The sequence below is a fragment of the Actinomycetospora sp. CA-053990 genome (genome assembly GCF_050948445.1).
Lineage (GTDB): Bacteria > Actinomycetota > Actinomycetes > Mycobacteriales > Pseudonocardiaceae > Actinomycetospora > Actinomycetospora callitridis.
The window spans coordinates 507554-618426 of the sequence record NZ_CP192043.1; the positions used below are offsets into that span (position 1 = coordinate 507554).

A 110873-nucleotide genomic window follows, 5' to 3' on the forward strand; every position below is an offset into this window, starting at 1 on the left:
CGGCCTGTCGACGGGGGTCCGGGACGACGGTGAGGGTCCGGGAGCCGCGGGGGAGTGGCACGGGCGCCGTGGGCGGGTCGGCGGGAGGCGCCGGGGCCCGTCGCGGGGCCGCGGGGGTCACGGCGACCAGGGGTGCCCGGGGCGGGGGGAGCGGAGCCGGCGCGGGAGCCGGGGCCTGCCGCCGGGCCCGGTCGACGAGCCACCAGATGCCGAAGGGCACGGCCAGGATCACCCCGGTGGTCAGGAGCCACATCAGCACCGTCGTCGCGACACCCGCCATGCCCCGCATCCCTCCGCAGGACCCGCACCGCGCGAGCCGGACGTCGCTTCATCGTCGGGAGAGGGCGTTTCGTGACATCACCTGCCCGGTGCGTAACGACCGCCCCACCGGACCCGACAAGGCGGACGATCACACCGGCTGAGGGGACGACGACGTGCGCACCGCCCACAAGGTCTGGTCCGGGATCGCGGCAGGCGTGTTCGGCCTGGTCGCGATGACGGATCTGGCTGGCTCGTCCGTCCCGCCGGCCGGCACCGTCGCGAGCTCCTCGACGCTCCCGGCGTCGTCCGGTGCGGTGTCCCCCGGCGCGATCCCGGCCGCCGCGCCGTCCGTCGCCCCGGCGGTGGCGGGCCCGGCGGCGGTGTCCGCGTCGGTCATCGACGTCATCGACGGCGACACGTTCCGGCTCGCCTCCGGCGACGAGGTCCGCGTGCTGGGCATCGACTCCTGCGAGGCCGCCACGCCCGGGGGCCAGCGCGCCACGGCGGCGGCCCGCGCGCGCCTGCTCTCCGCGCCCGTGACCCTGACCGCCGAGCCCGGCGTGGACCGCGACCGCTACGGGCGCATGCTGCGCTACGTCGGCGTGGGGGGCGCCGACTTCGCGTCGTCGATGGTCACCCAGGACCACACCGCGATCTACACCCGCGGGCGCAACGACGCCTCGACCGCCGTGCAGTCGACGCTGCGCCGCCTCGACACCGACGGCCGGACCTGCGGCACGGCCACGCCCACCACGACCCCGCGGACCACGACGGCGACGCGCACCCCGGACGCCGACGTCGACCGCCCGCGCACGCCGCGCCCGGTGGCCCCGCGCACCGCGCCGCGGGCGGCAGCCGGCTCGTCGGGCGGCTCGTCGGGCGGTGGCGGGTACTACGCGAACTGCAGCGCGGCGCGTGCCGCCGGCGCGGCACCGCTGCGCGCCGGGGCGCCCGGGTACCGCGCGGCTCTCGACCGCGACAAGGACGGCGTCGCCTGCGAGTGAGCGCCCTGCGAGGGACGGCTCAGCGGGGTGTTCGCTCCGGGTACCGCGGAGAGCGGGGCGCGGGAGTGCGCGCCGGGCGTGTCGTGTCGCTGCTCGCCCGTCCGGACGTCGGTGACGTGGCGGGGGGGTCGACCAGCCCGAGGGCGGAGTCCGGGATGAGGGCCAGCTCCCGATTCTTGATCATCTTGCTGCCCTTCCTGTCGGACCCGGGCGCCGGAGCGTCCCGGGTGGCTTGTCCCCAGTGAACGCCGTCACCCCGGCGATCGTTCGGTCGTCGTCCTCGGGATCGATCAGGCGGCGCCGATCGAGCGGCGGATGGTCGGCCTCCGTGGACGAACGGTGACCGAACTGCTCACTCAGAGCAGCGGCCGCAGGTGTGCGTGCGCCCAGCCCGCGAGCGTGCTCGGGGTGGTGGTGAGCACCGAGCGCGGCTGCTCGGGCACGAAGCCGTCGCGCAGGCCCGTCGACATGCCCACGATCGCCTCGACCTGCGCCTCGCCGAGCCCGACCGCCCCCAGGCTGGCGCGCAGGTCGTCGTCGGCGATGCGCTCGGCGCGCACCGGGCGGCCGAGCGCGGCGGTGAGGACCTCCGCGACCTGCGCGAACGTCAGGTCCTCGGGCCCGTGCACCGCCGTCGCCCCGCGGCCCTCCCACGGGTGGAGCAGGCGCCCGGCCGCGACCTCGGCGATGTCCCGCGGGTCGACCCAGGGCATCGGGGCGTCGAGCGGGTTCGCGGTGCGCAGCACCCCCGCGCGCAGCCCGTCGAGGTCCATCACGAGGTTGCTGAAGAAGTAGCCGGCCCGCAGGTGCAGGACCGACGCACCGGTGGCGTCGAGCGCCTCCTCGGTGCGCGCCAGCCCGTCGATCTCGCCGACGCCGTGGCGCTTCTCGGCGCCGACGCTGGACAGGAACACCGTCCGCGCGATGCCGTTCTCCGCGACGGCCCGGGCGACGTGCCCGCCGAGGCGGGCGTGCGCCGCCACGGGATCGGCCTCGTGGAGCGTCGGGCTCAGGGGGGGCGGGTTGACCCACAGCAGCGCCTCGACCCCGCGGGTCGCCGCGAGCACGGCGTCCGGGTCGTCCTGGTCGCAGGCCACGGCGTCGACGTGCTCGCGCCAGGCCGGGTCGAGCGCGCCGGGGTCGCGCATCAGCACACGCGGGAACGCGCCGGCCTGCACGAGGCGTTGCAGGACGCGGGACCCCACGTGGCCCCGGGGAGTGGTGATCGCGATCGTCATCGGAGCTCCTCTCGCCGTTCGCCCCACCGTGTCCCAGGGGTCCGACACCCGTCGGACGTTGGTGATCCACCGGGTGCGGGAATGTTGATCGTGCACGACCGAATCGGCCAGATCGAAAGGATTCCGATGCCCACGCTCACCGTCGGCGACGAGAACGGCAGCCCGATCGACCTCTACTACGAAGACCACGGCTCGGGTCGTCCGGTGGTGCTCATCCACGGGTGGCCGCTGTCGGGTCGCTCCTGGGAGAAGCAGGTCCCGGCCCTGGTCGAGGCCGGGCACCGGGTCGTCACCTATGACCGCCGCGGCTTCGGCTCGTCGTCGCAGCCGTGGGGCGGCTACGACTACGACACCTTCGCCGCGGACCTCGACGCCCTCCTGCGCCACCTCGACCTGCGCGACGCCACGCTCGTCGGCTTCTCCATGGGCGGCGGCGAGGTGGCCCGCTACCTCGGGCGCTACGGCGGCGAGCGCGTCGCCCGCGCGGTCTTCGCCGGCGCGGTGCCGCCGTACCTCTACAAGACCGACGACAACCCCGACGGCGGCCTCGACGACGCGACCATCCAGAGCTTCCTCGACGGCGTCACCGGCGACCGGATCGCGTTCCTCGACGGGTTCACGACGAACTTCTTCGCCGCGGGCGACCGTACGGACCTGATCAGCGAGCCGTCGCGGGTCTACCACCGCGAGATCGCCGAGTTCGCGTCGCCGAAGGGCACGCTGGAGTGCATCCGGGCGTTCGGCTACACCGACTTCCGCGACGACCTCGCGAAGATCGACGTGCCGACGCTGGTGCTGCACGGGGACTCGGACGCGATCGTGCCGTTCGAGGTGTCGGGCAAGCGGACCGCCGAGGCCGTGAAGGACAGCCGGGTCGTCGTCGTCGCGGGCGGTCCCCACGGCTTCAACGCCACCCACGCCGACGAGTTCAACCGCGCGCTGCTCGACTTCCTGGGCTGAGCCCGGACCGCGCTCAGGGGAGCACGGCCGTGGCCTCGACCTCGACGAGCAGGTCGGGCTCCCCGAGCGCGGTCACACCGATCATCGTGATGGCGGGCGTGACGAGGCCGAGGTCGGCGGCCGCCCGCATCGCGCCCTCGCCGAACAGGGCCATCTTCTCCGGCGCGAGGTCCACGACGTAGACGGTCATCTTCGCGACGTCGGTGAGGCTCGCGCCGACGCCCGCCAGCGCCGCCGCGACGTTGCGGTAGGCCTGCTCGGTCTGCGCCGCGAGGTCGCCGGGGCCCACCGGCGTGCCGTCCGCGGTGCGGGCGACCTGCCCGGACACGTAGACGGTGCGCGTACCGGTGGCCACCGCGACCTGGCGGTAGATCTCGGGAGCGGGCAGGCCGGCCGGGTTGAGCAGTTCAACGGTCACGGTGACCTCCGGGTTGGATAGCGTTGTTATGTCTCGCTAGGTATAGCAGTGTTATGTATCGTGGGGCAAGTGCCCCGGACCCCGGATCCCGCCGTGCGCGTCGCGCTCATCGAGCAGGCCGCCGCGATGCTCGTCGCGCGCGAGCCGGTGACGCTGCGCGCGCTCGCCGGCCGGGTCGGTACCTCGACGATGGCCGTCTACACGCACTTCGACGGCATGCCCGGGCTGTGGGGCGCGGTGCGGCAGGAGGGGTTCGCGCGCCTGGCTCGCGGGCTGGCCGAGGTGTCCCCGTCCGACGACCCCGTGCGCGACCTGGCCGCGCTCGGCGCCGCCTACGCCGCGAACGCGGTGGAGAACCCGGCCCTCTACCGCGCGATGTTCGACGCCGCCGCCGACCTGCCCGACCCCGGGGCCGCCGGCGCGGGTTCGCGCTGCTCGTCGACGCGGCGCAGCGGGCGGTGGACGCGGGCCGCTTCGTCGACGCCGACCCCGCCGCCGTCGCCACGCGCTTCTGGGCCTCGGGGCACGGCGTGCTCCTGCTCGTGCTCTCCGGCGTGCTGCCTGACGACGCCCTCGACGAGCACTCCCCGGCCCTCGCGACGGCCGTGTTCACCGCGGCCGGCGACGATCCGGAGCGCTGCGCCGCCTCGGTGCGGGCCGGGTGGGCCGGGCCCGAGGGCCGGTGACGGCTCCGGCTGCCTCACCCTTCCGGACGACGCTTCGGAAATCGAAGCATCGGCAGCGCAGGACTGACCGTCCCGGCGCTCGCGACGGCCGTGCTCACCTCCGGCCACGACCCGGAACGCTGCGCCGCCTCGGTGCGGGCCGGGTGGGCGGGGTCGGTGGCCCGGTGACGGCTCCGGCTGCCTCACCCTCCGGGACGACGCTTCGGAAACCGAAGCATCGGCCAGCTCGGTGCCGACCGTCCGCTGCGGCCGCCTAGATTCCACGCCGTGGACCCCGCAGCCCTCGTCGCCGACACCCCCCGCGCCCAGGCCGCGGCGCTGCGGGAGGGCCGGATCACCGCCGTCGACCTCGCCGCCGCGGCGGTCGCCGCGTCCCGGGCGCTCGACGCCGAGGTGAACGCGTTCCTCGCGATCGACGCCGACGGAGCGCACTCCGCCGCGCAGGAGGCCGACCGCCGCCGCGCCGCGGGGAGGACGGCCCGCTGCTCGGGGTGCCGATCGCGCTCAAGGACGACCTCGAGGCCGCGGGCCACGTGACGTCGTGGGGCACGCGCTCGCGCCGGACGCCGGCGGGGGCGGACGGTGCGATCGTCGCCGCCCTGCGCCGCGCGGGTGCGGTGCCGATCGGGCGGACGACGCTGCCCGAGCTCGCGCTCTACGGGTTCACCGAGTCGACGTTCTCCGGCATCACCCGCAACCCGCTCGACCCGAGGCGCACCTCGGGCGGGTCGTCCGGCGGGTCGGCGGCGGCGGTGGCGGGCGGCGCCGTCGGGATCGCGACCGCGAGCGACGGCGCGGGCTCCATCCGCATCCCCGCCGCGTGCTGCGGGCTCGTCGGGATCAAGCCCGGGGCCGGGCGGACACCGGGCGGCGGCTGGAACGGGCTGTCGGTGCAGGGCTGCCTGACCCGCCGGGTCGCCGACTCCGCGCTCTACCTCGACCTCGTCGGCGACTTCCCGAGCCTGCTCGCGACCGCTGCGGAGCAGGACCCGCCGCCCCTGCGGATCGGCGTCGACCTCGCCTCGCCCGTGACGCCCGCGCTGCCCCTCGACCCGGCTCTCGAGGCCGCGGTCCGTCGGTCCGCCGAGCTCCTCGCCGGGCTCGGGCACGAGGTGCGCGACGTGCGGGTCCGCTACGGCGCCGCGCCGGCCGGGTTCGTGGCCCGCATGCTGCACGGTCTGGCCACCGCGGCCGCGGACGTCGACGACCCCACGCTGCTCGAGACCCGCACCGCCGACGTGGCGCGGATCGGGCGGCTCGTCCCCGACGCCGCGATCGGGCCGGCCCGCCGGCAGGGGAGGCCTGGGGACGCCGCGTGCTCGCCGACCTCGGTGTCGACGTGCTGCTCACGCCTCCGGCGCGCGGACCGGCCGTGCCCGTCGGGCACTGGGCGGGCCGCCGGGGCCTGCCGACGATGCTGGCGCAGGCCCGGCACTACGCCCACACCCCGGCCTGGAACCACACCGGCCTGCCCGCGGCGGTCGTCCCGACGGGAGGGGCGGGAGACGGACTGCCGCCGACCGTGCAGATCGTCGTCGGTCCGGGGCACGACGCGCGGCTGGTGTCGGTGGCAGCACAGCTCGAGCGCGCGGTGCTCCGGGCGGCGCACGGGTGAGTTCCCCGGACGGCGGGTAGCCCCGGCCCGGTCCGCCGAGCGCGGGTGTCGCCCAACCCCGGCGAGGCCCCCACTCCGCCCCGGGGTTCAGCCCTCCGCCCCGCGGTGACGCCGGTGGGCCGTCCCGCGCCGCGACCCGTCGGGCGCCGTCCGCCACGAGGAGAGCGATGACCTCCCCCGACGTCCTGCGCCCCGTCCTGGACGCGTTCCGCACGACGCCCGCACCGCGGGGCGACGGCCGGACCCTGCACAACTGGGCGGTGCTCGCGCGGGCGGCGGCCGAGGACCTCGACGTCGCCCGCCTGGCCGAGGCCCACCTCGACGCCGTCACGATCGTCTCCGAGCTCGGCGGCCCCGAGATCCCGCCCGGCTCGTGCTGGGGGGTGTGGGCGGCGGAGTCGTCGAGCGACAAGCTGGTCGCCGAGCCGGACGGGGGCGGATGGCGGCTGACCGGCCGCAAGCCGTTCTGCTCGGGCGCCGCGGGCCCGTGCACCCACGCGCTGCTCACCGCGCACGCCGACGACGGCCGCCGGCTGTTCGCCGTCGACCTCGCGGACGAGGGCCTCGAGGTCACGGCGGGCGAGTGGCAGGCGCTCGGCATGCGGGGCAGCGCGGCCGCGACCGTCGACCTGCACGGCGTCGCGGCCGTCGCCGTCGGCGGGCCGGAGACGTACCTGGACCGCGCCGGCTTCTGGCACGGGGCCATCGCGGTGGCGGCGGCCTGGTTCGGCGGCGCTGTGGGGTGGCGGCGCCGCTGCGGCACGCCGGGCGCGTCGGACGCCTCGACGACCACGGCCTCGCCCACCTCGGGGCCGTCGACGCGGAGCTGGCCGGTGCGCGGGCGCTGCTGCGCGAGGCCGCCGTGGCCGTGGACGACCCGGACGACCAGGCGCACGCCGACGCCGTCGCCACGGCCCGGCGCCGCGCCGTCCGCGTGCGCGCGGTCGTCGAGGCCGCGGTGGAGAGCGCGGTGCGACGCACGGGGCGCGCGCTGGGCCCGGGCCCGCAGGCGCGCGACGCGGCCCACGCGCAGCGGGTCGCCGACCTCGAGATCTACGTGCGCCAGAGCCACGCCGAGCGGGACCTCGCGACCCTCGGTGAGCTCGCCGGCGACCAGGACCTCCTGCTGTGAGCGGGCCGTCGCTGAAGGGGGACGGGACGCCCGAGGACGTGTGGTGGGCCCCGGGTGGTCTGGACACGATCCCGGCCCGCGATCCGGCCGCCGTGCGCCCGCCGGGCCGTGTCGTCGTGGTCGCGCCTCATCCCGACGACGAGGTGCTCGGCGTCGGCGGGACGCTCGCGGCCTGGGCGCCGATCGAGGTCCTCGTCGTCGCCGTCACCGACGGCGAGGGCTCGCACCCGGACAGCCCCACGCTGGCGCCGGCCACACTCGCCGACCGCCGGGACGACGAGCGCCGGGCGGCGCTCGAGGTGCTGGGGGTCGGGGCGACGGTGCAGCGGCTCGGTCTGCCCGACGGCGGGGTCGCCGCGGACGACGTCGCCGCCGGCCTCGGGGCGGTGCTGCGCCACGGCGACACCGTGCTCGTCCCCGTCGACGGCGACGGGCACCCCGACCACGACGCGACCGCCGACGGGGCGCCCGGGCGGCGCAGCGCGCCGGGGTCGCGTGCTGGCGCTACCCGGTGTGGCTCTGGCACTGGGCCGCCCCCGGCACCGTGTCGTTCGACGGCGCGCGGCGGCTGGTGCTGCCCGCGTCCGCCCGGCGCGCCAAGGCCGACGCGATCGGCTGCTTCACCACCCAGATCGCCCCGCTGTCCGACGATCCCCGCGACGCGACGATCCTCTCGGCGCCGGTCCTGGCGCGCTTCCGCCGTGACGCCGAGATCGTGTGGGGGCCGCGGTGACCCTCGGACCCGAGTACTTCGACGCGCTCTACTCCGACGCCGCCGACCCGTGGGGGATCGAGCAGGGCTGGTACGAGGAGCGCAAGCGCGCGGTCGTCCTGGCCGCCCTGCCCCGCCGGCGCTACGCGCGCGCCTTCGAGCCCGGCTGCGCGTCCGGCGCGCTCTCGGTGGGGCTGGCGGAGCGCTGCGACGAGCTCGTCTGCTGGGACCCCGCCGAGCGGGCCGTCGAGGCGACGCGCGCGCGGCTGGCCACCTGGTCCGGCGCGCGCGTCGAACGGGGCGCGCTGCCGGAGCGGGTGCCCGACGGGACGTTCGACCTGGTCGTGGCCTCGGAGGTCGTCTACTACCTCGACGCGGGCGACCGCGAGGCGTTCTGGCGGGCCGTCGAGGACGCCCTCGAGCCGGGCGGGCACCTGGTCGCGATCCACTGGCGCCGCGAGGCCCCGGAGTACCCCGTCGAGGGCGACGCGGTGCACGACGAGCTCGACGCGCGACCCGGCCTGGCGCGGATCGTGCGCCACGAGGAGGCCGACTTCCGGCTCGACGTCCTCGCCCGGGTGCCGCCCCCGCCGCGCTCGGTGGCCGAGGAGACGGGGCTGCGGTGAGGCCGGTCCTGGGTGTCGTCGTGCCCGCGCACGACGAGGAGGAGCTGCTCCCCGCCTGTCTCGCCGGCCTGCGGGTCGCCGTCGGGGCCGTCGCCGACCGCGCGCGGGTGGACGTGGTGGTCGTCGCCGACGCGTGCACCGACCGCACCGAGGCGGTGGCCCGCCGGTGCGGGGTCGAGGTGCTGCGTGTGGACGCACGCACCGTGGGACGGGCGCGGGCGGTCGGGGCGTCGTTCCTGCTCGGCCGCGGACCGTCGTGGCTGGCGACGACCGACGCCGACTCCGTGGTCCCGCCCGACTGGCTCGCCGCCCAGCTCGACGCGCGCGCCGAGGGCGCCGACGCCTGGGTCGGCACCGTCGAGGTCGCGGACTGGCGGGGGCTGCCGGCACCGGTGCGGACGCGCTACCGCGACGCCTACGAGAACGGCGACGGCGACGCGCACCGGCACGTCCACGGCGCCAGCCTCGGGATCGCGGCAGGCCCCTACGAGGCCGTCGGCGGCTTCCCGTCGCGGGCCACGGGCGAGGACGTCGCGCTCGTCGCCCGCCTGGACCGCGCCGGGTTCCGCGTCGTCCGCGACGGCGCGCACCCCGTCGCCACCAGCGCGCGCACCGTCGGTCGCGCCCCCGACGGCTTCGCGGGACATCTGCTCGGGCTCGCGGGCAGGCGTGTGATCGCCGACTCATCGGGTACCAGGAGGGCGGAGGATCCTCGTCCGGACCAGCGGCGGGGACGTGAGAACGGCTCGGCGGCCCACATCTCCTGAGGAGCACCGCCGGCCGGTACGACCGCTCAAGACCCGCGGCGGTGACCACACCAGTCGTGCGCGCCCACATCGGGCGCCGACCGTCCCGGGAGTCGCACCATGGTCGATCACCTGTTCCCGCGAGCGCGAACGTGAGCGCCGAATCCGCCGGGTGGCGGGCCCACGTCGACGCCGCGCTCGACCCGCGTTTCGAGCGCGCGTTCGCCATCCTCGACGCCCTGCAGGCCGAACGTCAGCGACCCCGGCCCGAGCAGAGGGCCTCCCGGGTCCTCTGGTTGCGCCGGGAGCTCGGCTACCTCCTCGCCGAGATCGACGGGCTCCGGGCGCCCCGCGTCCCGCGAGGGACGCGCTGACGGCCGTGGCACACGCACGATGCGCTCCGCCGTCGCAGTCGGTAGTGTTCCCGTTACGCATTTTGCGGTTGAGACCTCCACGCCGCTGCGGACGCCGCGGTCCGGTCCCCCACGGGGCGATCGGGCCGGCCGTGCACGACGAGGAGGTCCGATGACCATCCAGTCCGATGCCCCGGTCCACGGGGCGGTCGACGACGTCGAGCTGCCCGTGGACCCCGCCCGGCGCCGTCGCGCCGCGCTCGCCGAAGCCGTGGCCCATGCCGAGCCCGCCGTGGTCGGTAACCGCCGGGGCGCCGTCGGCGTCCGGACCTACGGGCCCGGGTGCGTCGCGCTCGCGCTGCGCGGACGCTTCGACCGCGCGGGGCTGGAACGCCTCCGCACCCTGAGCAGCGAGATCGAGCAGCACGCGCGGGCCGAGCTCGTCATCGACCTCGCAGGGCTCGACCACTGCGACCCGGCGCTGGCCCGCGTGATCGCGCGGCTGCGCATCCGCTGTCTCGCGCGGGAAGCCCGCGTCGAGCTGCACGACCCGCCGGAGGCGCTCGCCGCCGAGCTCGGCCAGTTCCGGATCTAGGGAGGACACCGGTGACCGACCGCGACGACCTGCGCGTGCGCAAGGCCCTCCAGGGCATGGCGTTCCCCGCCGACCGCACGCAGGTGATCTCCTACGCGATGGACCGCGGCGAGCGCGACGAGAAGACCCTCACCGCGCTGCAGGCCCTGCCCGACCGCACGTTCTCGACCGCCGACGACGTGGTGATCTCGGTCCCCCAGCGGCCCGACCGGGTCTGAGCCCGCCGCGGGGTGGCACGGTCGGCCGCGTGCTCACCGACACCGATCACACCCACCTGCGGCGCTGCGTCGAGCTGGCCCGCGAGGCGCTCGAGGCCGGCGACGAGCCGTTCGGCTCGGTGCTCGTGGGATCCGACGGCCGCGTGCGCCACGAGGACCGCAACCGGATCGCGGGCGGGGACGCCACCCGGCACCCCGAGTTCGCGCTGGCCCGGTGGGCCGCCGCGGAGATGAGCCCGGCGGACCGGGCGGGGAGCACCGTCTACACCTCGGGCGAGCACTGCCCGATGTGCTCGGCCGCGCACGCCTGGGTCGGGCTCGGCCCGATCGTCTACGCGAGCTCGGCGGCCCAGCTGACGGCGTGGCGCGAGGAGCTCGGCGCGCCGCCCTCGCCGGTCCGTCCGATCCCGATCTCCGAGGTCGCGCCAGGCATCACCACGGAGGGCCCGGTCCCCCCGTTCGACGAGGAGGTCCGGGCCCTGCACCGCGCGTCCCTACGTGAGTGAAGTTCCCGGCTATAGCCGGGAACTTCACTCACGGGTCAGAAGCCGTTGGGGTCGTAGGCGGTGGTCTCGAAGGTGCCGTCGGCGTTGGTGTCGACCGCGGAGGTGTCGAAGTCGCCGTCGTTGTCGGTGTCGACCAGGACGACCTCGCCGTAGCCGTCGGCGTCGGTGTCGACGACGGCGGATTCGAAGGAGCCGTTGTGGTCGGTGTCGGCGATGACGGTGTCGACGGCGCCGTTGCCGTCCTCGTCGGTGGACACGGAGTCGATGTTGCCGTTGGTGTCGGTGGTGTAGGTACCGGCCACGGTGCCGTCGGCGTGGTAGACGGTGCCGTTGCTGAAGGAGTAGGTCTCGGCGCTCATGGTCTGCTCACTCTCGGTCTGTTCGCGGTGCCCGGCTGGTGGGCTCTCGGCACTGTGACGACGCGAGGAGCTGGGGATGTTCCGCGACGACCGACAATTTTCTCCGCGAGGACGCGGTCACCGACGGTGATCAGTCGTCGTCGTCATCGCCGTTGCGGTCGTTGTCGCGGATCCCGCCGGCGGCCGCCTCGGCGGGGGTGACGACCTCGACCGAGCCGAACGCGCCGTTGGCGTCGACGACCACCTCGGGCAGCGTCGCGCCGTTCGGCGGCACCGCGCACGCCTGCTCGCACTTCGTGCTCCCGAAGATCATCGTGCCGGTCGTCCGGACGGTGACGCCGGGCGGGACGACGACCTCGGTGTTGCCGAACAGCGTGGCCACCTGGGCCTCCGGGTCCCCCGGCGCCACGCTCACGGTGCGGCTGCCGAAGATCGCACCGCCGTCGTCGGCCGTCACGAGGTGCCCGCCGACGAAGACCGCGGCCGCCGCGATCACGAGCGGCACGACCACGCCTCCGAGGCGCTCGTGCCACGGTGTGCGCGGAGTCGTCTCGACGGGGCGTTCGTCGACGACGGTCGGGCGCTCCGCGGGCACCGGGGCGGCGGGGCTCGGCAGGTCGACGACGAGGGCGTCGAGCTCGCGCTGGGTGCGGGCCGCCCAGCACTCGCGGGTGCGCTCGTCGTACTCGACGAGCGTGAGCACCCCGTCGTCCAGCGCCGCCCGCAGGCGGTCGTCGGTGGCGCGCCGCTCGCGGTCGCCGATCCGCATCTCGGGGGCGGGGTGCTCCGCGCTCATGGGGCCATCCTGCCCGCCCGGTGTGGCATCGGAGTGACGGTGCGTCAGCCGCGGCCACGGCGCGCCGCGAGCAGCGCCCGGTCGTCGGGGTCGTCGGTGCGGGCGAGGGCCGCCTCGAGCGCCCGGTCGGCCTCGTCGTCGCGGCCCAGCCGGCGCAGGAGGTCCGCCCGGACGGCGTGCAGGAGGTGGTAGCGCTCGAGTCGCTCCGCGAGCGCGTCGACGATCTCCAGCGCGGCGGTCGGCCCCTCGGTCTCGGCCAGCGCCACCGCCCGGTTGAGCGCGACCGTCGGGCTCGGGGTCAGCGCGAGCAGCTGGTCGTGCAGGGCGACGACCTGGCGCCAGTCGGTCGACGCGGTGTCGGGCGCGGACGCGTGCACGGCGTTGATCGCGGCCTGGACCTGGTAGGGCCCGGGCCGGTCGCGGCGCAGGCACCGGCGCACGAGGTCGAGGCCCTCGTCGATCATCGCCCGGTCCCAGCGCGTCCGCTCCTGGTCGGCGAGCAGCACCCGCGTGCCGTCGGCCGACGTGCGTGCCGGCCGGCGGGCCTCGGTGAGCAGCAGGAGCCCGAGCAGCCCGAGGACCTCGGGCTCGTCGGGCATCAGCGCCGCGAGCAGGCGCGCCAGACGGATCGCCTCCGCGGCGAGGTCCTCCCGCGTCGCCGTCGCGTGGCCCTCGGTGAAGACCAGGTAGACGACGGCGAGCACGCCGGGCAGGCGGTCGGGCAGGTCGGCGTCGCGGGGCACGCGGTACGGGATGCGCGCGGCGCGGATCTTGTTCTTCGCGCGCACGATCCGCTGCGCCATCGTCGCCTCGGGCACGAGGAACGCGCGGGCGATCTCGTCGGTGTCCAGCCCGCCGAGCAGGCGCAGGGTCAGGGCCACGCGCGCCGGCAGGGCGAGCGCGGGGTGGCAGCAGGTGAAGATCAGGCGCAGGCGGTCGTCCTCCACCGGTCCCTCCTCCTCCTGCGGGGTGTCCTCGTCGGGCGGCGGCTCCTCGCGGGCGGCCCGCTGCTCCTTGTCCCGCCCCACCGCGTCGCGCCGGAGCCGGTCGAGGGCCCGGCGCCGGCCCGTGGTGACGAGCCAGCCGCCCGGGTTGGCCGGTACGCCGTCGGCGGGCCAGCGCGCCAGGGCGACGGTCAGCGCGTCCTGGACCGCGTCCTCGGCGAGGTCGATGTCGCCGAGGACGCGGGTCAGCGTCGCCACGCACCGCCCGTACTCCTCGGCGACGATCCGCTCGATCGCCGCCGAGGACGGCGTGTCCGTCACGGGGACCAGTGGAAGGGCCGGACCTCGATCGCCAGCCCGATCGCCTCGGTGGAGCGCCGGCCCCAGTGCAGCGCGGCGTCGAGGTCGGGCACGTCGATGATCGTCAGGCCGCCGACGTACTCCTTGAGCTCGACGAACGGCCCGTCGGTGACCAGGACGTCGTCGCCGCTGCGCCGCAGGACCGTCGCGGTGTCCGGGGCCTCGAGGCCGCCGGAGAACACCCAGACGCCGGCGGACTGCATGTCGCTCTGCAGCGTCGCGACGTCGCCCATGATCGCGTTCATCTCGTCGTCGGTCGGCGGCTCGCCCTCGGTGGGGGTGACGACGCTGAGCAGGTAGTGGGCCATGAGGTCCTCCTCGGTGCGTGGGCGGGCAGGGCGCCCGCACACCCCTCCACGAACGGCCGGGGCGCCGATCGACAGGTCCGCCGAGAATCTTCTCCCAGGACGGCGCCAGCCCTCAGCGTCCCCGGTCGGCCACCGCCGTGATCACGGCGGCGCGGACCACGTACCAGGCCCGGCTGGCCCACCACCCCGCCGCCACGCCGTGCCAGACGACGCCGGCGGCGAGCACGAGGACGGGGCGGACGGACATGCGGACCTCCGGGGAAGCGACTCGGGGGCTTCCTATCTCCCGGCGCGTGGCGGCCGCACCCGACACGCGACGCCGGACGGGTGGTGGACGACGAGGCTTCACCCGGCGTTCGTCCCGGGTCCCGGCATGATGGCGCCGTGATCAGGACGAGGCGGCGGGCGTGGCTCGCCGTCGTGGTGCTCCTGCTCGTCGCGGGGTGCTCGACGACCCCGTCCGGGGGCGCGGCCACCGACACCGGCCCCGAGGGGCCGCGCGACGTCTACCTCCGGCCGTTCGCGTGGAACTCGATCTGGAACCTCCCCCTGGCCACGGCCGCGGACTACGCCCCGTTCGACGCGCAGATCGACGAGCTCTACCCCGACGTCGAGAACATCTCCGTCGATCCCGACGCGCCGGTCCGCGAGCTCGACGCGGACCCCGGCGGCTCCGTGCGCGTCGACCCGGCCCTGCGCGCGGACGGCAGCTACAACAACTGCTCCACCCTGCTGCTCGACACCCCCGACCGGACCACGGTGATCCAGGGCCAGCCGATGCGGCTCTCCCGCGGCGGCGACCCGAGCTGGGAGCACGGCTGGCCGCCGACGTCGCTGACCGGCCGCGGGATCGAGGGCTGCCACGGCGGGTCGGGGCTGTCGGGGATCGGCGGCACGCTCCGGCAGGGCGAGCTGTCCGGCCACCAGCCGATCCGCCACGCCCTCAAGATGAGCCTGCCGTGCCAGACCAGCTGCTCCACCGCGGACGGCGGCTACCGCTGGCCCGCGGTGAAGTCCGACTCCGGCTTCGAACGGAAGTACGGCGGCGACGACGCGAACGTGGGGATGGGCACGCTGCTCGCCCTCCCGCCCGACGTCGACGTCTCGCGCATCACCGATCCCCACGCGCACCGGATCGCCGTGGCGCTCCAGACCTACGGCGCCTACGTCGTCGACTCCACCGGCGGGCCTCCCGCGGGCTCGTTCGACGTCCAGTCAACGGCCGTCCGCGAGTTCCCCGACATCGACTCGGGCGCGATGCGGCGCGTCGTCGCCCAGCTCGCCGTGGTCACGAACAGCGCCCGCGACACCCCCGGCGGCGGCGAGCTCGGCACACCCCGCCGTGCCGCCTGCGCGCCGGCGTTCACCGACGGGACCGGGGGCGCGCCTCCGGGGTGCTGAGCCGTCTCGTGTCGAAAGGGCAAATGTCATTGCTGTCGAGCGAAGAAAATCTCTGCTCCGTTTCCTCCGGAGTTGTCCTTCCAGGCAGCAAAGACCTTGCCGTCGGATCGCAGAACGATGGACGGCGCCGTTGAATCTCCCGCGTTCGCACTGATGTTCTCGAGGTCGAACTTGTCACCCGCATCGGTGCTGCGCGCCACGAATATCTCGAACTGACCGTTCACGTCCGCGGACCAGGCGATACACACCGTATCGCCCGACGCCACGATGCGGAGGTCAGACATCGCTTCGAGCACAGTGCCCGGGTCGCTGATCGTCTTGACGTTCGCGAACTGGCCGTCGTTCTCCTTGTCTCGCCGGAAGACGACCTGTCCGTCCTCGACCCACGCGACGTAGACCCTGCTGCCGGAGACGGCGATGACCTCGCGATCGGAGGCCCCTGTTCGCGTCGTGCTCAGATTGATTCTCGGCTTGAAGGTGGCGCCGTTGTCCAGGCTCCTGGCGAGGAAGATGTCGGGCTGGGCGTTGTTGGGGTCGAAGTCGGGAGGGAACTCGTGCCAGAGAACGAAGATGCGGTCGCCCGACCTCGCGACTGTCGGGGCCTCGGCGTCCTGGACCGGCGTGCCAGGGATGGTTTGGGGTGTCGAGAACTTCAACGTCATGATTCGGCTGTCCGTCCTTGAAGCAGGTGGCACTGCGCCTCGCAGGAAACCGTCGATTCGCGCGCGATCCTCGACCGGCCCCTCCCTTCGTCCATTCCAGTCGCTCGTGTGGTGCGGGCGTAGCGCCGATGGAGGGACACGAGTGAGAATGCCGTAACGATGATGTCTCGACCGCCACCCAGCGACGGCCGGTGCACACACAGGGTTCCTGTCGAGGTTCTCGACACCATCTGTGGGATCGCCGCCGGCTCGGGCCGTCGCCCGGTGATACCGAGAGGGAAACTCGGCTCAGCTCCGGGCGAGCCCGTGCAGGAGCAGCGCCGCGAGGGCCTCGTAGGCCTCGGCGTCGGCCAGGCCCGTGGTGCCGGCGATCCGGCGCTGCTGGATGGCGACCATCGTCGCGGTGATCACCTCGGCGGCGAACGACACGGGGACCTCCCGGAACGCGCCGGCGGCGACACCCTCGCGGATCAGGTCGCCGACGCGCCGCGCGGCGGCCCCGGTGTTGCGCGCGTAGACCTCGGCGGCGGGCGGGAAGGCGGCCATGTCGTCGAAGAACCGCGCCGAGGCGGGCGCGAGCTCGGCGGCCACGGCACGCAGGTAGGCCGCGACGCGGTCGGGGGGCGCGTCGACCGCGGCCACCGCGGCCTCGACCCGCGTGGTGGCGCGCTCGAAGAAGTGCACGACCGCGGCGCGCACGAGCTGCTCCTTCGACCCGGCGAGCGCGTAGAGCGTGCGCTTGGAGCAGCGCAGGCGGCCGGCGAGCTCGTCGAGCGTGAGGTGGGCGAAGCCCTCGGCGAGCAGCAGGTCGACCAGCGCGTCGAGGAGCTCCGAGTGGCGCGCGGCACCCCGTCGAGTCGGGCTCGGAGCGGACACGAACCTACCCTAGCGCTCCTGCTATCGGTACTCTAGGACCGATCTCAGTACCGATAGGAGTACCGCCGATGGCCGTCGACCGGCTGCTGCCCACCCAGGAGTCCGAGGACCTGCTCGAGCTCACCCGCGAGATCGCCGACAAGGAGCTGGCGCCGCGGGTCGAGGAGCACGAGCGGGCCGAGACGTACCCGGAGGGCCTGTTCGCCACCCTGGGCGAGGCCGGCCTGCTCGGCCTGCCCTACCCCGAGGAGGTCGGCGGCGGGGGCCAGCCCTACGAGGTCTACCTCCAGGTGCTCGAGGAGCTGGCCGCGCGCTGGGCCGCGGTGGCCGTGGCGACGAGCGTGCACTCGCTGTCGTGCTTCCCGCTGTTCACGTTCGGCACCGAGGAGCAGAAGCAGCGGCTGCCCGAGATGCTCGCCGGCGGGCTCATCGGCGGCTACAGCCTCTCCGAGCCCCAGGCGGGCTCCGACGCGGCGGCCCTGCGGTGCAGGGCGGAGAAGGTCGACGCGGGCTACCGCATCACCGGCACCAAGGCGTGGATCACCCACGGCGGCGTCGCCGACTTCTACGCCCTGTTCGCCCGCACCGGCGAGGGCTCGCGCGGCGTCTCGTGCTTCCTCGCACCCGGCCAGGCCGAGGGCCTGGAGTGGGGCAAGCCCGAGGAGAAGATGGGCCTGCACGCGATCCCCACGACGACGGCGAACTGGGACGGCGCGGTGCTCGACGCCGACCGGCTGATCGGCGCCGAGGGGCAGGGCCTGGAGATCGCGTTCTCGGCGCTGGACTCCGGCCGGCTCGGGATCGCCGCGTGCGCGGTGGGGCTCGCGCAGGGTGCGCTGGACGCCGCCGTGGACTACGCGAACGAGCGCTCGACGTTCGGCAAGAAGATCGTCGACCACCAGGGTCTCGGTTTCGTGCTCGCCGACATGGCCGCGGCCGTCGACTCGGCACGCGCGACCTACCTCGACGCCGCGCGCCGCCGCGACCTCGGTCGTCCGTACGGGCGCCAGGCCAGCGTGGCCAAGCTCGTCGCGACCGATGCGGCGATGAAGGTGACCACCGACGCCGTCCAGGTCTTCGGCGGCTACGGCTACACCCGCGACTTCCCGGTGGAGCGCTACATGCGCGAGGCCAAGATCATGCAGATCTTCGAGGGCACCAACCAGATCCAGCGCCTCGTCATCAGCCGGCACTTCGCCCGCTGATCCGCCGAAGCGACGACCCGCTGATCAGGCCGTGAGCGAAGTTCACGGCTATAGCCGTGAACTTCGCTCACGTGGCTAGCCGCCCCACGTCACCTGGCGGAGGCCGTGGCGGTCGGGCGGGCCGGGCTGGGCGGCGCCGTCGGGCGAGACGGGCGAGCCGTGCGACGTCCCGCCCTCGCGGGCCTCGCGCTGGTCCCCGCCCGACGGGGTGGCGCCGTCGTCGAGCTCGGCGAGCCGGGTGCGCAGCACCTCGATCACCGGCATGCGCGAGGAGTGGGCGCGCTCGTGGTCGAGCAGCCCCGCCACCTCGTCACGCTCGAGCGATCGGATGCGGTGCTTCACGGTCTCGACCGTGGCGTGGTCGAAGTCGGGGAACGGGGGTGTGTCGGCCACGAGTACCTCCTGCGGACGGTGTGGCCCGGGGCCTACCCGTTCAGGAGGTCGACGCACTCTCCCCGGGCTGGTTGAGCAGCCCGATCACCCGCTTCTTGACGAGGAACCCCACCGTCAGGCCCACGATCACCGCCACGATCAGGCCGGCCCAGGAGAACCGCTTCAGCCAGGTCTCGGCCGCGATCCCGAGCGCGTACACCGCCGCCGTGGTGCCGAACGTCCAGAGCACCCCGCCGACGACGTTCGCGGGCATGAACTTCCGGTACGGCATGCGCAGCGCGCCGGCCAGCGGACCCGCGAAGATCCGCAGGATCGCGATGAAGCGACCCACGATCACCGTCAGCACGCCCCACCGCTCGAACGCACGCTCCGCGAGGCCGAGGTGTGCGGGACCGAAGTGCTTCGGGAACCGTCGCCCCGCGGCCTCGAGGAGGCCGATCCCGTAGCGGCGCCCGACGGCGAAGCCGATCGAGTCGCCCACGACGGCCCCGACGAGCGCGGCGGTCGCCACCCAGATCGCCGAGATCGCGAGCTCGGGGCGGGTGGCCATGAGGGTCGCGCTGACGAGCACGATCTCGCCCGGCAGCGGGACCCCGAGACTCTCCACCCCGACCACGCCCAGGACGGCCAGGTAGACCGCCAGCGGCGGGATCGACTGCAGCCACTCAGCGATCACCGCGCGACCCCCCTCTTCCCCGGCACCGACCCCTCCGAGCATGACGCACCGTGGCGACGGAGGACACCGCTGGGTCAGAAGGACGACCGGGAATCGGGCACCGATCCACACACGGTGACGGACCGGGTGCTACCCGCTGCGCAGCACCCGGCTCCGGCCGCGGAACTCCGCGATCACCTGCCCGTCGCGCGGACGGGAGACGGTGACGTCGTAGACGCCGCTGCGCCCGTAGGCGGTCCGCTCGGTCGCCACGGCCTCGAGCACGTCGGCGGTGCGCGCCGAGGCGACGAAGACGATGTCCGCCGCGGCGGCGATCGTGATCGGCCCGGGGCTGTTGCAGGCGCAGGCGAACGCGGAGTCGGCGAGCAGGAACAGGTAGCCGCCGTGGCACATGCCGTGGCCGTTCACCATCTCGTCGGTGACGGTCATGGTCAGCCGCGCGCGGCCGTCGACGGCCTCGTGCAGCTCCATGCCGAGCTTGCGGGACGCGGCGTCGTCGTCCCACATCCGGCGGACGGAGGCGCTGATCTCAGGCATCACGCTTCGCCACCAGGGTCAGCACGTCGTACTTCGCCACCGGCTCGCCGGCGACGTTGACGACCTCGGCGTCCCAGCGCACCTCGCCGTAGGCCGCCGAGGCCCGCGGGGAGATGTCCTTGGCCGTGAGCGTGATCGTCAGCTCGTCGCCGAACTTCACGGGCGTCAGGAAGCGCAGGTTGTCGACGCCGAAGTTCGCCAGCACCGGGCCGGGCGCGGGGTCGACGAACAGGCCCGCGGCGAACGAGACCACCAGGTAGCCGTGGGCCACGCGCTCGCCGAAGAACGGGTTGGCGGCGGCGGCCTCGGCGTCGAGGTGTGCGTAGAAGGTGTCGCCGGTGAACTCGGCGAAGTGCTCGACGTCGGCCTCGGTCACCGGACGCGGGCCGCCGACGACGGTGTCCCCGGGGCGCAGGTCCTCGAGGTGCTTGCGGAACGGGTGCTCGTCGGTGATGGTCCGGGCGCTGCCCGGCACCCAGCGGCCCGTGATCGCCGAGAGCATGTCCGGGCTGCCCTGGATCGCGGTGCGCTGCATGTGGTGCGCGACGCCGCGCACCCCGCCCATCTCCTCGCCGCCCCCGGCGCGCCCGGGGCCGCCGTGCACGAGCTGGGGCATCGGCGAGCCGTGGCCCGTCGACTCCTTCGCATCCGCGCGGTCGAGCACGAGCAGCCGCCCGTGCCACGGCGCGACGCCGAGCACGACCTCGCGGGCGAAGTCCGGGTCGGCGGTGACCACCGAGCCCGCGAGCGAGCCCTGGCCGCGCGCGGCCAGCGCGACGACCTCGGCCGTCGACGAGTACGGCATCACGGTCGACACCGGGCCGAACGCCTCCACCTCGTGCACCGCGGCGGCGTCGCCGTCGGCGCGCAGCAGCACCGGCGACAGGAACGCCCCGCGCTCGGCGTCCGCGCCGCGGACCTCGACCTGCTCGGGGTCGCCGAACACCACCTCGGCGGCGTCGGTGAGCGACTTCAGCGAGCGGCGCACCTCCTCGCGCTGCTCGAGCCCGGCCAGCGCGCCCATCGTCACGCCCTCGGCGGACGGATCGCCGACGACGACCTGCGCGAGCTTCCCGCGCACCGCGTCGACCACCGCGTCGACCTGCGCGGCGGGTACGAACGCGCGCCGGATCGCGGTGCACTTCTGGCCCGCCTTCACCGTCATCTCGGTGACGAGCTGCGAGACGTAGAGGTCGAACTCCGGGGTGTCGGGCGTCGCGTCCGGGCCGAGGATCGAGCAGTTGAGCGAGTCGGCCTCCGCGGTGAAGCGCACCGCGCGCGCCGAGAGCACGGGGTGGGTTCGCAGCTGCCGGGCCGTCGACGCGGAGCCGGTGAACGACACCAGGTCCTGCTCGGTGAGGTGGTCGAACAGGTCGCCCACCGAGCCGGCGAGGAACTGCACCGAGCCCGCGGGCAGCACGCCCGAGTCGACGATCAGCCGGACCAGCTCGGCGGTGAGGAACGCGGTGGGCGTCGCCGGCTTGATGATCGACGGGACGCCGGCGAGGAACGCGGGAGCGAGCTTCTCGAGCGGGCCCCAGCACGGGAAGTTGTAGGCGTTGACCTGCACCGCGACCCCGCGCAGCGGCGTCAGCACGTGCTGGCCGACGAAGGTGCCGCCCCGGCTCAGCGGGGCGAGGTCGCCGTCGAGCCACGGCCCCGACGCGGGGAGCTCGCGCTTGCCCAGCGACGCATAGGCCGCCAGGACGCCGATGCCGCCGTCGACGTCGAACTTCGAATCACCGAGCGTCGCGCCGGTGCGCGCCGAGACCGCGTAGAGCTCCTCGCGGTGCTCGCGCAGGTACCCGGCCAGGGCCTTGAGCAGCGACGCGCGCTGGTGGAACGACAGCTCCCGCAGCGCGGGGCCGCCCGTGTCCCGGCCGTACGCGGCGACCGCGGCCATGTCGATGCCCTCGGTCGCGAGCCGGCCGATCTCCTCGCCGGTGACGGCGTCGGTCATCGGACGGCCCGCCGTGTCGGAGGCGGCGGGTGTGACCCACTCACCGCGGACGTAGCTGGGCAGCACGCTCATACGGACCTCTAGACGTCGTAGTCGACGGTGACTTCGACGGAGACTGGCAGGGCCTGGCAGGTCAGCACGAACCCGGCGTCGATCTCCTCGGGCTCGAGGGCGAAGTTGCGGCGCATCGTCACCTCGCCGGCGCTCACATGGGCGCGGCACGTCCCGCACACCCCGCCCTTGCAGGCGAACGGCAGGTCCGAGCGCACCTTCTGCGCGGCGTCCAGCACCGGCTCGGTGCGGGGCAGCGTCAGCACGCTCGCGCGTCCGTTGAGCACGACCGTCACGGTGGCGCCCCCGACGTCGTCGACGGCGTCGTCCTCGCTGCGGTGCACCTCGGGCGGGGGCTCCCCGTCAACCGAGACGTAGAAGAGCTCGCGATGCACCCGGGCGCGGGGCACGTCGAACCCGGTGAGCACCTCGCCGGCGGCCTCGACCATGCCCAGCGGCCCGCACAGCCACCAGTGCGCGACCTCGCCGACGGGGACGAGCGCGCCGATCAGCGTGTGCAGACGGTCGGCGTCGAGACGGCCGTTGAACAGGTCCGCGGCGGTGGGCTCGCGCGAGAGCACGTGCACCAGCTGCAGACGGGGCCCGTAGCGGTCCTTGAGGTCGGCGAGGTCCTCGCCGAACATCACGGTGTCCGTGCGGCGGTTGCCGTAGAGCAGGGTGACGTGGGTGTCGGCGTGCGCGGCGAGCACCGTCGCGGCGATCGAGAGCACCGGCGTGATGCCCGAGCCGGCGGCGACGAGGACATGGTGGACACCGTGCGACCCGTCGACCGGCGGGCAGAAGCGGCCCTGCGGCGGCCCGACCTCGAGCTCGTCGCCGGGGGCGAGCCGGTCGACCAGCCAGGTGGAGAACAGTCCCGTGTCGACGCGGCGCACCCCGATCCGCGGCGCGGCGCCCTCGGGCGCGCAGATCGAGTAGGAGCGGCGCTCCTCACCGGCCTCGGTGACCAGACGCAGCGTCAGGTACTGCCCGGCGCGGAACGCGAAGTCGTCGCCCAGGGCGTCGGGGACGTCGAAGGTGACGGCGACGGCGTCGTCGGTGAGCCGCTCGACGTCGGCGACCCGCAGGGTGTGGAAGCCCGCCGCACGGGGGGCGACGCGCTCCGTGGTGGGGGCGCTCATCAGATCTCCTTGACGTGCTCGAACGGCTCGGCGCAGGAGCGGCAGCGACGCAGGGCGGTGCAGGCGGTGGGCCCGAACCGCGACACCTCCTCGGTGTCCGCCGCGCCGCACTGCGGGCACGCGACCGTCTGCGAGGGCGGGGCCAGCGTCAGCGGGATGGGGGCGCCGGCGGCCTTCGGCCCGATCCGGTCGGGCGGGGCGACGCCGGCCTCGGCGAGCTTGCGGCGGCCCTCGTCGGAGATCCAGTCGGTGGACCACGGCGGGCTGAAGGTGGTGCGCACCTCGACCGCGCCGTACCCCGCGTCCTGCAGAGCGGTCCGCAGGTCGTCACGCATCGCCTCGAGCGCCGGGCAGCCGGAGTAGGTCGGGGTGAGGGTGACGACCACGGTGCCGTCGCCCGCGGTCTCGACGCCGCGCAGCACGCCGAGGTCGGCGAGCGTGAGCATCGGCATCTCGGGATCGACGACGCGCTCGGCGGCCTCCCGGGCATCGACCAGGGCCGTCACCACGTCGCCCCCGGGTGCGCGCGGGCGAGCGACTGCATCAGGGCGAGGACGCCGCCGAGGGACTCGGTGTGCACGCCGTCGCGGCCCCCGCGACCACCGACGAGGCCGACCGCCGGGGTCTCGGGACGGGTGAGCGTCGCGGCGGGCAGGACCTGCGCGACGACCGCGTCGACGTCGCCGCGCAGCTCCGCGGGATCGACGGCGACGCCGGCCTCGGCGAGGCGGCGCTCGACGTCGTGGGCCAGGAACAGCTCTTCGACGTGGGGCCACACGCCGTCCAGACCGGCCTGCATGCGCGCGTGCGAGAGCTCGGTGCCGTCGCCGAGGCGCAGCACCCACTGCGCGGCGTAGTCGCGGTGGTAGGTGAGCTCCTTGACGGCCTTGCCGGCGACGGCGGCGAGCACCGGGTCGCGCGAGCCGGTGAGGCGCTGCATGAGCGCCAGGCGCCAGGCGGCGAACACCAGGATCCAGGCGATGGTGCGACCGAAGTCGCCGAGGTCGGTCTCGGCGAGCGTCACGTTGCGGAACGCGCGGTCGTCGCGGAAGTAGGTGAGCACGTCCTCGTCGTCCTGCGGCCCGACGCGGTACGGCTCGGCGGCGCCGAGGTGCCCGGCGCGCGAGAGCAGCACCCGCGCCTGGCCGAGCAGGTCGAGCGCGATGTTCGCGAGCGCGACCTCCTCCTCGAGCTCCGGGGCCTTCGCCGTCCAGCCGGCCAGGCGCTGCGAGGCGATCAGCGCGTCGTCGGCGAGCATGAGGCAGTAGGTCACGAGGTCGGCCCGGTCGACGCCCTCGGGCGCCGGCGCGGTGATCTCCGCGTCGCCGGCGTCGAAGCCGGTACCGAAGGCCCAGCGGCCGTCGTCGTCCGCGGTCGCCAGGGCGTCGTAGACGTTCTCGTCGTGCCCCGAGTGGGAGGAGTGGGTGTCCATCACAGGTGCGGCACGTTGTCGGGGATCTCGTAGAACGTGGGGTGCCGGTAGACCTTGTCCCCGGCGGGCGCGAAGAAGGGGTCCTTCTCGTCCGGGCTCGACGCCGTGATCGCGTCACCGCGGACGACCCAGATGCTCACGCCCTCGTTGCGCCGCGTGTAGAGGTTGCGGGCGTTGTGCAGCGCCATCGTGTCGTCGGGCGCGTGCAGCGAGCCGACGTGCACGTGGTTGAGCCCGCGCTTGCCGCGCACGAACACCTCGTAGAGGGGCCAGACGGCCTTCGGGGTGCCGTCGAAGCGCGGCTCGCCCTCGACGTGGGCGGTGGTGTCGTCGGCCATGCTCATGCGCTCATCGCCCCTTCCGACGTCTGCGCCGTCTGCGCCGTCTGCGCCGTCCGCGCCGCCTGCTTCGCGGCGTACGCGGTGGCCGCGTCGCGGACCCACTGGCCGTTCTCGTGGGCGGCCCGGCGGTTGGCCAGGCGCTGGGCGTTGCACGGCCCCGCACCCTTGACCACCTGCATGAACTCGTCCCAGTCGATGTCGCCGAAGTCGTGGGCCTCGCGCTCGTCGTTCCAGCGCAGCTCGGGGTCGGGCAGCGTCACGCCCAGGGCCTCGGCCTGCGGGACGGTCATGTCCACGTAGCGCTGGCGCAGCTCGTCGTTGGTGTGGCGCTTGATCCGCCAGGCCATCGACTGCTGGGTGTTGGGCGAGTCGCCGTCGGCGGGGCCGAACATCATCAGCGACGGCCACCACCAGCGGTCGACGGCGTCCTGCACCATCTCGCGCTGGGCGTCGGTGCCGGCCATCAGCGTCTGCAGGAGCTCGAAGCCCTGGCGCTGGTGGAACGACTCCTCCTTGCAGATGCGCACCATCGCCCGCGCGTAGGGCCCGTAGCTCGACCGGCACAGCGGGACCTGGTTGACGATCGCGGCGCCGTCCACGAGCCACCCGATGACGCCGATGTCGGCGAACGTCAGCGTCGGGTAGTTGAAGATCGACGAGTACTTCTGCTTCGAGTCGATGAGCTTCTCGGTGAGCTCACCGCGGTCGACCCCGAGCGTCTCGGTGGCCGAGTAGAGGTAGAGCCCGTGGCCGGCCTCGTCCTGGACCTTGGCCAGCAGGATGGCCTTCCGTCGCAGGCTGGGGGCGCGCAGGATCCAGTTGCCCTCGGGCTGCATCCCGATGATCTCGGAGTGCGCGTGCTGGGCGATCTGGCGGATCAGCGTCTTCCGGTACCCCTCGGGCATCCAGTCGCGCGGCTCCACCCGGCCCTCGGCCGCGACCGTCCGGTCGAAGTCCGCCTCGAGCGCAGCGAGGTCAGGGCCCTGGTCCTCGGTCACCGTCATCGGTGAGCCACCTCCGTACCGAATGTTCGTTCGGTTGCGATGGTGACGCACCGGCCCGGGCTGCGCAACCACCTCGGCCCCGCGGGGCACGATCGGCCGTATGGACGTGCTCGCGACGCTGGCCCACGGGACGTTGACGGTGCGCCGGGCGCGGGCCGACGACCTGCCCGCGCTGGTCGGGCTCCTCGCCACCGATCCGGTGAGCGCGGGCCGGGGCGACGCCGTCGACGACCTCGCGCCCTACGCGGCGGCCTTTGCCGAGATCGACGCCGACCCCGCGCACCTGCTCGTCTGCCTCGACGAGGCCGACGGCACGACGGTCGGGACGCTGCAGCTCTCGGTGCTGCCGAATCTCGGCCGGCGCGGGACGCGGCGGGCGCAGCTCGAGGCGGTGCACGTCAGCGACGCACGGCAGGGTCGCGGGTACGGGGCCGCGCTCGTGGAGTGGGCCGTGGCGGAGGCCGGGCGCCGGGGGTGCGGGCTGGTCCAGCTCACGAGCCAGGTGTCACGGACGGGCGCCCACCGCTTCTACGAACGCCTCGGGTTCACGGCGTCGCACGTCGGGTTCAAGCGGGACCTGACGTCCCGTCGATGAGCTCGTCGAGCGTGACGTAGAGGCCGGGCTCGCCGGTGCGCTCGCTGCGCTCCACCGCGGCCCGGGCGCGCTCGGCGATGCGCCCGATCTCGTCGGCCGCCACCACGCGGCTCTGCAGCACGGTGCCGTCCTCGTCGGTCAGCGTGACGGCGACGAGGCCGGTCTCGGGCTGCTCGGAGAAGTCCAGCGGCACGGAGGCGACCCTAGAACGGGCGGCGCTTCGGTGCAGGTACCGGCGCGAGCAGGCCCTCGAACGCCATGCGGTCGACCTCGGCGACCAGGGCGTCCACCGGGATCCGGCCCGGGCGGTACCACTCGACGAGGGAGTTCACGAGCCCCGAGAGCAGGCGGGCGTCGACGGCGGGGTCGAGGCCGTCGCGCAGCTCGCCGGCGGCCGAGGCGTCGCGGACGAGACGGGCGATCGCGGCGTCGAACTCGCGGCGCCGCGCCAGGGCCCAGCGCTCGGTCTCGGTGTTGCCGCGCAGCCGCAGCAGCAGGGTGACGTGGGGCAGCTCCGCGACGAGCACCTCGACCTGGCGGCGCACGATGTGGCGCAGCCGGGTCAGCGGGCTGCCGGTGGACGCCGCCGGCTCGTCGAGGATGCCGAACAGCCCGTCCAGGGCGCGCTCGAGCGCGGCGCGCAGCAGCGCCTCCTTGCCCCGGACATGGTGGTAGAAGGACGACTTCGTGATGCCGGCCGCCGCGGAGAGGTCCTCCATGCTCGTGGCGTCGTAGCCGCGCTCGTTGAACACGCGCGCCGCGACCTCGACGAGGCTCGACGGGTCGTACGTCGGGCGGGTCCGCCGGTCCCGGGCGGGCGCTGCCGCTCGGTCGCCCTCGCGGGCGGGGGGACGCGTACCGGTCACGGGGAGCAATCTACGGCCCCGGGCGGGGGGCCTCCGCGCGGCGCTCCGCACAGCGGAGCTGCCACGCCGGACGTCGTTGACGCTGGCGCGGGACGCCCGGGACGGCCCATCCTCGTCCTGGTCGACCGGGCCGGCTCGCTGCTACCGTCCCTCCCGACCGAACGATCGTTCGCCTGTCCGTCCGCACAGCGCTACCCCGAGGTGGTCGATGACGACGCTCGAGACCCTCCACGACCTGGCCCCGGCCGCGGACGCCGGCAACGCCACGCGCACCGTCGGGGCGCCGATGCGCCGCGCGCTCGCGACGGCGCGCGACCGGACGGCCGTGGTCTGCGGGGAGCAGACGCTGACTTACGCCGAGCTCGGCGACCGCGTCGCCCGCCTGGGCGGCCTGCTCGCCGGGCTGGGCCTGCGACCCGGCGACCGCGTGGGCGTCCTGGGCGCCAACTGCCACCGCTACCTCGAGCTCTACCTCGGGCTGCCCTCGCACGGGCTCGTGATCGTCCCGCTCAACGTGCGGCACACCGCGGCGGAGCGGACCTACGCGCTGCGCGACGCCGGCGCCACGGTGCTGTTCGCCGACCGGGCCCTCGACGACCTCGACCCCGAGCTGCGCGTCGTCGACCTCGGCGCCGAGTACGAGGCGCTGCTCGCCGACGCCGCGCCCACCGAGCCGCGGCGCGCACCCGCCGAGCACGACCTCGCCGGGATCTTCTACACGGGCGGGACGACGGGCGCGGCCAAGGGCGTCATGCTCACCCACGGCAACCTCGTCGCCAACGCCTTCCACTTCATGGCCTGCTGGCCGTTCACGGCCGACACCTCGTGGCTCGTCGTCGCCCCGATGTTCCACGCCGCCGGCACGATCGGGGCGCTGGCGACGATCTGGGCGGGCGGCACGCAGGTCATGTGCCCCGCCTTCAGCGCCGACGGCGTGCTCGACCTCGTCGAGCGTCACGGCGTCACCGCGACGCTCGTCGTGCCCACGATGATGGACGCGCTGGCGGCCGAGCAGACGGCCCGGCCGCGGCGGGTCTCGTCGCTGAAGTGGCTCTCGCACGGGTCGTCACCGGCGGCCGTCGAGCTGCTGCGGCGCACCCATGCGGCCTTCCCCGAGGCCGAGATGCTGCACATCTACGGGCTCACCGAGACGTCCCCGATCGTCACGCTGCTGCCCGGCGAGCAGCACCTGCTCGACTCTCCGCAGGCCCGCTCGTGCGGGCGCGCGGCGGTCGGCGTCGAGGTGATCGTCGTCGACCCGGCCGAGCGCGCGCCGCTGCCGACCGGCGTCGTCGGCGAGGTGCTGATCCGCGGCGCCAACGTCACCGCGGGCTACTGGAACAAGCCCACCGAGACCGCGGCGGCCCTGCGCGACGGCTGGTTCGCCTCCGGCGACCTCGGCCTCATCGACGACGGCGGCCACCTGTTCCTCGTCGACCGCGCCAAGGACATGATCGTCTCGGGCGGGGAGAACGTGTACAGCGCCGAGGTCGAGAACGCGCTCTTCGCGCACCCGTCGGTGGTCGAGGTGGCCGTGTTCGGCGTGCCCCACGAGCGGTTCGGTGAGGCCGTGCACGCGGTGGTCGTGCTCCGCGCGGAGCCCGAGGACGCCGGCGCCTTCACCGAGGAGCTCGTCGCCCACTGTCGCCGCTCGATCGCCGGCTACAAGGTGCCCCGCAGCATCGAGACGCGCACCGAGCCGCTCCCGAAGTCCGGGGCGGGGAAGATCCTCAAGCGGGAGCTGCGCGCGGTCTTCTGGTCCGACCGGGAGTCGCAGCTGACGTAGGCCCGTCGACGGAGACCGGGCCCCGTCAGGCGTGCACGTTCCGCTGCCCGACCGCGCCCCGGAGGCCGACGCAGCCGACACACCCCACGCAGCCGACGCAGTCCACACATCCGACGCAGGCCACGCACCGGGTGCAGTTCACGCAGGCCAGCGTGGCCACGCAGTTCCGGAGCGCGACGCCGAACACGGTGATCAGGCTGCCCGCGATGCCGGCACTGCCTCCGGTGGCCACGCTCCCGGCGACCGCGACGCTGCCGGACGTCGCCACGCTCCCCGCGACGGCGACGCTGCCGGCGGTGGCGACGCTGCCGGCGACGGCGACGCTGCCGGCCGTCGCCACGCTGCGGACGACGGCGACGCTGTGGGACGTCGTCACGCTTCCTGCCGTGGCGACGCTGCCGCTCGTGTCGACGCTGCCGGCCGTGGCGACGCTGTCGGCGGTGCGGACGCTGCCCGCGGCGGCGATCCCGCCGGCGGGGGGATTCTCCGGCTCGGTCACGAGCAGCAGGGTGCACGAACTGCTCCTCGCCGTCCAGGAAGGATTGGGCTGATCAGTTCACCGAATGGGGCCCGACCACCACTACTGTCGATCTCGTAAGCACAGTGAGAACACACTGCCGGAGGCCGAAGTGCCGCAAGCGACGATTGTCCTGGTCCACGGAGCGTGGGCCGACGGCTCGAGCTGGAATGCCGTGGCGCGCGAGCTGAGGAATCGTGGATTGTCGGTGATCACGCCGCCGAATCCATTGCGCGGGGTGACCATCGATGCGCCCTACGTCACCTCGTTCGTCAATCAGCGCACGACGGGTCCCGTGGTCCTGGTGGGCCACTCCTACGGCGGGTTCGTCATCACGAACGCCGCTCCGGGCGCCGGTGACGTGCGCGCGCTCGTCTACGTCGACGCGTTCATCCCGGAGGCGGGGGAGACGGTCTTCCAGATTCTCGGCGGTTCCGGATCGGCGCTCGACGTCCCCGACCCGACCGCCGTCCTCGACCTCGCCGGGTACCCGAATGCGCCTGAAGGGGACGTCGAGGCGTTTCTCAAGCCGGCCACCGTGCACCAGTCGTTCGCGCAGGATCTGTCCGAGGACGACCGCTGGAGAATCATCGAGAGTCAGCGTCCGATCACGCTCAGTGCGAATTTGACGCCGGGCACGGAAAGTGCCTATACGTCGCTCCCCAGCTGGGCCGTGGTGGGCACCGAGGACAAGGTCATCCCGCCGGACAAGCAGCGGAAGATGGCCGAGCGGGCGGGGTCGGCGATCTCCGAGGTCGCCGGCTCGCACGTCTCGATGGTGTCGCACCCCGGGGCGACGATCGACGCGATCCTCGCCGCCGCGGAGGCGGCCGGCTGATCAGTGCCCCGTGAACGTGGGCTTCTCCTTGGCCAGGAAGGCCTCGACGGCGTTGCGGTGGTCCTCCGTGGCGGCGAGGCGTGACTGGGCGGCCCCCTCGTGCTCGAGCACCGTCGACAGCGGCGAGACGGTGCCGAGCGCGACGGCGATCTTGATCTCCGCGTAGGCGGCGGTCGGACCGTTGGCCAGGCGGCGGGCCAGCGCGAGGGCCTTGTCGTCGAGCTCCTCGGCGGCGACGACCTCGCGGACGAGACCCCAGTCGCGGGCCGACTCGGCGGTGAACGCGTCGCCGAGCATGAGCAGGTCGGTGGCGCGGGAGGCGCCGACGGCGTGGGCGAGCGTGGCCGAGAGCCCCGAGTCGCCGCCGAACCCGATGCCGGAGAACGCCGTCGCGAACCGCACCCCGGTGGCGGCGAGGCGCAGGTCGCAGGCGAGCGCGAAGCCGAGGCCCGCCCCGACGCACGTGCCCCCGACCGCGGCGATCGCGGGCTTGGGCATCGTCGTGAGCGCGGAGGTGATGCGGTTGTAGTGCTCGGGCACCGTGCGCATCGGCTCCTCGGCGCCGGAGCGCAGCGCCTCGGCGTGCTCGCCGAGGTCCTGGCCGACGCAGAAGGCGGGCCCGGCGGCGGACAGGACGACGGCGCGGATCTGCGGGTCCTGGCCGACGTCCTCGAGCGCGTCCCGCAGGGCGACCTTGAGCTCGGTGGTCAGTGCGTTGCGACGGTCCGGGCGGTTCATCCGCACGGTCGCCACGGCCGCCTGGTCGTCACGGGTCACCACGACCGCGTCGTTCGTCATCGAACGCACTCCTCTCGCCCACCGTCTCCGCCGGGGATCATGCTGCCCGTCCGGTGCGGGCGCGGACAGGGGGCCGCGCCGTCAGGCCGTGCGGGCCACGAGGGTGACCACCGGGGGGCGGTAGGGCGCCATCACCGGGGTGACGGCGTCGACCGCGGCCCGGCGCAGCGCGCCACGGTCGGCCTCGGGGAGCCCGGCGAGCCACGCGGCGACGTGCGCCTGGCCCAGGCGGTAGTCGACGAGGTCCTCGGGGCGCTCGACGCCCACGTCGGCGGCGTGCTCGGTGACGACGATGTCGACCAGCCCCGCACTCTCGGCCGCCGCGGTCATCGCGGGCACGTCGCCGAGCAGGGGTGCCTGCGCCCGGGTGAGGTGGGCGTACCAGGGCGGCGGGACGAAGCCGGCGTCGGCGACCACGGCGTCGATCCGGTCGCGCACCGCGCGGTGGCGGGTCGTCGCGGCGGCCACCGTGGCCAGGACCGCCCCGCCGGGCCGGGTGACGCGGGCGAGCTCGGCGAGCGCCGCGGTCGGGTCGTCGACGTGGTTGAGGACGAAGGCGGCGACGGTGTCGTCCACCGCGTCGTCGCGCAGCGGCAGCGCCTCGAGCGCCCCGGCGACGGCCGGAGGGCGACGGCCCGCGGCCCAGGCGAGCATCGCCGGCGAGCGGTCGACGGCCACGGGGTGTGCGCCGACGGCTGCCAGGGCTGCGGAGGCCAGGCCCGTGCCGGCGCCCGCGTCGAGCACCCGGCGCCCGGCCAGGGGGTGGGGCGCGACGGCCACGAGCTGTGTCGCCAGCGGGCCGTAGACGCGCGCCGCGCCCGTCGCCCAGCCCGTCGCCGCCGCGGCGTAGCGGTCCTCGTCGCTCTCCATGATCGGGGCGAGGATGTGGCTTTCCTGGCGCCCGGTGCAAGCGTGGACGCAGGGCTTGCATCGCCGGGACGACCTCACGGTTCCCTCAGAGTTGCCACAGAGCTGCGTCACGGGCGCTGTCCAGGGTGGATCACGAGGCGGCCGCCCCCGATCGGCCGCCCGTGTCGTGAGGAGATCGTGGAGATGGACTTCCGCCGCCTGCCGGTGCTCGCCGGACCGGTCGTGGCCGGGCTGTTCCTGCTCGGCGGGTGCGCCGCCGGGCCGGCCACCTCTGCCGCCGCCCCCGCCGAGTCCCCGAGTGTGGCCGCGAGCACCGGCACCGGCCAGGCGCCCTGCACCGCGCGGCTGCGTCCGGGCGCCACCGGCGGGACCCCGCTGACGCTCTCGCCCGAGGCGCGGAGCGAGATCGACCGGCTGCGCGAGCAGCCCTCCGGCCCCGCGACCGCCCAGGACCCGGAGCTCGCCGCGCGCCTGACCGAGGTCAGCCAGCGGGTCGAGCACGCCGCCCGGCCGTGCGCCGACCGCTGAGCGGTCCGGACGGCGCGACCGCCACCGCACGGACCCTCCCGGACGCGGTGGCACCATCCGCGACCATGAGCGAGTCGCACCCCGACCTGCTGGTCGTCGACGACGACGCCGACGTGCGGGCGTCGCTCGAGCGCGGCCTGCGGCTCTCGGGGTTCACCGTGCGCTCCGCGCAGGACGGGCCGGGCGCGCTGAGGGCGGTGCACGAGCGCGTCCCCGACGCCGTCGTCCTCGACCTCGGGCTCCCCGGCATGGACGGGGTGGCCGTCGTGTCGGCGCTGCGGGCGATGGACCACGACGTGCCCGTGTGCGTGCTCTCGGCGCGCGACACCGTCGACGACCGCGTCGTCGGGCTCGAGGCCGGGGCCGACGACTACATGGTCAAGCCGTTCGCGCTCACCGAGCTCGTGGCACGGCTGCGCGCCCTGCTGCGACGGGGCGCCCGGTCGGCGACCCCGGCCGAGCCCGCCCTCGGCGAGACGCTCACGGCGGGGCCGCTGACCGTCGACCTCGCCCGGCGGACGGTCCACGTCGGGGACCGCGCGGTCGAGCTGACCAAGCGCGAGTACGAGCTGCTCGTCGTCCTCGCCCGCAACGCCGAGGTCGTGCTCACCCGCGAGCGCCTGCTCGAGCTCGTGTGGGGCTACGACTTCGCCACCGACACCAACGTCGTCGACGTCTTCGTCGGCTACGTACGCCGCAAGCTGGAGTCCGACGGCACGCCCCGGCTCGTGCACACGGTGCGCGGCGTCGGGTTCGTGCTGCGGGCGGGCGGATGAGGCGCTCCCTCTCGCTGCGGGCGCGCGTCGCCCTCGCCGCCGCCCTGGCCGCGACGGTCGTCGTCGTCCTCGTCGGCGCGCTGGCCTCGGTGCTGCTGGCCCGGGAGCAGACCGAGCGGCTCGACCGCAGCCTGGTGCCCGGCTCGCCGGCGGTGCTCGGCTCGTTCGCCTCGACGCGCGCCGACCTCGCCGTGACGCTGCGGAACCCGGCCGGTGAGGCGCGACGGGTGAGCGGGCCCGAGCTGCCGCTCTCGCCGATCGGCATCCCGACGTCGGTGACGGTCGCGGGCGTCGACTACCGCATCCGCACCGCGCCGGGCCCGGCGCCGGGCTCGCTGGTGACGGTGGGCGCGACCGAGGACGACACCCGCGCACGGGTCGCGGAGCGGCAGCGCCTGGTGGGCGGGCTCGGGGTCGTGGCGGTCGCGCTGGCGGCGGGACTGGGGTGGGTGTTCGCCGGGCGCGCGGTGCGCCCGATGCGCCGCCTCACCGCGCAGGCGGCGACGCTCGACCGCGCGGCCACCGACCCGGCGGCCGCGCCGCCGACGGTGCGCGCCGACGGTTCGCGCGAGTCCGAGGAGCTCGCCGACGCGCTGTCGGACATGCTCGCCCGCCTGCACGTCGAGCAGGAGCGCAGCACGGCGTCGCTGCACGCCGCGCGCGACTTCGCCGCGGCCGCGCGCCACGAGCTCCGGACGCCGCTGACGTCGATGCGCACCGACCTCGAGGTCCTGGCGGCCCACCCCGACCTGCCCGAGCGCGACGAGGTGCTCGCCGACGTGCTGCGCGCCCAGGCTCGGGTCGAGGCCACGCTCACCGCCCTCGGCCAGCTCGCCGCCGGGGACCTGCCCGACGCCGCCGGCGGCGAGCCCATCGGGGTGGCCGACGTCCTGCGCCTGGCCGCCGAGGACGCGCGACGCGCCCACGCCGGGCTCGAGGTGGTGGTCGACGAGCCGGACCCGGCGACCCCGGAGTCGGTGCGCGCGTCGCCGGAGGGCCTCCGGATGGCGCTGGCGAACGCCGTCGTCAACGCCGTGCGGCACGGTCACGCGGGCACCGTCCGGCTGGGGGCCCACACGGGCACCGAGGGCGGGGTCGTCCTCACCGTCGACGACGACGGGAGCGGTCTCCCTGCGGACGAGCGTGAGGCGGTGCTCGGCCGGTTCGTGCGCGGGAGCACCGCGGGCGCGCCGGGCTCGGGCCTGGGCCTGGCGCTGGTGGCCCAGCAGGCGGCCCGCCACGGCGGACGGGTGGCGCTCGGGGACGCCCCGACGGGTGGCCTGCGGGTCAGCCTGGCCCTCGGCCCGGATCGAGCTGGGTGACCAACCGTAGGTCCCACGCCTCGGGCCACGGCGCGCTGCGGCGGACCCGCTCGTAGATCCAGGCGGTGAACCCCTCCGAGACCAGGACGCGCGCGATCTCGACGAGCGCGGCCAGGTCGTCGGACTCGTGCTGCTCGTGGTCGTTGCGGGCGGGCGTGTGCAGCGGCCCGTGGAAGCGTCGCGCGTCGAGCCGGTAGCGGCGGGGGCCGCCCGAGCGGGGTAATCGGATGTCGCCGGTGTCGTCCATGTCGCCGATGGTAGCGACATCCGCGTCATGAACGACAGTGGTGTCACCCACGAAATCCACGACAGCGGCGCCGTTCCGTCGTTCGGACGACACCGGCGACATAGGCTGCCCGCCATGTCCCCGTCGGACCTCGTCTCGACCCCGGAGGCCGCGAAGGCGCTGGGGGTCAGCCCGCGCACGCTGCAGCGCTACGTCCGGGCCGGTCTCGTCACGCCCGAGATCACGCTGCCCTCTGGGCAGTACCGGTGGAACGTCGCCAAGCTGCGCCGCCAGATCGGGATCGCGTCGGACGAGGACTGAGGACGGCTGACCCGCCCGTCGCTGTCGGTGGGCAGGGTTAGCGTCGTCGCCGTCCGCCACCCGAGGAGGAGGAGGCGTCATGCCCGACGGCGACGAGGTCCTGCCCGGGCCCTTCGACAGCGAACCCCTCGCTCTGGGTCGGCTGCTCTCCGAGGGCTTCTCGCCGTCCGTGCCGGGCGACGAGGTGGTGCGTCGGTGCCGGCGCTGGTTGGTCGGCGTGCTCGACGAGGCCGACGTCGCGCTCGGGGCGAGCGACGTCGAGATCGCCTCGCTGCTCGCCGCCGAGGGGTGGTCGGTGGCGCAGGTCGTGGGCGGCTGGGTGCGGCGCGCGGCGAGGCCGGTGGCCCGGGAGCTCGTGGCGCCGGGTGTCACCCGCGTGGGCTGACCAGCGCGAGCACGTCGCGCAGCCCGCGCTCCCGCTCGCGCTGCTCGCCGGCCAGCACGAAGGCCCGCAGGCCGGCGGTCACCGCGCCGCCGTCGCGCACCGGGTTGTCGCCGACCATGAGGGTGCGCCGGGGGTCGGCGCCCAGGCGCTCGCAGGCGGTGCGGAACAGCGCGGGGTCCGGCTTCTCGCTGCCCTCCTCGCAGGAGAGCACCCAGGTGCCGACGAGGCCGTCGAGCCCGGCGGCACGGGCGTGGCCGCGGATGTCCCAGCCGATGTCGCTCACCACGCCCACCGGCACGCCCCGCTCGGCCAGGGCCGCGAGGAACGGCCCGGTGTCGCCGTAGGGCACCCACGAGTCCTCGGCCACCACCCGCGCCTGCGCGGCGTCCTCGATGCCCGCGAGGTAGGGCACGCGCGAGAACCACGCGCGCATCGCGCGCCGGTGGGCGTCGGCGTCGAGGTCGCGGCCCTCCTGCGCGGCCACGACCTCGGGCTCCGCGGCCGCCGCGTCGAGGGCGGCGAGCACCGCCCCGGGGTCGCCGAGCTCGCGCCCCGTGTCGGCGGCGACCCGGCGCAGCCACTCCTCGGTGCCGATCATGCGGAAGAGCGTGTTGCTGAAGTCGCAGAGCACCGCCTCGACCGGCGGGACGGGCGCGGCCCGGTCGTCGTCGGACGGGCGGTAGGCCGCGGGCAGGTCGAACAGGGCGCGCACGTCGATCAGTGTGGCCCCGCCCTCCCGTGGAGCCCTCAGACGGCCGGGGCGCTGTCCTCCTCGACCACGGCGGACTCGTTGAGCGCGCGCTCGCGACGGGCGCTGCGCACGGCGACCACGATCGCCACGACCCAGAGCGCCGCCAGCACGATCAGCACGGTCGTCACGAGGCCCGTGGCCACGTCGACGCTGTTCAGCAACGTGCGGGCGTTGGTGATGATGATCAGTCCGCCGGCCCCGGTGCCCAGCACGCGGGCGGGGAGCAGCCGGACGATGTAGGCCGCGAACGGCGCCGCGATCACGCCGCCGACCATGAGGGCGAGGACGACCGTGTAGTCGATGCCCTCCTGCGACAGCGTGAACAGGAAGCCGATGCTGGCCGCGAGGGCGACGACGAACTCCGAGGTGTCCACCGAGCCGACGACCTTGCGGGGCTCGAGACGGCCCGACGCGAGCAGGCTGGACGTCGCCACCGGGCCCCAGCCCCCGCCGCCCGAGGCGTCGAGGAAGCCCGCGACCAGGCCGAGCGGGCCGAGGAACTTGCCGCCGGGCCGCGGCCCGGAGACGACGCGCTTCGCGACCGCGCGAGAGCTGAAGCGCAGCAGCACGTAGAGGCCGAGCAGGAGCAGGATGCCGGCCATGTACGGCTCGGCGTCCTCGGTCATGTTGACCAGGACGTAGGCGCCGAGCACCGCGCCGACGGCGCCGGGGACCGCGAGGATGCCGACCACCCGCCAGTCGACGTTGCCGAAGCGCCAGTGGGAGGCGCCGGAGGCGAGGGTGGTGCCCACCTCGGCGAGGTGGACGGAGGCGGAGGCGATGGCGGGAGCGGTGCCCGCCGCCAGCAGCACCGACGTCGACGTGACGCCGTAGGCCATGCCCAGGGAGCCGTCGACGAGCTGGGCGATCAGGCCGGCCAGGGCGAAGAGCAGGAACGCGCGCACAGGGATCCTCGGTGATGGGCGGGGACGAGCCCGCGCACCCGTGCACCGGGCACGTGGCGACCCGGTCGGGGACGGACCCGCGACCGGACGAGACGTGGACGGTCAGCGGCGGGGCAGACGACACCCGGCCGAGGTGACACGGAGGAGGTCGACGTGCGCACGGCGCACCAGGACCACCCCCGAGTCGGACATGAACTGATCCTCACACGGCGACGCGGCGGAGGACAGCGATCCGACTCACCGCTGTGACCGCCGCCACGCCGCCGCTCGAGAGGACGATCAGCCCGGTACGGGCGCGGGCTGACCCGGCTGCGCGGGCTGACCCGGCTGCGCGGGCTGACCCGGCTGCCCCGGGGCGGGCTGGGCGGGCTGGGCGGGCTGGGCCGGCTGCCCCGGCTGGGCCTGGGCGCCCGGCACGGTCTGGACCGTCGCGCCCGGCGCCACCTGCACCGTGGCCCCCGGCTGGACCTGGACGACGATCGGCCCGGAGGCGCCGGCGGCACCGCCGCGCTCGCCACGGGGGCCGCCGTCGGGACCCGGCGGTCGACCCGGTGCCCGGGACCGCCCGGCCCGCCGCGCCCCTCGGCGCTCGTGCCCGGACCCCGGTCCCGCGGTCCGTCGCCGTGGCCGCCGCCCACGGTCGCGGCCAGCACGCCGCCGGTCAGCAGCACGCCGAGCAGCAGCCCGACGACGCCGGCCACGACGATCGCGGTGCGGCGGGTCCAGCCGGACGGGCGGGTGGTCCGTTGCCATCGTGTGGGCGGACCGCTCGGACTCGCGGACCGGTCGGTCGGTCGGGTCGGCGGGTCGCCGTCGGGGGTGCCGGACTGCGGGTCCAGGTCGCTCATCGGTCGTCTCCACTCGTGCTCGGGGAACCCCGACGATGGGCAGCGGGGCTGAACCGGGCCTGAAGTCACGGGCGTGCGGGCGGGTCTTCAGGTCCCGTTCAGCAGCGGGGGGCCAGGATCCGGGTGTGGGTGGCACCTGGGGCACGGCAGCGCGCGTGCTCGTCGTCGAGGACGAGACGGCGATCCGCGAGTCGGTCGTCGAGGCGCTCGAGGACGCGGGCTTCCGCGCGCTCGGGCGCGGCGACGGCGAGGGTCTCGAGGAGCTGCTCGACGGGTTCCGCCCCGATCTCGTCGTCCTCGACGTCATGCTGCCCGGCCGGGACGGCTTCCGTCTCCTCGGCGTGGTGCGCGAGCGCAGCGACGCGGGACTGGTGCTGCTCACCGCCCGCGACGCGCTCGCCGACCGCCTGCACGGCCTCGACGGCGGCGCCGACGACTACGTCGTCAAGCCGTTCCTGCTCGCCGAGCTGGTCTCACGGGTGCGCGCCGTGCTGCGCCGGCGGGGGCGGGTGCCGACGGCCATGACGGTCGGGGACCTCGTCGTCGACGACGAGGCGGGCACCGCGACCCGCGGTGGCGCCGTCCTCGAGCTCACCGCCACCGAGCTGCGCCTGCTGCGCTACCTCGTCGAGCAGCGCGGACGCACCGTCACGAAGAACCAGATCCTCACCCAGGTCTGGGGCTACGACGCCTACGACCCCAACCTCGTCGAGGTCCACGTGAGCGCCCTGCGCCGCAAGCTCGAGGCCCACGGCCCGCGCGTCGTCCACACCGTGCGGGGCCTGGGCTACGCCCTGCGCCCGGTGGCGGGGGAGAGCGCGTGAGCCGCGCCTGGGCCCGGCTGTCCCTGCCCGAGGGCTGGTCGGCGACGCGCTCGCTGCGCTTCCGCGTCACCGCGCTCGTCCTGCTGGTGGTGGCCCTGGCGCTGGTGGTCATCGGGGTCGCCGTCGACCTCTCGCTCGACGCCCAGCTGCGCCGCGACCAGCAGAGCCGCCTCGACGACCGCGCCGCCCGTGCCGGCCTGCTCGTCGCGGCGGGGTCGACCGGCCCGTCGCTGGTCGAGTCCGTCGACGGGCAGGGCATCCGTGCGGTCCTGCTCGACGCCGCGGGACGCCGGGTCGCGGGGTCGGAGGACGACGGTCCCCGGGGCCGCGGCCGGCCGGGCGGGCCCGGTGCGCCGGACGGGCCGGTGCCGGTCGCGCCGGGCGGGCCGGACGTCCCGGGGGCGCCGGACGGCCCACGTCCCTCGCGCGCCGGCCGGGACGACGTCCGCACGGTCGCCCTGCCCGACGGCTCGCGGCTGGTGCTGGCCGTGGAGCCGGGGGAGAACGACGGCGTCCTCCGGCGCCTGCGCGTGATCATGATCGGCGTCGGCGGACTCGGGCTCGGCGTCGTGGCCGTCGCCCTGTTCGTCGGGGTGCGCGTCGCGCTGCGCCCGCTCGACGACATGACGGTGCTGGCGCGCGACATCGCGGCCGGCGACCGGGGCCGGCGGCTGCGTCCCGAGCGCACCGACACCGAGCTGGGCCGCACGGCCGCCGCCTTCGACGCGATGCTCGACGAGCTCGAGTCCGCCCAGACGCGCGCCGAGGACGCGGCCGGGGAGGCCCGGCGCTCCGAGGTGCGCACCCGGCGGTTCCTCTCGGACGCCGCCCACGAGCTGCGGACGCCGATCGCCGGCGTCCAGACCCTCGCCGAGTCGCTCGTGCGCCACCCCGACGGCGACCTCGAGCGCCGCGAGCGCCTCGCCACCACGCTCGTGCGCGAGACGCGGCGGGCGGGGGCGCTGGTCAACGACATGCTCGAGCTCGCGCGCATCGAGGACGGCACCCCGCTCGACCGCAGGCCCGTGGACCTCACCGAGCTGGCCGCCGCCCAGGCCGAACGGATCGCGCTGCTCGCCCCCGGCCTCGCCGTCGAGGTCGACGGCCCGCCCACGACCGTCGACGCCGACCCGGGACGGGTCACGCAGATCCTCGCCAACCTCCTGGAGAACGCCCGGCGCCACGGACCGGCCGAGGGCACCGTGCGGATCGCGGTGACCGTCGAGGGCGCGGACGCGGTGCTCGACGTGGCCGACGAGGGCCCGGGGATCCCGCCGTCGGACCGCGAGCGCGTCTTCGACCGCCTGGTCCGCCTCGACGACGCGCGCACCCGCGACGCCGGCGGCGCCGGGCTCGGCCTGCCCATCGCGCGCGCCCTGGCCCGGGCGCACGGCGGGGACCTGCGCGTCGTCGACTCCGAGGTCGGCGCTCGCCTCCGGCTGACCCTGCCGCGCCCGGGCTGACGCGGGACCCTCAGCCGTCGACGACCAGCGCCGTCGCGTTGTCCGTGAGCCCCGCGCCCTCGGCGAGCCGCACGATGCGCGCCGAGCGCTCGCCGGCGCTGCCGCCCGCGGCGAGGACCGCGGCCATCGAGGACGCCGACACCGCGCGGTGGACGCCGTCGCTGACGAGCAGCAGGGTCCCCGGGCCGTCCACCACCGCGATCCCGACGTCCTGGGGCCCCACGGTGCGCGCGCTCGTGGTGATGACGTGCTCCAGGTGCGGGTGCGGCGTCAGCCCCAGGGCTCGCATGCGCGCGGCGAACGTGTGGTCGCTGGTCAGCGTGCGCAGGGCGCGCCCGTCCCAGGCCAGCGCGCGGCAGTCGCCCACCCACGCCAGGCGCCACCGGGGCTCGGCCGGCCCGGGGGCGAGGGCCACCACCGCGGCGGCGTCGCCGGGGACGAGGTCCTGCGTGGCCTCCAGCAGGTCGTGGGCGGCGAGCAGCGCGGTGTCGGGGCGGCCCTCGAGGGCGGCGACGCGGACCGCGTGGTCGGCCACGAGGCGTGCGGCGAACCCGGCGTCCTCGGAGTCCCCGACCCCGTCCGCGACCGCGACGGCGAGACGACCCCACGGCGTGCGGTGCGAGGCGACGGCGTCGGCCTGGTGCTGCCGGGGACCGCGGTGGGTCGCGTGCCCGACGAGGACGTCGGCGCCGGGGGAGGTGGTGTCGGCCGCGACGGTGTCGGGCGCGACGGTGCCGGGCGGGACGGTGAACGCGGCGGTCATGGACGGGCCCTCTTCGCCGGTGGTCGGCGCCGGTGCTCCGGGCGCCTACCGACCAGGGTGGGCGGGCTCCCTGGGCGCAGCCTGTGCGCCCGATGAGGACCGCGGGTGGGGTCGGGCGACCGCGTGTCTCTGGCGAAACGCTGAGATGACTCTGATGGAGTAGTCAGAAGTCTTTCTCGTCGCTCTCCGTGTTCTATGCTCCTCGCGTCGGCCGGCCCCCGCTCCGCGCCGATCCGGCCCCGCCGGTTCCCGCGCAGCCCCCGTCCCCCGAGGAGTCCCCATGTCGCAGCAGGCACCGCCGCCCCCCGCCGGCTTCCCGTACCCCTCGATGCCGCAGGGTCCGTCCGGGATGCCCTACGGCGGCCCACCTCCCGTTCCGGGATACGGCGGTTACCCTCCGCCACCGCCCGTGCGCAAGAGCTCGGCCGGCAAGATCATCGGGATCGTGGTCGGGGTGTTCGTCGCGATCCTGGTGGCGCTCTTCGCCCTCGCGATGGTCTTCGGGTCGCCGACGGTCACCGCCGACCAGGTCGAGCAGCAGATCGCCCAGCAGTACGGCGTGGACGCGAGCCAGGTGGACTGCCCCTCGTCGCTGGAGGGCGAGGTCGGCGCGACCATCACGTGCACCGGCACCGACGCGGGCACCACGTCGACGCTGCTCGTGCGGGTGACCGCCGTCCAGGGCGACACCGTGAACTTCGACATCATCCCGCAGTGACGGTCTGATCCCGGCGGTCATGATGACCGCATGACGCCGCCGTCCCCGTCGCGCTCGTGAGCGTGACGGTGACGGCGGTGCTCGTCCTGGGCCCGGTCCTCCTCGGCGCGCTCACCCAGCGGGCCACCGGCCTCGGTCTCGCCCTGGTCGGGGCGCCGTTCCTCGTCGCGATCCTGGGCCCGCGCGACGGCGTGTCGTTCGGCAACGCCCTGCAGGTGCTCCTGTGCGCCGTCGTGCTCGCCCGGACCTGGCGCGGGACCGACCTCCGGTCCGCCGGGCTGCTCCTCGCCGGCGCCCTCGTCACGGTCCCGCTCGGCGCGTGGGTGGTCGGTGTGCTGCCCGAGGGGCCCCTGCTGGTCGTGGTCGGTCTGCTCGCCATCGGCGCCGTGGTGGTCTCGCTCGTCCCGCGCCTCGGCGGGTGGATGAACGGCACGCCCGGGGCCGTCGGGGCCGGCGCCGTCGCCGGGTTCGTCAACGCCGCGGCGGGCGTGGGCGGGCCGATGATCTCGGCGTTCGCGCTCGCGCGGCGGTGGAGCACCGACGTCTTCGTGCCGACCGCGCAGCTCGTCCTGCTCGTCATCAACCTGCTCGCGCTCCTGGGCAAGGGCGTCCCCCGCCTCGCCCCCGCGGTCTGGGGCACCGGTCTCGTGGCGCTGGCCGTGGGGGTCGTCCTGGGCGACGTCGTCCACCGGCGCCTCGACCCCGTCACGGCGCGCCGCGCGGTCGTCGTGCTGGCCCTGATGGGCGGGCTCGCCACCGTCGTCCGGGGTCTGCTCACCCTCTGAGCAGCCCCCGGACACCGACCGATCGAGTGGACAGGCCCTGTCGGGCCGGGGCAGAGTGGGGTGCCGACCCGCAGCTTCACCCCCACGAGGCGAGGCGGTACTCGTTCCTCGTGGAAGGGGTGGCGCTCGTGCGCATGCCTCATGACCATCGGTGCGACGACTCGGCCGCACCGGATCCTCGTCCTCCCGACGAGCCGCTCGGGGGCCTGACGATCGCCCCGACGCAGCCACGGCGCGGGCTCGTGCTCGTGCGCCTCATCGGTGAGGTCGACATGCTGACCGCCCCCCGGTTCGGCGACGTCGTCCAGGACGCCCTCGCCGCGGTCGCGACCGAGCGGGACCACGGCGTCGACCCCGCCCATGACGGCCCCGCCGACGAGGACCCGCGCCCGCTGGTCGTGTGCGACCTCTCCGGGGTCACGTTCTTCGGCGCCTCCGGGCTCGACGTCGTCGCGTCCGCGCAGCAGACCGCCGACGAGTACGACGTCCGGTTGGTCGTCGTCGCCGGCCATCGGACGGTGCTGCGCCCCTTCCGTCTCGTCGCCCTCGACCGCCGGGTCCTCCTCACCGCGACCCATCCGGCGATCGGCAGACACGTCACGGCGGGAACGGCGTGGTGAGCGCCGAGACGTCCCCCCGGACGGGCGGCGGCGGGACCACGCGGGCCCCGGAGCTGGGCGAGGCGGTGCGGGCCGCCCTGGGTGCGCTCGCCGACCTCGCGGCCCCCTCGGCCGCGCTGCGCGACGGGCGGGTCGACCGCATGTTGCGGGCGTCGCTGCAGGCCCACGAGTCGGCGCAGAACGGCGACGGGCGCCGAGCCGGGCTCGACGAGGTCGCCGCGGCGGTGCGGACCGCCTGCGCGCACCTGGCCGTGACCGAGTTCGAGGACGCCTACCTCGCCCTGCGCGCGGCGCTCGACCGGCTGCCGCGGCGGTGGGAGCCCGGGCCGGACGGCGCCGGCACGGGAGCCTGACCGGGCCTCGTCACCTCACCACTGGAAGCCGTGCCCCGCGCCCTGCCGCACCAGCTCGGGCTCGTCGCCGGAGAGGTCGATGACCGTCGTCGGCTCGGTGCCGCACTCGCCGGAGTCGATGACGGCGTCGAGCTGGTTGCCGAGCCGCTCGTGGATCTCGGCGCCGGAGGTCAGCGGCTGCTCGGTGTCGGGCAGGAGCAGGGTGGAGGAGAGCAACGGCTCGCCGAGCTCGGCCAGCAGCGCTTCCGCCACCGGGTGCTCGGGGATGCGGACCCCGACCGTGCGCTTGCGGGGGTGCAGCAGCCGCTTCGGCACCTCCTTGGTCGCCGGCAGGATGAACGTGTAGCAGCCGGGCGTCGCGGCCTTCACCGAACGGAACACCGGGGTGGAGACGCGGACGAACTGGCCGAGCTGGGCGAAGTCGCGGCACACCAGCGTGAAGTGGTGGCGCTCGTCGAGGTGGCGGATCGTGCGGATGCGCTCGAGCCCCTCGCGGTTGCCGAGCGCGCACCCGAGCGCGAAGCACGAGTCGGTGGGATAGGCGATCAGCCCGCCCTCCCGGAGGAGGTCGACGGTGGCGGTCACCGCCCGGCGCTGCGGGTTGCGGGGGTGGACCTCGACGTACCTCGCACGCGTGGGGGCGGCCATCGCCGCAGGGTAGGGGCGCCGCGGCCCGCTCCGCGACACCCAGCGGCGGCGGGCGGGATGATTGGCGCCCGTATCGGAGGGGCACTCCATCGAGGCTTGTGACCGGATCGAGACCTACGCGGAGCGTGACCGAGACTTCGATACGCCCTTCGGCGCATCGTGGTCACGCTGGAGGAGGAACTCGGATGAGCGCTCACCGCATCCAGGACGAACGCCCCGCTGACGTGGTCCGCCTCGTCGGGCGGGGAGTGGTGGCCACGACGGCCGCCCTCACCCTCACCGGTGCGGGGGCGGGGCTGGCGCTGGCGTCTCCCGGCCACGGCGGTGACGGGCACGGCAACGGACACGGCAACGGGCACGAGGACGGCGACTCGGGGCACTCCGGGTCCCAGGACCCGGCCGACTGCGGCGCCTCCGGCGACGACCTCGTCGGCGGCCTGCTCGGCGACCTCGGGCTCGGCGGATCGCACGGTCAGGACAGCGCGCAGAGCGCCTCGTGCGACACCGGGTCGACGGACAGCTCGGACGCCTCCGGCAGCCAGGGCTCCTCGTCGTCGAGCGACGGCAGCGGAACGCAGCAGGCCGCGGCGCAGCGCCAGTACGCGCCGGCCAACCCGGCCGACATCCCGCCGCCCCCGGGCGAGACGAAGATCATCGACATCCCGGACAGCTCCGCGTCGTAGCGCGGCGGCCGAACCGGGGTGGGCAGACTGGCGCCATGGACCTCGTGGCCCCGTGGCGGATCGACGACGCTCGACACCCGGAGGCCGCCGTCGCGGCCCGCGAACGCATCGCCGAGGTCGACGAGCACGTGCGCGCGTGGGTCACCCCGGTGCCCTCCGAGCCGGCGGGTGACGGTCCGCTCGCCGGCGTCCCGGTGGGCATCAAGGACATCGTCGACGTCGCGGGCGTGCCGACGCGCTGCGGTTCGCGTGCGCTGGTCGACGCGCCGCCTGCCGCGGCGGACGCCGGGATCGTGCGGCTGCTGCGCGCCGCCGGGGCGGTGGTCGTCGGCAAGACCGTGACCACGGAGTTCGCCTACTTCGATCCCGGTCCCACGCGCAATCCGCACGACCCCACGCGCACGCCCGGCGGGTCGTCGAGCGGGTCCGCGGCCGCGGTGGCCGCGGGCATGGTGCCGCTGGCCGTCGGCACCCAGACCGCGGGATCGGTGGTGCGCCCGGCCTCGTACTGCGGCGTCGCCGGGCTCGCGGTCGCCCGCGGGGTCCTGCCGCACGACGGGGTCGCGCCGCTGGCGCCCGGGCTCGACACCCTCGGGCTGTTCGCCGCGACCGTCGCCGACCTCGCCGTCGCGCGGGCCGCGATCGACGAGCGGGACGCCGCCGCGGAGACGACCGGGTCGCTGCGCCTGCTGGTCTGGGACGGCACGGCGGTCGCCGACGTCTCCCCGGCGATGCGCGAGGCCCTCGCCACGGCGATCGAACGGCTGCGCGCGCACGGTGCCACCGTCGCCGACCTCGACGTCGACCTCCGCGCGGCCACCGCCGACCACCGGACCGTCATGGCCGCCGAGGCCGCGACCACCGTGCCCGAGATCCCTGGCCTCGGCGAGAACCTCGCCGCCCTGGTGGCCGAGGGGCACGCGGTCCCGGACGGCGAGCTGACCGCGGCCCGCGAGCGCTCCGCGGCCACCCGCGAGGCGGTGCTGGCGCGTCTCGCCGACGCCGACGCGGTCCTGGCACCCGGTGCCCTCGGCGTCGCCCCGCCCGGCCTGGACGCCACCGGAGACCCGGTGCTCAGCAGGTCCTGGCACGCGATGGGCCTGCCCGCCCTCGCCGTGCCCGGGCTGCGCGACGCCGACGGCCTGCCCCTGGGTCTGCAGCTGATCGGCCACCCCGACCGCGAGGACGCCCTGCTCGCCGCCGGCCGCCACCTGGAGTCCCTGCTGCCGTGAGCGATGTTCACGGCTATAGCCGTGAACATCGCTCACATGGGGTGGGTCACGTGCCGTGTACCGCCTTGCGCGCGAGGGAAGAGTGGGGGCCGTGGCGGACCGGGAGACGCGGCCGGCGGGCGCGACGCCCACCGGGCCCCCGCCTGTCCCGCCCCCTGACTCGACCCGCGACTCCCCCAGGAGCTCCGACGACGAGCTCGACGTCGAGTTCCTCGAGGAGTTCGCCGACGAGCTCGATCATCACCACCTCTGGCACCGCGACGGCGAGCGCCACCAGTTCGGCACCGACTCGCCGCTGCTCTCCCCGCGCCTCGCCGCGTGGGTGCGCTACATCCCGCGCGCCCACCCCGCGGGCTTCGTGCTGGGCGCCGCCTTCGGGCTCATCTCGCTGACGCCGTCACTGATCCCCCGCGACTACATGTTCCAGGGCCTCGCCACCGGCATCTCCGCCGCGCTGGGCTACGCGATCGGCGTCGCCCTCGCCTGGCTCCTGCGTCGCATGGCGCGCTGGACACACCTCACCGACCGCCTGGACCGCGCGACCCCCGTGTGGTTCACGCCCGGGGCGTGGCTGGTGCTCGTGGTGACCGCGGCGCTCGCCCTGCTCGGCCTGCTCCTCGCCGGCGCGGGCTGGCAGCGCCAGATCGCCGGGCTCATGGGCCTCGAGCAGCCGACCACCGACGGCTGGCTGCGCGCCGGGCCGATCGCGGTGGTCGTGGCGGGCGTGCTCGTCGGCTTCGGTCGCGGGGTGCGCTGGCTCGCGGGACGGGTCGCGGAGCTGCTGCGCCGGCGCGTCCACATGCCGCGACGGGTCGCGGCCGTCGCCGGCACCGTGCTCGTGCTGCTCCTCGTCGTCGCGGTGCTCGACTCGGTGGTCCTGCGCGGCGGGCTGCGCGTGGCCGACTCCGTCTTCCGCGCCACGAACGACACGCCCTATCCCGGGCTCACCGCCCCGACCTCGCCGCTGCGCTCCGGCTCGCCCGCCTCGCTGGTGCGCTGGGACACGATCGGCCGCGAGGGCCAGGCCTTCGTCGCGGGCGGACGCCCGCCCTCCGAGCTCGCCGCCGCGTCGGGCGCGCCTCGGTGGCGCCGATCCGCGCCTACGTCGGCCTGCTCGCCGCGCCCGGGCCGTCGGAGCGCGCCGCCCTGGCCGTCGCCGAGCTCGAGCGCACCGGGGCGTTCGACCGGTCGGTGCTCGCCGTCGTCACCACCACGGGCACCGGCTGGATCGACACCCCGACAGCCGACTCCCTCGAGATGATCTGGGGCGGGGACACCGCGATCGTCGCCACCCAGTACTCGTACCTCCCGAGCTGGCTGTCGTTCGTCGTCGACCGCACGCGCGCCGAGGCCGAGGGCCGCGCCCTGTTCGACGCCGTGCACGCGCGCGTCGAGCAGATGCCGCCCGACCGGCGGCCACGGCTGTTCGCGTTCGGCGAGAGCCTCGGCTCCCAGGGCTCCGAGGCCGCCTTCTCCGGTGTCGACGACGCCCGGGCCCAGGCCGACGGGGTGCTCTGGGTGGGCCCGCCGAACTCCAACCGGCTGCACTCCGCCCTGACCGCGCGCCGGGACCCGGGCACGCCGGAGGTCCTCCCGGTCGTCGACGGGGGCCGCGAGGTGCGGTTCGGGGCGACGCCGGAGGACCTCGCGCGCCCGCCCGGCCCGTGGGATGCGCCACGGATCGTCTACCTGCAGCACGCCTCGGACCCGGTGGTGTGGTGGTCCCCGTCGCTGCTCTGGGGACGTCCCGCGTGGCTGGCCGAGCCCAGGGGTCGCGACGTCTCGCCCGCGATGGACTGGTACCCCGTGGTGACGTTCTGGCAGGTCACCATCGATCTGACCAACTCGCTCGGGGTCCCCGACGGCCATGGTCACCAGTACCGCGGCGTGATGCTCGACGGATGGCTCGCCCTGGGTACCCCCGACGGGTGGACCCCTGCGGACACGGAAAGGGTGGCAGGCATGCTGGGGATGTGACCGCTCCCCAGCACACGGCCGCCGAGGCGTGCCCCGACCGGGGCGACACGAGCGACGAGGAGGACACCCCCTCCCACTGGCGACGGCTGGCCCCACCGGCCGTCGTCGCGGTCCTCCTGCTGGCGTGGAGCAACGTCGTGCTCCCCGCGCTCCCCGCCGACGCCGTGCTCAAGGCGCTGTTCAACCTCGGCGGCGTCGCGGCCATGGTCACCGTGGCCCGGCTGCTCGGCCTGACGTGGGCCGACCTCGGGATCGGACGCGGCACCTGGGGCGCCGGGCTGCGCTGGGGCGGCGCCGCGATCGCCGTCGCGGTGCTCGGCTACGGCGCCGTCCTCGTCGCCGCCCCCGAGCTGCTGGAGAACCCGCAGCTCGCCGGCGCCTCCCCGGGCGCCCTGCTGCTGCGCGGTCTCGTCCTCATCCCGCTCGGCACCGTGCTCGCCGAGGAGCTCGCGTTCCGCGGTGTGCTGCAGGGGCACTCGGTGCGCTCGCTGTCGGCCCGGGTGGCCCTCAGCGTCACCGCCGTCGCGTTCGGCCTCTGGCACCTCACCGTCGCGATGGGCCCGTCCGCCGTCCCGCTGCCGCCGACGCTGCAGTGGACCTCGGCGCTCACCGTGCTCGCCGTGACCGTCGTCGGCGGGCTCGCGCTCGGGTGGCTGCGCCACCGGACGGGCTCGGTGCTCGCCCCCATCGGGCTGCACCTGGGCACGAACGCGGTCGGTCTCGTCGCCGCGGGTGTCGCGCTCGCGCACTGATCGACGTCGCAGGCGAGACTGTCGCGATGACGGTGGTCGACAACGCGGTGTACGTGGGTGGTGCCCGCGACAGGGAACCCGACTCGCTCGACGGCACCCTCGCCGCCCTCCGCGAGCGCGACGGCACGCCCGACGACGACGGCTTCGCCTGGATCGGCCTGCTGCGCCCCGACAAGGCGGAGCTCGACAAGCTGGCGCATGAGCTCGCGCTGCCGGAGCTGGCCGTCGAGGACGCGGTGAACGCCCACCAGCGGCCCAAGCTCGAGCGCTACGACGACGTCGAGTTCGTCGTGCTCCGCCCCGCCTGGTACGTCGACGAGGACGAGGACGTGCAGGTCGGCGAGATCCACGTGTTCCTCGGGCAGGACTTCGTCGTCACCGTGCGCCACGCCGAGACCCCCGACCTGTCCTCGGTGCGCGCCCGCCTCGAGGGCGATCCGGGGCTGCTCGCGCTCGGCCCGCGGGCGGTGCTCTACGCGGTGCTCGACCGGATCGTCGACGACTACCGCCCCGTCGTGCGGGGCCTGCGCAACGACATCGACCAGATCGAGACGCAGGTCTTCGGCGGCGACCCGAGCGTCTCGCGGCGTATCTACCAGCTCTCCCGCGAGGTCATCGAGCTCCAGCGGGCCGTGGACCCGCTGCGCGAGGTCCTCGACGGGCTCCTCTCCGAGACCGCCGACGACCACGCGCGCATCGGCCTGCACCGCGGCCTGCGCGACGTCGCCGACCACATCGCGCAGACCTCGGAGTCCGCCGACAACTTCCGCCAGCTGCTCGGCAACATCCTGCAGGTCAACGCCGCGCTCGTCGGGCAGCGCCAGAACGAGGAGATGCGCAGGCTCTCCGAGACCAGCCTGGCGCAGGGCGAGGAGGTCAAGAAGATCTCCTCCTGGGCGGCGATCCTGTTCACCCCCTCGCTCATCGGCGCGATCTACGGCATGAACTTCGAGCACATGCCCGAGCTCGCCTGGACCCTCGGCTACCCCTTCGCGCTGGGGCTGATGGTGCTCGGCTCGCTGACGCTGTTCCTCGTCTTCCGCAAGCGCGGCTGGCTGTGACGAGCGAGCGGGCCCGCTCGTTCGGCGCCGCCGCGGACGACTACGACCGGCTGCGGCCCGCGCCGGCCGCCGAGGCCCTGCGGTGGCTGGTGCCGAGCCCGCAGAGCCGGGTGCTCGACCTCGCCGCGGGCACGGGGCTGGTGACCCGCGCGCTCGCCGCCGAGGGCGTGCACGACGTCGTCGCGGTCGAGCCCGACGACGCCATGCGGGCCGTGCTCACCGCACGCAGCCCCGGGGTGCGGGCCCTGGCCGGCACCGCCGAGGACATCCCGCTGCCCGACGGGTCGGTGGACGTCGTCCTGGCGGCGTCGGCGTGGCACTGGTTCGACGCTGAGCGGGCCGCGACCGAGATCGCGCGGGTGCTGCGGCCCGGGGGCGTGCTCGGCCTGATGTGGAGCTACTCCGACCCCGACACCGACTGGGTCGCGGACCTGCGCCGGATCGGGCGGGCCGAGGCGCAGGGGTCGGCGTCGCTCATCCGCTCCGGGCTCTCCCTGGAGATGCCGGCCGGGGCACCGTTCGGCACGGGCGAATCGCGGGTCTTCCGGCGCTCGGCGTGGATGGCGGCGCCGGACGTGGCCGCGATGCTCGGGACGTACTCGAGCGTGCTCACGCTGCCCGCCGCCGAGCGTCGTGACGTGCAGCGACGAGCCCGGGCCCTCCTCGCGGAGCGGGTGGGCACCGACCCGGTGCTCGTGCCCTTCGTGACCGGGGCGTTCCGGACGTTGCGCTCATGAGGTGATCGCCTCTCGACTCCGGGCGCGGAGCGAGGTTAGCCTGCCCTCACGAGGCGAGGAGGCTGCCGTGACGTTGCGTTTGCCCACGGGTGAGGTGACCGTGCTGCTCGGCGAGCAGATCGTGCGCCGCCGGCTCATGGACATGCTCGACGACTCGTCCGCGCGCGAGGAGACGGGGCAGCCGGCGACGGTGCACCGCGTCAGCGCGGGCGCGTCCGAGGGCGTCGCGACGCGCCGCCGGCGTCTCGAGGACGCCGGCGGCGCCGACGGGGCCGCGATCGTGCTCGTCGACCACATCACCGACGGCCTCGACGCCGCGGGGAGGCGTGCCGTGCTCGGCGCGCTCGCGACGGTGGCCGCGCGGGGTGCTGCGGTGCTGGTCGACGACGGTGACTGCGTGGCCGCCCTGGCGATGGCGGACGGCACGCTGCGCGCCGACCCCGTGCGGGGACTCGTCCTCGAGCCCGCGGGCGGGTCGGCCGCGCCGCTGGAGGAGCTCTACCGGGCCTCGTAGGTCAGGCAGTCGGCGACGTCCGAGCCCTGGCCGATCTCGACCGACGGCGCGGTGCACTCGAGCTTGTCGTTGAACTTGCACTCCGAGCGGTGGCAGGCGCCCACGACGCCGTTGCGGTCCAGGCCGCCGCGGAAGGAGATCTCGACGAACGTGCCGCACTTGGCGGTGTCGCCGGCGATGGTGATCGCGCCGGCGTGGCAGGTCTTGCTGTCGTTGTAGGAACAGGCGGTCACCGAACAGGCCTGGACCGTGGGCATGTCCTGGGTCGAAGTCATGACCATGATGGTGGCGTTCCCCCGGGGGCCGTCGCCACGCAGCGAAGGCTGCCCTGATCAGGCGAATGCCCCGTGCGGCACATGCCGACCTGGGGCGACGGAGACGACACCCGCGACAGACGGGCAATCCTGTGACGCACATCACGTTGCGTACTACCCGGACGGGCCTCGCGGACTGAGGGTGCGCTGTCCTCAGTCGGCCCCTTGATCGGTGATCGGACGCTGGGGACTTCCCAGGACGCATCGGGCGGGCCACGGTGGATCACTCCACCACCGCCCGTCGACGGGAGCACCGCCCGTGACCGACACCGCCCCGCCCGCCCAGCGCACCCCGCACGTCGGCCAGAGCCTCCCGCGTCGCGAGGACGCGGCACTGCTCACCGGCCGCGGCACCTGGACCGACGACATCGCCCCGCTCGGCGCGGTGCACCTCGCCCTGGTGCGCAGCCCCGTCGCGCACGCCCGCATCACCGCCGTCGACACGAGTGCGGCGCGGGAGCACCCGGGCGTCGTCGCCGTCCTCACCGGCAAGGATCTCGCCGACGACTTCGTGGCCGGCATCCCCACCGGGTGGCCGGTCACCGAGGACATCCTCGTGCCCGACCACCGGCCGCTGGCCCACGCCGAGGTCAACCACGTCGGGGACGCCGTGGCGGTCGTCGTCGCGGGCGACGCGGCGACGGCGCGGGACGCCGCCGAGCTGGTGGTCGTCGACTACGACGAGCTGCCCGCCGCGGTCGACCTGGAGGCTGCGCTCGCGCCCGGTGCCCCGCTCGTGCACGAGGAGCTCGGCACGAACCACTGCTACACCTGGCCGCTCGCCGTCGGGGACGTCGACGCGGCGTTCGCCGAGGCCGACGTGGTCGTCGAGGGCCGTTACGTGCAGCAGCGCGTGATCCCCTCGCCGATGGAGACCCGCGCGGTCGTCGTGACGCCCGACGCCGTCGGCGGCGGGTTCACCCTCCACACCTCGACGCAGGTGCCGCACTTCGTGCGCGACATCCTCGCCGCGATCTGCGGCATCTCCGACACCAAGCTGCGCGTCGTCGCCCCGGACGTCGGCGGCGGCTTCGGCGCGAAGCTCAACGTGTACGCCGAGGAGGCCCTGGCGCTGGTCCTGGCGCGGCGGCTCAAGCGGCCGGTCAAGTGGACCGAGACCCGCTCGGAGCACCACGTCGCGACCACCCACGGGCGCGGGCAGGTCCAGTACATGACGGTCGGCGCCACGCGCGACGGGAAGATTCTCGGCATGCGGATCCGCCTCGTCGCGGACATGGGCGCCTACCTGCAGCTGCTGACCCCGGGCATCGCCGTCTTCGGGGCGTTCACCTACTGCGGGCTCTACGACTTCGGGGCCTACGACTTCTCGTGCCAGGGCGTGTTCACCAACCTCACGCCCACCGACGCCTACCGGGGCGCCGGGCGCTCCGAGGCGGCGTACGCCCACGAGCGGATCCTCGACGACCTCGCCCGGGCCCTGGAGATGGACCCGGCCGAGCTGCGCCTGCGCAACCTCCACCCGCCGTTCTCCGAGCCCCGCACGGTGCCCTCGGGCGTCCAGTACGACTCCGGGGACTACGAGCCCTGCATGCGTCGCGCCCTCGAGCTCGTCGACTACGAGGGTCTGCGCGCCGAGCAGGCGCAGCGCCGGGCGGCCGGCGACACCGTCGAGCTCGGCATCGGGATCGGGAACTTCACCGAGTCCGGCGGCCTCTCGCCCTCGAAGGTCGCCGCCGGGGTCCGGCTGCAGAGCGGCGGCTGGGAGGCGGCGACGGTGCGGATGACCACCGCCGGACGCGCCGAGGTCGTCACGGGCACGAGCCCGCACGGGCAGGGCCACGAGACGGCCTGGGCCCAGATCACCGCCGACAGCCTCGGCATCGATCCCGCCGACGTCGAGGTGTTCCACGGCGACACGATGGTCGCGCCGTTCGGACGCGACACCTACGGGTCGCGCAGCCTCGCCGTCGGGGGCACCGCCGTGTTCGGGGCGGCCGAGAAGGTGGTGGCCAAGGCCCGGCTGATCGCCGCGCACCTGCTCGAGGCCGCCGAGTCGGACCTCCGGTTCGTCGACGGCACGTTCTCCGTGGCCGGCACCTCCGGGCCGTCGATCACCATCCAGGAGGTCGCAGGCGCGGCGTCGCTGGCCGCCGACCTTCCCGACGGCATGGAGCCCAACCTCACCGCCGACTACCACTTCGACCCGCCGAACTTCACCTGGCCGTTCGGCACGCACATCTGCGTCGTCGAGGTCGACACCGAGACCGGCATGACCACCGTGCGGCGCTTCGTCGCGGTCGACGACTGCGGGCGGATCGTCAACCCGCAGATCGTCGACGGGCAGCTGCACGGCGGGATCGCCCAGGGCATCGGGCAGGCGCTCTACGAGCACGCCACGTTCGACGAGGACGGCCAGCCGACGGCCGCGACGCTCGCCGACTACGCCGTGCCCGCCGCGAGCGACCTGCCCTCGTTCGAGCTGGACCAGACCGTGACCCTGTCACCCACCAACCCGCTGGGGGCCAAGGGGATCGGGGAGTCCGGGTCGATCGGCTCGTCGCCCGCCGTGGTGAACGCGGCGATCGACGCGCTCGCCGCCCGCGGCGTCACGCACCTCGACATGCCGCTGACCCCGCAGCGGGTCTGGCGCGCCCTCGACGGGGCCGCCAAGGTGACCACATGACCGCCACCCCTGACGCGGAGCGAAGCGGAGCCGGACCATCGGGGACGCCCGAGACGGAGACACGCTACGACCACGGCGGCGACGAGTTCGTCTACGTCGAGCTCTCCGCGGCGATGAGCCTGCCGGTGCACTTCCGGTCGCTGGCGATCACCCGGCGGCTGGCCGAGGAGGCGATCCCGGGCGTCGAGGAGATCGCGCCGTCGAACGCGTCGTACATGGTCCGCGTCGACCCGGACCGGCTGCACCCGCGTGACCTCGTCCGCGAGCTGCAGCGCATCGAGGGCGAGGTCGGCGAGCTCTCCGACGACCTCACCGTGGCGTCCCGGATCATCGACGTCCCGATCATGCTGAACGACCCGTGGACCCACGAGGTCCTCATGAAGTTCCGCGACCGCCACCAGGACCCGAACGGCACCGACCTCGACTACGGGGCCCGGATCAACGGCTACAGCTCGACCGAGGACTTCATCGACGCGCTCGCCGCGTCGCCGTACCTGGTGACGATGATGGGCTTCGTCCCCGGGTTGCCGTGGTGCTTCCAGCTGGTGCCGCGTGAGCGGCAGGTCGAGGTGCCCAAGTACGTCCGCCCGCGCACCGAGACCCCGGAGCGGGCGTTCGGGTTCGGCGGCGCGTTCGCGGTGATCTACCCGGTGAAGGGCGCGGGCGGCTACCAGCTCTTCGGCTCGGCGCCCGCGCCGATCTTCGACGGGGAGCAGCGGCTGCCGGACTTCGCGGAGAACGACTCGGTGGTGTTCTTCAAGCACGGCGACGTCATCAACTACCGGCGCGTCGACCGCGAGGAGTACGACGACGTCCGCGCGCAGGTCGACGCCGGGACGTGGCGGTACTCGTACAAGGAGCTCGAGTTCTCGCCGAGCCGGTTCCTCGCGGACCCGGACGGCACCAACGCCGCGATGAAGGAGGTGCTGTACGGGTGAGCATCATCGTGCGCGACCCCGGCCTCGAGACCACCGTCCAGGACACCGGGCGGCTCGGCTACTACAGCATCGGCTTCCCGCCCTCGGGCGCGCTCGACTCGTTCGCCTACCACGTCGGCAACGCCCTGGTCGGCAACGAGCCCGGCGCCGCGGGGCTGGAAGCGGTCTACCTCGGCCCGACGCTGGAGTTCACCGCCGACACCGTCATCGCGGTGACCGGGGCGGACATCCCGGCGTTCGTGGACAGCACCGAGATCCCGCTGTGGGAGTCCGTGGCGGTGACGGCCGGCTCGGTGCTGTCGTTCGGCCAGCTCCGTGGCGGGGCACGGCCCTACATCGCCGTCGCCGGCGGCATCGACGTGCCGCTCTACTACGGCAGCCGCTCGACCTACACGCTCGTCGGGATCGGCGGCTTCGAGGGACGCGCGCTGAGGGCCGGCGACGAGCTGGCGATCGGCTCCGACGCGCGGGATCCCCGTGCGGGCCGGCGCGTGGACGCCTCCGACGTGCCGGTGCACCCGTCGACCGCGGAGGTGCACCTGCTCGTCGGCCTGCACAGCTACCGGCTCACCGAGGACAGCCTCGCGCGGTTCACCGACACCGAGTGGAAGGTGACCCCGGACGCCAACCGGGTCGGCTACCGCTTCCGGGGTGCCGAGCTGGAGTTCGTGCCCCGCGAGCAGCCGTTCGGGGCCGGGAGCGACCCCGCCAACGTCACCGACTGCGGCTACCCGGTCGGCTCGGTGCAGGTGCCCGGCGGCGTCGAGCCGATCGTGCTGCTGCAGGACGCGGTCACCGGGGGCGGCTACGCGACGCTCGGCACCGTCGTGTCCGTCGACCGCGACCGGCTGGCCCAGACCAAGACCGGCGACAGGACGCGCTTCGTGCCCGTCGACCTCGACGGCGCGCTGCAGGTCCGCAAGGACCGCCTCGGCGCGCTCGACCGCATCCGTTCCGCGCTCGCCTGACCGATCCCCCAGGAGGCACGTCCGTGGGCAGCCACACCATCACGTCCCGCACGCCCGGCGTCTTCTACCACCGGCCCTCGCCGGACGCGGACCCCTACGTCACGGAGGGGGCGTCCGTCGCCGAGGGCGACACGGTGGGTCTCGTCGAGGTCATGAAGACCTTCCACGAGGTGAAGGCCGACGCCGCCGGGACCGTGTCGAAGTTCCTCGTCGAGAACGAGGACGAGGTGACCATCGGCCAGGACCTCGTCGAGCTGGAGACGTGAGCCTGCGGAGCGTCCTGGTCGCCAACCGCGGTGAGATCGCGCTGCGGGTCGTGCGGGCCTGCCGGGAGCTGGGCATCCGGTCGGTCGCCGTGTACTCCGACGCCGACGCGTCCGCCGCGCACGTCCGGCACGCCGACGACGCGGTGCACATCGGCAAGTCGTCGGCGTCGAAGAGCTACCTCAACGCCGACGCCGTGCTCGAGGCGGCGCGCTCGGCCGGGGTCGACGCGGTCCACCCCGGCTACGGCTTCCTCTCCGAGCGGCCGTCGTTCGCCGCGGCCGTCGAGGAGGCGGGGCTGACGTTCGTCGGTCCGCCGTCGTCGGTGATCGCGACGATGGGGGACAAGGCGGCGGCGCGGGCGGTCGCGCGCTCGGCGGACGTGCCCGTGGTGCCGGGCAGCGACGAGGTCTCCTCGGCCGACGACGCCGTCGCCGCGGCCGAGGAGGTCGGCTACCCGGTGCTCGTCAAGGCCTCGGCCGGCGGCGGGGGACGGGGTATCCGGCCGGCCGCGTCGGCCGACGAGCTGCGGACCGTGGTGGTCGAGGCCCAGCGCGAGGCGTCGTCGGCGTTCGGTTCCGGTGCCGTGTACCTCGAGCGCGCGCTGCAGGGGCCGAAGCACGTCGAGGTGCAGGTGCTCGCCGACACCCACGGCGGCGTCGTGCACTGCTTCGAGCGGGAGTGCTCGCTGCAGCGCCGTCGGCAGAAGATCCTGGAGGAGGCGCCGGCGCCGGGGCTCTCCTCCGAGCTGCGGTCGGCGTTGTGCGACGCGGCCGTGCGGTTGTCGGCCCAGGTCGGCTACGTCGGCGCGGGCACGGTGGAGTTCCTCGTCGAAGGCGAGGAGTTCTTCTTCATCGAGATGAACACGCGCATCCAGGTCGAGCACCCGATCACCGAGTGGATCACCGGGCTCGACCTCGTCGCCGAGCAGCTGCGCATCGCGGGCGGGGAGCCGCTGTCGGTGGCCCAGGACGACATCGTCCGCCGGGGCGCGGCCATCGAGTTCCGCGTCAACGCCGAGGACCCCGACCAGGACTTCCTGCCCTCGCCCGGCGAGGTGACCGGTCTCGAGCTGCCGGGCGGTCCCGGCGTCCGCGTCGACACGGCGCTCATGGCCGGTGACGTCGTCCCGCCGTTCTACGACTCGCTGGTCGCGAAGCTCGCGGTCTGGGCGCTGACGCGCGAGCAGGCCCTGGCCCGCGGGCGCCGCGCCCTCGCCGAGTACCGCGTCGAGGGCCTGCCGACCACCATCGGCCTGCACCGCCGCCTGCTCGACGAGCCGGCGGTCGTCGACGGCACCTACGACATCACGACGCTGGAGACGTGGTTGGCCGGCGGCTAGCACCGAACGCGCTGCTCGGCGGGCGGTGAGCAGCGAACGCGCTGTTCGCTGCTTCTACGCGCGCAAAGTCCCCGTTCGCGGTCGCTGCCCGGCGTGATCGGACGCCTACGCGCCGGTCGTTCCCGGGTGACCTGGATCACGTTAGCGTCGACGGGCATGGGGACCCCGGTCGACGTCATCGACGTCGGTACCGGCCCGCCCGTCGTCCTGCTGCACAGCTCGGTGAGCGGGAACCGGCAGTGGAAGGCGTTGATCGCCGACCTCCGGGACCGTCACCGTGTCCTCGCGATCAACCTGCTCGGTTACGGCGAGACCCCGCCGTGGTCCGGGGACCGCCCGCAGCGACTGACCGACCAGGCCGCGCTGGTCCACGCCGCGATCGACGGGATCGACGAGCCCGTGTCCCTCGTCGGCCACTCCTTCGGCGGCGCCGTGGCGATGCAGGCCACGCTCGAGCTCGGCGACCGCGTCCGCGCGCTCGTCCTCCTGGAACCCAACCCCTTCTCGCTGCTCGCGCGCGCCGGGCGCACGGAGGCGTTCGCCGAGGCCTGCGCCCTGCGGGACCACGTCCGGCGTCACGGCCGGACGGGCGAGTGGGACGTCGTCGCCGAACGGTTCGCCGACTACTGGCTGGGCGACGGCACGTGGGAGGCGATGCCCGACAAGCGCCGTGCCGCGTTCGTCGCCGCACTCGTCCCGAACCAGCACGAGTGGGACGCGGTCGCCGACCCGGACCTGGTGCTCGACGACCTGCCGCGCGAGGTCCCGACGCTCGTCGTCCACGATCCGGCCACGCGCCGCCCCATCCGGGAACTCGTCGAGGTCCTCCGCGAGGCGCGGCCCGACTGGTGCTTCCGCACCCTCGCCGAGGGAGGCCACATGGCCCCGCTGACCCGCCCCGACCTCGTCGACCCCCTCGTCGTGTCGTTCCTGGCGCAGTCGTGAGCGCGACGCGCGGGCTCGGGGTCGCACTGACGCCGATGGAGACCCGGCGCGAGGTGGTCATCCACCTCGCGGAGAGGGCCGAGCAGCTGGGCTACGACGCGTTCACCGTGGCCGAGGGGTGGGGCTGGGACGCGGGCGTCGTGCTCGCCGAGATCGCGGGCCGGACGGCACGCCTGCGCCTCGGGACGTCGGTGGTCAACATCTGGGGCCGGAGCGCCGCCACCCTGGCCATGATGGCCGCGAGCCTGGACGCCGCGAGCGACGGCCGGTTCACCCTGGGCCTCGGCGCGGGCAGCCCCGCGCTCGCCGAGGGCCTGCACGACGTCCCGTTCGACGACCCGATCGCCCACCTCGCGGCGGCGACGCAGCAGGTCCGCGGCCTCCTCGCGGGAGAGCGGCTCCGAGCGACCACGGGACAGAAGGGCATGCGTCTCGGCGTCCCACCCCGCCCCGGGGTGGCGATCCACCTCGCCGCGCTCGGACCGCGGTCGGTCCGGCTCGCCGGGGAGCTGGCCGACGGCTGGGACCCGTTCTTCCTCCCCGTGTCCGCCTTCGCGCAGGTCCGCGACGACCTCCGCGCCGCGGCCCGGGACGCCGGACGCGCCGATCTCCCCACCGCCTGCCCGGGCATCCCGACGGCGGTGTCCGACGATCCGGCGACCGCGCGGGAGGCGGCCTCCTGGTGGGTGGGCTTCTACCTCACGGCGATGGGACCCCTGTACCCGCGGACCCTGCGACGGCTCGGCTTCGGCGACGCGGTCGAGGAGGTCGTCGCGTCCAATCCCACCGGGCGCACCACCGTGGTCCCCGAGAGCGCGGAGGTCCTCCTCGACGAGCTCACCCTCACCGGCGACCCGGAGCGCGCCCGGGCCATGCTCGAGCGCTGGTACGCCGCCGGCGCCGAGCGCCCGGCGATCGTCCTGCCGCCCGGGCGCGACGTCGACGAGCTCGACGCCGTCCTCGAGGCGCTGCGGCCTCAGCCCCGCAGCAGCTGAGTCGCCGGCACGCGCTCGACGCCCAGGGAGTCGAAGCGCCGACGGAGGGCCTCGACGATCTCGACGGCGTTGGGACGGTCGCCGTGCAGGCAGATCGTGTCCACCTCGACGTCGAGGTGCTTGCCCGTCGTCGAGGTCACGTGCCCCTCGAGGAGGTCGACGGCCTGCTGGGCGACGGCGTCGGGGTCCTTCGCCTTGGGCTCGGGCTCGACGATGATGTGCCCCTCGTCGTTGTACTCGAGGTCGGCGAAGCCCTCCCGGGCCACGGTCGCGCCGAGCGAGCGGGCGAGGTCCGCCGTCGGCCCGGCCAGCCAGAAGATCATCAGGTTCGGGTCGAGTCGCAGCACCGCCTCCGTGATCGCGGTGGTGATCTCGGGGTCGGTCAGCGCCATGCCGTACAGCGCGCCGTGCGGCTTGACGTGCACGACCTCCGCGCCCTCGGCGCGAGCCGTCGCCTGCAGCGCACCGGTCTGGTAGAGCACGAGCTGGGCGGCCTCGTCCGGGCGCAGCGCCATGCGCCGGCGCCCGAAGCCCACGAGGTCGGGCAGCCCGGGGTGGGCGCCGATCGCGGTGTCCGTGGCGACGGCCGTGCGCACCGAGTCGCGCATCGTCACCGGATCGCTGGCGTGGTACCCGCAGGCGACGTTCACCGAGGTCACGTGGCCCATGAGCTCGGTGTCGTGACCGAGCTTCCAGCGCCCGAGGCTCTCCCCGGCGTCGGCGTTGAGGTCGACGCGTGTCTGCATGGGCCACAGTGTCCGCTCAGAACGCGCCGGCGTGAACCTCCGACCACTGACGGAACGTCCGCGCCGGCCGCCCGAGGACGCCGGGGACGGTGGTGGTCACCCGGCTGTCGTCGTACTCGCCGCCGCGGAAGAAGCGGAAGAAGGCGTCGACGTACTCGGCCGGCATCAGCGACCCGAGACGCGCCCGCGCCTCGTCGTCCGGCTCGGGCTCCAGGCGCAGGTCGCGCCCCAGGACGTCGCCGAGCACCGCGAGCCGATCGGCCGGGAGCGTCGCCTCGGGCCCGGTGAGCCGCAGGCTCCGGCCCTCGAGCCCCGGGTCGGTGAGCGCGCGGGCGGCGACGGCGCCGATGTCGGCCGGGTCGATGACGGCGACCGGGACGTCGGCGAAGGGCTCGCGGACGACGTCGGTGAGCGGTGACCACGCCAGCGCGTTCGACATGAACCCGCTCGGGCGCAGCACCGTCCACCCGAGGCCCGAGTCGCGCACGGCGGCCTCGGAGACGAGGTTGAACCGGGTCACCGCGTTGTCGACGTCGCCGCCGACCACGGCGTCCGTCGAGAGCAGCACGACCCGTCGCACCCCGGCCGCCCGCATGTCGGCGAGCAGGCCCGGGACGTCGGGGCGGCCGGCGGGCAGGAACACGGCGTCGACGCCGCGCCAGGCGTCGGCCACGGCGGCGCGATCACCGAGGTCCCCGGCCACCGGGACGGCTCCCGCGACGGGCGTGCCCCGGCGCGAGAGCGCCCGGACCTCGCCCGCGCCGGCGAGCGCACGCACCACCTCGCCGCCCACGTTGCCGGTCGCGCCGGCCACCAGGACGGTCGTCATCGGCTCCTCCTCGGTTCGGGTCACCGCACCGACGCTAGGCACGGCGAGGGAACCCCGAGGTGCCCTCAGACGAGGTCGTCGGCGTGCTCCTCGGCCCAGGCGGTCAGCGCCGTGAGCGGCCCGAGCAGCGACTCGCCGAGCCCGGTGAGCGCGTACTCCCCGCCGCGGACCCGGGGCCGTGCGACGAGCCCGGCGTCGGCGAGGCGGCGCAGGGTCTGGGTGAGCATCTTCTTGCTGATCCCGCCGGCCCGTTCGAGGAGGAACGTGTAGCGCCGCGGACCGTGCGCGAGGCCCACGAGGACGACCACCGACCAGGTGTCGGCGATCAGGTCGAGCGCCGCGCGCGCCGGACAGTCGGCGAGGAAGACGTCGGGGGCCGGCGCGGTCACGCGCCCGGCGCCGCGGGCACCGGGGCCTCGAGGGGCAGGGAGTCGAGCCCCCCGCGGATCGCCTCGGCGAGCAGGGCGATGTCCTCGTCGTTCGCGATGAGCGGCGGGGACACCGCGACGCCCTTGCCCAGCCCGCGCACGAGCACGCCGTTCTTCCGCGCGGCGCGCAGCAGCACGTTCGGGGCGTCGGGGACGCCGTCGAGCACGTCCTGCTCCAGCTCGACCGCGCCGAGGAAGCCGAAGCCGGCGCGCACCTCGTGGACGTACGGGTGCGACGTGAGCGGCGCGAGCGCCTCGAAGAGCGGTGTCTCCAGCTCGCTGCCGCGCGCGATGAGGTTCTCGCGCTCGTAGACGTCGAGGGTCGCGAGGCCCGCCGCGCAGCAGGTCGGGTGTCCCGAATAGGTGGGGCCGTGGCGCAGGGTGCGCTCGCCGGGGGTCGTCCACCACGGGGCGGCGACCTCGCCGGAGACGATCACGCCGCCGAGCGGCAGGTAGCCGCTGGTGACGCCCTTCGCGAAGGTGATCATGTCGGGCCGGACCCCGAAGCGCTCGATGCCGAACCAGGTGCCCAGCCGCCCGAAGCCGCAGATCACGGCGTCGATGACCAGCAGGACACCGTGACGGCGGCACAGCTCGGCGACGCCCTCGACGTAGCCGTCGGTGGGCAGGTGCACGCCGCCGGCGCCGGTGACGGGCTCGATCACGAACGCCGCGATCCGCTCCGGACCGACCTCGGCGAACACCTTCTCCACGCCGTCGAGGTCGTGCAGGGGCGCGACGGTGTTCTCGCCGGGGAGCACGCCCCAGCCGTCGCGGTTCGGCGGGATGCCGGTGATCGACGTCCCGAAGCCGTGCGTGCCGTGGTACCCGGTCTCGCGGGAGACGACGTGCACGCGCTGGTGATCGCCGCGCGCCTGCCAGTAGGCGCGGGCGAGCTTCACCGCCGTGTCGATGGCGTCCGCCCCGCCCGAGCCGAAGAACACCTTGGCGTCGTCGACGGGGGCCAGGTCGGCCAGCCGGTCGGCGAGCTCGAGCGCGGGGCGGTTGGCGATGTCGGCGAAGCACGAGTACGCCTCGAGCTTCGACATCTGCTTCGCGGCGGCGTCGACGATCTCCTGCCGTCCGTGGCCGACGTTGCAGTACCAGAGGCTCGCGCAGCCGTCGAGATAGGCGCGTCCCGCCTCGTCGTAGACGTACGCGCCCTCGGCGCGGTCGACGATGAACTCGTTCCCGTCGACGGCGGCCATGTCGGAGAACGGATGCCACAACCGGGTGCTCATGGTCCGGATTCTCCCGCCCACCACGCCCCGACGGCACCCCTGCGGGGGATTACGGACGGCTCGACCCCAGCCCCAGCGGCAGTGGCGCGCTCGGATCCGAGAGCGCGGCGAGGCACTGCCGGGCCGCCGCGGCCCATGGCGTCCACCCGGCGCGCTCGGCCAGGGCGAGGGCGGCGGTCCAGTCCCGGCGGGCGCTGTCGGGGTCGTCGAGGATTCGCGCCGTGAGCCCCGTCCAGAGCGTCGCGGGACCGAGCACGGCGCCGCCGAACCCGACCAGCACGGCGGCGTCCGGGTCGGCGGGGAGCACCGCGCGGACGTGGGCGGCGACCGCGGCGTCCCCGAGGCGGAAGGCGGCGGCCGCGGCCATCGCCGCCGCGGCGCGGGAGAACCACATCGCGGGGTTGGCGGCCCGGCGCCCGTACTCCGCGAGGTGCTCGCGCGCCCGGTCGTCGTGGCCCGCGCAGGCCTCGGCGTAGGCGGCCGCGGCGGACCAGGCCCCGGTGTTCAGCGCGCGCGTCGAGGCGTGGGCGGCGAGCGGGGCGAGCTCGGCGACGGTCCCCAACAGGAGGTGCTGGACGAGCAGGTGCGCGCCGGCGGCGAACGGCGCCGCGGGGAGCCCGAGCGCCTGGCCCCGCTCGGCGGCGCGGCTCGCCGCGGCGTCGGCGCCAGGATCGCCCTCGGCCAGCAGCATCGCGGCCCCGGTGACCTGGGCGGCCCAGATCGAGCGCGGGCGGAACCACCGCTCGGCGGCGGTCTCCAGCTCGACGCGCAGCTTGTGGGCCTGCTCGGTGTGCCCGTTCGCGAGCTCGGCGGTCATCAGCAGCTCGGTGCCCTCCAGGTACAGCGACGGGTCCCCGGTGGCCAGGGCGAGCCGGTGGGCGTCGACCGCGACGGCGAGCCGCTCGCGCACCGGGCGGGCGCCGTCGACGAGGTGGCGCGCCTCGAGCGCCCGGACGCGGGCCTGGGCCTCGGGGTCGTCGTCGGCGATCGCGTCCGCCAGCGCCCTCGCCTCGGCGACGAGGGTCGGCGCCCCGTCCCGGGCGGTCGCCGAGGCCTCCCGGACGGTCGCGACGAGCAGGTCGAGCCGCAGCCGCGGGGCCAGCGGCCGGTCGAGGAGGCGGTGCAGCCGCGCGTAGCGGCGGGGGTCGCCCTGCACCGAGAGTCCCAGCGGCTCGTCGCCGACCGCGACCAGCACGGCGAGCTCGTCGTCGCCGGCGTCCAGGGCCGCGTCGAGGGCCTGGTCGAGGTCTTCTTCCAGCATGGCGTCCCGGGCCTCGCCGCTCCCGCGCACCGCGGAGTGGCACAGGGCGCGGTGGGCGAGCAGGCGCGCGCGGGCCCGGTCGGTGGCCGCCGGGAGCGCGGCCTCGAACAGGGCGATCGCCTCGGGGATCGCCCGCCGGCGGTAGGACTCGACGCCGGCCTCCACCTGGGCGGCGGCGAGGCGGGACGGGGAGAGCAGCGTCGCGGCCCCCTCGCCGTGGCGCAGCACGGTGAACGCGTCCGCGTCGTCGTCGAGCCCCTCGAGCCGCGCGAGGTGCAGGTGCGCCGCGCGGACCGGTGGCACGCCGGCCCGCAGGCCGTCGGCGTCGAGGTCGTGGCGCAGCACGTAGCGGTCGCCCTCGCCGGTGGCCAGCCCCGCCCGCACCGCGACCTCGAGGTCGTCGGCGACGTCGAGCGGCCGACGTCCGAGGACGGCGGCCAGGCCGGTGAGGTCGACCGGGCGCAGGACCGCGAGCGCCTCGACCGCCCGCCGCGTCGCGGTCGGGAGCTGGGCGGCCTGGTGGTCGATGACGGCCCGCACCTGGTCGGGGACCCGGTCGACCGCCTCCCGGGCCTCCTCCCGTCCGCCGCAGCGCCCGAGGAGGTCGAGCAGCGCCGTCACGTGGAGGGCGAGGCCCCCGGAGCGGCGGGTCACCGCGTGCGCGAGGTCGTCGTCCGGCTCGAGCGCGGCGAGGCGCCGCCGGACGAGCACGGCCACCGCGTCCGGGGTGAGCGGCCCGACGGCGACGGTGGTGACGGTGTCGTGGCCGTCCAGCTCGGCCCGCGCGCGGTCCCAGTGCGGGTGCGGAGCGGTGTCGGGTGCCCGCGCCGCGACCACGACGACCACCCCGGCGGGCAGGCCCCGACGGGCGAGGGCGCGCAGGACGTCGAGCGAGGCGGTGTCGGCGCGGTGCGCGTCGTCGAGGGCCAGGAGCACGGGTGCGTCCCCGGCACGGCGACCGAGCTGCGCGTGGACCCAGGGCCCGAGGTCGCGGTCCGGGATCGGCCCCCGGATCTCCAGGTCGTCGATCACCTCGTGCCACGCGGCGGCGGGGGCGTCGTTCTCCCCCCACGCCGAGCTCGCCGTCCGCGCCCCCCGCGCCCTGGCGGCGTGGACCACGGCGCGGAGCACGGCGGACTTCCCTGCGCCCGCCCGGCCGTGCAGGACGAACAGGCGGCCCTCGCCGGTCAGGGCGTCGAGGATCGTGCCCGCGAGGGCCTCCCGACCGACCAGCTCCGGAGCGGTCGTGCGCTCCCCGCCGGCCCGGGGCGGGGTGAGCGAGCCGTAGAGCGACCGCAGCTCGGGCCCGGGCTCGACGTCGAGCTCGTCCCGGAGCCTGCGGCGGACCTCGAGGTAGGTCTCGACGGCGTCGCGGTGCCGGCCGCCGTCGCGCAGGGCCCGCACGAGCAGCGCCGACAGCTCCTCGTCGAGGCGGTCCTCGCCGGCGAGGAGGTCGACGACGTCGCCGTACCGACGCTCGTCGAGCAGCAGCGCGGCGTGGCGGACGGTGAGGGCGCGCCGGCGCTCCTCGGCGCTGCGCCGGGCCTCGGTGAGGCGGGCGGAGTCGAGCCCGAGGAACGGCGTGCCCCGCCACGCGGCGCGGGCGTCCTCATGGGCGGCGAGGTCGCCGCCGCGCAGGGCGGCGTCGGCGAGACGGCCGAACGCCAGGACGTCGACGGCGTCGCGCCCGACGTGCAGGGTGTACAGCCCGCCGCCCGCGGTGATCCACGGCTCGGCGCGGTCGCCCAGCCACGCGCGGAGGCGTGTCAGCGCGACCTGGAGGGTGGCGCGGGGGTTCTTCGGCAGCTCCTCGCCCCACGCCTCGTCGATGAGCGTGTCGCCGTCGACGGCCTCGCCCGCGTGGAGGGCGAGGAGCGCCAGGAGGGTCGCGAGGGTGCGGCTGCGGTGCGGCTCCGGCACCCCGTCGCGCACCACGGCCACGCCGCCGAACAGGCGGAGGCCGACAGACGCCATCCATCCCCCCGGACGTCACGTCACGTGATCACCTCGCGGAAGGGTACGTCCTCCGAGGTCACCCGACGTGCCGCCGTGTGGACGAACCGTTCGCCCGGGCAGAGGAGGTATCGAGCGCCCCTGGGGCTCAGAGGAGGGACTCGATCCTCGTGGCGATCTCGCCGAGGTCGTCGAGATCGCCGCCGGCGACGTCCATGACGAGCTGGAACACCGCGTCCTGGTCCGGTCGCGGTGGTCGATCATTGAGTACCAGGAAGACCGCGGTCGCGGCCCACGCGAGCCGCTTGTTCCCGTCCACGAGCGCGTGGTTCGCGCAGAGACTGTGCAGCAGCGCGGCGGCCTTCAGGGCGATCCTCGGGTAGGCGTCCTCGCCCATCACCGTCGTCGCGGGTCGAGACAGGGCGGCCTCCAGCAGCCCGAAGTCCCAAACCCGAGGTTCCTCGCCGAGCGCGCTCTCGAGAAAGCGCAGGACGTCCTCGATCGTCAGGTACCGGGTCACGCTCGACCGAGGCGGTCGAGTGCCTCTCGGAAGTTCGTCGTCACCCAGGCGGCGGCCCGGTCGACGTCGTCATCACGGTCGTGCCGCTCGACGTACTCCCGCACCGCTGTCCTGGCGATGTCCTGCATCGACCGCTGTTCCGTTTCGGCACGACGGCGCAGGGCCTCGGCCTCGTCGTCGCTCAGGCGCAGGGTCATAGCCACATCACCATGATACCGTCTCTGGTATCACCCCGCGACACCTCGCGTGCCGCCCGAGGAAAGCTTCGGAAACCGAAGTATTACCCGAACCGGTCACCTCTTCGGGCTGACGGCGGTGACGCGCGCGGCGAGTCCAGCGGGCACCTCCCAGTCGCCCGGGGCGCCGGAGGGACTCGCGTCGTACCGCCGCGCCGCGTCGAGGAGGTCCTCGGCGTCGTCGACCCCGATGCGGGAGAAACGGACCCGGGGCTTGCCCGGCCCGTCGACGGCGACGTTGCCGGCGTTCGGGCACCCGCCGAGGCAGGGCACGTGACGGACACGGACCTCCGCCCCGGCGAGCGCCCCGTCGAGGGCGGCGCCGAACGACCCGCTGTCCACGTCGTAGCGCGGACACGTGCGGCAGATGAGCAGCGGCACGGGCTCAGGGCCGGGCTTCGACGACCTGGCGCGTGGCGTCCGTGACCGGACCGGCCGGCCCGTCGAGCCCGCTGCGCGGCGCGATGCCGCTGTCCTCCTTGTGGAAGCGCCCGTCCTTCATGATCGCGTGCAGCTTGTCGTGGTCCTGCAGGACCGTGATGTCCTCCAGCGGGTCGCCGTCGACGAGGAGGAGGTCGGCGAGGTAGCCGGGCTGGACCTGGCCGAGCTCGTCGGGGCGCAGCATGATCTCGCCGCCGAGCTTGGTGGCCGAGAGGATCGCCTCCATCGGCGTGAAGCCGAGTCGCTCGACGAAGTGCTCGAGATCGCGGGCGTAGGTGCCGTGCGGGGTCCAGGCGAAGCCGTAGTCGCCGCCGGGGAGCAGCTTGATGCCGCGCCGGTGCATCTCGCGCAGCCCGTCGGTGGCGACCTCGAGCTCCTTCTTGTAGCCCACCGCCTCGGCCGCCTCCTGCGGGAACCCGAACGCCTCGGCCTCGTAGAGCGTGGCGATCAACCAGTTGATGCCGGGCGCGACGAACACCCAGTCCTTGTTCGCCTCGAGCATGTCCATGCCCTCGGCGTCGGTGAACGAGGCGTGATAGATGATGTCGACCTTGTTCCGCAGGCACATCTTCACGCTCTCGGCGGAGCGGGCGTGGGCGCAGACGCGCTTGCCGCGCCGGTGGGCCTCGGTGACCGCGGCGGCGACCTCCTCGTCGGAGAAGTACGTGTCCTCCGCGCGCTGGGTGCCGGTGATCTCCTCGCCGGTCATCGACAGCTTGATCTGGTCGACGCCGAGGTCGATCAGCTGGCGCACCGCGAGCCGCATGCCCTCCGGCCCGTCGGCGAACTTCGTGATCGACTTGATGAGCGCGCCGCCCGTCACCGCGATCTCCGGGCCGTTGGCGAGGTAGCGCGGGCCGGGGATGCGGCCGGCGTTGATCGCGTCGCGGCAGACGACGTCGAGGCGCTCCTTGGCCGACGCGGCGCCGAGGCACATCGTGTAGCCGGAGTCGATGTACTTCTTCGCCGACTCCATCGAGAAGAGCAGGTGCTCCTCGACCGGCATCCCGCCGAGGCCGTCGAGGTCCGCGGAGTTGTTCCAGCTGAAGTGGGTGTGCGCGTCGCACAGCCCGGACATCAGGGTGCGCCCCCGGCCCTCGACGACCTGCGCGTGCAGGGCGCGGGCCTCCTCGACGGTGCCGACGGCCGCGATCCGGTCGTCCTCGACGAGCACGTCACCGGGGTAGGGGTCGGCGCCCGTGGAATCGAGGATCGAGACGTTGCGGAACAGGACCTTGCTCATGACGGGCTCCTCGTCGTCGAGGGATCGAGTGGTGGTCAGAAGAACTTGAGGAGGTGCTCGGTGACCTCGTGCGGCTTCTCGAGCGCGGTCCAGTGGCCGCAGTCGTCGAAGATCTCGAGGACGGCGGAGCCGTGGGCGTCGGCGAGCGCGTGCGAGACCGCCGGGGCCCCGACGCCGTCGCCGGCGCCGGTGAGCAGCAGCAGGGGCAGGGCCGGGTCGACCGGTCCGGGGTCGTTCGCACCGGCGAGGGCCTCGCACGCCCGGGCGTAGCCCTCCGGGTCCTGGCGCAGCACCAGCTCGCGGACGCACGCCGCGGTGGCGGGGTGGTCGCGACGGGTGGCCTCGGCGGTCGCGTTCGTCATCACCGCGTCGGCGACGTTCGCCATGCCCTCGGCGCGGACCTTCGCCGCGCGGTCGTGCTGGCCCTGCTGGCCCGCCTCGGGCAGCGGCGCGGGCACGGCGCCGAGGAGCGCGAGGTGGCTGACGAGCTCCGGCCTGCGCGCCGCGAGGCTGCGCACGGTGATCGTCCCCATCGAGTGCCCGACGACCCGCGCCGGCCCGGCGTCGAGGGTCTCGATCAGCGCGGCGAGGTCGTTGGCGAAGCCCTCGATCGACACCGCGCCCGCGACGGGCGAGCGCCCGGAGCCCTCCATGTCGGGCCGGACCACGGTGAAGCGCTCGGCGAGCGCGGCGACCTGGGGCTGGTAGAAGTTCGACGTCCCGCCGAGGCCGTGCACCAGCACGACGGGCGGACCGTCCCCGGTGACCTCGACAGCGAGCTCCTTGCCGTTGACCTGCACGCGTTCGTCCTCCTCGAGGGGTCGTTCAGCGGATGGTGTTGCGGAGGGTGCCGAGGCCCGTGATCGCGCACTCGACGACGTCACCGGGCTGCAGGAAGCGGGGCGGGTCGAACCCGATCCCGACGCCGGCGGGGGTCCCGGTGGCGATGACGTCGCCGGGCAGCAGCGTCATCCCGGCGGAGAGCACGCGGATGAGCTCGGGGACGTCGAAGATCAGGTCGGCGACCGGTGCCTTCTGCCGGGGCTCGCCGTTGACCGTGCAGGAGACCTCCAGCGCGGCCAGGTCGCCGATCTCGTCGGCGCTGACCGCCCACGGCCCCATCGGCGCGTGGGTGTCGAGCGACTTGCCCAGCAGCCACTGCTTGTGGTCACGCTGCACGTCGCGGGCGGTGACGTCGTCGACGATCGTGTAGCCCCAGACGTGCTGCATCGCCTGCTCGCGAGTGATGCCCCGCCCGCCGCGGCCGATGATGACGGCGAGCTCGGCCTCGTAGTCGAGCTCGCTCGTGACGTCCGGGTGGGACTCGACGTCGTCGTACGGCCCGGTGACCGAGGTGGTCGCCTTGGAGAAGACGATCGGCTTGTCGGGCAGGTCCTCCGAGCGCTGCGGGGTGTCGTAGCCGGAGCGGCCGAACTCGGCGACGTGCTCGCGGTAATTCTTGCCCACCGCGAACAGGTCGCGGCGCGGCTCCGGGATCGGTGCGCGCAGGCGGGCCCCGTCGACGACGGGCAGCTCCCCGGCGTCGGCGATCGCGGGGCCGAGCCGCTCCCAGTCGGTGATGATCGCGAGCATCGACCGGTCGCCGACGACGCCGGCCAGGTCGCGGATGGTCGTCCCGTCGTCGTCGACCCGCCCCACGCCCTCGCGGTCGGCGGTACGGAAGGTCACCAGCTTCACGGATCACACTCCGGGGCATTTCGACAACCAATGCGGACCAATCGCGGCGTGTGGTCGGCCACCTCGCCGGTCCTCCGACCGTACGACGCGGCCTACCGCCTGCCAAGAGGGCCGATGCCGTAGCATTGGTCCTGTATTGGTCGGCATGAAGGGGGAGTCGTGGCCGCACCGCAGGAGGGCGTCGGGAGCGCACCCGTCGTCACCCGCCTCCGGGCGCTGCTCGACGAGGCCGTCGCCGCCGGCGTGCTCAGTACGGGGTCGAAGATCCCGACGGAGCGCGCGCTGTCGACCACGTTGCAGGCGTCGCGGGCCGCCGTCCGCGCCGCGCTGGGCGAGCTCGAGCGCGACGGGCGGATCACCCGTCACGTCGGGCGCGGCACGTTCCTCACCGAGCTCGAGGCCGAGCCCGGCCTGCCCCCGGCCGCCCGCGGGCCGCTCCAGACGAGTCCCGCCGAGATCATGGCGACACGCCTCGTCCTCGAGCCCGAGATCGCCGCCCTGGCCGCCCGCCATGCGACCCCGGCCGATCTCGAGCACATCGAGCACTGCCTGCGGCGCGGCAACGCCACCGCGACCTACGAGGAGTTCGAGGCCTGGGACTCCGCGCTGCACCGCGCCGTCGCGGCGGCGGCGCACAACGGCCTGCTGCTGCGGCTGTTCGACACGATGAACGCCGCCCGCGACCTCCCGGTGTGGGGCAGCATCAAGCGGCGCTCGGCCTCGCCGGAACGGCGGCGCGGCTACGAGCAGTGCCACGCCGAGATCGTCACCGCGCTCGCCGAGCGCGACGCGGACGCCGCGCGCGAGCACATGCGCCGCCATCTCGTCGACGTCCGTACCAACCTGCTCGGTCCGCACTGAAACGGGCATCCTCGGCGGATGCCCGCCGAGAACCTGGTCGTCAGCGACACCGAGACCGTCGACGCCGTCGTCGTCGGCGCCGGCCACAACGGCCTGGTGGCGGCGAACATGCTCGCCGACCGGGGCTGGTCGGTGCGCGTGCTGGAGGCCTCGGACGGGCCGGGCGGGGCGGTGCGCACCGAGGAGATCACCGCGCCGGGGTTCCGCAGCGACCTCGGCAGCGCGTTCTACCCGATGGGCGTCGTCTCGCCCGCCTTCCGCGCGCTCGACCTCGAGGGACACGGCCTGGAGTGGCGCCACGCGCCCGCACCGCTGGCGCACGTCCTGCCCGACGACCGGGGCGTGCTGCTCTCGCGCGACGTCGACGTCACCGCGGCGTCGCTGGACCGGTTCGCCCCCGGTGACGGCGACGCCTGGCGACGGCTCGCCGACGAGTGGCAGCGGCTGCGCGACCCGCTGCTCGCCGCGTTCCTCGGCCCGTTCCCGCCGGTGCGCGACGCCGCCCGCGTGCTGCGGACGCTCGGCGGCCCCGACGCGCTCCGCCTCGCCCGCCGGATGCTGCTGCCCGCGACGCGGTTCGGTGAGGAGGAGTTCGCGGGGGAGGGCGCGCGGGTCCTCGTCGCCGGCAACGCCCTGCACACCGACCTCGGGGTGAACCAGACCGCGAGCACCGCGTTCGGCTGGCTGCTCGCGATGCTCGCGCAGGACGTCGGCTTCCCGGTGCCCGCGGGCGGCGCACGGGGGATCACGGACGCGCTGGTCGGGCGGCTGGCGCTCCGGGGCGGGACCGTGGAGTGCCACCGTCCGGTGACGCGGGTGCTCGTCGAGGGCGGGCGGGCCGTGGGGGTCGTGGACGTGACCGGCGGGCTGGTGCGGGCGCGGCGCGCGGTGCTCGCCGACGTCCCCGCGCCGGTGCTGTTCGGCGACCTCGTGGGGACCGAGCACCTGCCGGCGCGGATGGTCGACGACCTCGCCCGGTTCCAGTACGACGACGCGATCCTCAAGGTCGACTGGGCGCTGTCGTCCCCGATCCCGTGGACCGCGCCGGAGCCCCGCGAGGCTGGCACGGTGCACCTCGGTGGGGACGTCGCGGGGCTCGTCGACTTCGGCGCCGACCTGGCCGCCGGCCGCATGCCGCGCGAGCCCTTCATGCTGCTCGGGCAGATGACGCTCGCCGACCCGCTGCGTTCGCCGCCCGGCACGGAGTCGGTCTGGGCGTACACGCACCTGCCGCACCGCCGGGCGCACATGCAAGAGGAGCTCGCCGAGCAGGTCGCGCGCATGGTCGCGGGCATCGAGCGCCACGCGCCGGGCTTCGGCGAGCGCGTCGTCGCGCGGGCCGTGTCCGGGCCCGGCGACCTCGAGGCCCGCAACCCGTCCCTGGTGCGCGGGGCGCTCATGGCCGGCACCGCCCAGCTGCACCAGATGCTCGTGTTCCGCCCGACGCCCGGGCTCGGGCGCCCCGACACTCCCGTGGAGCGCCTCTTCCTCGCCGGCGCGACGGCCCACCCGGCGGGCGCGGTGCACGGGACGCCGGGGGCCAACGCGGCGCGGGCGGCGCTGGCGCGCGGTGGGCGACTCGGCGCGCTCTACGGCGCCGGGATCCGCGCGGGGCAGCGGCTGGTCTACGGGGCGGACGTCCGTGAGGTCGGCCGCGAGCGCGCGGGCAGGTAGTCCCCGATCAGCTCGCGGTGCCACCACGCCCCGGTCTCGCGGCGCTCCGCGCGGGTCGTGAAGCGGTAGCGGAAGAGACGGGCGCGCACCCAGGCCGGCCGCTCGCCGTCGAACGGGTCGTGGCGCAGCAGCCGCAGGGTCGGGGCGTCGGCCTCGAGCAGGCGGTCGAGCAGGGTCGGGAGCCAGCTGCGCGCCATCCGCGGCGCGAGCGGGGCGAACCACATCAGCCAGTCCAGCCGGCGGTGGTACGGCGCGAGCTGCGGCGGGCGCCGGTAGGGGTCGCCGGGCTTGGCGCGGAACCCGTACTCGCGCCAGTCCGCGTCGTCACCCCCGTCCGGGTCGTCGGTGCCCTCCAGCACCACCTCCTCGCGCTCGCGGGTCACCGAGCCGAAGGCGCCGTAGCTGTTGCCCAGGTGCACCGGGGTGATGCCGGCGTTCATCAGCTGGCGGCCGCTGGCCATGTTCAGCACCGGCCACACCGACAGCGCGAGCATCAGGACCGTCACGGCGATCACCACGACGGCGAACCACGTCGGCATCGCGCCCGGCGTGGGGAGCGGGAGAAGCCACCCGAGCCGGGCGTCGTCGATCGCGGCGAAGGCCAGTGTGATCGTCAGGAGGTTCAGCCACGCGAAGTTGCCGCTGCTGACGAGCCAGCCCTGGGTGACGATCACGACGACGGCGGCGATCGACGCCACCGGCTGGGGGAGGAAGAGCAGGAACGGCACGACGAGCTGGGTGACGTGGTTGGCGAGCACCTCCGCGCGGTGCAGCGGGCGCGGCAGGTGGTGGAAGAACCGGCTCGTCGGGCCCGGGAGCGGCTGGGTCTCGTGGTGGTACTCGAGGCAGGTGAGGTCGCGCCAGCAACGGTCGCCGCGCAGTTTGATCAAGCCGGCGCCGAACTCGACGCGGAACAGCAGCCAGACGAGCAGCCAGAGGATCGGGGCGGGCGGGGCGACGTCCGCGGGGCCGAGGAACGTCACGAGGAACCCGGCCTCGAGCAGCAGCGACTCCCAGCCGAAGCCGTACCAGACCTGGCCGACGTTGACGATCGACAGGTAGAGCACCCAGAGCACGGCCCACAGCACGATGCCGGCGCCGAGCGGGAGGAGGTCGGTGGCCCCTGCGAGCGCGGCGACGGCGAGGACGAGGCCGAGGGCGGCGACGGCCCGGAAGATCGTGTCCGAGTAGCGCAGGTGGAACAGGCTCGGGTGGCGACGGAAGGTCGTGCGCGCGAGGAAGCGCGGGATCGGGGTGAGGCCCCGCTCGCCGATCAGCGGGCGGAACTGAGCGAGCGCGACGGTGAACGCGATGACGTAGACGAGCGCGACGAGGTGCTGGACCACCCAGCGGGCGGTCGTGTAGTCGGGCGCGGCGAGCCAGTCGGGCACGGGGCCTCCCCTCGGGTGCGAGGTCCGAGGGCTACCCGCCGCGGCGTCCGGTCGATGCGCGCCGCCTCAGGCGCTCATGATCGACGCGGCTTTCCTGGCGTTGAGTGCCAGCGTGGACGCAGGGCTTGCACACGGGGTCAGGCGAGCGCCGCCGCCACGATCGCGTCCGTGTCGAGGTGGTGGTGCGCCCAGGCGTCGGCGAGGCCGGAGGAGCGGCCGAAGTCGGTGACGCCGAGGTGCGACGCGCGGACCCCGTGCACCGACGCCAGGAACGCCAGGGTGTGGGGGTGGCCGTCGAGGACGGTGACCAGGCGCGCCGCGCGGTCGGCGGGGAACGCGGCGTCGAGGATCCAGGTCGGTGCCTCGGCGTGGGCGCCCGTCGCCGCGTCGCGGGCCCGCAGCGCGCGGAAGAGCCGGTCGGGGCTCGTGACCACGACGACGTCGGTCGGCCGGCCCTGCTCCTCGAGGCGCTCCGCCGCGGCGAGGGCCTGGCCCACCAGCGCGCCCATCACCGCGATCGTGACCGTCGGGGTCCCGGCGGCCCGGCGCAGCACGTAGGCGCCCGCGGTGACCTGCCGGCGGCGCTGGGCGCGGGCCGCCGGGTCGCTCGGGACGGCGGCGAGGCTCTGGTCGACGGGCACGGTCGACAGGCGCAGGTAGGTCGACGAGCCGCCCGCGCGCCCGAGGCGTCCGAGCCCGTCGAGCAGGCACCAGCCGACCTCGACGCCGAACGCGGGCTCGAACGCGACGCAGCCGGGCTGCTCGAGCCCGATCGAGGGCGTGGTGATCGACTGGTGCGCGCCGCCCTCCGGCGCCAGCGACACCCCCGACGGCGTGCCGACCAGGATCGACTGCCCGCCCGCGTACATCCCGAACGCCCAGGGCTCGAGGGCGCGGGCCACGAACGGGTCGTAGAGCACGCCGATCGGCAGCAGCGGCTCGCCCCACCGCGACCACGTCGCGCCGAGCTCGCCGAGCAGGCCGACGAGGTTGGTCTCGGCGATCCCGAGCTCGATGTGCTGTCCGCTCGGCAGCTCGTGCCAGTGCAGGATCGTCTCGGCGTCGTCGGCGAACCAGTCGCGGCGCTCGTGGGCCGACCACGAGCCGACCTTGTTCAGCCAGCCGCCCAGATTGGTCGACGACGTGACGTCGGGGCTGACCGTCACCACCCGGCGGGCGGCCTCGGGCGCGGAGCGGGTGAGGTCGAGCAGCGCGCGCCCCAGCGCCTGCTGGGTGTGGCCGGTGCCGGTGGGCGTCCGGTCGAGGTCCTCGGGGACCACCGGCGCCGCCGCCGGGGTCGCGGGCGACCGGCGCAGTCGGGTGGCGGTCGCGGCGCAGAGATCGGCGGCCGGCCCGGCGGGCAGGGGCGCCCACGGGTCGTCGAGGTCGGTGCCCAGCCCCGTCGCCAAGGCCCGCATCTGGGTCTCGGTGAGCAGCGACGAGTGGTTCTGCGGGTGGCCCTGCGTCGCGAGCCCGTAGCCCTTCACCGTGTACGCGAAGATCACCGTCGGGCGGGTGTCGTCGATGGCGTCGTAGGCGTCGGCGAGCGCGCCGAGGTCGTGGCCGCCGAGGTTGCGGATCGCGGCGTGCACCGCGCCGTCGGTGACCTCCTTGAGCAGCGCGGCGATCGCCTCGCCCTCGGGTCCGTCGCCGGGAAGGCGTTCGCGCAGCTGGAGCGGGGTGCAGCGCAGCAGCCGCTGGTACTCGGGGTTGGTCATCTCGTCGATCCGCCGGCGCAGGGCGTCGCCACCCGGCCGGGCGTAGAGCTCGGCGAGCAGCCGCCCGTACTTGACGCTGATGACCTGCCACCCCGCGGCGCTGAACAGCGCGTGCAGCCGGGTGGCGGAGATGTCGGGGACGACGCGGTCGAGGCTCTGCCGGTTGAAGTCGACGATCCAGCAGACCTCGCCGAGCTCGCGCACCATCGGGTCGAGCACGGCCTCCCAGACCGCGCCCTCGTCGAGCTCCGCGTCGCCGACCAGCGAGAACTGTCGCCCCGTCCCGGCGCGCTGCCCCAGCCCCTCGGCATAGCGGCGCGCGATCGTCCCCCAGATCGGGGCGGTCGCGCCGATGCCGACCGAGCCGGTCGAGTAGTCGACGGGGTCGGGGTCCTTCGACCGCGACGGGTAGGACTGCAGCCCGCCGGCCTCGCGCAGCGTCGTCAGGTACGACGCGTCGAGCTCGCCGAGCAGGTGGTTGATCGCGTGCAGCACCGGCGAGGCGTGCGGCTTGACCGAGACGCGGTCCTCGGGGCGCAGCGCGTGGAACCACAGCGCCGTCATGATCGAGACGATCGAGGCCGACGACGCCTGGTGGCCGCCGACCTTCAGCCCGCCCGGGTTGGGGCGCACCCGGTTGGCGTGGTCGACGATCGCCGTCGAGAGCCACAGCACGCGGTCCTCCACCGCCTGCAGCGCCTCGCGCTCCGGCTCCTGGCCGGTGAGCGGTGCGGGGGCGGGACGCGTGGATGTCATCGGTGGCCTCCGGGTCTCACATTGACGCCCGAAGCGTTCGTCATGGCGGTGTCGTGCGCAAGCGGTGCGGACGCCGCTGAGCACTATGGTCGCGCCAACGGTCCCGGCGGCGGTGGGGAGTGAGCAGGATGGAACCCGTCGACCCGGTCGACGCCCGGCTGCTGCAGGCGCTCGGCGAGGAGCCGCGCGCGACCGTCGTCGCGCTCGCCGAACGCCTCGGGCTCGCGCGCAACACCGTCCAGTCCCGGCTCGCCCGGCTGGAGAGCCGCGGCGTGCTCGGCGCCTTCGGTCGCCGCATCGACCCCGCGGCGCTGGGCCACCCGCTGCGGGCCTACGTGACGACCCGCGTCGACCAGCGTCGCCTCGAGGAGGTGACGACGGCGCTCGCCCGCATCCCGGAGGTGGTCGAGGTCGTCGGCCTCGCCGGGGACGACGACCTGCTGGTCCAGGTCGTCGCCCGCGACGCCGACGCGCTCTACACGATCGCCGGCAGCCTCCTGGCCGTCGCGGGCGTGGAACGGACGTCGACGGCGCTGGTGATGCGCCAGCTCGTCCCGTTCCGCCTGGACCCGCTGCTCGCGCGCCGCGCTAATTCCGACGACGCCGGCAACGGGCGGGGCTAGCGTCGTCGCTGCGAGTACGGGCCGGAGGCTCAGTCGGTGACCACTCGAAATGGGGAGGTTGCGGGTTCGAGTCCCGCCGCCGGGAGGTCCCGGCGTAGCTCAACCGGAGGAGCGCCACGACTCCGGCGGCCACACCACGCCCGTCCTCGCGCCACAGCGCTCGACAGGTGCCCGCCCGGGGAGGGCGGGCCGGCAGACCGTCGGTGATCGGCGTTCCCGGTACTCCCCGCGGAGCGTGGCCGGCCTTCCGGTGTTCCTCCGGTGGTCGAGAGCACGCCCGCCCTCCCCTTCGGACTATCCACTCGCCTGCCGGACGTGTGCCCTTCAGGGAGGACGCCCATGGACCCGCTGACCTCGGTCTCGACCCGCGCCACGTCGCAGCTCCTGCGCGCCGACGAGCGCCAGGTCCCCAACGCCGCCGGGGGGTACGGGTTCGCCCTCGACGACGACACCCGGGTCCTGCGCTTCCTGACCCTGGGCACCGACGGGGGCACCTACTACGCGACCGCGCGGGAGCTCACCGCGCAGAACGCGCCCGTGGTCCTGCGGGCCGCGCGGGACCGGACGGCGTGGCTGGTCGGGCAGGTCGTGGCGATCTCGACCGCCGGGCGGGCGCCGCGCCAGAACCCGGCGATCTTCGCGCTCGCCGCGGCCGCGGCGCTGGGTGACGAGGCGGGCCGACGCGGCGCGCTCGACGCGCTGCCCGCGGTCTGCCGCACCGGCACCCACCTGTTCCTCTTCGCCCGCTACGTCGAGCAGTTCCGCGGGTGGGGACGGGGCCTGCGCCGGGCCGTCGCGCGCTGGTACACCGAGCCCGACGCCGACGACGTCGCCTTCCAGGCCGTCAAGTACCGGCAGCGCGAGGGCTGGTCGCACCGCGACCTGCTGCGCCTCGCCCACCCCGCCGGTCACCGACCCCGCGCGGCGGGCGCTGTTCCGGTGGATCGTGGACGACGAGGCCGGCGAGGACGCCCCGGAGATCGTGCACGGCTACCTCGCGGCCCGGGCGGCGACGACCGCGTCGGCGTGGGTCCGGCTCGTCATCGACCACCGGCTGTCCTGGGAGATGCTCCCGGACGCCGCGCTCGGCGAGCCGGACGTGTGGCGGGCGCTGCTCGCGAACGGACTCCCGCCGACCGCGCTCCTGCGCCAGCTCCCGCGGCTGACCCGTCTCGGGGTGCTGACCGGGGACACCCGCAGAACCGTGGCCGCGCAACTCGCCGACCCGGCCCGCCTGCGCCGGGGACGCGTGCACCCCGTGTCGGTGCTGGTCGCACTGCGCACCTACGCGTCCGGGAGCGGGGCGGGCGGGACATGGGAGCCGATCCGGGAGATCGTCGATGCCCTCGACGCCGCCTTCTACGCGGCGTTCACCACGGTCGTGCCGTCCGGGAAGCGGACGCTGCTCGCGGTGGACGTGTCGGGGTCGATGAAGGTCGGCTCGGTGTCCGGGCTCCCGCTGTCGCCGCGGGAGGCGTCGGCGGCGCTCGCGCTGGTCACGATGAGCACCGAGCGCGACGTCACCTGCGTCGGCTTCACCTCGGCCGACGGCGGCTGGGCGCCGGCGCTGACGGAGCTCGCGATCAGCCCGCGTCAGCGGCTCGACGACGCGATCGCGGCGGTGTCGCGCCTGCCTTTCGGCAACACCGACTGCGCGCTGCCGATGGAGTGGGCGCGGGAGACGGGGCAGGCGTTCGACACGTTCGTCGTGCTCACCGACAACGAGACCTGGGCGGGCGCGATCCACCCGCACCAGGCCCTCGTGCGGTACCGGGAGCGGTCGGGGATCGACGCCCGGCTCGTCGTGGTCGGCATGACCGCCACCGACGTGTCGATCGCCGACCCCGCCGACGGCGGGATGCTCGACGTCGCCGGGTTCGACGCGGCGGCCCCGGGCCTCATCGCCGACTTCTCCCGCGGCGACCTCGGCTGACCCCCGTGAGCGATGTTCACGGCTATAGCCGTGAACATCGCTCACGGAGGACGGTCAGCCCAACGTGAACGGGTCGCGCGTGCCGCCGGTGAGCTCGACCCACACGGACTTGTTCTCCAGGTAGGCGTCAATGCCGTGGACGCCGTTCTCGCGCCCGATCCCCGAGGCCTTGAAGCCGCCGAACGGGACGCTCGGGGCGACGACGCGGTAGGCGTTGATCCACACCGTGCCGGCCTTGATCCGAGCGGCCATGCGGTGGGCGCGGTGGACGTCCTTGGTCCACACGGCGCCCGCGAGCCCGTAGGGGGTGTCGTTCGCGAGCTTCACCGCCTCGTCCTCGTCGGTGAACGTCGTCGCCGCGAGCACCGGCCCGAAGACCTCCTCGCGGAACACCGTGTCGGTGGGCTTGACCGAGAGCACGGTGGGCTGGACGAAGTAGCCGCCGAGCTCCTCGTCGGCGTCGCCGCCGTAGGCGATCGTGGCGCCCTCGTCGCGGGCGGTCCGCAGGTAGCCGACGACCTTCTCGTACTGCATCCCGTTCGCGACCGGACCCATCTCGGTGTCCTCCGCGAACGGGTCGCCGAGCTTGATCTGCGACGCCCGCTCGGCGACCAGGCGCACGAGCTCGTCGTGGACGTCGGCGTGCACGATCAGCCGGGACCCGGCCATGCACGTCTGCCCGGTGGCGGCGAACACGCCGGCGACCAGGCCGTTCGCGGCCGCCTGCAGGTCGGCGTCGGGGAACACGACCTGCGGGGACTTCCCGCCGAGCTCGAGCGTCGCGGGGTTGAGGTTCTCCGCGGCGGCCGCGGCGACCTTGCGGCCCGTCGCGGTGGACCCGGTGAACGCGACCTTGTCGACGCCCGGGTGCTTCGCCAGGTGCGCGCCGACCTCGCCGGAGTTCGCGGTGACGACGTTGACGACGCCGTCGGGGATGCCCGCCTGCGAGATCAGCTCGGCGAACCCGAGCGTCGAGCCGGGCGCGTGCTCCGACGGCTTGATCACCACGGTGCACCCGGCGGCCAGCGCCGGCGCGACCTTCCAGCTCATCAGCAGCAGCGGGGAGTTCCAGGGCGTGATCGCGGCGACGACGCCGACCGGCTCGCGGCGGGTGTAGACGAGGTAGTTCGGGTTCGGCGAGGGGATCTGCTGGCCCTCGATCTTGTCCGCGAGCCCCGCGTAGTAGTGGTACCACCCGCCGAGGCCGTTGAGCTGACCCAGCATCTCGCGGTAGAGCTTGCCCGAGTCGTTGACCTCGAGGCGGGCGAGGCGCTCGGCGTTCGCGGTGATCAGGTCGGCGAGGCGGCGCAGGCAGGCGGCGCGGGCGAACCCCGTCATCTGCCCCCACTCGCCGTCGAGGGCCGCGCGGGCGGCGTTCACCGCGGCGTCGATGTCCTCGGTGCCGCCGTCGGGGATGGTGGCCCAGTTCTGCCCGGTGTAGGGGTTCTGGGACTCGAAGGTCTTCCCCGAGATCGCGCCGGTCGGCTTCCCGCCGACCAGCATGGACAGCTGCTCGAGCTCGCTCACTGGTGATCTGCTCCTGTCGAGGGGTGCTCAGCCGGGGAAGGTGCCGGCGCGGGGGAGGAGGGCGGGGACGCGGTAGCCGAGGGCGTCGGAGAGGAACCCGGCGATCGGCAGCAGCGCGTCGAGGTCGAGCCCGGTGGGGTGGCCCATCCGGTCGAGCAGGTAGACGAGGTCCTCGGTGGCGATGTTGCCCGTGGCCGCGGGGGCGAAGGGGCAGCCGCCGATCCCGCCGTTCGACGAGTCGAGCCAGTCGACGCCCCACTCCAGCGCGGCGACGGCGTTGGCGAAGCCGGTGTTGCGGGTGTTGTGGAAGTGCGCGCGCATCAGCGCCCCGGGGGCCACCGCGCGGACGCCGTCGAGCAGCGCGCGCACCTGGGTGGGCACGCCGACGCCGATGGTGTCGGCGATCGCGATCTCCTTCGCGCCCGCCGCCGCCCCGCGCCGTGCGACCTCCACGACGCGGTCCGGGTCGACCTCGCCGTCGAACGGGCAGCCGAACGACGTGGCGATCGTCAGCGACGCGAACAGGTCGCGGTCGGCGGCTTCGGCGAGGACCTCCTCGGCGACCTCGGTCAAGGCCGCGGTCGTCGAGTTCTGGTTGGCCTTGGCGAACCCGTCGGAGGCGGGCACGACGACGTTGATCTCGTCGACCCCGGCGGCGACGGCCCTGTCGTAGCCTCGCCGGTTGAGCACCAGCCCGATGTACGACACCCCATCGGCGCGGTGGAGCCCCTCCATCACCGCCTCGGCGTCCGCCATCGCCGGCACGAGCTTCGGGTGCACGAACGACACCGCCTCGATGCGCCTCGCGCCGGCCGCCACCGCCCGCTCGATCAGCTCGATCTTCGCGCCCGTCTCGAGCAGCGCCCGCTCGTTCTGCAACCCGTCGCGCGGGCTGACCTCCACGATCCCGACCACGGGCCCGATCCTGCCCCTCAGCCCCGCACGGCGGCCACCGTCGCGGCGTGGTCACGCATCGTCGCCACCGGGTCCTCGCCCCGCTGGCGGCCCATCCCGCAGTACATGGCGACGCCGAAGTCGGCCAGGTGACGCGACGCGGTGGCGTGCCGGCGGCGCAGCCCGTCCTCGCCGTCGAGCGGCAGGACGATGCCGAGGAAGATCCGGGAGTCGGGGGCGTCGAGGTCCGCGAGCGGGGCGAAGAACGCGTCCTCCTCGCTGCGCAGGTAGCGCGGGCCGGCGAGGTGGATCCAGTCCACGGGACGGCCGGCCTCCGCCACCGCGTGGTTGGCCATCCGCACGATCAGCTCCATGTCGCGTGCCTCGAACATCGGCCACTCGGGGAACGTGCCGTAGCAGAGGTGCACGCCCATGAGGACGTCCTCCGGGACCCGGCGGGCGAGGCGCGACCACGGCCCGGCGAAGCGCTCCCAGGCCTCCCCGTCGGTCCAGCCGACCACGCCCTCGATGTCGATCACCTCGTAGGCGAGGTCCCACTGCAGGGCCAGGTCCGCGGCCGGGATGACGGCCAGCAGGTCGCCCACCGACCGCTCCCACAGATCCTCGAGCGCCGGCCCGACGATCGCCCAGTTGTCGGCGTAGTCGTCCTTGAAGGCCCCGGTGAACACGCTCGACGGGAACGGCAGCCCCACCTGGAAGCGCAGCCCGGGCGGGATCACCCCCTCGGCGCGCAGCGCGACGAACCGCTCGTAGGACGCGAGCGTCTCGGCCACGCGCGGCCAGGCGTCGAAGCGCAGCGCGTCGACCCCCTCCCGGACGGTCAGCCGGGCCGTGTCGTAGGCGTGCCGCGCCCGGCCCGTCGGGGACGGTGACGGGGCGAGCACGGCGATGTCGGGGTGCGGCTCGAGCAGGGTCGTGCGGTCGTAGCCGACCCAGGCGCCGCGGGCACCCGACTCGCCGTCCGGGAGGGCGGCGACCAGGCCGCCGAACAGCTCCGCACCCCACCGGAACCCGTCGTCGGTCGCGTCGACGGGCAGGCTCCCGACCAGGAGCAGGTCGCTGTCCACGCGGCGGGTCATCCTCGGTCTCCCCTCGATCTTCGACCAGCGGGACGGGGCCCGCGTCGGTGCGCCGACCCCGTCGGGCAGCATGATCCCGCCGCACCACCAGCGCACCCCCGGGGTGGACCGCTCGGCGACGCCGGGTGACCGACCGGGTGTTCGTCACGTCGCACCCGGCGTGCCGCGGTGTCGTCACGGTCACCCAGGAGTGATCGGTACGGCAGGAGGACACTGGGAGGATGAGCGCGATCGTGACCACCGGGTCGACGAGCACGACACGCGCCACCCCGGCCACCCGCCGGGCCCTGCGCATCGGCACGGGTGTCCTCGTGGCCGCCGTCGTGATCACCGGCGTCGTCATCGTGATGCCGACGGTCGAGGCCGCAGGCGCCGCGCTCATCGGCGCCGACCCGTGGTGGGTCGTCCTCGCGGTCGCCACCGAGGCCGGCGCGCTCGTCGCGTTCTCCGTGCTCCACCACCGCCTGCTCGTGGCCGCCTCGGTGCGGGTCTCGCTCGGCGAGGTCACGATCGCCACCCTCGCCGCGAACGCCCTGCACCTCACCGTGCCGGGCGGCGCCGCGCTCTCCACGGCCTACACCTACAAACGCCGCCGCGCCTGGGGCGCCAGCGCGCCCGCCACCACCTGGACGATGGTCGCCGGCGGCGTCGCGGCCAGCCTGGCGCTCGCCGCCATCGCCCTCGGCTCCGCGTTGGTCGTCGGCGGGCGGGCCACCTCGCTCCCGTGGCTGATCGCGCAGATCGTCGGCGTCGCGGCGCTCGGCGCGGGCGTCGTGGTCATCGCCCGCCGCCCGGGCCTGCTCATCCCGGCGGGGACCTGGGGGCTGCGTCTCGTCAACCGGGTGCGTCACCGCCCGCGGGAGACCGGCGTGGGCGAGCTCGCCGAGCAGATCGCGGGCCTGCAGCTCATCGACCTCCGGGGCAGTGGCCGGGCCGTCGTCAGCACCGCCGCCCTGGCCAACTGGATCCTCGACATCGCGTGCCTCGCCGCGTGCTGCGCGGCCGTCGGCGCCGAGGGCATGACCCTCGCGCTCGTGCTGCTCGCCTACGCCGCGGCCACCGCCGCCTCGAGCGCCGCGTTCCTGCCCGGCGGCCTCGGGCTCGTCGACGGGGCCCTGCTGGCCGCGCTCGTCGCGGGCGGCGTGCCGTCGCACCCCGCGCTCGCCGCCGTGCTGCTCTACCGCCTGATCAGCTTCGTGGGCGTGGCCGCCGCCGGCTGGGTCGCCTGGTTCGTGATCCACGCCAAGGAGACCCCGACGGCCACGGCCGACACGGTCGACGACGCTCCGGCCGAGACGCCTGCGGTGCCGGACGCGCCGGCCGACTCCGTGGACGCCGCGGACGCGATCTCACCGCACGGCTCCCGCCGCCTGCGCTGACCTCCCACGCGGGCCCCTGAGCAACGCCACCCGAGTAATCGGGCACCGCCGCGGGGGGAGGACCCCCGGCGGCGCGGGGGGAGAACCCCACCTCCTGCATGGTGCGGCCCCGTCAGGTGAGTAACCGGGCCGGTTCCCGAGCACCGCAGTCGAGTACCCACGTGCTCATGACCTGGCGCCCGCCGGCCAGCAATCTGGTTCCCATCACCGACGAGCACCTCGGTCGGACCCCCGGTCCGCACCCGAGCCGAAGGGAACCGACATGACCACTCCCGTGAGCCCGGCCGCGGCCGGCGTGACCCCCGGCCCCGTGGCGGCGGGCGCCCCCCTCGAGACCCCCGTCCCCGATCCGGCGACGACGAACCCCGGTCCGTTCCCGCCGGAGACCCCCGGCGACGACGTCACCGACGGGACGCCGCCCGAGGGCGGGGAGACCCCCGAGACCCCCGAGACCCCTGAGACCCCGGAGCCCCCGGTCGACGGCGAGGAGCCCCCGGAGGAGCCGGAGGACAGCTCGGAGGAGACCCCGGAGGAGCCGACCGACGAGGTCGACGTGGTCGAGGACTACTGGTGCCAGGAGCACGGCCAGGGCTGCCCGCCCGGCTGCCAGATCCTGATCCACTGGCGCGAGGTCTACCACCTCCCCGACGACTGGCACCCCAGCGACGGCTGGGACGGCGGCGACCAGTGGCAGTGGCACCCCCAGCACAACCCGCACTGCTGGCACCCGCAGCACAACCCGTGCGGCTACCACCCCGAGCACCAGCCGCACTGCTACCACCCGGAGCACAACCCCGAGGGTTACCACCCGGACGAGAACCCGCACTGCTGGCACCCGGACTACAACCCCTGCGGCTACAACTCGCAGCACCAGCCCCACTGCTGGGACCCCGACCGGAACCCCGACGGGTTCCACCCGGACTACAACCCGCACTGCTGGCACCCGGACTACAACCCCTACGGCTGGAACCCCGAGGTCCAGCCCTACTGCTTCCACCCGACCGCACAGCCGTACTGCTGGAACCCGGTCGCCCAGCCGTACTGCTGGCACCCGGTCTACTACCCCCACGGCTACAACCCGGAGCACAACCCGAGCGGCTGGGACCCCACCAACAACCCCGAGGGCACCGACTCCGACCCCAACGGCCCGTACATGCCCGACGACGCCCAGGGCGAGACCCCGCCGGAGCCGACGCCGGTTCCGGAGCCGGACACGGAGCCCGCGCCGACGGACCCGCCCGTGGACGAGACCCCGCCGACCCACCCGCCGGTCGACGAGACCCCGCCGACGGACCCGCCCGTGGACGAGACCCCGCCGACGGACCCGCCCGTGGACGAGACCCCGCCGACGGACCCGCCTGTGGACGAGACCCCGCCGACGGACCCGCCTGTGGACGAGACCCCGCCGACGGACCCGCCTGTGGACGAGACCCCGCCGACGGACCCGCCTGTGGACGAGACCCCGCCGACGGACCCGCCTGTGGACGAGACCCCGGACGAGCAGCCTGCGCCCACCGACCCGCCGGTCGACGAGACCCCGGAGGGGTCCGACGACCTGACCAACGGTCCGACGTCGCCGGAGGGCGACGGGTCGAGCGACGGCGGTCCCGTGTTCAACGGGACCGGCCCGGGCGCCGGAGACGACGGCAGCGCGCCGTCGGGCTCCGACGGCGGCGAGGGTGGGGACAGCGGCCCCGACTTCAGCGGCGGCACCGTCGAGCCCTCCACGATCCAGACCGCGTCGTCCTCGACGGGTGACCCGGGCGACGATGGCTCGGGCGGCATCGACACGACGCCGGTGGCGAGCGAGCCGGAGCCCGAGCCGGAGCACCACTCCGAGCCGGAGCCCGTCCACTCCCAGGACTCGTCCTCGGACAGCGGCGGCAGCGACGGTGGTGGCGACGACGGCGGGAGCAGCGACTCCTCCGGTAGCGGCCACGACCTCGCCGGCGTGAGCTGACGGTCCCGATGTGCGTGGTCCCGGCCGGGGTGACCCGGCCGGGGCCACGGCACGTCCCTCGCTGATCCACCCGACACCGCCGATCCCGGCGGGGTCGAGCTCGGCCGTTCTGGAGGAGGAACGGGTGACCCACCCCGGAGCCGACGACGCCCGCCCCGCGCGTCGTCGTCGTCGATCGATCTTCCGCGACGACTCGGACGATCTCGGCCTGCGCGACGCCTGGGGCGATCCGACGCCGGACGCCGCCGTCCCGGCGGTCGCGACCGACGATCCCGACGCGGCCCCGTCGATCTTCCGCGCCGGGCTCTCCGACTCCGCGCCTGCGGATCCCGGCTCTCCCGACGGGATCGTGCGATGAGCGCCGACGACCGGGCGGGAACCGACCCGGCCGACGCCGCGCGCGCGATGCAGGAGAAGGCCGACAAGGCACGGGCGGAGGCGCTCGAACGCGCCGCGGCCGCTCGGGAGGCCCGCGAGGAGGCCCGCCGGCGCAAGGAGGCCACCCCGCCGCCGGCCGTCCGGCCGGCCACGCCCAAGGCCGCCACGCCCAAGGCCGCCACGCCGGCCGCGACGCCGGTCGCCGAGCCTCCTGCGAAGCCTGCGTCCGAGTCCGCCGTGAAGCCCGCCGCCGCCACACCCACGCCCGCCGAGCCTGCCCCGAAGCCCGCCCCGAAGCCTGCGGCACCCACGCCCGCCCCGGCGAAGGTCGCCGCCCCGCCGAAGGTCGCTGCCCCGCCGAAGGTCGCTGCCCCGCCGAAGGTCGCCGCTCCTGCCAAGCAGGCAGCCCCCGCGAAGCAGGCCCCGAGCGCCGCCGCGAAGCACGCCACGGACACCGTGGACATGGCCATCAAGGCGGCGACCGCCTACGAGCGCGAGGACCTCGTCGCCCGGCTGCGGACGGCCCGGAAGCTGCTGAGCGACAACTCGGTGCGCATCCCCGTCGTCGGCGAGTTCAAGCAGGGCAAGAGCTCGCTGGTCAACGCCCTGGTGGGGCTCCCGATCTGTCCGGTGGACGACGACATCGCCACGGCGGTGCCCACGGAGGTCCGGCACGCCTCGGTGCCCACGGCGAGCGCGACCTTCGAGGCGCTGCCCGGATCGGGGGGCACCGGCTGGACCGAGACCATCCCGCCGGCCGAGGTGGCGACGTACGCCTCCGAGTCGGGCAACCCCGGCAACACCCGTCGGCTGACCTCGGTGACCGTCGGGATCGACCGGCCGTTCCTCGCCGACGGCCTGGTCCTCGTCGACACCCCCGGCGTCGGCGGCCTCGGGGGACCGAACCAGAGCGCCGTCGCCGACCTGCCCCGGTCGCACGCGTGCCTGTTCGTCAGCGACGCCTCCCGCGAGCTCACCGACGCCGAGCTGCGCTTCCTCCACGCGGTCGCGGAGCTCTGTCCCACCGTGATCATGGTGCTGACGAAGACCGACCTCTACCCGCACTGGACCCGCATCCTCGACCGCAACCGGGCCCACCTGCAGCGTGCCGGGGTGCGGTTGGAGATCTTCGGGTTCTCCTCGGAGCTCCGGATGCTCGCCGGAGCCCACCGCGACGAGGAGCTGGAGGAGGAGTCCGGCGCCCCGCAGCTCGTCGCGCGCCTCCAGCGCGTCCGCGAGGAGGCCGCCCACATCGCGGTGCGGTCGGTGATGATCCAGGTGACGTCCGCGCTCGGTCAGCTCGAGGCGGCGGCCCGCGCGAAGCGCGACGCGCTCGTCGACCCGGCCCGCCAGGAGGCCCTCGTCGCCCAGCTCACCGCCGCCAAGGAGCGCGCGGAGGGTCTGCGCGAGAAGGGCACGAAGTGGCAGTCGGTCCTCACCGACGGCTTCGCCGACATCACCTCGAACGTCGACTTCGACCTGCGCACCCGCGCGCGTGTCGTGCAGCGGGAGGCGGAGGAGACCATCGAGGAGGGGGACCCGGCGAAGAACTGGGAGGAGTTCACCGACTGGCTGCGCCGCCGGCTCGCGACCGAGGCGATGGAGAACTACGCCGTCTTCGTCCGGCGCGCCAAGGACGTGGCCATCGACGTCGAGCGGCACCTCGACATGGAGCAGTCACGCATCACCGCGCGGGCGGTCGACGCCCCGCACGAGATGATGGCGCGGCTGGCCCTCGACGTCGAGTTCGCCCCCTCGGGCTTGCGCCAGAGCATCAAGCTGCCGATCCTCCAGAAGGTGTTCGGCGGGGTCGTGATGCTCACGATGATCTCCAACATGGCCGGTCTCGGGATCCCCATGGCCGCCGGTCTCATCCTCGGTGGCGCCATGGGCTTCTTCGGCGTCCGCGAGGACCGCAAGAAGGCGCTCGAGAAGCGGCGCACCGACGCGAAGGCCGGGGTCCGCAAGTACGTCGACGACTTCATCAACCAGGTCGGCAAGGATTCCCGCGACTCGATCCGCCACGTCCAACGGGAGCTGCGGACCGCGTGGACCGCGCGGGTCGCCGAGCTGCAGCGCTCGTCGACCGCGGCGCTCGCGGCCGCGCAGTCCGCCGTCCAGGCGGGCAAGACCGACACCGGGGCCCGCGAGCGCATCGAGAAGGACCTCCAGTCGCTCGGCCTCGTGCGGGCCCGCGTCGACGACCTGGGGGAACACCTCCGCCGCACCGCTCCGGGGCAGGCCCGTCGCGAACCCGCCGGGAGGATCTCGTGAGCGGGCGCCCCTGGCCGCCGGGTCCGCCGGGTCCGCCCGGCCCGCCGGGAGGCCTTCCGAGCCCTCCCGGCCGTCCCGGTCCGCCGCCGCGGAACGTGCCGCCGCCCGTCGGCGGGCCCCGCTCCGTCCCCGGCCCCGGGACGCCGCCGCGCGGCGTCCCGCCCCGGCCGGCCCCACCCCGACCGGGTCCGCCCCCGCCCCCCGCCGAACCGCAGCTGCTCGACCGCGTGCGCGGCCTGGTGCGCCACGTCGCGGGCCTCTACCAGGGCGGCCCCGCGGCGGCGGGTCTCGACCGCGCCGCCCGCCGGCTGGACGAGCCGCTGCGGGTCGCGATCGCCGGACGGATCAAGGCCGGGAAGTCGACGCTGCTCAACGCGATGGTCGGGCAGGAGCTCGCGGCCACGGACGCCGGGGAGTGCACGCGGATCGTCACGTGGTTCCGCGACGGCCACACCTACCGCGTGCAGGCCCAGCTGCGCGACGGCAGCAGCCGCCAGCTGCCCCCCGGACCGACCGGGGGACTGCTCGACATCGACCTCGGGCGCCTGGGGTCCGGTGACGTCGACCGCCTGCTGGTCGACTGGCCGTCCCCGGCGCTCCGGCTGATGACGCTGATCGACACCCCCGGCCTCGACTCGCTGAGCGCCGAGCTCTCCCGCAAGACCGAGGCGGCGCTGGCGCCCGGCGGGGACGGCGCGGCCGAGGCCGACGCGGTGATCTACCTGATGCGGCACGTCCACGCGTCGGACGTGCACTTCCTCGAGGCGTTCCGCGACGACCCCACCGACCGCCGCCCGCTGAACACGATCGGGATCCTGGCCCGGGCCGACGAGGTCGGGCACGCCCGGCCCGACGCGCTCGAGAGCGCCGCGTCGATCGCCGCCCGCTACCGCGAGGACGAGCGGATCCGCGGCCTGTGCCAGACGGTCATCCCGGTGGCCGGGCTGCTCGCCTCGAGCGCGGTGACGCTGCGCGAGGACGAGTTCCGCGCGTTCGGCGTGCTGGCCACCGCCCCCGAGGCCGACGTCGACCGGCTGCTGCTCACCGCGTCGCGGTTCGCCCGCAAGGAGTCGGAGATCGGCCTCGAGCCGGCCCGGCGCGCCGCGCTGCTCGACCGCTACGGGCTGTACGGCCTGCGCCTGTGCGTGCGCCTCATGCGCGAGGGCTCCGTGACCTCGGCGGGAGGCCTGTCCCGGGAGCTGATCGCCCGCAGCGGCCTCGGGCCGCTCCGGGAGTCCCTGATGACCCGCCTGGCCGGGCGCGCGGATGTCCTGCGCGCCCAGTCGGCGCTGACCGCGGTCGAGCGCGCCGTCCGGCGGTACCCGATCGCGTCGGCCTCGGCGCTGCGCGGCGAGATCGAGCAGATCACCGCCGGGGCGCACGAGTTCGCCGAGATCCGCCTGCTCGACCGCCTCCACACCGGCGCGGTGACGCTGGCCGAGGACGAGCGCACCGACGCCGAGCGCCTGCTCGGCGGCGACGGCCCGGGCCCGGCGATCCGGCTGGGTCTGACGCTCGACGCGCGCCCGGAGGAGGTGGTGCGGGCGGCGAACGCGAGCCTCGGGCGCTGGCGGCGCCGGGGTGAGCACCCCGCGTCGGGGCGCGACGTCCGCGACGCCGCCCGGGTCCTCGCCCGGACCTGCGAGGGCATCCTGCAGCGCGCCCAGCGCAGCGGTCCGCCGGGCCGGGCGGTGGGGTGAGCGGGGGGAGATGAGCAACGCCCGACGGGTCGTCGGCGATAGGGAGTAGTCAGCTGCTCATGACGGGAGGACCGTCAGGGGCGACGGTGGACCGCGGCGTCAGGTGGCGGTCGTTGGGGAGGTTCCGGTGGCGTACGGGCTGGGGGTCGATCTCGGCACGACCTACACGGCGGCTGCGGTCGTCCGTGAGGGGCATGTCGAGATGGCCCCGCTGGGCGACCGGTCGACCGCGATGCCCTCCGTCATCCTCATGCGCGCCGAGGGCGGTGTGCTCACCGGCGATGCGGCCAACCGCCGCGCGGCCACGGAACCGGACCGCGTCGCGCGCGAGGTCAAGCGCCGCCTCGGCGACCCGATGCCCGTCCTGCTGGGCGGCACGCCGTATTCCGCGGGCGACCTCATGGCCGCCCAGCTCCGCGAGGTGGTCGCCCAGATCTCCGAGCGGGAGGGCGGGCCGCCGGTCGCGGTGCGGCTGACCCACCCGGCGAACTGGGGCCCGTACAAGCGGGAGCTGTTCGAGCAGGTCCCGCGCATGGCTGGCCTGTCCGACGTCACGATGATCACCGAGCCGGAGGCCGCCGCCGCGCACTACGCGGCGAACGAGCGGATCGCCGACGGCACCACCGTCGCCGTCTACGACCTCGGCGGCGGCACCTTCGACGCCACCGTCCTGCGCACCACGGGCGGCGGCTTCGAGATCCTCGGGGTGCCCGAGGGCGTCGAGGGGCTCGGCGGTGTCGACTTCGACGAGGCCGTGTTCGGCCACGTCGACCGCTCCCTCGACGGCGCGGTCTCCGCGCTCGACCTCTCGGACCCGGCCGCCACCAGCGCGATCGTGCGCCTGCGCCAGGACTGCGTGCTGGCCAAGGAGGCGCTCTCCTCGGACACCGAGGCGACGATCCCCGTGCTCCTGCCGTCGCTGCAGACCGAGGTCCGCCTGACCCGGGGCGAGTTCGAGACGATGATCCGCCCGTCGGTGGCGTCGACGATCGCCTCGCTGCAGCGTGCCCTGGAGTCGGCCGACATCTCCGCCGAGCAGGTGGACACGGTGCTGCTCGTCGGCGGGTCGTCGCGCATCCCGCTGGTCTCGCAGATGGTCTCGGGCGAGCTCGGGCGTCCCACGTCGGTCGACGCGCACCCCAAGCACGCCATCGTCCTCGGCGCGGCGTCGCTCGCCGAGCCGCCGGCCCGCGCGGCCGGCCCGGGGGGCCGGGACCGGCGCACACGTCGGTGTTCCCGACGTCCGGGGCGCCCTTCCGGACGCCGGTGCCCCGCGTCGGTCCGCGCACGCCGCCCGGCGGCATCCCCGTCGGCGGCGGGAGCGGCGGACGCCCGGCGTCGACGCCGGCCGCGGCCGCGCACGGCGGAGGGTCGGGCACCAACTCCGGGATGATCCCGATCGTCGCGGGGCCGCGTCCCTCGTCCACCGGGGGCTTCTCCACGGTGTCGCCCACGGGCACGCACGGCCGCCCGCCCGGCGGACGGCCGGGCACCGGGGCCTTCCGTGCCACGGGTGCGGGCGCCGGGGCGATGAACGCCGGGACCGGGTCCGGGCCCACCGCCGCGACGCGCACCGGCGGCACGTACACCGGCCCGACGGCCCTGCGCCCCACCTACACCGGGCCGACGCGCACCGTGCCCGCCCGTCCGGGCCCCGCCCCGACCGGGGCGACCGCCGCCGTCCACAGCCAGGGCCCCCCGACCCAGGGCGGCCAGGGCAGCCAGGGTGCTCCCGGCGGGACCGGCGGACGCGGGGCACCGCCGCCGTCGCTGGGCGGCCGGTCGGGCGACGACGAGTCGTCGGCCGGCGGGTCGCGCCGGCGGATACCCTGATCATCGGCGCCGTGGTGCTCGTGGCCGCCCTCGCGGGCGGCGGCACGTTCGCCTACCGCTCGCTCTCGGCGGAGGCCCCCTCCCGCCCGCACCGACCCCGTCGCAGGTGGTGGCCCCGACCCCGCTGCCGACGTCCGCGCCGCCGGAGCCGGTGAACGAGCCCGCGACCGGCGGGTCGAGCGGGACCGGCGGATCGGGTTCGGCCGGAGGCTCGGGGTCGGCCGGGGGCTCCGGCGGTACCGGTGGTTCCGGCCGCGGCGGCTCGGGAGGGTCGAACAACAACAACGGCGGCACGTGGCGGCCGTCCGAACCGGAACACACCAGCGACCCCGACCCCGGCGGCACGGACCCGGGCACCGGCACGTGCTGCGACCCGACGCCGGCGCCCGCCGCGGGCAGCGGCGGGTAGGACAAGGGTCGGTCAGTCGGAGCGCAGGCCGAGCGCCTCGGACAGGTCGCCGCGGCGGGCGATCCCGAGCTTGGCGTACACCGCGTGCAGCACGTTGTTCACGGTGCGCACCGAGATCACCAGCTGGTCGGCGATCGCCTTGCTCGTGAGACCGCCCGCAGCCATCGCCGCGATCTCGGCCTCCCGCGGCGTGAGCTCCCCGGTGCGCTCGAGCAGCCCCGAGGCGGGCGTCTCGGCCCCCTCGCACGACGACGCCGCCACCCGGCTGCGCGACGCCGACCAGCCCGCCGCGCCGGTGTGCCCGGCCGCGCGGTGCGCCGAGCACGCCTGGGCGTAGGCCTCGGCCGAGAGCAGGAGATGGTCGAGCTCGGCGAACCGGCCTGCGGCCTCGTCGAGACCCGCGCCGTCGCCGGCCGCCAGCGCCCGCGCGTGCGCGACGCACGCGACGGCGAGTGGGCCCTGGATGGTTGCGGCCACCCGCTCGATCGCCTCGAGCACCGGCCGCCCGACGCCGAGGCGCACCGTGGTGTGCAGGGCGCGCAGGTGATCCGACGGTGACGCCGCCGGGCGCTCCTCGCCGGCCAGCTCCGTGGCGCGGGTGACCCGGCCCTCGACGCCCGCGATCCACACCTGCGCGGCCCAGAGCCACCCCGTGAGCGGGCCGCCCGGCACCCCGTGCGCCTCGGCGAGCACGTCCTGTCCCTCGGTCGTGCGACCGAGGCCGGCGAGGGCGACGGCGAGCTCGCCGACCAGCGGCACCGTGTACGGGAAGCGGCGCGACGAGACCCCGGACGCGGCCTCGTGCAGGAGGCGCACCGCGGTCTGCAGGCGCCCGCGCCGCGAGGCGACGATGCCCAGCCACGTGACGTAGAGCGCGACGTGCTCGCCGACCCCGCCCGGCGCCGCCTCGGCGTGCCACGCCCGCGCGAGCTCCTCGGCCTCGTCGAGGCGACCCGTGGCGAGGAGCGCGCTCCACTGCGCGGAGCGCAGCTCCACGGTCAGCCAGCCGCCGGTCGGGTCCGGGCCGGCCGCGAGGCCCCGGACGGCCGGCGGCACCGCGTCCTCGATGCACCCGAGCTGTACCTGGGCGATCGCCGCGACGGCGAGGGCGGCGGTGGTCGCCGGGTCGCCGTCCGGGCCGCCGAGCACCGGGGTGACCTCGGCGAGGGCGTCGGCGGGCCGGTGGGAGAGCAGCGCGAGGAAGCCGCGCAGGGCGACCGCGAGCGGGGACGCCCCGGCGCCGGTGTCGGTCGCGGAGCCCTCGACCGCGGCGAGCGCGGCCGTCACGGCGGCGCGGGCGCCGGGTTCGTCGCGCAGGCCCCAGTAGAGGTTCCGGGCGCGGGCGGTGGCCACCAGGACCGGGTCCGGGAGGGGCTCGCCGCCGTCGGTGCCGGTGGCGGGCCCGGCCTCGGCGAGCTTCGCAGCGGTGGCGAACGCGGTCTCGGCCTCGTCGAACCGGCCGAGCGCGACCCGGAGCCGTCCGAGGCGCCACAGCACCTCGGCGCCCGCGCCCTGGTCGGCGGCGGCGCGCAGCAGGCGCTCGGCGGTGCGCGGCTCGTGGTCGGAGACGCCGTCGGCGGCGGCGAGCAGCTCGGCCGGGTCGATGGACAGGCCCTCGGCCGCGCGCCAGGCCAGCATCCGGTACCGGTCGCCCGCGCGGCGGGAGCCCGACGCCTCGAGCGCGGTCCGCAGACGCCGGTAGGCCTCGCGCTCCTGCAGCGGCGTGGCCCGGCTGCGCAGGAGCTCGGTGTAGAGCGGGTGGGTCAGCGCCACGTCGAGCCGGCGCCCGTCGCGCGTCGAGGTGATCAGCCCCTCGGCCTCGAGTCGCGCGAGCGTGTCTTCCGGGAAGATCTGGTTGACGACCTCGCACCCGAGGGGCTGACCGAACGCCAGCGTGCGCATGAGGTCCTGCTCCGCGGGCGCCAGCCCACCCAGGCGGTCGGTGAGCAGCTCGATCAGCCGCCGTGGGGGATGGCGCGGCGGGTCCCAGCGCCACACCGAGCCGGCGCGCCGCAGCGCCCCCTCGTCGCGGGCGCCGTCGACCAGCTCGCAGAGGAACCGGGGGTTGCCCAGTGACAGCTCCCAGAACCGGTCGAGCGTGACGCCGTCGACGTGGCCGCCGAGCGTGCTGCTCACGAGGTGGTCCGACTGGGCGCGGTCGAGCTCGGCGATCTCGAGCCGGGTGGCGAGCCCGTCGCGGTAGAGCGCGTGCAGCGGCTCGGGGGACACCGCGCCGGTGGGCACCGTGAGCAGCAGGAACATCTCCCCGGCGCGCGCGAGCTGGGCGAGCAGGACCGCGGAGGTCGTGTCCAGGAGGTGGGCGTCGTCGACGACGACGAGGTGCTTCGGCCCGGCGCCGACGAGCAGGCGGCGGGCCTCGCGGAGCAGGGACGCGGTGTCGGTGAGCGCCGGGTCGAGGTCCGGTAGCAGGTGGCCGAGGGCGCCGAGGGGGATGTCCTGGGTGGCCCGCCCGGTCATCGCGCTCGCCGGGCGCCAGCGGCCCACACCCGCACCGTGGGTCATGTTGGCCAGGGCGGTGCGCGCGAGCCGGGTGCGGCCCACCCCGCGGGGACCGCCGATGACGACGGCCGCGAGCCGGTCGTCCTGGGTGGCGGCGACGGCAGCCGCGATCGCCTCCGATCGCCCGACCAGTGGTCGGCTCTCGGGCATGCTCGCGCCTCCCTCCGGGCCGCAGGTACCGGGAGTGTCGCGAAGGGGGCGTGAGGGCGGAAGGGATCACGACACTCTTACGTAGTACTGCTGACCCGATGAAGGTAACCGCGGGTAACACCTATCGTTCCTGCGGGTCCGCGATCGGCGGGGGACACTGGCCCGGCCACCACCACTGGCGAGGAGGACCCGCCCTTGAAGATCGCCCTCGTCGCGACCTGCCTCGGGGACGCCCTGTTCCCCCAGGCACCGCGGGCCACGGTCGAGCTGCTCGAGCGCCTGGGGCACGAGGTCGTCTTCCCCGCCGACCAGACCTGCTGCGGGCAGATGCACGTGAACACCGGCTACCTCGACCTCGCGCTGCCGCTGGTGCGCCACCACGTCGAGGTGTTCTCGGGGGCCGCGGACGTCGCCGTCGCCCCGTCCGGGTCGTGCGTGGGGTGCGTCCGTCACCAGCACGCGATGGTCGCCCGCCGCGGGGGCGACGAGGAGCTGGCGCGGGCGGCCGAGGACCTCGCCGGTCGCACCTACGAGCTCTCCGAGCTGCTCGTCGACGTCCTCGGGGTCACCGACGTCGGCGCCTACTACCCGCACCGCGTCACGTACCACCCGACGTGCCACTCGCTGCGCATGCTGCGCGTCGGCGACAAGCCGCTGCGCCTGCTCCGCGAGGTCCGCGGTCTGACGCTGACCGAGCTGCCCGACGCCGAGGTCTGCTGCGGGTTCGGCGGGACGTTCGCGGTGAAGAACGCCGAGACCTCGACGGCGATGCTCGCCGACAAGATGGCGAACGTCCTCTCCACCCACTCCGAGGTGTGCACCGCGGGCGACACCTCGTGCCTCATGCACATCGGGGGCGGGCTGTCGCGGCTGCGCTCGGGCGTCCGCACCGTGCACCTGGCCGAGATCCTGGCGTCCACCGCCGATCAGGAGGTCCCAGCGTGACGGACCTGGGCATGCCGACCGTCGCGTCGGACCCGTACGGCCACCTGCGCGGGAGCGAGCCGTTCCCCGTCGCGGCGCGCCGGTCCCTCGCCGACACCCAGCTGCGTCAGAACCTCGGACACGCCACCCGCACGATCCGCGCCAAGCGCGCGGGGGTCGTCGCGGAGGTCGACGACTGGGAGGAGCTGCGCCGCGCGGGCGAGGGCATCAAGGCCGACGTCATGGCCCGCCTGCCGGAGCTGCTCGTGCAGTTCGAGGAGGCGGTGACCGCCCGGGGCGGCGTCGTGCACTGGGCGCGCGACGCCGTCGAGGCCAATCGGATCGTGGTGGACCTGGTGCGGGAGACGGGCGCGGATGAGGTCGTCAAGGTCAAGTCGATGGCCACGCAGGAGACGGGGCTCAACGAGGCCCTCGGCGAGGCGGGGATCGCGGCCCTCGAGACCGACCTCGCCGAGCTGATCGTCCAGCTCTCCGACGACCGGCCGTCGCACTTCCTCGTCCCGGCCATCCACCGCAACCGCTCGGAGATCCGCGACATCTTCCTGCGCGAGATGCCCGATGTGGACCCGGAACTCACCGACGAGCCGCGGCTGCTGGCGATGGCGGCGCGTGCGCACCTGCGCCGGAAGTTCCTCTCCGCGCGGGTCGGTGTCTCCGGGGTCAACTTCGCGGTCGCCGACACCGGGACGATCTCCGTCGTCGAGTCCGAGGGCAACGGGCGGATGTGCCTGACGCTGCCGGACACCCTGATCACCGTGATGGGCGTCGAGAAGATCGTCCCCACGTGGTCGGACCTCGAGGTGTTCCTGCAGCTGCTGCCGCGGTCGTCGACCGGGGAGCGGATGAACCCGTACACGTCGACGTGGAGCGGGGTGACCCCCGGCGACGGGCCGCAGACCTTCCACCTCGTGCTGCTCGACAACGGCCGCTCGAACGTGCTCGCCTCACCGGACGGGCGCCAGGCGCTGCACTGCATCCGCTGCTCGGCGTGCCTCAACGTGTGCCCGGTCTACGAGCGCGCGGGCGGCCACGCCTACGGCTCGGTCTACCCGGGGCCGATCGGGGCCGTGCTGACGCCGCAGCTCACCGGCATCCGGGGGACCGACGACGTGAGCGCCTCGCTGCCCTACGCGTCGACGCTGTGCGGGGCGTGCTTCGACGCCTGTCCGGTGCGCATCGACATCCCGCACCTGCTCGTCCAGCAGCGCGCCGCCGCGGTCGACGCACACACCCGCCCGACGACGCAGGACGTGGCGATGCGGGCCGCGGCCGCGGCGATGTCCTCGCCCGGGCGGTTCTCGCTCGTCGAGCGCGCCCTGAAGCTGGGGCGGCTGATCGGGCGCTCGGGACGCATCCGCTCGGTGCCCGGGCCGGGCGCCGCGGCGTGGTTCGGCGCCCGGGACATGCCGGCCCCGCCGGCGGAGACGTTCCGGCAGTGGTGGGCGCGCACCCGGGGGCCGTCCTCGTGAGCGCGCGCGACGAGGTGCTCGCGCGGCTGCGGGCGGCCCGGGACGCCGGCGGCGCCACCGCCCCGGAGGTGCCGCGGGAGTACCGGCGGACGGGGACCGCGCCGCCCGGATCGCCCGAGGTCGTCGACCGGCTGGCCGAGACCCTCGCCGACTACAAGGCCACCGTGCACCGCGTCGCCGACGAGGACGACGTCTCGGCGACGATCGCGGAGATCCTGGAGAGCGCAGGCGTCACGACCTTCGTCGCCCCGCCCGGCCTGCCTGCGCGCTGGCTCGGCGAGGTCACCGCCCGCGTCCGGCCCGACGAGCCGGCGCTGTCGGTGGCGACGCTCGACGCGGTCGACGCCGTGGTCACCGGGGCCGCGGTGGCGATCGCCGACACCGGGACGTTCGTCCTCGACGCGCTCGCCCCGGACCAGGGGCGGCGGGCGATCACGCTCGTCCCCGACCACCACGTGTGCGTCGTGCGGGCCGCCGACGTCGTGTCCTCGGTGCCCGAGGGCGTCGCGCGCCTCGACCCCGGCCACCCGCTGACGTTCGTGTCCGGCCCCTCGGCCACCAGCGACATCGAGCTCGACCGCGTCGAGGGCGTCCACGGGCCCCGCCGCCTCGACGTGGTCCTCGTCGGCCCCATGTGAGCGAAGTTCACGGCTATAGCCGGGAACTTCACTCACGTACGGGGGGTGACCAGCTGTTCCCCGACCGGTCGCGAGCCGATCGGGTGGCACGGATCTCCTCGGCGCGCGGGAGCGGCCGGTCGTCGGCCCGATCGCCTCCGGACGGTTCGGCCTGGCGGTAGGGGGAATCGACCGAACCGCCCATCCGCGTCCGGACGCCAGGAGCCCCACGGTGACCACCCACCCGAACGGCCGCCCGACCCCTCGCGCCGTGCCCACGGTGCCGCCGCCCCCGCCGGGTGGCACGACGGGTGTCGCCGGACCGCTGTCCCAGGCCGTCGCCGAGGCCACCGCCCGCGCCACCCGCTCCCGCCTCGACGACGACCCCCACCGCGCCTGGGACCGCACGGGCGGCGGGCGGCCGGCCCTGGTGCCCAAGCGGCTGCTGGTGGCCGTGTCCCACGCGATCGAGAAGGCCGTGGTGTCGTCGCCGATCGGTGGGCCGGGCCCGGCGACGGTGGTGATCGCGCTGTTCCAGCGCCTGGAGTTCTTCGAGCGCGAGCGGGTCGTCTACGAGCGCCTCGCGGCGGCGGGCGCCGAGGTGGTCGTCGGCTTCGTCCGCGGCGAGGAGCACGCGCCGCCCCGCGGGGTGCACACCGTGCTGATCGAGCCCGACGAGAAGCTCGCCGACGAGTGGACCGTCGTCGCGGTCGGCCCGCGCGCCGGCGCCTTCCTCGTGGCGACCGACCAGCACGCCTACGACGCCCGCGAGCACGACACCGAGGCGAGCCGCCAGTTCTCGGGGCGCTGGGGCTACGCCCACGCCCAGGCCGGGGCGGAGCTCGCCCGGCTGCGCCTCGCCCTGGGCGGGCGGCTCCCGGAGCCGCTGCTGCGCCGGATCGACGGCCTGCTCGGCGAGACCATGGCCGCGGGCGGCGAGCAGGCCGGCAGCAGCGGGTCGCCGGCGGAGGCGTGGGCGACGGCGTCGCTCGCGCACATGATCACGCGGATGCAGACGGCGCAGGCCGGGAGCCGCGCGCTGCGTGAGCAGCTCGCCGACGCCCACCGGGGTGCCGACGCCCACCGCTCGGCCGAGATCGACCCGTCGAGCGGCCTCCCGACCCCGGACTTCCTGGGGCGCTGGGCGGCACCCGGCGGGTCGACCGAGCTCCCGGTCGGGCTCGCCCTGCTCGACATCGCCGGCCTCGGCGCGGAGCTCGAGGACCCGCGCGCCGAGTACCACGCCGCCCGCAAGGTCGCGGCCGCCCTGTGCCAGCCGCTCGGCCCGGTCGACGCCGCCGTGCGCCTGAGCCGTCGCGAGTTCCTCGTCGTCGTGCCGGGCGCCTCGGCGCGGCACCTCGCGGGCCTCGGCGACGAGGTGGCCGAGCAGCTGGAGCTCGCCTCCGACGGCTACCCGCACGTCCCGCTGACCGCCACCGTCGCCACGATCGTCACCCACGCCCGGCCGCTGCCCGTCGAGGACCTCCGGGTCGCGCTGGATCGTCTGCCGGCCGACGCCGTGGGCGCGGTCGACGCGGGACGGACGCCGGCGGGTGAGCGCATCGCGGTCGTCTCCACCCGTGCGGGCCGGGTGCTGCCGGAGCCGGGCCGGCACGAGCCGGTCGCGGCCGCCACGGACACGGGCCCTGTTCCGGTCCCCGACGGCGAGACCACTGCCGAGCACCCCTGGTTCGGTCCCGACGGCGTCGAGGACCCCGACGCGCTGCTCCCCGGCTCCCGGGGCGTCGTCGCGGCGGAGGTGCCCCAGCAGATCGGGCCGGGCGTGCGTCCGCGGTGATCAGCGACCGCGCACCGGCCGCCCCCAGTCGGTGCCGTCGCGCAGGGTCCGCTTGAGCAGCTTGCCGCCGGGGTTGCGCGGCAGGGGGTCGGTGGTGACGACGACGAACTGGGGCACCTTGAAGTCGGCGAGCTGCGTGTCGAGGTAGGCGAGGACGGCGTCGACATCGACGCTCCCGCCCACCAGCACCGCGCCGACCTTCTCGCCCATGACGTCGTCCGGGACCCCGACGACGGCCGCGTCGGACACCCCGGGCGCGCCGGCGAGGGCGTTCTCGACCTCGACCGAGTAGACGTTCTCGCCGCCGCGGTTGATCACGTCCTTGGCGCGGTCGACCACCCGGACGAGCCCGTCGTCGACGCGGGCGAGGTCGCCGCTGTGCAGCCAGCCGTCGACGAACGTCCGGGCCGTCGCCTCGGGGGCCTCCCAGTACCCGTCGACGACGTTCGGGCCCCGGATCAGCAGCTCCCCGACGCCGGCGTCGTCGACGTCGGTCAGCGCGAGGTCGACCACCGGGGCGGCGAAGCCCACGGAGTCGGCGTGCTCCACCGCCCACTCGTGAGGCAGGAACGTGGAGATCGAGGAAGTCTCGGTCAGCCCGAACCCATTGCCGAGCCGGGCCCGCGGGAGGCGCTCCTGGAGCCGGCGGACCAGGTCGGGCGCCATGGGCGCGCCGCCGTAGGTCGCGCGGCGGACGCCGGAGAGGTCGACGTCGAGGTCGCTGCGGGCCAGCGTCAGCCCGTAGATCGCGGGGACGGAGACCAGCGTGTCGATGCGCTCCTCGACGATGGTGCGCACGAACGCGTCCGCCTGGAACGTCGGCAGCACCACCGTCGTCCCGCCCAGGCCGAGCTGGACGAGCAGCTGCGAGTTGCAGCCGGTGACGTGGAACAGCGGGACCGAGACGAGGTTGCGCAGCGTCGGCCCGGCGGCGCGGTCGATGCCGATGACGCGGATCGCGGTCTCGACGTTGGACAGGAAGTTGCCGTGGGTGGTGCGCGCGCCCTTGGGGCGGCCGGTGGTCCCGCTGGTGTAGAAGATCGCCGCGAGGTCGCCGGGGACGAGGTCCTCGAGGGCCTCGGGGTTCCCCTCGGGCAGCGGCGACCCGGCCCGCAGCACCGCGGCGGCCCCGGAGTCGGTGAGGACGTGCTCGATCTCCGGCGCGGCGAAGCGGGTGTTCACCGGGACGGCGACGGCGCCGGCGAGCAGCGTGCCGAGGAAGCCGACCACCCAGTCCAGGCCCGCCGGCAGCAGCGAGGCCACGCGGTCGCCGCGGGTGATGCCGTCGCCGACCAGGCCGCCGGCCACCCGGGCCGCGCGGTCCCACAGCTCGGCGTACGTGACGCGCTCGCCGCCGACCTCGACCACCGCCTCGACGTCGGGGTGGCGCTCCACCGACGCCCGCACCATCGCCACCACCGACGGGGCGAGGTGGTCGTAGCGCGCGATGCCGTCGTCGCCGCGGGTGATGCCCGTCGTGTCGAACGGCGCCGGGCCGCGGGGCAGGGGTTCGGGGGGCAGGGGTTCGGGGCTCACGAGAAGTACCGCCGCGGGTTCTCGACCAGCATCGTCGTGAGCTGCTCGTCGCTCACGCCCTGCTCGCGCAGCGCGGGGAGCACGTCGTGGTGGATGTGCTCGTAGTGCCAGTTCGGCGCCGCCTGCGCCAGCGCGGCCTGGGAGGCCTCGCCGGAGAAGAAGTCCATGTAGCAGGCCGCGTCGTGGGCGAGCACGATCCGGTCGGCGTACCCCTGGGCGCAGAGCGCCGCGATCGTCGCGACCCGCTGCTCGGTCGGGTTGAACAGGTCCAGCCCGAACCGGTCGCAGCCGATCGTGGCGCCGCGGTCCATGATCTCGCGCAGGTAGTCGAGGTCGTTGGTGTCGCCGGCGTGCCCGACGACGACCTTCGTGAGGTCGACGCCGTTCTGCTCGTACAGGTCGAGGGCGAGCCGCCCGGTCTGGTGTGCGCTGTTGGTGTGCACCGTGATCGGCACGCCGGTCTCGACGTGGGTGGCGGCGATGGCGTGCTGCACCCGCGTCTGGTCGGGCGTCAGGCCCCGCTCCTCGACGACGCCCTTGAGGAACGCCGCCTTGATCCCCGTCCCGGCGATGCCCTCGCGGATGTCCTTGACGAACATCTGGACCATCGGTTCGTCGCCGCCGAGCAGCGTGTCCGGGCCGCGGTAGTGCAGGAAGTGCGGGATCTCGTCGAACGTGTAGAGGCCGGTGGCCACCACGATGTGGAGGTCGACCTCGGCGTTGATCCGCGCGACGCGGGGGATGTAGCGGCCGAGCCCGACGACGGTGGGGTCGACGATCGTCGTGACGCCCAGGTCGCGCAGGCGGCGCAGCTTCTCGATCGCGTCGGCGACCCGGACCTCCTCGTCCCAGTACTCGTCGCCGTAGTTGGCCATGATGTCCGGCGTCAGCACGAACACGTGTTCGTGCATCAGCGTCGTGCCGAGATCCCCGGTGTCCACCGGACCCCGCACCGTCTCCACCGTGGGCATGCCCGCACCTCCGCCGCGTCGCCTGTGACCCGGACCACCCTCACCGATGGGGCGCGCTGAGGCCAGCCCGAGCCGTCAGGCCGGGCGGTAGGCCAGCAGGCGGACGCCGAGGGCGCTCTCGGCGCGCCGGATCTCGGCGAGCTGCTCGTCGGTGAGCTCGGCGTAGGGGCTCTCGGCCTCGTACGCCACGAGCGGGGTGCCGATGCGCTCCTCGACGCGGCGCAGGTCGTCGAGGGCGGCGTCGTCGAGCGCCGCAGGGCGCAGGTCGGGACCGGAGGACGGGGCGGACACGGGACCTCCCGAGAGGTGGAGCTGAACGGATGTGACCGGCACCACTGCCGGGTGCGGCCGAGTATCCCGCGCCCGGAGGGACCAATCACCCCGTCCGGGCGGAAGTCGCCGAACGTGCGATGCGTTGACGTAAGTGCGATGACGAGATCCCTCCCGGCCCCGGCCACCACCCGGCTCTGGACCCCGCAGCGCGTCCTGGTCACCCGCTCCGCGCAGGAGCACCCGCACACCGCCGAGATCCTCCGACGGTGCGCGGCGGCCGGCGTCGACGACGTCGAGCTGCTGCGCGGCGACCGGATCACCGGCCTGCGCGGGGAGACCGAGCGCGAGACCTACGCGCGGGCGAAGTCGACGCTGGCGGTGGTCACGAGCCCGGCGTCGGCGCGGAAGCTCGACCCGATCCCGCCGAGCGCCGACTGGCGGGTCGACCTCGCCCGCGGCTGCCCGGCCCACTGCCAGTACTGCTACCTCGCCGGGTCGCTGACCGGCCCGCCGATGACCCGCGTCTACGGCGACCTCGAGGAGATCCTCGCCGGCCTCGACGCCTACGTCGGCCACGGCACGATCACCTCGACGAACGTCGACCGCGCCGCGGAGGGGACCACCTTCGAGGCGTCCTGCTACACCGACCCGCTGGGCATCGAGCACGTCACCGGCAGTCTCTCGGCGGCGATCCGCCACGTCGGCACCCACGACTTCGGCGGCCCGGTGCAGCTGCGGGCGACGACGAAGTTCGCCGACGTCGCGGGGCTGCTCGACCTGCCGCATGGCGGTCGCACGCGCCTGCGGTTCTCCGTCGGCCCGGAGTCGGTGGTGGGCCGGTTCGAGGGCGGGACCGATCCCGTCGGGAAGCGCATCGACGCACTCGCGACGCTCGCCCGCGCGGGCTGGCCGGTGGGTCTGACGATCGCGCCGATCATGCCCGTCGGCGACTGGCGGGAGGCGTACTCCGACCTGCTCGCGCGGGTCGCGGCGGCGCTCGAGGGGGTCGACGACCTCGACCTCACCGCCGAGTGCATCACCCACCGGTTCACGCCGGGGAGCAAGGAGACCCTCGAGACCTGGTACCCGCGCACCCGCCTCGAGATGGACCCCGAGCAGCGACGCACCAAGCGCGGGAAGTTCGGCGCGGTGAAGCACGTCTACCCCGACGACGTGATGGCGGACCTGCGCGCCCACGTGACCGCCGAGCTCGCGGAGCGTCTGCCCGCGGCCCGGGTCCTGTACTGGACGTAGGGGCCGTCGAGCAGGGGATCGTTATCTTTCCGTGATGCTCGCCGGGGCTCGGGAGAGCCTTCGGTGGGCCGTCACTGTCGGGGGTCGGAGCTAGCGTTCTTTCCGTGAGCATCGACCAGGATGTCCGGGTCGGCCTGGTGGCCGGGCTGGATGCTCTCGCGCCCGGCGCGGAGCTGGCCGCTGCTCTGGAGCGCCTGTCGCCGGCCGCGTTGACCGGTGAGGATCTGGGCGCCTATGTGCGGGGGCGGTGGCGGTTGCAGAACCGGGCGACCGCCGAGCTGCTCGAGGGCCTCCATCACCTGGGTCGGGCGCAGGCCGGTCGCACCGAGCGGCTGGCGTCCTCGGACGAGTTCTCCGGCGACGAGGTCTCGGCCCTGCTGGGTTGGTCGCGCACCATGTCGAGCCGCAAGCTCGATCTGGCCGACGATCTCGCCGAGCGGCTGCCCGAGGTCGGCGACGCCCTCTACCAGGGCTGGCTCGACGAGCCCAAGGCCCGCACGGTCTGCGACCAGACCCGCGACCTCGCCGACGACCACGCACACGAGGTGTGCCGGGTCGTGCTGCCCGAGGCGCCGGAGCTGCCGGTCGCCGCGTTGATCGAGCGGATCGAGCAGGTCGCGACAGCGCTGGACCCGGAATGGGCCCAGCGGCGCCGGAAGCGGGCTGAGGCCCGGGCGCGGGTGATCCTGTCGGCGAACCCGTCGGGGACCGCGAACCTGTCGTTCTGCGACGCGCCCGCCCCCGACGGCATCGCCTCCCAGGCCCGTATCGACGCGCTCGCCGCCACGGTCCGTCGTCTCGGGGTGCTGATCCCGATCAACCAGCTGCGCCTGCAGGTCGGGCTGCGGCTGCTCGACGGCTCCACCGCCGGAATGGACGACCGCACCATCGCCCTGCTGCTCGCCGCCGAGCACCACGCCCAGAACACCCCCGACGACCCCGCCACGCCTGACGAAACCGGTGACGACGGTGGCCCCGACAGCGGGCCGGACGACAGCGGGCCGGACGACAGCGGGCCGGACGACAGCGGGCCGGACGACAGCGGGCCGGACGACAGCGGGCCGGACGACAGCGGGCCGGACGACAGCGGGCCGGACAACAGCGGGCCGGACAACAGCGGGCCCGACAACAGCGGCCCCGACGGCGAGGGTCCCGACGACAACGGCCCGTGCCGGTCCGGCGCTGCACCGCGCGCCACCGACGACTCCGGGCCGGCTGACGACGACCCCGTTTCGACCGTGCCTGCGCCGCGGTCACCCTCGGAGCAGGGCGTCCTCGACCTCCCCGACCTCCCGGACGCTCCCGAACCTGCGGTGCCGCTCGACCCGCCCGACACCGGACCGGGCCGCATCCGGGAGGGCTGCGTCGAGGTGCGGCTGCGGCTGAGCACCGCGCTCGGGCTCGACGAGCACCCCGGCAGCGTCCCCGGCTACGGGGCCGTCCTCGCCGACGACGCCCGCACCCTGGCCCTGCGGCACCGCGACGGCGAATGGCGCGTCGTGCTCACCGACGACCAGGGCCGCCTCCAGCACGTCCTGCTCACCCGACACCGACCCCACCGACCACCCGGCCCCCGCGGCCGGCATCGGACGCGGGGACGCCGGGCCTCGATCGTCGAACTCCAGGTCCCGACCACGGTCCTCGCCGCCCTCGACCCCGACGACCACCCCGACTGGGCACCACTGCTGCGCGAACTGCAGCAACGGCTCGCCGACCTCGGGCGCCCCGGCGCGCCTCCGGACCGCCACGCCGGACCCGACGACCGGGCCCGGCGGCGTCCCGGCGCCGAGCTCGACCGCTGGATCCGGGTCCGCGACCGGCACTGCGTCGCGCCCTGGTGCCGGCGCCCCGCCCACAAGGCCGACCTCGACCACACCCTCGCCCACGCCCGGGGCGGACCCACCTCCTCGTGGAACCTCGGCGCCTGGTGCACCCACGACCACCGCGCCAAACACCACGCCCCATGGACCGTGCGCCAACCCAGCCCCGGGCGCTTCGTCATCCGCACCCGCGCCGGCATCACCCACACCAGCCACCCCAAGCGGATCACCGACCCACTGCCCGCCCCGAGGCCGGCCGCCGCACCCCGGCCCCTGCCCGACGACGGCTGGGTCGACGACCGCACCGACGACATCGACCCCGACTGGTTCCGGAAACTCACCAACAAGGCCCGCCCCACGGCCACCACCCCGACCCGCAGCACCTACGACGACGAGCCACCGTTCTGAGGGCCGAGCGCGCCTACAGCAGCAGCGCCAACTGACGCGACTGCGCGACCAGCCGTCCCGCGGAGTCCCACACCTCCACGTCCTCCTCGTGCAGGCCGTGGGACAGGTGGTTCGTCACCGTGCGGCACCGCAGCGGGCCGGGCGCCGGGTGCTCGCGCAGGTGCACCGTGAGCTGGGCGGTGCTCGAGCCGCGGCCGAGCTCGAGCACCACCGGCGCCGCGCCGTCGACGACGAAGGCGAGGTCGAGCAGCGTCGCGTCCGACCCGTCGGCCAGGGCGAACCAGAACTCCGCGCGAGGGTCGCCCGACGGCTCGCCGCGGGTCCAGCCCGGCATCTCGGTCACCCCGTAGCGCATCCGCCGGCCGACCGCCGCGACGGTCGCGGGCGCGTCGGCACCGCCGAACGTGGTGCACGCGTCGAACGGCGGGAGCTCCGGCGGCGTGGTCACGTCGTGCGGCTCGGCCGGGCTCGCGGCGAGGTCCGCGAAGGTCGCCTCGAGGCGCAGGACGTCACGCTCCCCGCCGTCGGGGCCGGGCTGCACGATCCGCGACGTGCCCGTGGCCAGTCGGCGCCCGGCCCGCACCACCTCGGTGAGCACCCGCGCAGGCCCGGGCATCGCCGGGCGCAGGTACGACGCCGAGGCCACCACGGGGTCGGGCAGCGGGACCTCGCCCGCGAGCGCCCGCAGCGCGACGCTGAGCTGGTACCCGCCGTTCAGGCGTCCGTCGTCGAGGCCCCAGCGGTCGGACAGGACGATCTCGTGCACCCCGTCGGCCACCCGCTCGGACGCGCTGTCGAGTGCGAGCTCACTGATCACGTCGCTGAGTAGACCACCAGGTCCGCAACGCCGCGGCGTCGTCGTCGTCGCGGTCGACGTCCAGGGAGGCCAGGGTGTCGACGACGTCCGTCACCTCCTGCTCCTCGACGCGACCGTCGGCGTACTCCGTGGTCAGGGTGGTGCGCACGAGCCGTCGGCTCACGCCGTCGGCCAGCCGCATCACGACGAGCTGGCCCGTGAACGGCGACGAGGGGTGGGTCGCCGTGAAGTGGTGCGCGACCTCGTCGTCGACCGGCTCGGACGGCTCCGGGTCCAGGCGGTACGCCCGCTCCTCGCCGTCGCGGGTGGACCGCACGAGCGTCCACTCCCGGCCCTCGCGCTCGAGCCGGTGCGGCCAGCCGGCCTGGTCGACGACGACCCCGTCGCGCAGTGGCATCGGCACCAGCATGCTCGCCCCGAAGCCGACGTCGATGAGCTGTTCGTCCACGACCAGGGCCCGGTGCGTGCGCGGGCCGCCGCGGTCGGCCTGGACGCGCGCCATGACGGGCCGCACCTCGTACCCGAGGTGACCCAGCACGGCGGCTATCAGGCGGGCGTGCTCGTAGCAGTAGCCGCCGCGGCGTCGGCGGACGAGCTTGTCGACGACGACGTCGAGCCCGATCCCGCGGTGGCGGCCGAGGACGACGTCGACGTTCTCGAAGGGGATCGCGGCGACGTGCGCGCGGGTGAGCTCGGGCAGCGTCGGTCGCTCGCCGGAGAGGCCGACCCGGTCGAGGTATTCGGCGACGACGGAGGCCGTCAGTCCGGTGTCCACGGCGGTGCTCATGCCCTCCACGGTGGGACCTCGAGTCCCATCGAGGTCAAGCGTCGTGTCAGGCCTCCGTGCCCCGGCGTCCGCGGGGGAGGGCGCGCACGAGGGGCAGGACGCGATAGGCCACCCGCTCGGTGAGGGCGATCTCCGTGCGGGTGCGCTCCACTCCCGGGGTGCCGATGATCCCCTGGACCACCTGCTCCAGGTGCGCATTGGTCCGGGCGACCACCCGGGCCCAGAGGTCGCCGTCGCCGGTGATGCTGTGCACCTCGACGACCTCGGCGACGGCCTCCAGAGCCGTGGCGACGTCGTCGAGGCGGCCCTGCGTGATGTGCAGGGTGACGAACGCGTGCACGTCGAAGCCCAGCGCCTCCGGGTTCACGTGCGGCGCGAAACCGACGATCACCCCGCGCTCCTGGAGCCGCAGGAAGCGTGCCTGGGCGGTGCCGCGGGCGATGCCGAGCGCCCGCGCGTGCTCGCGGAGGCCGGCCCGCGGGCGTTCGAGCAGGGCGAGCAGCAGGGCGCGGTCGAGGTCGTCGAGGTCCATGTGTCGTCCATTGGCCGAAGGGGATCAGTCAGAGCCCTACCGAGCTGGACCATTGGCCCAGTCGATCTGTACGAGACTAGACCACTGGAGAGTAACTCCCTACCTTTCGTGACACCGCGAGAAGCGTGGCGGACGCCGGGGACCACCCGCCCGGACGTCCGCCCGCCGAGGAGGTGCGCCATGACCGTCGACGTCCGCCCGCCCACGTTCGACGTTCCCCACGGTGACGGTGACGGCCTTCCGCAGCGGCCCATGACCCTGCGCGACCGCTACGCGCTGACCATCGGCCGCGTGCACCTCACCGGCGTCCAGGCCCTCGTGCGCCTGCCCCTCGACCAGCACCGCGCCGACCGTGCCGCGGGTCTGCGCACCGGGGGCTACGTCTCGGGCTACGAGGGCTCGCCGCTCGCCGGCTACGACCTCGAGCTCGCCCGTCACCGCGACCTGCTCACCGAGCACGACGTCGTCTTCGCGCCCGGCCTCAACGAGGAGCTGGCCCTGACCGCGGTAGAGGGCACCCAGCTCGCCGCGGCCACCGGCTCGCTCACCCGCGACGGGGTCGTCGGCTACTGGTACGGCAAGGCACCCGGCCTCGACCGCGCCACCGACGCTCTGCGCCACGCCAACCTCACGGGCACCCACCCGCGCGGCGGCGCCGTCGCGTTCGTCGGCGACGACCCTGCCGCGAAGTCGTCGAGCGTGCCCTGCGCCTCCGAGGCCGCGCTGGCCGACATGGCCGTCCCGGTGCTCTACCCCGCCGACTCGCAGGACGTCCTCGACCTCGGACGCCACGCCGTCGCGCTCTCCCGCGCGAGCGGGCTGTGGACCGCGCTGAAGATGGTCACCGCGGTGGCCGACGGCTCCGGCACCGTCGACCTCGACCCGGACCGCGTGCGCATCGTCGCCCCGGACGTGACGATCGACGGCCGCGAGTACGTGCACACGCCGTCGGCGACGCTCCTGCAGCCGCACCTCGGGCCGATCGAGCGCGACCTCTACCGCGCCCGGCTCGAGATCGCCCGCCGCTACGCCGCCGCCAACGGCCTCGACCGGATCGTCGGCCACGGACCGGCGCGGATCGGCGTCGTCGCGGCCGGCAAGAGCTGGCTCGACCTGCGCCAGGCCCTCGACACCCTCGGGCTCGACGACGCCGAGCTCGCCCGCCGGGGCGTGCGCCTGCTGCGGGTCGGCATGCCCTGGCCCCTCGAGCCCGGGATCGTCGACCGCTTCGCCGACGGTCTCGACGAGATCGTCGTCGTCGAGGAGAAGCGCGCGTTCCTCGAGACCCAGATCAAGGAGCGGCTCTACGGCCGCGCCGGAGCGCCCGCGGTGCACGGCAAGCGGGGGCCGAGCCAGAGTCCCGGTGAGAGCGCCACCCTCTTTCCCGAGCACGGCGACCTCGACCCCGACGTCATCGCCCGCCGGCTCGGCGCTCGCCTGCTCGCGCACGGGTCGTTCCCGTCGGTGGTGGCGTGGCGCGACGCGAAGGCCCGCCGGAGCCGGATCGACCTGTCGCTGACGCCCGTCGAGGGCGCGCACCGCACCCCGTTCTACTGCTCGGGCTGCCCCCACAACACCTCGACCACCGCGATCCCCGAGGGCTCCCTCGTCGGCGCCGGCATCGGTTGCCACACGATGGTGCTGCTGATGCCCGAGGAGCAGGTCGGCGAGGTCACGGGCCTGAGCCAGATGGGCGGCGAGGGCGCGCACTGGCTGGGCATGGAGCCGTTCGTGGACGCCGACCACTTCGTGCAGAACATGGGCGACGGGACGTTCCACCACTCCGGCTCGCTGGCGGTGCGCGCCGCCGTCGCGGCCGGGTCGCACCTGACCTTCCGCCTGCTCCACAACGGCGCCGCGGCGATGACCGGCGGGCAGGACGCCGTCGGCGCGCTGTCGATGCCGGCGCTCACGAAGAGCCTGCAGGCCGAGGGCGTCGCGCGGATCATCGTCACCACCGAGGACCGCTCGCGGTACAAGGGCGTGCGCCTCGCCCAGGGCGTCGACGTCTGGGACCGGTCGCGCTACGAGGAGGCCCAGCGGGTCCTCGCGGACACCCCGGGCGTCACCGTCCTGATCCACGACCAGGAGTGCGCGGCCCAGAAGCGCCGCAAGCGCAAGCGCGGCACGATCGCCGACCCGAGCACCCGCGTAATGATCAACGAGCGCGTCTGCGAGGGCTGCGGCGACTGCGGGCAGACGTCGAACTGCCTGTCGGTCACGCCGGTCGACACCGAGTTCGGCCGCAAGACCCGCATCCACCAGGCGTCGTGCAACAAGGACTACTCCTGCCTCGACGGCGACTGCCCGGCGTTCCTGACCGTCGAGCCGGGGTCGGCGCGCTCGGCGCCTGCGGTCGAGGCCCTCGGCCCCGACGCGTTCGCGACCCCTCCGGTACTGGTCGACCCCGACGCGTTCACCGTGCGGCTCGCGGGGATCGGTGGCACCGGCGTGACGACGGTGTCCCAGGTGCTCGCCACCGCCGGGCTCGTGGCCGGGCGTCACGTGCGCGGCCTCGACCAGACCGGCCTCGCGCAGAAGGGCGGCGCGGTCGTGTCCGACGTCAAGATCAGCCGGGCGT

The 110873-nt window shown here is 74.9% G+C and carries 115 protein-coding genes and 2 pseudogenes (2 of these 117 running past the window's edge); 65 read left to right on the forward strand and 52 right to left on the reverse strand.

Translation table 11 applies throughout. The features are described 5' to 3' along the window. Positions 1-280, reverse strand: the 5' portion of a protein-coding gene (locus ACQPYN_RS02545; RefSeq protein WP_433033013.1) for a hypothetical protein. The gene continues 353 nt to the left of window position 1, outside the view; the window shows 280 of its 633 coding nt (coding positions 1-280); the start codon lies at positions 278-280; the stop codon falls past the left edge of the window. A gap of 154 nt (positions 281-434) precedes the next feature. Here ACQPYN_RS02545 and ACQPYN_RS02550 point away from each other — a divergent pair, with 154 nt between their 5' ends. Then, entirely contained in the window at positions 435-1265 is an 831-nt protein-coding gene (locus ACQPYN_RS02550; RefSeq protein ID WP_433033016.1) for a thermonuclease family protein, read from the forward strand. 356 nt (positions 1266-1621) lie between these two features. Here the strand turns inward: ACQPYN_RS02550 and ACQPYN_RS02555 are convergent, their stop codons facing one another. Beyond that, positions 1622-2503, reverse strand: coding sequence for an NAD(P)H-binding protein (locus ACQPYN_RS02555; protein WP_433033019.1), 882 nt, complete (start codon positions 2501-2503; stop codon positions 1622-1624). 126 nt (positions 2504-2629) lie between these two features. Here ACQPYN_RS02555 and ACQPYN_RS02560 point away from each other — a divergent pair, with 126 nt between their 5' ends. Further along, complete coding sequence (locus ACQPYN_RS02560; RefSeq protein ID WP_433033022.1) at positions 2630-3463, forward strand: alpha/beta fold hydrolase; 834 nt, start codon at positions 2630-2632, stop codon at positions 3461-3463. A gap of 13 nt (positions 3464-3476) precedes the next feature. Here ACQPYN_RS02560 and ACQPYN_RS02565 read toward each other — a convergent pair whose 3' ends face one another. Further along, positions 3477-3881 (reverse strand): RidA family protein, encoded by a 405-nt coding sequence (locus ACQPYN_RS02565; RefSeq protein ID WP_433033025.1) that lies wholly within the window; start codon positions 3879-3881, stop codon positions 3477-3479. 458 nt (positions 3882-4339) lie between these two features. Between ACQPYN_RS02565 and ACQPYN_RS02570 the strand changes: the two genes are divergently transcribed. From ACQPYN_RS02570 to ACQPYN_RS02625, 12 genes and pseudogenes are all read left to right on the forward strand, one after another. Beyond that, the gene (locus ACQPYN_RS02570) at positions 4340-4567 is read left to right on the forward strand and encodes a hypothetical protein (protein ID WP_433033028.1); all 228 of its coding nucleotides are present in this window, start codon (positions 4340-4342) and stop codon (positions 4565-4567) included. A 267-nt stretch (positions 4568-4834) separates the two neighbouring features. Continuing rightward, a complete protein-coding gene (locus ACQPYN_RS02575) occupies positions 4835-5104 on the forward strand; it encodes a hypothetical protein (RefSeq protein ID WP_433033031.1) in 270 nt (89 codons plus the stop codon). After that, positions 5059-6291, forward strand: a complete 1233-nt coding sequence (locus ACQPYN_RS02580) for an amidase family protein (protein WP_433033034.1) — start codon at positions 5059-5061, stop codon at positions 6289-6291. The genes ACQPYN_RS02575 and ACQPYN_RS02580 overlap by 46 nt, the downstream gene beginning before the upstream one ends. Before the next feature lie 633 nt (positions 6292-6924). Then, positions 6925-7314: a hypothetical protein gene (locus ACQPYN_RS02585; RefSeq protein ID WP_433033037.1), complete on the forward strand. Its 390-nt coding sequence runs from the start codon at positions 6925-6927 to the stop codon at positions 7312-7314. 116 nt (positions 7315-7430) lie between these two features. Next, positions 7431-7763: pseudogene (locus tag ACQPYN_RS02590) on the forward strand (PIG-L deacetylase family protein); the annotation flags it as partial. A gap of 62 nt (positions 7764-7825) precedes the next feature. Further along, positions 7826-8047: a hypothetical protein gene (locus ACQPYN_RS02595; RefSeq protein WP_433033040.1), complete on the forward strand. Its 222-nt coding sequence runs from the start codon at positions 7826-7828 to the stop codon at positions 8045-8047. Further along, the gene (locus ACQPYN_RS02600) at positions 8044-8652 is read left to right on the forward strand and encodes a class I SAM-dependent methyltransferase (RefSeq protein WP_433033043.1); all 609 of its coding nucleotides are present in this window, start codon (positions 8044-8046) and stop codon (positions 8650-8652) included. The genes ACQPYN_RS02595 and ACQPYN_RS02600 overlap by 4 nt, the downstream gene beginning before the upstream one ends. Beyond that, positions 8649-9419 carry a glycosyltransferase gene (locus ACQPYN_RS02605; protein WP_433038683.1) on the forward strand — a complete coding sequence of 257 codons (771 nt, stop codon included), beginning with the start codon at positions 8649-8651 and terminating at the stop codon, positions 9417-9419. Before ACQPYN_RS02600 ends, ACQPYN_RS02605 begins: the two co-directional genes overlap by 4 nt. A 131-nt stretch (positions 9420-9550) precedes the next feature. Next, positions 9551-9772, forward strand: coding sequence for a hypothetical protein (locus ACQPYN_RS02610; RefSeq protein WP_433033046.1), 222 nt, complete (start codon positions 9551-9553; stop codon positions 9770-9772). Positions 9773-9923: 151 nt separating this feature from the next. After that, positions 9924-10346, forward strand: a complete 423-nt coding sequence (locus ACQPYN_RS02615) for an STAS domain-containing protein (protein WP_433033049.1) — start codon at positions 9924-9926, stop codon at positions 10344-10346. An 11-nt stretch (positions 10347-10357) separates the two neighbouring features. After that, positions 10358-10564, forward strand: a complete 207-nt coding sequence (locus ACQPYN_RS02620; RefSeq protein ID WP_433033052.1) for a DUF2795 domain-containing protein — start codon at positions 10358-10360, stop codon at positions 10562-10564. A 29-nt stretch (positions 10565-10593) separates the two neighbouring features. Continuing rightward, positions 10594-11070, forward strand: a complete 477-nt coding sequence (locus ACQPYN_RS02625) for a nucleoside deaminase (RefSeq protein ID WP_433033055.1) — start codon at positions 10594-10596, stop codon at positions 11068-11070. Between the two features lie 35 nt (positions 11071-11105). Here ACQPYN_RS02625 and ACQPYN_RS02630 read toward each other — a convergent pair whose 3' ends face one another. The 5 genes from ACQPYN_RS02630 to ACQPYN_RS02650 form a co-directional block, all read right to left on the reverse strand. Then, positions 11106-11429 (reverse strand): hypothetical protein, encoded by a 324-nt coding sequence (locus ACQPYN_RS02630; RefSeq protein WP_433033058.1) that lies wholly within the window; start codon positions 11427-11429, stop codon positions 11106-11108. A gap of 130 nt (positions 11430-11559) precedes the next feature. Continuing rightward, positions 11560-12225, reverse strand: coding sequence for a DUF1707 SHOCT-like domain-containing protein (locus ACQPYN_RS02635; RefSeq protein WP_433033061.1), 666 nt, complete (start codon positions 12223-12225; stop codon positions 11560-11562). 44 nt (positions 12226-12269) lie between these two features. Next, entirely contained in the window at positions 12270-13490 is a 1221-nt protein-coding gene (locus ACQPYN_RS02640; RefSeq protein ID WP_433033064.1) for an RNA polymerase sigma factor, read from the reverse strand. Next, positions 13487-13837, reverse strand: coding sequence for a YciI family protein (locus ACQPYN_RS02645; protein WP_433033067.1), 351 nt, complete (start codon positions 13835-13837; stop codon positions 13487-13489). Before ACQPYN_RS02645 ends, ACQPYN_RS02640 begins: the two co-directional genes overlap by 4 nt. A 112-nt stretch (positions 13838-13949) precedes the next feature. Then, positions 13950-14084: a hypothetical protein gene (locus ACQPYN_RS02650; protein ID WP_433033070.1), complete on the reverse strand. Its 135-nt coding sequence runs from the start codon at positions 14082-14084 to the stop codon at positions 13950-13952. 137 nt (positions 14085-14221) lie between these two features. Here ACQPYN_RS02650 and ACQPYN_RS02655 point away from each other — a divergent pair, with 137 nt between their 5' ends. Next, entirely contained in the window at positions 14222-15238 is a 1017-nt protein-coding gene (locus ACQPYN_RS02655; protein WP_433033072.1) for a hypothetical protein, read from the forward strand. Positions 15239-15264: 26 nt separating this feature from the next. Here ACQPYN_RS02655 and ACQPYN_RS02660 read toward each other — a convergent pair whose 3' ends face one another. Next, on the reverse strand, positions 15265-15900 hold the full coding sequence (locus ACQPYN_RS02660; protein WP_433033075.1) for a hypothetical protein: 636 nt from the start codon (positions 15898-15900) through the stop codon (positions 15265-15267). Between the two features lie 288 nt (positions 15901-16188). Beyond that, on the reverse strand, positions 16189-16776 hold the full coding sequence (locus ACQPYN_RS02665; protein ID WP_433033078.1) for a TetR/AcrR family transcriptional regulator: 588 nt from the start codon (positions 16774-16776) through the stop codon (positions 16189-16191). Positions 16777-16844: 68 nt separating this feature from the next. On the opposite strand from ACQPYN_RS02665, the gene ACQPYN_RS02670 reads away from it, so the two are divergent. Beyond that, positions 16845-17981 (forward strand): acyl-CoA dehydrogenase family protein, encoded by a 1137-nt coding sequence (locus ACQPYN_RS02670; RefSeq protein WP_433033081.1) that lies wholly within the window; start codon positions 16845-16847, stop codon positions 17979-17981. A 75-nt stretch (positions 17982-18056) separates the two neighbouring features. On the opposite strand, the gene ACQPYN_RS02675 is transcribed toward ACQPYN_RS02670, so the two are convergent. The 9 genes from ACQPYN_RS02675 to paaA form a co-directional block, all read right to left on the reverse strand. Beyond that, positions 18057-18374, reverse strand: coding sequence for a hypothetical protein (locus ACQPYN_RS02675; RefSeq protein WP_433033084.1), 318 nt, complete (start codon positions 18372-18374; stop codon positions 18057-18059). Positions 18375-18414: 40 nt separating this feature from the next. After that, positions 18415-19050, reverse strand: coding sequence for a DedA family protein (locus tag ACQPYN_RS02680; protein WP_433033087.1), 636 nt, complete (start codon positions 19048-19050; stop codon positions 18415-18417). A 129-nt stretch (positions 19051-19179) separates the two neighbouring features. Next, positions 19180-19587, reverse strand: a complete 408-nt coding sequence (paaI, locus tag ACQPYN_RS02685) for a hydroxyphenylacetyl-CoA thioesterase PaaI (protein WP_433033090.1) — start codon at positions 19585-19587, stop codon at positions 19180-19182. Next, complete coding sequence (paaZ, locus tag ACQPYN_RS02690; RefSeq protein WP_433033093.1) at positions 19580-21619, reverse strand: phenylacetic acid degradation bifunctional protein PaaZ; 2040 nt, start codon at positions 21617-21619, stop codon at positions 19580-19582. Before paaZ ends, paaI begins: the two co-directional genes overlap by 8 nt. A gap of 8 nt (positions 21620-21627) precedes the next feature. Beyond that, entirely contained in the window at positions 21628-22740 is a 1113-nt protein-coding gene (gene paaE, locus ACQPYN_RS02695) for a 1,2-phenylacetyl-CoA epoxidase subunit PaaE (protein WP_433033096.1), read from the reverse strand. Beyond that, positions 22740-23249, reverse strand: a complete 510-nt coding sequence (gene paaD / locus ACQPYN_RS02700; RefSeq protein ID WP_433033099.1) for a 1,2-phenylacetyl-CoA epoxidase subunit PaaD — start codon at positions 23247-23249, stop codon at positions 22740-22742. Before paaD ends, paaE begins: the two co-directional genes overlap by 1 nt. Continuing rightward, positions 23243-24172 carry a 1,2-phenylacetyl-CoA epoxidase subunit PaaC gene (gene paaC, locus ACQPYN_RS02705; protein ID WP_433033102.1) on the reverse strand — a complete coding sequence of 310 codons (930 nt, stop codon included), beginning with the start codon at positions 24170-24172 and terminating at the stop codon, positions 23243-23245. The genes paaD and paaC overlap by 7 nt, the downstream gene beginning before the upstream one ends. Further along, positions 24172-24510, reverse strand: coding sequence for a 1,2-phenylacetyl-CoA epoxidase subunit PaaB (gene paaB / locus ACQPYN_RS02710; RefSeq protein ID WP_274197599.1), 339 nt, complete (start codon positions 24508-24510; stop codon positions 24172-24174). Before paaB ends, paaC begins: the two co-directional genes overlap by 1 nt. Positions 24511-24512: 2 nt before the next feature. Next, positions 24513-25517 (reverse strand): 1,2-phenylacetyl-CoA epoxidase subunit PaaA, encoded by a 1005-nt coding sequence (paaA, locus tag ACQPYN_RS02715; protein ID WP_433033105.1) that lies wholly within the window; start codon positions 25515-25517, stop codon positions 24513-24515. Between the two features lie 100 nt (positions 25518-25617). Here paaA and ACQPYN_RS02720 point away from each other — a divergent pair, with 100 nt between their 5' ends. Next, positions 25618-26112 carry an N-acetyltransferase family protein gene (locus ACQPYN_RS02720; RefSeq protein WP_433033108.1) on the forward strand — a complete coding sequence of 165 codons (495 nt, stop codon included), beginning with the start codon at positions 25618-25620 and terminating at the stop codon, positions 26110-26112. Here ACQPYN_RS02720 and ACQPYN_RS02725 read toward each other — a convergent pair. Next, positions 26084-26305 (reverse strand): hypothetical protein, encoded by a 222-nt coding sequence (locus ACQPYN_RS02725; RefSeq protein WP_328302906.1) that lies wholly within the window; start codon positions 26303-26305, stop codon positions 26084-26086. The two genes, ACQPYN_RS02720 and ACQPYN_RS02725, sit on opposite strands and share 29 nt — an antisense overlap. A 10-nt stretch (positions 26306-26315) precedes the next feature. Next, positions 26316-26978: a TetR/AcrR family transcriptional regulator gene (locus ACQPYN_RS02730; RefSeq protein WP_433033111.1), complete on the reverse strand. Its 663-nt coding sequence runs from the start codon at positions 26976-26978 to the stop codon at positions 26316-26318. A 208-nt stretch (positions 26979-27186) separates the two neighbouring features. Between ACQPYN_RS02730 and ACQPYN_RS02735 the strand changes: the two genes are divergently transcribed. From ACQPYN_RS02735 to ACQPYN_RS02745, 3 genes are all read left to right on the forward strand, one after another. After that, positions 27187-28764 (forward strand): class I adenylate-forming enzyme family protein, encoded by a 1578-nt coding sequence (locus ACQPYN_RS02735; protein ID WP_433033114.1) that lies wholly within the window; start codon positions 27187-27189, stop codon positions 28762-28764. A 206-nt stretch (positions 28765-28970) separates the two neighbouring features. Further along, the gene (locus tag ACQPYN_RS02740) at positions 28971-29315 is read left to right on the forward strand and encodes a hypothetical protein (RefSeq protein WP_433033117.1); all 345 of its coding nucleotides are present in this window, start codon (positions 28971-28973) and stop codon (positions 29313-29315) included. A gap of 12 nt (positions 29316-29327) precedes the next feature. Beyond that, complete coding sequence (locus ACQPYN_RS02745; protein ID WP_433033120.1) at positions 29328-30119, forward strand: alpha/beta hydrolase; 792 nt, start codon at positions 29328-29330, stop codon at positions 30117-30119. On the opposite strand, the gene ACQPYN_RS02750 is transcribed toward ACQPYN_RS02745, so the two are convergent. Together ACQPYN_RS02750 and ACQPYN_RS02755 are read right to left on the reverse strand one after the other, a co-directional pair. Beyond that, the gene (locus tag ACQPYN_RS02750; RefSeq protein ID WP_433033123.1) at positions 30120-30917 is read right to left on the reverse strand and encodes an enoyl-CoA hydratase/isomerase family protein; all 798 of its coding nucleotides are present in this window, start codon (positions 30915-30917) and stop codon (positions 30120-30122) included. Between the two features lie 81 nt (positions 30918-30998). Then, a complete protein-coding gene (locus ACQPYN_RS02755) occupies positions 30999-31787 on the reverse strand; it encodes a class I SAM-dependent methyltransferase (protein WP_433033126.1) in 789 nt (262 codons plus the stop codon). A gap of 183 nt (positions 31788-31970) precedes the next feature. Here ACQPYN_RS02755 and ACQPYN_RS02760 point away from each other — a divergent pair, with 183 nt between their 5' ends. The 3 genes from ACQPYN_RS02760 (at position 31971) to ACQPYN_RS02770 (ending at position 34413) form a co-directional block, all read left to right on the forward strand. Further along, positions 31971-32315: a hypothetical protein gene (locus ACQPYN_RS02760; protein ID WP_433033129.1), complete on the forward strand. Its 345-nt coding sequence runs from the start codon at positions 31971-31973 to the stop codon at positions 32313-32315. Between the two features lie 65 nt (positions 32316-32380). Then, positions 32381-33091: a response regulator transcription factor gene (locus ACQPYN_RS02765; RefSeq protein ID WP_433033132.1), complete on the forward strand. Its 711-nt coding sequence runs from the start codon at positions 32381-32383 to the stop codon at positions 33089-33091. Then, positions 33088-34413 (forward strand): sensor histidine kinase, encoded by a 1326-nt coding sequence (locus tag ACQPYN_RS02770; protein WP_433033135.1) that lies wholly within the window; start codon positions 33088-33090, stop codon positions 34411-34413. Before ACQPYN_RS02765 ends, ACQPYN_RS02770 begins: the two co-directional genes overlap by 4 nt. On the opposite strand, the gene ACQPYN_RS02775 is transcribed toward ACQPYN_RS02770, so the two are convergent. Further along, complete coding sequence (locus ACQPYN_RS02775; protein ID WP_433033138.1) at positions 34379-34660, reverse strand: hypothetical protein; 282 nt, start codon at positions 34658-34660, stop codon at positions 34379-34381. The two genes, ACQPYN_RS02770 and ACQPYN_RS02775, sit on opposite strands and share 35 nt — an antisense overlap. 114 nt (positions 34661-34774) lie before the next feature. Between ACQPYN_RS02775 and ACQPYN_RS02780 the strand changes: the two genes are divergently transcribed. Further along, a complete protein-coding gene (locus ACQPYN_RS02780) occupies positions 34775-34960 on the forward strand; it encodes a MerR family DNA-binding transcriptional regulator (protein WP_433033141.1) in 186 nt (61 codons plus the stop codon). 79 nt (positions 34961-35039) lie between these two features. Continuing rightward, entirely contained in the window at positions 35040-35345 is a 306-nt protein-coding gene (locus ACQPYN_RS02785; RefSeq protein WP_433033144.1) for a hypothetical protein, read from the forward strand. Here ACQPYN_RS02785 and ACQPYN_RS02790 read toward each other — a convergent pair. Both ACQPYN_RS02790 and ACQPYN_RS02795 read right to left on the reverse strand, forming a co-directional pair. Continuing rightward, positions 35329-36057 (reverse strand): HAD family hydrolase, encoded by a 729-nt coding sequence (locus tag ACQPYN_RS02790; RefSeq protein ID WP_433033147.1) that lies wholly within the window; start codon positions 36055-36057, stop codon positions 35329-35331. The genes ACQPYN_RS02785 and ACQPYN_RS02790 overlap by 17 nt on opposite strands. Before the next feature lie 35 nt (positions 36058-36092). After that, a complete protein-coding gene (locus ACQPYN_RS02795) occupies positions 36093-37001 on the reverse strand; it encodes a sulfite exporter TauE/SafE family protein (protein WP_433033150.1) in 909 nt (302 codons plus the stop codon). Positions 37002-37974: 973 nt separating this feature from the next. On the opposite strand from ACQPYN_RS02795, the gene ACQPYN_RS02800 reads away from it, so the two are divergent. After that, complete coding sequence (locus tag ACQPYN_RS02800) at positions 37975-38673, forward strand: response regulator transcription factor (RefSeq protein ID WP_328302873.1); 699 nt, start codon at positions 37975-37977, stop codon at positions 38671-38673. Then, positions 38670-40136 carry a sensor histidine kinase gene (locus ACQPYN_RS02805; RefSeq protein WP_433033153.1) on the forward strand — a complete coding sequence of 489 codons (1467 nt, stop codon included), beginning with the start codon at positions 38670-38672 and terminating at the stop codon, positions 40134-40136. Before ACQPYN_RS02800 ends, ACQPYN_RS02805 begins: the two co-directional genes overlap by 4 nt. A gap of 10 nt (positions 40137-40146) precedes the next feature. Here ACQPYN_RS02805 and ACQPYN_RS02810 read toward each other — a convergent pair whose 3' ends face one another. Beyond that, entirely contained in the window at positions 40147-40899 is a 753-nt protein-coding gene (locus tag ACQPYN_RS02810) for a PP2C family protein-serine/threonine phosphatase (RefSeq protein ID WP_433033156.1), read from the reverse strand. Between the two features lie 409 nt (positions 40900-41308). Here ACQPYN_RS02810 and ACQPYN_RS02815 point away from each other — a divergent pair, with 409 nt between their 5' ends. From ACQPYN_RS02815 to ACQPYN_RS02830, 4 genes are all read left to right on the forward strand, one after another. Then, positions 41309-41617, forward strand: a complete 309-nt coding sequence (locus ACQPYN_RS02815; RefSeq protein WP_433033159.1) for a DUF4333 domain-containing protein — start codon at positions 41309-41311, stop codon at positions 41615-41617. A gap of 56 nt (positions 41618-41673) precedes the next feature. Further along, positions 41674-42402 carry a TSUP family transporter gene (locus ACQPYN_RS02820; RefSeq protein ID WP_433033162.1) on the forward strand — a complete coding sequence of 243 codons (729 nt, stop codon included), beginning with the start codon at positions 41674-41676 and terminating at the stop codon, positions 42400-42402. Between the two features lie 134 nt (positions 42403-42536). Next, positions 42537-43022 carry an STAS domain-containing protein gene (locus ACQPYN_RS02825; protein ID WP_433038685.1) on the forward strand — a complete coding sequence of 162 codons (486 nt, stop codon included), beginning with the start codon at positions 42537-42539 and terminating at the stop codon, positions 43020-43022. Next, a complete protein-coding gene (locus tag ACQPYN_RS02830; protein ID WP_433033165.1) occupies positions 43019-43375 on the forward strand; it encodes a hypothetical protein in 357 nt (118 codons plus the stop codon). The genes ACQPYN_RS02825 and ACQPYN_RS02830 overlap by 4 nt, the downstream gene beginning before the upstream one ends. A gap of 15 nt (positions 43376-43390) precedes the next feature. Here the strand turns inward: ACQPYN_RS02830 and ACQPYN_RS02835 are convergent, their stop codons facing one another. After that, entirely contained in the window at positions 43391-44023 is a 633-nt protein-coding gene (locus ACQPYN_RS02835; RefSeq protein ID WP_433033168.1) for an L-threonylcarbamoyladenylate synthase, read from the reverse strand. A gap of 185 nt (positions 44024-44208) precedes the next feature. Between ACQPYN_RS02835 and ACQPYN_RS02840 the strand changes: the two genes are divergently transcribed. From ACQPYN_RS02840 to ACQPYN_RS02875, 8 genes are all read left to right on the forward strand, one after another. After that, entirely contained in the window at positions 44209-44706 is a 498-nt protein-coding gene (locus ACQPYN_RS02840; RefSeq protein ID WP_433033172.1) for a hypothetical protein, read from the forward strand. 35 nt (positions 44707-44741) lie between these two features. After that, positions 44742-45938 (forward strand): amidase, encoded by a 1197-nt coding sequence (locus ACQPYN_RS02845; RefSeq protein ID WP_433033174.1) that lies wholly within the window; start codon positions 44742-44744, stop codon positions 45936-45938. 91 nt (positions 45939-46029) lie between these two features. After that, positions 46030-47199, forward strand: coding sequence for an alpha/beta-hydrolase N-terminal domain-containing protein (locus ACQPYN_RS02850; RefSeq protein ID WP_433033177.1), 1170 nt, complete (start codon positions 46030-46032; stop codon positions 47197-47199). Further along, positions 47085-47915: an alpha/beta-hydrolase family protein gene (locus ACQPYN_RS02855; protein WP_433038687.1), complete on the forward strand. Its 831-nt coding sequence runs from the start codon at positions 47085-47087 to the stop codon at positions 47913-47915. The genes ACQPYN_RS02850 and ACQPYN_RS02855 overlap by 115 nt, the downstream gene beginning before the upstream one ends. Beyond that, the gene (locus ACQPYN_RS02860) at positions 47912-48667 is read left to right on the forward strand and encodes a lysostaphin resistance A-like protein (protein WP_433033180.1); all 756 of its coding nucleotides are present in this window, start codon (positions 47912-47914) and stop codon (positions 48665-48667) included. The genes ACQPYN_RS02855 and ACQPYN_RS02860 overlap by 4 nt, the downstream gene beginning before the upstream one ends. 26 nt (positions 48668-48693) lie before the next feature. Continuing rightward, positions 48694-49728 carry a magnesium and cobalt transport protein CorA gene (locus ACQPYN_RS02865; RefSeq protein WP_433033183.1) on the forward strand — a complete coding sequence of 345 codons (1035 nt, stop codon included), beginning with the start codon at positions 48694-48696 and terminating at the stop codon, positions 49726-49728. After that, on the forward strand, positions 49725-50465 hold the full coding sequence (locus ACQPYN_RS02870) for a methyltransferase domain-containing protein (protein WP_433033186.1): 741 nt from the start codon (positions 49725-49727) through the stop codon (positions 50463-50465). Before ACQPYN_RS02865 ends, ACQPYN_RS02870 begins: the two co-directional genes overlap by 4 nt. Before the next feature lie 67 nt (positions 50466-50532). Beyond that, positions 50533-50979 carry a hypothetical protein gene (locus tag ACQPYN_RS02875; RefSeq protein ID WP_433033189.1) on the forward strand — a complete coding sequence of 149 codons (447 nt, stop codon included), beginning with the start codon at positions 50533-50535 and terminating at the stop codon, positions 50977-50979. On the opposite strand, the gene ACQPYN_RS02880 is transcribed toward ACQPYN_RS02875, so the two are convergent. Further along, a complete protein-coding gene (locus tag ACQPYN_RS02880) occupies positions 50964-51254 on the reverse strand; it encodes a DUF1540 domain-containing protein (protein WP_274197515.1) in 291 nt (96 codons plus the stop codon). The genes ACQPYN_RS02875 and ACQPYN_RS02880 overlap by 16 nt on opposite strands. 298 nt (positions 51255-51552) lie before the next feature. On the opposite strand from ACQPYN_RS02880, the gene ACQPYN_RS02885 reads away from it, so the two are divergent. From ACQPYN_RS02885 to ACQPYN_RS02915, 7 genes are all read left to right on the forward strand, one after another. Further along, on the forward strand, positions 51553-53937 hold the full coding sequence (locus ACQPYN_RS02885; protein ID WP_433033192.1) for a xanthine dehydrogenase family protein molybdopterin-binding subunit: 2385 nt from the start codon (positions 51553-51555) through the stop codon (positions 53935-53937). After that, on the forward strand, positions 53934-54875 hold the full coding sequence (locus ACQPYN_RS02890; protein ID WP_433033195.1) for a 5-oxoprolinase subunit B family protein: 942 nt from the start codon (positions 53934-53936) through the stop codon (positions 54873-54875). The genes ACQPYN_RS02885 and ACQPYN_RS02890 overlap by 4 nt, the downstream gene beginning before the upstream one ends. After that, entirely contained in the window at positions 54872-55843 is a 972-nt protein-coding gene (locus tag ACQPYN_RS02895) for a biotin-dependent carboxyltransferase family protein (RefSeq protein WP_433033198.1), read from the forward strand. Before ACQPYN_RS02890 ends, ACQPYN_RS02895 begins: the two co-directional genes overlap by 4 nt. 23 nt (positions 55844-55866) lie before the next feature. After that, positions 55867-56109, forward strand: a complete 243-nt coding sequence (locus ACQPYN_RS02900) for an acetyl-CoA carboxylase (RefSeq protein WP_274188474.1) — start codon at positions 55867-55869, stop codon at positions 56107-56109. Next, a complete protein-coding gene (locus ACQPYN_RS02905) occupies positions 56106-57449 on the forward strand; it encodes an acetyl-CoA carboxylase biotin carboxylase subunit (RefSeq protein WP_433033202.1) in 1344 nt (447 codons plus the stop codon). Before ACQPYN_RS02900 ends, ACQPYN_RS02905 begins: the two co-directional genes overlap by 4 nt. A 156-nt stretch (positions 57450-57605) precedes the next feature. After that, positions 57606-58394 carry an alpha/beta fold hydrolase gene (locus tag ACQPYN_RS02910; protein ID WP_433033205.1) on the forward strand — a complete coding sequence of 263 codons (789 nt, stop codon included), beginning with the start codon at positions 57606-57608 and terminating at the stop codon, positions 58392-58394. Beyond that, a complete protein-coding gene (locus tag ACQPYN_RS02915) occupies positions 58391-59389 on the forward strand; it encodes an LLM class flavin-dependent oxidoreductase (RefSeq protein WP_433033208.1) in 999 nt (332 codons plus the stop codon). The genes ACQPYN_RS02910 and ACQPYN_RS02915 overlap by 4 nt, the downstream gene beginning before the upstream one ends. Here ACQPYN_RS02915 and ACQPYN_RS02920 read toward each other — a convergent pair. The 11 genes from ACQPYN_RS02920 to ACQPYN_RS02970 all read right to left on the reverse strand — a co-directional run bounded on the left by ACQPYN_RS02920 (position 59371) and on the right by ACQPYN_RS02970 (position 69985). Continuing rightward, a complete protein-coding gene (locus ACQPYN_RS02920; RefSeq protein WP_274197508.1) occupies positions 59371-60135 on the reverse strand; it encodes a LamB/YcsF family protein in 765 nt (254 codons plus the stop codon). The two genes, ACQPYN_RS02915 and ACQPYN_RS02920, sit on opposite strands and share 19 nt — an antisense overlap. Before the next feature lie 16 nt (positions 60136-60151). After that, positions 60152-60988: an NAD(P)H-binding protein gene (locus tag ACQPYN_RS02925; RefSeq protein ID WP_433033211.1), complete on the reverse strand. Its 837-nt coding sequence runs from the start codon at positions 60986-60988 to the stop codon at positions 60152-60154. 41 nt (positions 60989-61029) lie between these two features. Further along, on the reverse strand, positions 61030-61353 hold the full coding sequence (locus tag ACQPYN_RS02930; protein WP_433033214.1) for a winged helix-turn-helix transcriptional regulator: 324 nt from the start codon (positions 61351-61353) through the stop codon (positions 61030-61032). After that, positions 61350-62633 (reverse strand): aspartate aminotransferase family protein, encoded by a 1284-nt coding sequence (locus tag ACQPYN_RS02935; RefSeq protein ID WP_433033217.1) that lies wholly within the window; start codon positions 62631-62633, stop codon positions 61350-61352. Before ACQPYN_RS02935 ends, ACQPYN_RS02930 begins: the two co-directional genes overlap by 4 nt. 49 nt (positions 62634-62682) lie before the next feature. Then, on the reverse strand, positions 62683-65868 hold the full coding sequence (locus tag ACQPYN_RS02940; protein ID WP_433033220.1) for a BTAD domain-containing putative transcriptional regulator: 3186 nt from the start codon (positions 65866-65868) through the stop codon (positions 62683-62685). 127 nt (positions 65869-65995) lie between these two features. Next, positions 65996-66367 (reverse strand): type II toxin-antitoxin system death-on-curing family toxin, encoded by a 372-nt coding sequence (locus ACQPYN_RS02945; RefSeq protein ID WP_433033223.1) that lies wholly within the window; start codon positions 66365-66367, stop codon positions 65996-65998. After that, complete coding sequence (locus ACQPYN_RS02950) at positions 66364-66564, reverse strand: ribbon-helix-helix protein, CopG family (RefSeq protein WP_433033226.1); 201 nt, start codon at positions 66562-66564, stop codon at positions 66364-66366. Before ACQPYN_RS02950 ends, ACQPYN_RS02945 begins: the two co-directional genes overlap by 4 nt. Positions 66565-66660: 96 nt before the next feature. Next, positions 66661-66984 carry a DUF1636 family protein gene (locus ACQPYN_RS02955; protein ID WP_274188468.1) on the reverse strand — a complete coding sequence of 108 codons (324 nt, stop codon included), beginning with the start codon at positions 66982-66984 and terminating at the stop codon, positions 66661-66663. 4 nt (positions 66985-66988) lie between these two features. Next, on the reverse strand, positions 66989-68287 hold the full coding sequence (locus ACQPYN_RS02960; RefSeq protein ID WP_433033230.1) for an amidohydrolase family protein: 1299 nt from the start codon (positions 68285-68287) through the stop codon (positions 66989-66991). Positions 68288-68322: 35 nt separating this feature from the next. Further along, complete coding sequence (locus tag ACQPYN_RS02965; protein ID WP_433033233.1) at positions 68323-69087, reverse strand: alpha/beta fold hydrolase; 765 nt, start codon at positions 69085-69087, stop codon at positions 68323-68325. A gap of 25 nt (positions 69088-69112) precedes the next feature. Beyond that, complete coding sequence (locus tag ACQPYN_RS02970) at positions 69113-69985, reverse strand: fumarylacetoacetate hydrolase family protein (protein ID WP_433033235.1); 873 nt, start codon at positions 69983-69985, stop codon at positions 69113-69115. A gap of 159 nt (positions 69986-70144) precedes the next feature. Between ACQPYN_RS02970 and ACQPYN_RS02975 the strand changes: the two genes are divergently transcribed. Beyond that, complete coding sequence (locus ACQPYN_RS02975; protein ID WP_433033238.1) at positions 70145-70846, forward strand: FadR/GntR family transcriptional regulator; 702 nt, start codon at positions 70145-70147, stop codon at positions 70844-70846. 18 nt (positions 70847-70864) lie between these two features. Beyond that, positions 70865-72520, forward strand: coding sequence for a phytoene desaturase family protein (locus ACQPYN_RS02980; protein ID WP_433033241.1), 1656 nt, complete (start codon positions 70865-70867; stop codon positions 72518-72520). On the opposite strand, the gene ACQPYN_RS02985 is transcribed toward ACQPYN_RS02980, so the two are convergent. Next, the gene (locus tag ACQPYN_RS02985) at positions 72472-73911 is read right to left on the reverse strand and encodes a lipase maturation factor family protein (RefSeq protein WP_433033244.1); all 1440 of its coding nucleotides are present in this window, start codon (positions 73909-73911) and stop codon (positions 72472-72474) included. The two genes, ACQPYN_RS02980 and ACQPYN_RS02985, sit on opposite strands and share 49 nt — an antisense overlap. Before the next feature lie 137 nt (positions 73912-74048). Next, positions 74049-76385, reverse strand: a complete 2337-nt coding sequence (locus ACQPYN_RS02990) for a transketolase-like TK C-terminal-containing protein (RefSeq protein WP_433033247.1) — start codon at positions 76383-76385, stop codon at positions 74049-74051. A 128-nt stretch (positions 76386-76513) separates the two neighbouring features. On the opposite strand from ACQPYN_RS02990, the gene ACQPYN_RS02995 reads away from it, so the two are divergent. From ACQPYN_RS02995 to ACQPYN_RS03005, 3 genes and pseudogenes are all read left to right on the forward strand, one after another. After that, positions 76514-77008, forward strand: coding sequence for an Lrp/AsnC family transcriptional regulator (locus ACQPYN_RS02995; RefSeq protein ID WP_433033250.1), 495 nt, complete (start codon positions 76514-76516; stop codon positions 77006-77008). 339 nt (positions 77009-77347) lie between these two features. After that, a pseudogene (locus tag ACQPYN_RS03000) lies at positions 77348-77860 on the forward strand (TROVE domain-containing protein); the annotation flags it as partial. Positions 77861-77954: 94 nt separating this feature from the next. Then, positions 77955-78941, forward strand: coding sequence for a TROVE domain-containing protein (locus ACQPYN_RS03005; RefSeq protein WP_433033253.1), 987 nt, complete (start codon positions 77955-77957; stop codon positions 78939-78941). 54 nt (positions 78942-78995) lie between these two features. On the opposite strand, the gene ACQPYN_RS03010 is transcribed toward ACQPYN_RS03005, so the two are convergent. The 3 genes from ACQPYN_RS03010 to ACQPYN_RS03020 are packed head-to-tail and all read right to left on the reverse strand — an operon-like array spanning position 78996 to position 82462. Further along, entirely contained in the window at positions 78996-80468 is a 1473-nt protein-coding gene (locus ACQPYN_RS03010) for an aldehyde dehydrogenase (protein WP_433033256.1), read from the reverse strand. A gap of 27 nt (positions 80469-80495) precedes the next feature. Beyond that, complete coding sequence (locus ACQPYN_RS03015; protein WP_433033259.1) at positions 80496-81383, reverse strand: hydroxymethylglutaryl-CoA lyase; 888 nt, start codon at positions 81381-81383, stop codon at positions 80496-80498. 17 nt (positions 81384-81400) lie between these two features. After that, the gene (locus ACQPYN_RS03020; protein WP_433033262.1) at positions 81401-82462 is read right to left on the reverse strand and encodes a hypothetical protein; all 1062 of its coding nucleotides are present in this window, start codon (positions 82460-82462) and stop codon (positions 81401-81403) included. A gap of 221 nt (positions 82463-82683) precedes the next feature. Here ACQPYN_RS03020 and ACQPYN_RS03025 point away from each other — a divergent pair, with 221 nt between their 5' ends. The 7 genes from ACQPYN_RS03025 (at position 82684) to ACQPYN_RS03055 (ending at position 91986) form a co-directional block, all read left to right on the forward strand. Further along, on the forward strand, positions 82684-83841 hold the full coding sequence (locus ACQPYN_RS03025; protein WP_433033265.1) for a lysylphosphatidylglycerol synthase transmembrane domain-containing protein: 1158 nt from the start codon (positions 82684-82686) through the stop codon (positions 83839-83841). Between the two features lie 262 nt (positions 83842-84103). Next, positions 84104-85801 (forward strand): hypothetical protein, encoded by a 1698-nt coding sequence (locus ACQPYN_RS03030; RefSeq protein ID WP_433033267.1) that lies wholly within the window; start codon positions 84104-84106, stop codon positions 85799-85801. 124 nt (positions 85802-85925) lie between these two features. Next, a complete protein-coding gene (locus ACQPYN_RS03035) occupies positions 85926-86159 on the forward strand; it encodes a hypothetical protein (protein WP_433033270.1) in 234 nt (77 codons plus the stop codon). Beyond that, positions 86156-88453 (forward strand): dynamin family protein, encoded by a 2298-nt coding sequence (locus ACQPYN_RS03040; protein ID WP_433033273.1) that lies wholly within the window; start codon positions 86156-86158, stop codon positions 88451-88453. The genes ACQPYN_RS03035 and ACQPYN_RS03040 overlap by 4 nt, the downstream gene beginning before the upstream one ends. A 227-nt stretch (positions 88454-88680) precedes the next feature. Continuing rightward, entirely contained in the window at positions 88681-90153 is a 1473-nt protein-coding gene (locus tag ACQPYN_RS03045; protein WP_433033276.1) for a dynamin family protein, read from the forward strand. Between the two features lie 127 nt (positions 90154-90280). After that, positions 90281-91546: an Hsp70 family protein gene (locus tag ACQPYN_RS03050; protein WP_433033279.1), complete on the forward strand. Its 1266-nt coding sequence runs from the start codon at positions 90281-90283 to the stop codon at positions 91544-91546. Beyond that, a complete protein-coding gene (locus ACQPYN_RS03055; RefSeq protein ID WP_433033282.1) occupies positions 91543-91986 on the forward strand; it encodes a hypothetical protein in 444 nt (147 codons plus the stop codon). The genes ACQPYN_RS03050 and ACQPYN_RS03055 overlap by 4 nt, the downstream gene beginning before the upstream one ends. A gap of 421 nt (positions 91987-92407) precedes the next feature. Here ACQPYN_RS03055 and ACQPYN_RS03060 read toward each other — a convergent pair whose 3' ends face one another. Continuing rightward, complete coding sequence (locus ACQPYN_RS03060) at positions 92408-95065, reverse strand: LuxR C-terminal-related transcriptional regulator (RefSeq protein WP_433033285.1); 2658 nt, start codon at positions 95063-95065, stop codon at positions 92408-92410. 195 nt (positions 95066-95260) lie between these two features. On the opposite strand from ACQPYN_RS03060, the gene ACQPYN_RS03065 reads away from it, so the two are divergent. The 4 genes from ACQPYN_RS03065 to ACQPYN_RS03080 all read left to right on the forward strand — a co-directional run bounded on the left by ACQPYN_RS03065 (position 95261) and on the right by ACQPYN_RS03080 (position 99894). Then, entirely contained in the window at positions 95261-96010 is a 750-nt protein-coding gene (locus ACQPYN_RS03065; protein ID WP_433033288.1) for a (Fe-S)-binding protein, read from the forward strand. A gap of 11 nt (positions 96011-96021) precedes the next feature. Beyond that, positions 96022-97479, forward strand: coding sequence for a LutB/LldF family L-lactate oxidation iron-sulfur protein (locus ACQPYN_RS03070; protein WP_433038689.1), 1458 nt, complete (start codon positions 96022-96024; stop codon positions 97477-97479). After that, complete coding sequence (locus tag ACQPYN_RS03075) at positions 97476-98117, forward strand: LutC/YkgG family protein (protein WP_433033290.1); 642 nt, start codon at positions 97476-97478, stop codon at positions 98115-98117. The genes ACQPYN_RS03070 and ACQPYN_RS03075 overlap by 4 nt, the downstream gene beginning before the upstream one ends. Positions 98118-98328: 211 nt before the next feature. After that, positions 98329-99894: a DICT sensory domain-containing protein gene (locus tag ACQPYN_RS03080; protein WP_433033293.1), complete on the forward strand. Its 1566-nt coding sequence runs from the start codon at positions 98329-98331 to the stop codon at positions 99892-99894. Here the strand turns inward: ACQPYN_RS03080 and ACQPYN_RS03085 are convergent, their stop codons facing one another. From ACQPYN_RS03085 to ACQPYN_RS03095, 3 genes are all read right to left on the reverse strand, one after another. Next, entirely contained in the window at positions 99895-101430 is a 1536-nt protein-coding gene (locus ACQPYN_RS03085; protein WP_433033296.1) for a class I adenylate-forming enzyme family protein, read from the reverse strand. Continuing rightward, positions 101427-102401 (reverse strand): phosphotriesterase family protein, encoded by a 975-nt coding sequence (locus ACQPYN_RS03090; RefSeq protein WP_433033298.1) that lies wholly within the window; start codon positions 102399-102401, stop codon positions 101427-101429. The genes ACQPYN_RS03085 and ACQPYN_RS03090 overlap by 4 nt, the downstream gene beginning before the upstream one ends. A gap of 75 nt (positions 102402-102476) precedes the next feature. Continuing rightward, positions 102477-102692: a hypothetical protein gene (locus ACQPYN_RS03095; RefSeq protein WP_433033301.1), complete on the reverse strand. Its 216-nt coding sequence runs from the start codon at positions 102690-102692 to the stop codon at positions 102477-102479. A 138-nt stretch (positions 102693-102830) separates the two neighbouring features. Between ACQPYN_RS03095 and ACQPYN_RS03100 the strand changes: the two genes are divergently transcribed. Continuing rightward, the gene (locus tag ACQPYN_RS03100) at positions 102831-103928 is read left to right on the forward strand and encodes an SPL family radical SAM protein (protein WP_433033304.1); all 1098 of its coding nucleotides are present in this window, start codon (positions 102831-102833) and stop codon (positions 103926-103928) included. Between the two features lie 104 nt (positions 103929-104032). After that, positions 104033-106156, forward strand: a complete 2124-nt coding sequence (locus ACQPYN_RS03105) for a DUF222 domain-containing protein (protein ID WP_433033307.1) — start codon at positions 104033-104035, stop codon at positions 106154-106156. Between the two features lie 13 nt (positions 106157-106169). On the opposite strand, the gene ACQPYN_RS03110 is transcribed toward ACQPYN_RS03105, so the two are convergent. The 3 genes from ACQPYN_RS03110 to ACQPYN_RS03120 are packed head-to-tail and all read right to left on the reverse strand — an operon-like array spanning position 106170 to position 108292. Continuing rightward, positions 106170-106973, reverse strand: coding sequence for a thioesterase family protein (locus ACQPYN_RS03110; protein ID WP_433033310.1), 804 nt, complete (start codon positions 106971-106973; stop codon positions 106170-106172). Then, a complete protein-coding gene (locus ACQPYN_RS03115) occupies positions 106963-107760 on the reverse strand; it encodes an arylamine N-acetyltransferase family protein (RefSeq protein WP_433033313.1) in 798 nt (265 codons plus the stop codon). Before ACQPYN_RS03115 ends, ACQPYN_RS03110 begins: the two co-directional genes overlap by 11 nt. A 46-nt stretch (positions 107761-107806) precedes the next feature. Further along, the gene (locus ACQPYN_RS03120; RefSeq protein WP_433033316.1) at positions 107807-108292 is read right to left on the reverse strand and encodes an Lrp/AsnC family transcriptional regulator; all 486 of its coding nucleotides are present in this window, start codon (positions 108290-108292) and stop codon (positions 107807-107809) included. A gap of 252 nt (positions 108293-108544) precedes the next feature. Between ACQPYN_RS03120 and ACQPYN_RS03125 the strand changes: the two genes are divergently transcribed. Continuing rightward, a protein-coding gene (locus ACQPYN_RS03125) for an indolepyruvate ferredoxin oxidoreductase family protein (protein WP_433038690.1) crosses the window boundary here: on the forward strand, positions 108545-110873 show its 5' portion. Its footprint extends 1160 nt past the window's final position; only the first 2329 of its 3489 coding nucleotides appear in the window; the start codon lies at positions 108545-108547; its stop codon lies off the right edge, out of view.

What these genes read in the sequence shown, in the direction of transcription:
- ACQPYN_RS02645 (WP_433033067.1), bottom strand. Translation starts at nt 13,837, where the DNA reads ATGGCCCACTACCTGCTCAGCGTCGTCACCCCCACCGAGGGCGAGCCG.
- ACQPYN_RS02785 (WP_433033144.1), top strand. Translation starts at nt 35,040, where the DNA reads ATGCCCGACGGCGACGAGGTCCTGCCCGGGCCCTTCGACAGCGAACCC.
- ACQPYN_RS03030 (WP_433033267.1), top strand. Translation starts at nt 84,104, where the DNA reads ATGACCACTCCCGTGAGCCCGGCCGCGGCCGGCGTGACCCCCGGCCCC.
- ACQPYN_RS02840 (WP_433033172.1), top strand. Translation starts at nt 44,209, where the DNA reads ATGAGCGCTCACCGCATCCAGGACGAACGCCCCGCTGACGTGGTCCGC.
- ACQPYN_RS02880 (WP_274197515.1), bottom strand. Translation starts at nt 51,254, where the DNA reads ATGACTTCGACCCAGGACATGCCCACGGTCCAGGCCTGTTCGGTGACC.
- paaZ (WP_433033093.1), bottom strand. Translation starts at nt 21,619, where the DNA reads ATGAGCGTGCTGCCCAGCTACGTCCGCGGTGAGTGGGTCACACCCGCC.
- ACQPYN_RS02910 (WP_433033205.1), top strand. Translation starts at nt 57,606, where the DNA reads ATGGGGACCCCGGTCGACGTCATCGACGTCGGTACCGGCCCGCCCGTC.
- ACQPYN_RS02825 (WP_433038685.1), top strand. Translation starts at nt 42,537, where the DNA reads ATGCCTCATGACCATCGGTGCGACGACTCGGCCGCACCGGATCCTCGT.
- ACQPYN_RS02635 (WP_433033061.1), bottom strand. Translation starts at nt 12,225, where the DNA reads ATGAGCGCGGAGCACCCCGCCCCCGAGATGCGGATCGGCGACCGCGAG.
- ACQPYN_RS03120 (WP_433033316.1), bottom strand. Translation starts at nt 108,292, where the DNA reads ATGGACCTCGACGACCTCGACCGCGCCCTGCTGCTCGCCCTGCTCGAA.
- ACQPYN_RS02755 (WP_433033126.1), bottom strand. Translation starts at nt 31,787, where the DNA reads ATGGAGAGCGACGAGGACCGCTACGCCGCGGCGGCGACGGGCTGGGCG.
- ACQPYN_RS02670 (WP_433033081.1), top strand. Translation starts at nt 16,845, where the DNA reads ATGGCCGTCGACCGGCTGCTGCCCACCCAGGAGTCCGAGGACCTGCTC.
- ACQPYN_RS02555 (WP_433033019.1), bottom strand. Translation starts at nt 2,503, where the DNA reads ATGACGATCGCGATCACCACTCCCCGGGGCCACGTGGGGTCCCGCGTC.
- paaB (WP_274197599.1), bottom strand. Translation starts at nt 24,510, where the DNA reads ATGGCCGACGACACCACCGCCCACGTCGAGGGCGAGCCGCGCTTCGAC.
- paaE (WP_433033096.1), bottom strand. Translation starts at nt 22,740, where the DNA reads ATGAGCGCCCCCACCACGGAGCGCGTCGCCCCCCGTGCGGCGGGCTTC.
- ACQPYN_RS03040 (WP_433033273.1), top strand. Translation starts at nt 86,156, where the DNA reads ATGAGCGCCGACGACCGGGCGGGAACCGACCCGGCCGACGCCGCGCGC.
- ACQPYN_RS02660 (WP_433033075.1), bottom strand. Translation starts at nt 15,900, where the DNA reads ATGACGTTGAAGTTCTCGACACCCCAAACCATCCCTGGCACGCCGGTC.
- ACQPYN_RS02720 (WP_433033108.1), top strand. Translation starts at nt 25,618, where the DNA reads ATGGACGTGCTCGCGACGCTGGCCCACGGGACGTTGACGGTGCGCCGG.
- ACQPYN_RS02650 (WP_433033070.1), bottom strand. Translation starts at nt 14,084, where the DNA reads ATGTCCGTCCGCCCCGTCCTCGTGCTCGCCGCCGGCGTCGTCTGGCAC.
- ACQPYN_RS03100 (WP_433033304.1), top strand. Translation starts at nt 102,831, where the DNA reads ATGACGAGATCCCTCCCGGCCCCGGCCACCACCCGGCTCTGGACCCCG.
- ACQPYN_RS02990 (WP_433033247.1), bottom strand. Translation starts at nt 76,385, where the DNA reads ATGACATCCACGCGTCCCGCCCCCGCACCGCTCACCGGCCAGGAGCCG.
- ACQPYN_RS03070 (WP_433038689.1), top strand. Translation starts at nt 96,022, where the DNA reads ATGCCGACCGTCGCGTCGGACCCGTACGGCCACCTGCGCGGGAGCGAG.
- ACQPYN_RS03020 (WP_433033262.1), bottom strand. Translation starts at nt 82,462, where the DNA reads ATGACCCGCCGCGTGGACAGCGACCTGCTCCTGGTCGGGAGCCTGCCC.
- ACQPYN_RS02890 (WP_433033195.1), top strand. Translation starts at nt 53,934, where the DNA reads ATGACCGCCACCCCTGACGCGGAGCGAAGCGGAGCCGGACCATCGGGG.
- ACQPYN_RS03055 (WP_433033282.1), top strand. Translation starts at nt 91,543, where the DNA reads ATGATCCCGATCGTCGCGGGGCCGCGTCCCTCGTCCACCGGGGGCTTC.
- paaA (WP_433033105.1), bottom strand. Translation starts at nt 25,517, where the DNA reads ATGACGGTGACCGAGGACCAGGGCCCTGACCTCGCTGCGCTCGAGGCG.
- paaC (WP_433033102.1), bottom strand. Translation starts at nt 24,172, where the DNA reads ATGGACACCCACTCCTCCCACTCGGGGCACGACGAGAACGTCTACGAC.
- ACQPYN_RS03090 (WP_433033298.1), bottom strand. Translation starts at nt 102,401, where the DNA reads ATGCCCACGGTGGAGACGGTGCGGGGTCCGGTGGACACCGGGGATCTC.
- ACQPYN_RS02745 (WP_433033120.1), top strand. Translation starts at nt 29,328, where the DNA reads ATGGGGCCCGACCACCACTACTGTCGATCTCGTAAGCACAGTGAGAAC.
- paaI (WP_433033090.1), bottom strand. Translation starts at nt 19,587, where the DNA reads ATGCCTGAGATCAGCGCCTCCGTCCGCCGGATGTGGGACGACGACGCC.
- ACQPYN_RS02770 (WP_433033135.1), top strand. Translation starts at nt 33,088, where the DNA reads ATGAGGCGCTCCCTCTCGCTGCGGGCGCGCGTCGCCCTCGCCGCCGCC.
- ACQPYN_RS02775 (WP_433033138.1), bottom strand. Translation starts at nt 34,660, where the DNA reads ATGGACGACACCGGCGACATCCGATTACCCCGCTCGGGCGGCCCCCGC.
- ACQPYN_RS02560 (WP_433033022.1), top strand. Translation starts at nt 2,630, where the DNA reads ATGCCCACGCTCACCGTCGGCGACGAGAACGGCAGCCCGATCGACCTC.
- ACQPYN_RS02765 (WP_433033132.1), top strand. Translation starts at nt 32,381, where the DNA reads ATGAGCGAGTCGCACCCCGACCTGCTGGTCGTCGACGACGACGCCGAC.
- ACQPYN_RS02740 (WP_433033117.1), top strand. Translation starts at nt 28,971, where the DNA reads ATGCCGGCACTGCCTCCGGTGGCCACGCTCCCGGCGACCGCGACGCTG.
- ACQPYN_RS03115 (WP_433033313.1), bottom strand. Translation starts at nt 107,760, where the DNA reads ATGAGCACCGCCGTGGACACCGGACTGACGGCCTCCGTCGTCGCCGAA.
- ACQPYN_RS02845 (WP_433033174.1), top strand. Translation starts at nt 44,742, where the DNA reads ATGGACCTCGTGGCCCCGTGGCGGATCGACGACGCTCGACACCCGGAG.
- ACQPYN_RS02630 (WP_433033058.1), bottom strand. Translation starts at nt 11,429, where the DNA reads ATGAGCGCCGAGACCTACTCCTTCAGCAACGGCACCGTCTACCACGCC.
- ACQPYN_RS02760 (WP_433033129.1), top strand. Translation starts at nt 31,971, where the DNA reads ATGGACTTCCGCCGCCTGCCGGTGCTCGCCGGACCGGTCGTGGCCGGG.
- ACQPYN_RS02995 (WP_433033250.1), top strand. Translation starts at nt 76,514, where the DNA reads ATGGAACCCGTCGACCCGGTCGACGCCCGGCTGCTGCAGGCGCTCGGC.
- ACQPYN_RS02810 (WP_433033156.1), bottom strand. Translation starts at nt 40,899, where the DNA reads ATGACCGCCGCGTTCACCGTCCCGCCCGGCACCGTCGCGCCCGACACC.
- ACQPYN_RS02735 (WP_433033114.1), top strand. Translation starts at nt 27,187, where the DNA reads ATGACGACGCTCGAGACCCTCCACGACCTGGCCCCGGCCGCGGACGCC.
- ACQPYN_RS02950 (WP_433033226.1), bottom strand. Translation starts at nt 66,564, where the DNA reads ATGACCCTGCGCCTGAGCGACGACGAGGCCGAGGCCCTGCGCCGTCGT.
- ACQPYN_RS02865 (WP_433033183.1), top strand. Translation starts at nt 48,694, where the DNA reads ATGACGGTGGTCGACAACGCGGTGTACGTGGGTGGTGCCCGCGACAGG.
- ACQPYN_RS02750 (WP_433033123.1), bottom strand. Translation starts at nt 30,917, where the DNA reads ATGACGAACGACGCGGTCGTGGTGACCCGTGACGACCAGGCGGCCGTG.
- ACQPYN_RS02940 (WP_433033220.1), bottom strand. Translation starts at nt 65,868, where the DNA reads ATGGCGTCTGTCGGCCTCCGCCTGTTCGGCGGCGTGGCCGTGGTGCGC.
- ACQPYN_RS02615 (WP_433033049.1), top strand. Translation starts at nt 9,924, where the DNA reads ATGACCATCCAGTCCGATGCCCCGGTCCACGGGGCGGTCGACGACGTC.
- ACQPYN_RS03025 (WP_433033265.1), top strand. Translation starts at nt 82,684, where the DNA reads ATGAGCGCGATCGTGACCACCGGGTCGACGAGCACGACACGCGCCACC.
- ACQPYN_RS02780 (WP_433033141.1), top strand. Translation starts at nt 34,775, where the DNA reads ATGTCCCCGTCGGACCTCGTCTCGACCCCGGAGGCCGCGAAGGCGCTG.
- ACQPYN_RS02835 (WP_433033168.1), bottom strand. Translation starts at nt 44,023, where the DNA reads ATGGCCGCCCCCACGCGTGCGAGGTACGTCGAGGTCCACCCCCGCAAC.
- ACQPYN_RS03060 (WP_433033285.1), bottom strand. Translation starts at nt 95,065, where the DNA reads ATGCCCGAGAGCCGACCACTGGTCGGGCGATCGGAGGCGATCGCGGCT.
- ACQPYN_RS02920 (WP_274197508.1), bottom strand. Translation starts at nt 60,135, where the DNA reads ATGCAGACACGCGTCGACCTCAACGCCGACGCCGGGGAGAGCCTCGGG.
- ACQPYN_RS02980 (WP_433033241.1), top strand. Translation starts at nt 70,865, where the DNA reads ATGCCCGCCGAGAACCTGGTCGTCAGCGACACCGAGACCGTCGACGCC.
- ACQPYN_RS02960 (WP_433033230.1), bottom strand. Translation starts at nt 68,287, where the DNA reads ATGAGCAAGGTCCTGTTCCGCAACGTCTCGATCCTCGATTCCACGGGC.
- ACQPYN_RS02935 (WP_433033217.1), bottom strand. Translation starts at nt 62,633, where the DNA reads ATGAGCACCCGGTTGTGGCATCCGTTCTCCGACATGGCCGCCGTCGAC.